The sequence below is a fragment of the Aeromonas sp. s12 genome (assembly GCF_040907925.1).
Classification (GTDB): domain Bacteria; phylum Pseudomonadota; class Gammaproteobacteria; order Enterobacterales; family Aeromonadaceae; genus Aeromonas; species Aeromonas veronii.
Map to the genome: position 1 here is coordinate 112,345 of NZ_JBFOCT010000011.1, position 113,646 is coordinate 225,990.

Consider the following 113,646-nt stretch of genomic DNA (forward strand, 5'->3'; position numbering starts at 1 on the left):
AGCATCGGTCAGGATCGCCGCTTCATGGTCAAGCACATGGCTGATCTGGAAGCCTTCTTCCACTATCGCAACGTCGACGTCAGCACCATCAAGGAGCTGGTACGCCGCTGGCAGCCGGAATTGCTGGATCAGTTCAAGAAGAGCGGCACCCATCAGGCGCTGGACGATATCCGCGAATCCATCGCCGAGCTGCAGTTCTATCGCAGCCACGTCTTCAAGATCTGATTCCCCGGCAAGGGTTTGTCATACTCTGGCTGCTAAAATCGACAGTTCGGCCAGCTTTTGAGCGAACGCGCGCAACCAGACAAAAAAGCCCTTGCAATTGGAATGACTGCTCTTATAATTCGGCTCCCGTACAGTAGCGCAAGCAACCAAATGCTGTACGGCCTGTTTTAAGGTAGTTGCGGGAATAGCTCAGTTGGTAGAGCACGACCTTGCCAAGGTCGGGGTCGCGAGTTCGAGTCTCGTTTCCCGCTCCAAAAATCTGATGATGACACTGGTGCAAACCAGCCCGATGCGGGAATAGCTCAGTTGGTAGAGCACGACCTTGCCAAGGTCGGGGTCGCGAGTTCGAGTCTCGTTTCCCGCTCCAATCATCAGTCAGCCTCAAGACAACCAAATTGTTGCGGGAATAGCTCAGTTGGTAGAGCACGACCTTGCCAAGGTCGGGGTCGCGAGTTCGAGTCTCGTTTCCCGCTCCAAAAAATTTGTAAGTGATATTCCGATGCGGGAATAGCTCAGTTGGTAGAGCACGACCTTGCCAAGGTCGGGGTCGCGAGTTCGAGTCTCGTTTCCCGCTCCAATCACTTGCAGATGACATTCTGTTGCGGGAATAGCTCAGTTGGTAGAGCACGACCTTGCCAAGGTCGGGGTCGCGAGTTCGAGTCTCGTTTCCCGCTCCAAACATTTGTAAGTGACATTCCGTTGCGGGAATAGCTCAGTTGGTAGAGCACGACCTTGCCAAGGTCGGGGTCGCGAGTTCGAGTCTCGTTTCCCGCTCCAATCACTTGTAAATGACATTCTGTTGCGGGAATAGCTCAGTTGGTAGAGCACGACCTTGCCAAGGTCGGGGTCGCGAGTTCGAGTCTCGTTTCCCGCTCCAATCTCTCTTCAAATTCAGTATCTTTCCCCCCAAGCTCACGAATTCAGTTTCTCCATACAATCGCAGCCACATTCAGTTGGTAGAGCATGATCCGCGCTTGCCAAGGCTGGGGTCGCGAGTTCGAGTCTCGTTTCCCGCTCCAATCTCTCTTCGAAGTTTTCATAATCCCTTTGAATTGCCCTTCACATCGCGCTGCGATGCTTTGTCGTATCTGGCGTTTACTCAGCGCGTCTCTACCACCTCCTGCCAACAGGAAAGGGATGTGGGCTCATGGTGCGGATTGTACGAGGCAAGCGGTTGTGACAGGTGGTGGGAGGCGAGAATTGCGGGCAAAAAAGAGGAGGGGCCTTGGCTCCTCCTGCATGATTCACTGGCGCGGGCTTAGACCAGAGTAACGTTTTCAGCCTGAGGGCCTTTCTTGCCCTGGGTCACAGTGAACTGGACTTTTTGACCTTCAGCCAGGGTTTTGAAACCGGTGCTCTGGATGGAGGAGAAGTGAACGAATACGTCCGGACCCTGGGATTGTTCAATAAAGCCAAAACCCTTGGTTTCGTTGAACCATTTTACCTGGCCGGTGCGAATGTCAGACATGTGCTAAATCCTATCAATAACAAAATGAAACTAAGCCCGTGCTGGGCTGCATTTGCCTTGCAATCAGGGGTTGGCTCATGACTGACCACGTCTCTTTGTCCCAGTAGCACGTAGAACAATCCCTGTCTAAAGCACAAACGATTGTACGTTAGCGCCGATCCTTGTCAATTTGACCCCTTTCGTTTTTTGAACAAGCTAAAAATATTGTGAAGTCAGTAGCTTATTTGAAGATATTTGGCTGAAAAAAACGGGAGGCCAGCGCCTCCCGTTTTTGTTATTCCTTGAGGGCGAACCCTTCGCCCTGCCGGTCGTAGCGGTAAACCGCCTGACCGTAGGAGCGGATCTCCACCCGCTGGATGCGTCGGGTGTCGTCCACCAGGATGAAGATAGAGCGGCCCGATTGCAGGCGGGTCAGGGGGCGATCCGGCCCCTCGATGGCGATCAGGCGGCTCAACTCGGCACCGGGTAACTCGAATTTACGCCAGATGGAGTAGAGGGTTTCACCCGCCTGCACATCGTGTTGCAGCCAGGTGCCGTTGACCTTCTCTTCGACCGGCTTGGCTGCCGCGGGGGTACTGCCTGCCGCGTCACTGCCGACAGTTAGAGCTTGAGCAGGCACGGCCAGCGGCACTTCCAGCGAGCCGGAAGGGGCGGCTTTGGGGGCGGATGGTGCCGGCTCCCAGGCCAGCACCAGCAACCAGAGCGGGATCAGGATCAGCAGACCTATGGTGTTTTTACGCGGCAGCGGGCTGGACAGCTTGAATTTGCCTGCTTTGGCATCCTGGCGACGTTGGCCGAGGTTGCTCATCCCTTGGCCAAAACGTTGGCGCAGGGACAGGGTCGCGGCATTGATGCGATGGAGCAGGGATCCTTGTGATTCGTCTTGGCGACGCTGCTGGGCTCGTCTGTTATGGCCTCGTGGGCGACGGTCCGGGGTGGGCACGGCATTTACCTCTCACTACATTGCCTGCCATCAGGCAAATTCGCCGCCTATGGTAAACGGACTCGCCCCCGAGGGGGAGAGTCCTGAGGCGGAAAATTATCAGCTGAGACGAAATTGACCCAATAATTGCTGCAATTTGTCGGCCGCCTGACGCAATGCCTGACTGGCTTTGGCCGTTTCGGTCGCATCCTGAGCAATGTCGTTGGCCAGTGCGTTGGTTTTTGACAGGTTGCCGGAGACGGTTTCTGAGACCGAGCTCTGCTCTTCGGCGGCGGAGGCGATCTGATAGGTCATGTCGTTGATGGTGGAGATGGCCTGGTAGATGCTGCCGAGCGCCTCTTCAGCCAGATCCGCCTCGCCCACCGCCTGATGGGTCAGCTGCTGGCTCTGGGTGATGGCGTTGACTGCATTGGTGGAGCTCTGGCGGATCTTCTCGATCAACTCCTGGGTGTTCTGCACCGCCTGCTGGGTATTGCCCGCCAGTTTGCGCACCTCGTCGGCCACCACCGCAAAGCCGCGGCCTTGTTCGCCAGCCCGCGCCGCCTCGATGGCGGCGTTGAGGGCCAGCAGGTTGGTCTGATCGGCAATCCCCTGAATGACGGTGAGGATGCTGGTGATTTGGGCGCTGTCGTGAGCCAGCCCTTCCACCACTTCGGCCCCTTTACCTGCTTCTGCTGCGACCTTGTGCATCGACTGGATCACCTGCTGGAAGCGCTCCTTGCCCTGATCGGCAGCGCTTTGTGCCTGTTTGGCCGAGTCGGCGGTGTTGTTGGCGTGGGTGGCGACCTCCTGACTGACGTAGGACATCTCCTGTACCGCGGTCAGCATCTGCTCCATCTCCGCCTGATGGTGCTGCAGATTGTTGTCGGTCTGACCGGCGATGCGATCGGTATCACCGGCGTAGCGGTTCACCTCGCTGGCAGTCTTGAGCACATCCCCGAGCAGCCCTTGCAGCTTGTCGATAAAGCGGTTGATCCCCTTGGCGAGATCCCCCAGCTCATCCACCGAGCGGGTTGCGAGACGTTTGGTGAGATCCCCTTCACCATCGGCGATGTCATCCACCAGGCTGACCATCTGACGAATGGGGCCAGTGATGCTGCGGGCAATCACCAGCATGGTGGCCAGCGCCAGCACCAGTACGATAACGGCGCCCACCAATTGCTGGGTCATGGCTGCCTGGTTCATGTCGCTCAGCTGGCTTTCCAGTTGATCGGCGCCCGCCAGTACCACCTTGTAGGGCAGGGTGACGATGATGGCCCAGTTGCGGCTCATTCCCGGCACCATGATGGGGACGGAAATACGGAATGACTCGTCCAGCTCCTGACGCTGAACTTCCGGTTTCAGGTACTGTTGCCACTGGTTGCCCAGCACCTTACTTGCGCTGCTGCCGAGCAGGCTGGCATCACCGCTGGTGCCGGTGATGACACCGGCGGCGCTGACGATCAGGGTTTCGCCCTTGCCGTCATAGATATTGCTATTGAGGCTCTTGGCCTGACGACTGATGGAGTCCACCGCCAGATCGAGGGCTGCGATGCCGCGGAACTGGCCATTCACCATGATGGGGGTGGTGATCGTGCTCACCAGCACCTGCTGACCATTGATATCCACCTTGAAGGGATCGATGAGGCAAGAGCGTCCTTCCCGTTTCGGGCAGGCGTAGTAGTCGTTGGCGGGATTGCCGAATTCGTCCGGGTCGGTTTTTTCGATGGAGAGCAGCAGATCGGTACCGATTTGATCCTTGTCGCGATAGAAGTAGGGCACGAAGCGCCCCTTGTCATCACTGCCCAGCGCACTCTGGCCAGCAAAGCTGGCATCCTGACCGTCGAAACCGTTGGGCTCGAAGCCGGCGAAGGCGCCATAGAGCTGGGGCTCCAACGCCAGTTGTGCCTTGAGCAGGTCGGTGGCCTGCTGGCGATCCAGCGGCAGTTTGCCTTGCTGTTGCAGGGCGAGGGCGCTGGCCATCTGCTGGGTGTAGGAGAGCCCTTTTTGCAGCAGTTGGGTGATGGTGGCCGCCTCGGCGCGGGCATTGGCGCTGACCTTCTGCCATGCCTCCTGCTGCAGCGCTTCACGGCTGGAGCTGATGGTGAGTTGTTGGGTCTGTTGGCCGGAGTATTGGTTGAGCAGGATCAGGATGACCAGGGCTGCGGTCATGGCGATCCCGGCCATCACTAGAATGCGATTCTGGATAGAACGGAACTGCATCGTCTCTTCCTTGTTCGTGAGAAGTGTGGTGAGCGTTATTTGGGTATCGACCGGAGGAGGCAGCTCTCCAGCATTGTGCATAGCAAATCGGAAACGGGGCTTCGGTTTTGCGATCCTCTTCAAATATCGGGCTACAGATGCAAATGGCGACAGATTTAATCCCCTACTTTAGCCCGCAATGGCGTCATGGTTTTCCCATCCGTGATTGTCGGTGCTAAAATGCGACGGTTTTTTCTAACGAATTGGCCCAAGGCCCTCTACACAAGGCTTAAAGATGAAAGTCAAAACCCGTTTTGCTCCCAGCCCGACCGGCTTTTTGCATGTCGGCGGTGCCCGTACCGCACTCTATTCCTGGTTGTTTGCAAAGAACCAGGGCGGTGAGTTCGTGCTGCGTATTGAGGATACCGACCTGGAACGTTCCACTCAGGAGGCGATCGACGCCATCATTGAGGGCATGGAATGGCTGGAGCTGAACTGGGATGAGGGCCCCTACTACCAGACCAAGCGCTTCGATCGCTACAACGCGCTGATCGACGAGATGCTGGCCGATGGCCGCGCCTACAAGTGCTACTGCTCCAAAGAGCGTCTGGAAGCGCTGCGTGAAGGCCAGATGGCCAACGGCGAGAAGCCCCGTTATGACGGCAAGTGCCGCGACCACGCCCACGATCACCCGGCCGATGCGCCGCACGTTATCCGCTTCCGCAACCCGACCGAAGGTTCCGTGGTGTTCGATGACCACGTCCGTGGCCGCATCGAGTTCGCCAACACCGAGCTCGACGATCTGATCATCCGCCGTACCGACGGCGCGCCGACCTACAACTTCTGTGTTGTAGTCGATGACTGGGACATGGAGATCACCCACGTGGTGCGTGGTGAAGATCACATCAACAACACCCCGCGCCAGATCAACATCTACAAGGCGCTGAACGCGCCGGTGCCGGAGTTTGCCCACGTCTCCATGATCCTGGGTGACGACGGCGCCAAGCTCTCCAAACGCCACGGTGCCGTTTCCGTGATGCAGTACCGCGATGACGGCTACCTGCCGGAAGCGCTGCTGAACTATCTGGTACGTCTGGGCTGGTCCCACGGCGATCAGGAGATCTTCACCCTGGAAGAGATGATCAAGCTGTTCAGCCTGGATGCCATCTCCAAGTCCGCCTCAGCTTTTAACACCGACAAGCTGCTGTGGCTGAACAACCACTACATGCGCAGCCTGGATCCGGCTTATGTGGCCAAGCATCTGGCATGGCACATGGAAAACCAGAAGATCGACACCAGCAATGGCCCGGCTCTGGCCGACGTGGTCACTCTGCTGGCCGAGCGTTGCAACACCCTGGTTGAGATGGCCGCCCAGAGCCGCTACCTGTTCGAAGAGTACGAGGCGATCGACGAAGCGGCTGCCAAGAAGCACCTGCGTGGCGTAGCTGCCGAGCCGCTGGCTCTGGCCAAGACCAAGCTGGCCGCACTGGATAGCTGGACCACCGAAGCGCTGCACGAGCTGATTGAAGCGACCGCTGCCGAGCTGGGTCAGGGCATGGGCAAGGTTGGTATGCCGCTGCGTGTGGCCGTCACCGGCCTAGGCCAATCCCCTGCCATCGATGCCGTGATGGCACTGGTCGGCAAGGATCGTGTACTGGCGCGTATCGACCGCGCACTGGCTTACATCGAAGTCCGCATGGCTGCCGAGTAAGTTCTGCCGAGGTGGCAGGCGAGGGGATAACCTCGCTCTGCCATATGCTGAATAGCAAAAATCCGAAGCCACAGGTTTCGGATTTTTTTATGGCCAGCGCACAGGTTGATAGCAACGCCGGAATAAAAAAATGCCAGTCAGCTGACTGGCATTTTTATTGGGACAGAGTGCCGCTTAGTGGCTATCGACCCAGACGAACTTGAGCACGAACAGCAGGGCCACCACCAGCACGCAGGGGTTGATCTCGCGCCAGCGGCCGGTGCCCGCCTTCATCACGCAGTAGGAGATAAAGCCCACTGCGATCCCCTCGGTGATGGAGAAGCTGAACGGCATCATGACGGCGGTCATGAAGGCCGGTACCGCTTCGGTCAGATCTTCCCACTTCACCCGGGTCAGCTCGGAGCACATCAGCACACCCACATAGATAAGGGCGCCAGCGGCGGCATAGGCCGGCACCATGGCGGCGACTGGAGAGAAGAAGATCGCCAGCAGGAACAGCAGGCCGACCACGATGGCGGTCAGACCGGTACGGCCGCCGACGGCGACGCCGGAGCTGCTCTCGATAAAGGCGGTAACCGAGGAGGTGCCCATGAAGGCGCCGCCGACGGAGCTGACGCTATCCACCATCAGGGCCTGTTTCATGCGCGGGAAGTGGCCCTTGTCATCGGCCAGCTTGGCGCGGTTGGTGACACCGATCAGGGTGCCGGAAGAGTCGAACAGGTTGACCAGCATAAAGGAGAAGATGATCCCGGCCAGGCTGATATCGAGCGATCCCATCAGATCCAGCTGGCCGAACACCGGTTCGATGCTGGGGGGCATGGAGACGAAGCCCTTGAAGGTGACATCGCCAAACAGCCAGCCCAGACCCGTGGTGACCACGATGGCGATCAGCACGGCGGAGTGGACGCCGCGGGCGGAGAAGATGCAGATCAGGAAGAAACCGAGCAGACCCAGCAGGCAGGGCAGGGAGGTGAGGTTGCCCACGGTTACCATAGTCGCGGGGCTAGCGACCACGATCCCGGCGTTGTGCAGGCCGAGCAGGGCGATCAGCAGACCGATACCGGCGGTGATGCCGACCCGCAGGGTGAGTGGGATGTTGCCGATCAGCCAGTAGCGCACCCGCAGCAGGGTAAGGATCAACAGACCCATGGCACCCCAGAAGATGGTGCCCATGCCCACTTGCCAGGAGTAACCCATACCTGCAACCACCACGAAGGCGAAGAAGGCGTTAAGGCCCATGGCGGGGGCCAGCGCGATGGGCAGGTTGGCCAACAGGCCCATCAGGATGCTGCCGATACCGGCAATGAGGCAGGTGGTGACGAACACGGCCTGGGTGTCCATGCCCGCCGCAGAGAGGATCTGCGGGTTGACGAACACGATGTAGACCATGGTCAGGAAGGTGGTGATACCGGCAATCACTTCGGTGCGGGCGGTCGTGCCATGGCCTTGCAGGGCAAACAGGCGCTCAAGCAATCCTTGCCCGGCGGCCTGATTGGCAGCTTGGTGTTGTTGATTCATGTTGGATTCCAATAGGTGACGTGAAATAAGCAGCAGGGGAACGGGCTATCCCATCCATGCGGGGTAAATTGCCCTGTTTCTGGCGGTTAAGTAACCAGACTCGTCCTGATACCGTGACAGCGCGCACATTTTTACACAGGCGGCGCCGTTTACAAACCCCGGATCTGCGAAGCAGATCAATGAATAGAGTAAAAATTCAAACGTTTGCTTTTTGAGCGTGAAAAAAGGTTCTCAGCAGAGAACCTTTTATCGAAAATTGGGGGCTTAAAGGGTCTTGAAGTAGCGCTCGACCAGCTGGGCCAGCACAGAGTCGAGCCGGTCTTGTACCTCACCCAGCTCGTGGCCGAAGCGGCGCAGAAAGAGGCTTGCCTGCTCTTCGGTCAGCTTGCGCCCCTCGATAAAGAACTCCTGCTCCGGTAGTTGCTTGTCGTAGCGGGGGATCAGCACCCAGCTCACCAGCTCGGGCTCCACGGCGGCAAAAATCTTGGCGGCAGCAGCACAGAAGGTCTCTATGTGCTCCTTGCCATCCGGCCCGAGGCAACCCGGTTCAACCCGGATCTGGATGGTGAGTTTTTTCTCTATGGGGGTCGTCATCGTGCTACATCCATGCAAAGGCATCCGTCTAGGATTGTAAGTCAAAAGGCAAGAGAAAGGGGAGCCGAAGCTCCCCTCAACACGCAGTTAGCCTTATTTGGCGATGCGCTTATATTTAGCGCGGTGCGGCTGGATCGCCTCGGCGCCGTAGGTCTTCTTCTTCCACTCTTCGTATTCGGTAAAGTTACCTTCGAAGAACTCGATCTTGCCCTCATCCTGATAGTCAAGGATGTGAGTGGCGATACGGTCGAGGAACCAGCGGTCGTGGGAGATGACCATGGCACAACCCGGGAACTCCAGCAGGGCGTTCTCGAGGGCGCGCAGGGTTTCGATATCCAGATCGTTGGTCGGTTCATCCAGCAGCAGCACGTTGCCGCCGGTCTGCAGCAGCTTGGCCAGGTGCAGACGACCGCGCTCACCACCGGAGAGTTCGCCAACCCGCTTCTGCTGGTCGGAACCCTTGAAGTTGAAGCGGCCGATATAGGCGCGGCTCGGGAACTCGTAGTTGCCGATGCGCAGAATATCCTGACCGTCAGCGACCTCTTCGAAGACCGTCTTCTTGTCATCCATGCTGTCGCGGAACTGATCGACAGAGGCCAGCACCACGGTTTCACCCAGGGTAATGGCACCGGAATCCGGCTGCTCCTGACCCGACATCATGCGGAACAGGGTTGACTTACCGGCACCGTTCGGGCCGATGATGCCGACGATGGCACCCTTCGGAATGGCAAACGACAGATCGTCGATCAGCACCCGATCACCGTAGGATTTGCGCAGGTTGGCCACTTCCACCACCTTGTCGCCGAGGCGCGGTCCGGGCGGAATGAACAGCTCGTTGGTCTCGTTGCGCTTCTGGTAGTCGTTGGTGTTGAGCTCTTCGAAGCGAGCCATACGGGCCTTGGACTTGGCCTGACGTCCTTTCGGGTTTTGACGAACCCACTCCAGCTCTTTCTCGATGGACTTGCGGCGAGCCGCTTCGGAACTGGCTTCCTGCGCCAGACGTGCGTCCTTCTGCTCCAGCCAGGAGGAGTAGTTGCCTTCCCACGGGATACCTTCGCCGCGGTCCAGTTCCAGGATCCAGCCTGCCACGTTGTCGAGGAAGTAACGGTCGTGGGTGATGGCCACAACAGTGCCTTCGTAGTCGTGCAGGAAGCGCTCCAGCCAGGCCACGGATTCCGCATCCAGGTGGTTGGTCGGTTCGTCCAGCAGCAGCATGTCCGGCTTTTCCAGCAGCAGACGGCAGAGTGCCACACGGCGGCGCTCACCACCGGAGAGGTGCTTGATCTTGTCATCCCAAGCTGGCAGGCGCAGGGCATCGGCCGCACGCTCCAGCTGGTTTTCCATGTTGTGGCCGCCCTGGGCCTGGATGATGGCCTCCAGCTCGCCCTGTTCGCGGGCCAGCTTGTCAAAGTCGGCATCCGGGTCGGCGTAGGCCGCATAGACCTCGTCCAGACGGGCCATGGCGCGCTTCACCTCGCCAACGGCCTCTTCGACCGCTTCGCGTACGGTCTGCTCTGGCTCCAGCTTCGGCTCCTGCGGCAGGTAGCCGATCTTGATGCCGGGCTGTGGACGGGCTTCCCCTTCGATCTCGGTATCGATGCCCGCCATGATGCGCAGCAGGGTCGATTTACCGGCGCCGTTCAGACCCAGCACGCCGATCTTGGCGCCCGGGAAGAAGCTCAAGGAGATGTTCTTGAGAATATGACGCTTGGGCGGCACTACCTTGCCGACCCGGTTCATGGTGTAAATAAATTGAGCCATTGGCTAATTCTCTTCCTTTTCAGCAGGTTAATGTCTTGGCATTAACAGACTGATGTCGTGGTGGGGCCAGGTCGACACAGGTCAACCGGGTTCCAAAAAACCCGTCGATTGTAAACCAACGGACGAGGGGGGGCAAAGGTGGCACCCGGCTATGTCCCCCCTTTGCCGCAGCGGTCACGCCTTGCTGCATCAGCCGTGCAATTTGGGCATGATGTGGGCTGCCGTTTTGTTCCGGAGCCGTCATGAACCCATCTCCTCAAGCCCCCTCACTGGCCGACTTTCTCTGCACAATGGGATTGGACGCCGCGCTGAGTGAAGCTCTCTGCCAGCGCTTGCCACGGCAGACGCTGCGCGCCGGTCAGGCACTGTTGGCGCAAGGGGCAGAGCAGGAAGCTGCCTTCTATATCGAAGCGGGCATCGCTCGCGCCTGCCACTACACCCGGGACGGACAGGAGCGCTGCAAGGAGTTCTACTTCGAGGGGGAACTCTGCCTGCTCTATGACAGCTGGCTCACGGGATCGATCGCCCGCTATCAGCTGGAGGCGCTGACGGAGTTGCAGGTGGTGCGGGTGCCGCTCACCCTGCTGGATGAGCCCGCTTGGCAGCCGGTTTGCATGGCCCTGCTACGCCTGCAGCTCGGTTACAAGGAGCGCAAGGAGGCGTTTTTGCTGCTTCACTCTCCCGAGGAGCGTTATCGGGAGCTCTGCCACACCTTCCCTCACTGGCCTGCGCGGCTCACTCAGGTGCAGCTCGCCAACTATATCGGTATCAGTCCGGTCACTCTGTCACGGATCCGCAGGCGCATTAACACGGGTTAATGCCGCTCTCCGACCATCCCCTCAAGCTGCGCCATCCAAATGACGGATGAGGTGTGGATGATGTCGCTGTTTCTGTGGTCGCAGCTGGTGGTGAGCCTGGCCTTGTTGCTCGATCTGTTGTCGTTTCAGTTGCGGGATCGCCGCAGGATCCTGGCCTGTCTGGCCCTCTCCTGCGCCCTCAATGCCGGTCACTTTGCCCTGCTCGGGCAGTGGTCGGCCGCCAGCCTGTTGCTGCTAGCCAGTATGCGCTTTGTTGTGAGTATCTGGCTGGTTCGCCGCATCTTGATGTGGTTTTTCATGGGGTTGGCCTGTGCGGCTGCGCTGGCGACCTATCAGGGCCTGCTCTCATGGATCGGGCTGCTGGCGAGCCTGCTGCAAACCCGGGCGGCCTTCTGCCAGGATGATCGCCTGCTGCGGCGCTGGATGCTGCTCGGCACCCTCTGTTGGTTGGCCAACAACTTGCTGGTGGGTTCACCGGTGGCAGCGCTGATGGAGGGGCTGTTTCTGGTCAGCAATCTGGTGGGTTACTACCGCCACTATGGCTTCGATTATTGTGGGCGTGCCCGCCACAGTGGCCGCAGAAAGAGGCGTGTGCCGCCTTCCGATCGGGCGAGCTTCTGATTTTCCGCTCAGGGCTGTTTGTGGCCAGCGAAGTAGAGCACCCGTTTCACATACTCCTGCGTCTCGTCATAGGGCGGGATCCCGCCATAGCGTTCCACCGCTTTTTCCCCGGCATTGTAGGCTGCCGAGATCAGTACCCAGTCGCCATCGAAGCGGCGATCCAGCCACTTGAGATAACTGACGCCACCCTTGATGTTCTGGGCTGGATCGAATGGCCGGGTTACCCCGAACCGTTGCTGGGTTTCGGGGATCAGCTGCATCAGCCCTTGGGCATTCTTGGGGGAAACGGCACGGCTGTTGAGATTGGATTCGGCGATGGCAATCGCTAGTACCAGCCGGGCATCCACCTTATGGTGTTTGGCGGCGTGACGCAGCATGGTGACCAGCTTCTGTTTGCCCGGTGACTGGCGTGCCAGATATGCCTCGACATTGAACGGTGTGCTGGGCAAGGCGGAATAACTCCCTTGTCCGCCGCGCATGCCGACACCGCACTGATCGCCCATGGGGGCATTGCCGACCCGCGGGTTGTAGTAGCGGCTGGCCTGCTGGTTGCCCAGGCGCATCGCCATGGCGAGATAACTGTTGGCCAGCTTGGCGCTGCGCACCGAGGCAGGGCCGGTGGCGAGCAGACGGCCGATCCGGAAGTATCCTTCTGGGTTGCCGGTGCTGGCGGCGACACAGTAGAAGGCGATGGCTTTTTGCAGATTGCCGTGTTGCTGGGCCACTTGACCCTGCTTGAGCGCCGTCAGCGCCTTGGGGGCCTGTCTGAAATCCCTGCCTTGTGCCATCGCCCGCGGCGTACCTGCCAGTAACAACGACAAAAAAAGCAGCAAAAACAGTCCGTTTTCGCTGATGTGCCTCATGGGTTATCTCCTGTTTGAGTACAGAAGATATAGAGGAACATGGCTGCTATCGCCACGAACCCAGTGGATCATGTTGTTATAGCGGGGGGATTTCAGAGAGCAAAACGGTATGGAACTTATAGGCTAGCCAATTGTGCCCTCAATCTAAAAATAGATTGCAAGGGACGTATTATTGGTCAGGCTGAGCTCCATCAGCTCCATCAGCTCCATCAGCTCCATCAGCTCCATCAGCTCCATCAGCTCCATCAGCTCCATCACCGCCGTTGCCGCCGTTGCCGCCGTTGCCGCCGTTACCGCCGTTACCGCCGTTGCCGCCGTTGCCGCCGTTGCCGCCGTTACCGCCGTTACCGCCGTTACCACCGTTACCACCGTTGCTTCCCAGTACGGAGACTGGTTGGTTGTTACTAAGTGTTGAGCAGTCATCCCCTGTTGGGCATGGGGATTGCGCCCACAGCGAAGCACTTTGCAGGCAAGCAAGTAGTATCAGGCTCGAATAAAGTGGGGAAGTTGAGTTCATGATATCGACCTTGTTAGATGAAGAAGCGTTGGCATAAGGATTTCTTAACAAACTCAGACATCCAAGTGGTAGGTAGATTCGTCTGGTTGGGCGGCTGGTAACTGGCGATATATCAGTCCAATTTCGCTGACAACCCAGAGCGAAAGCAGGGCCAGAAGGCTGAGCAGGGGAAGCAGAGAGTGGCTCTGGGTCAGGGCATAGGCCGCAATGGCGGCACCGGTCAAAAGCAGGGTTCGGATCATGAGGTGGCTCCTTGTCGTCATGGGGGTGTTGCGTGGCCACGGACAGAGCGCCTGGGGTCGGGAGTTGTTCCCGGGTGGCACGAAGCGCGCTGAGTATATCGCGTCATGCCGCTGCCGATCCGTGGTGTCATCACACTTTCCATAGTCATGGGTTTCGTATCGAGTTGAGCCCCGCTAGGTGCGGGGCCAGTAATGGTTTGACGGTCAGAAGAAACCGTCGTTGTTATCGTCACTGTCGGCCCAGCCGCTACTCTGGCTATCGTCGTCGAGAAAATTGCTGCCAGCATCGGGAGGTGAATCCCAGCCGTCCCAGCGCACCGGTTCCGCATCGACCGGATTGGCGATGGGCGCTGGCTCTATGATGTCGATGATCTCCTCGGGCCGATTGTTGTGAAACAGTCCGCCGATCATATCGGCCAGCATCACACCACCGGCCACACCTGCGGCGGTTTGCAGGGCGCCACCCAAAAAGGAGCTGGCACGGGACGCAGGTTGGGCAGGAGCGGTTGCCGGTGGCGGAGTGAAGCGCGGGGGCGGGTTGCTTTCGCTACCAAACAGGCCGGAGAGGAAACTGCCGCCGCTCGGGGCGCTCTGGCTGGACTCCAGCTCCTTGATCCGCTCGTTGAGGCGAGTAAGGGCTGCCTGCTGTATCAGTAGCGCCTGGGTCATGTAGTAGGGGGCATCCGGCTGCTGGGCCAGATGCTGGCGGATCAGCTGATCCGCTTGTTGGTCTCGCTCGCTATCCCTGGCTTGCGCTTGCTTGAGGCGGTCGAACAGTCCATCGATCAGACCCTGTTCCTGTGATTGCATCTCAAATCCTCGCTATGGTGCGCAGACAGTGCGTTTAGCCATCCTAAAACCCGCGGGGCATCAGTGGTATCTGATTAACTCATCAATGACCGAGGGGTTACCCGCGCTCGTCAGCGGGCGGGCCGGTAGTAGTCGAGATACCAGCGGACGAACTTGGCAACCCCCTGCTTGAGGGGCGTAGCGGGGCGCAGGCCGGTGAGGGTGTGCAGCGGCTCGCTGTCAGCCCAGGTGGCGTGCATGTCACCTGCCTGCATCGGCAGCATCCGCTTGATGGCGGGCTTGCCGATGGCCTCTTCCAGCGCTTCGATAAAATCGAGCAGCCGCACCGGCTGGCCGTTGCCGATATTGAGGATGCGGTAGGGAGCTGCGCTCTCGGCCGCGTTCTGCTCGCTGGCGTGCCAATCGGGATTGGGACGGGGCGGCTGGTCGGCCACGGCGAGGATCCCCGCGACGATATCGTCTATGTAGGTGAAGTCGCGGCTGAGATCGCCGTTGTTATAGACGTCGATAGGTTCTCCCGCGAGGATGGCGCGGGTGAACTTGATGATGGCCATGTCGGGCCGACCCCAGGGGCCGTAGACGGTAAAGAAGCGCAGCCCTGTGGTGGGCAGGCCATAGAGCGCCGAGTAGGCGTGGGCCATCAGCTCGCCGCTCTTCTTGGTGGCGGCGTAGAGGGAGACCGGGTGATCTACCTGCTGCGCGGTGGAGTAGGGCATCTGCTCCCCCATGCCATAGACCGAGCTGGAGGAGGCGTAGATGAGGTGCTGAATCCCGTGGTGACGACACCCCTCCAGCACCGTCAGCATACCGGTGAGGTTGCTGTCGGCATAGGCGAACGGATTGTCGATGGAGTAGCGCACCCCCGCTTGCGCACCCAGATGGATCACCCGTTCGAAACGGTTGCTGGCAAACAGGGTCGCCATCGCCTCGCGATCCGCCAGATCCAGCCGCTCGAAGTGAAAATGGGGGAAACTGGCCAGTTGGGCCAGCCGCGCCTCTTTCAGACTCACCTCGTAGTAGTCGTTGAGGTTGTCGATCCCCACCACCTGATGACCTGCGGCGCACAGCTGGCTGGCCACGTGAAAGCCGATAAAACCGGCGACGCCGGTGACCAGATAGATCATGGTTGAGTCTCCGGGTTGCAGCTGGTGTTGGCAGGCGGCTTTTTGGCGGGAAGATGTGGTCGCCCGATGGCGTGATAGTCAAACCCGAGTTCGCTGAGCTGGCGCGGGTCATAGAGGTTGCGGCCATCGATGATGACAGGCTGGTTGAGCAGTGCTTTCAACTGTTGGAAATCGGGGGCGCGAAACGCCTGCCATTCGGTACAGATCAGCAGGGCATCAGCCCCTTCCAGCGCAGATTCCTGAGTGGGGCAGAGCAGCAGATCCGGCCGCTGGCCGTAGATCTGGCGGGCGCGCTCCATCGCCTTGGGATCAAAGGCCTGCACCCGGCCACCGGCAGCCCAGATGGCGGCCAGCAGCGGGCGGCTCGGCGCATCGCGCATGTCGTCGGTGCCGGGTTTGAACGCCAGCCCCCACAGGGCGAAGGTGCGGCCGCGCAGATCCGGGCCGAAGCGGGTCAGCAGGGTTTGCGCCATCTTCTGTTGCTGGCGCTGGTTGACCTGCTCGACCGCCGCTAAAAGCGGGGCGTCGCAGCCGACACTCGCCGCGGTATGGCGCAACGATTTGATATCCTTGGGGAAGCAGGAGCCTCCGTAGCCGCAGCCCGGGTAGATAAAGTGGTAACCGATGCGGGGATCGGCTCCCATCCCCTGACGCACCGCCTCGATATCGGCCCCCAGCTGCTCGGCGAGGGCCGCCATCTCGTTCATAAAGGAGATCTTGGTGGCCAGCATGGCGTTGGCGGCGTATTTGGTGAGCTCGGCGCTGCGCAGATCCATCACCACGATCCGGTCGTGATTGCGGTTGAAGGGGGCGTAGAGGGCGCGCAACTGCTCAAGTGCCCGCTCGCTGTCACAGCCGATGATGATGCGATCTGGCCGCATGCAGTCGTTGACCGCCGCCCCCTCCTTGAGAAACTCGGGGTTGGCCGCCACCTCGCAGGTGAGGGTCTGCCCACGTTCGGCCAACTGTAGCTCAATATGTTCCCTTACTTGCTGCGCCGTGCCGACCGGTACTGTGCTCTTGGTCACCACCAGCTTGGGGCGGCTCATCAGTCGGCCTATGGTGTCGGCCACCGCCAGCACATGTTGCAGATCGGCCGAGCCATCCTCGTCAGCCGGGGTGCCGACGGCGATCAGCAGCAGATCGGCGTGTGCCACGGCAATGGCGGGATCGACCGTGAAGCTCAGGCGGCCGCTGGCAAGATGGCTCTCGACCAGCGGGGCCAGCCCCGGCTCATAGAAGGGGATCTGCCCCAGCCTGAGGGCGGCGATCCGCTCGTCATCCACATCCACGCAGCAGACCTGATGGCCCACCTCGGCCAGAACGGCGGCCTGCACCAGCCCGACATAGCCTGTGCCAAAAATGGTGACCTTCATGAAAAGTGCCTCGTGCTGTGAATGGAGTGATGGCGCGCTTAAACCGCGGCATGCTGCATCTTGGTGCAGCGAGTGTCAATGCCAGATGACAGGCACCAGAATGGGGCGTTCAGCCTGACTGTTGTGATCCTTTTCACAAAAAATAGACTGGACCCCATAACGAAGCCCTGTGGACAGGGCTCGCAGCCCGCCCGCAACGGCAGGCGACAGACACTCTCTCTTTACTTCGCTTGGATACAGGTTATGGACAACACCTCGATTCGCACTGCCCATCCCATTTATGAGGATGTGCTGGCCCTGCTGACGGCGGCCGGCTTTGTTTCTCTCGGCATCTTTCTGTTTCATCAGGTTGGCCTGCTCACTGGCGGCACTGCCGGGCTGGCGCTGTTGCTGCAAAAGGTGACCGGCATCAGCTTCGGCCTGCTGTTTTTCGGCATCAACCTGCCCTTCTATGCGCTGGCATGGCTGCGGATGGGGCCACGTTTTACCTTCAACACCTTTGTCTCGGTGGCGGCGGTCTCCTACATGACCGATCACCTCAACGGTGTATTGCAGATCGGCAAGATAGAGCCTCTCTATGCGGCGCTGATCGGCGGTACCCTGATCGGCATGGGGCTGCTCATCATGTTTCGCCACAAGTCGAGTCTGGGGGGCTTCAACATTCTTGCGCTCTTTATTCAGGATCGCTTTGGCATCCGGGCGGGCAAGCTGCAGATGGGGCTCGATTGCGCCATTGTTGTTGCCTCGTTTTTCGTGGTGCAGCCCTGGATCCTGGCGCTCTCCATCGTGGCGGCGGTTATCTGTAATCTGGTGTTGACACTCAACCACAAGCCGGGCCGCTACCAGATTGCCTGATGAGCGGTAGCCGTGACCCGATAAGACAAGAGTGACCCGATAGCACGAGGCGGCCTGATAGCCGCCTCGTCTGTTTCTACCCTGGGGTTTGTTTGCTGCGCCTAGCTCGCCTGTTCCAGCCTGCTGTCGCTGCTCATGGCGTTGCCACTGATGGCGCTGCCGCTGATAGCGTGATCACCGACGGCGAGCGGGGTGTGACAGGCCACCTGATGATGGGACTCATCACACGCCTCAAGCCTTGGCGCCTTGCTTTTGCACAGCTCGGTCGCATGGGGGCAGCGCTGGTGGAAGTGGCAGCCGCTTGGCGGCGAGATGGGGGAGGGCACATCGCCGGTCAGCAGAATGCGCTGGCTGCGCCTGCGTGGATCCGGCACCGGAATGGCGGAGATCAGCGCCTGGGTATACGGGTGGCGCGGCGCCAGATAGAGCGACTGGGCATCCGCCAGCTCGACGATCCGTCCCAGATACATCACCGCAATCCGATCCGAGATGTGTTTGACCACCGACAGATCGTGGGCGATGAAGATGATGGAGAGGTTCATCTCCCGCTGCAGGCTGAGCAGCAGGTTGACGATCTGCGACTGCACCGAGACATCGAGGGCCGAGACTGCCTCGTCACACACCAGCAGCTTGGGCTTGAGGGCGATGGCGCGGGCGATGCCGATCCGCTGGCGCTGACCGCCGGAAAACTCGTGGGGGTAGCGATCCACCGCACTTCCCGGCAGGCCCACTTTTGCCAGCAGCTCTTGCACCCAGCCGCGCCGCTGCTCAGTGTTGCCTTTACCGTGGATGATAAAGGGCTCCTCCAGGATCTGGCCCACGGTGTGGCGGCTGTTGAGGGATTCTGCAGGATCCTGAAACACCATCTGCATCTCCTGACGCAGGGAGCGCATCTCCTTCGGGCTGAGGGCGGTGATGTCGCGCCCCTCGAAGGTGATGGTGCCTGCGGTCGGCTCGAACAGTTTGAGCAGGCTGCGTCCGAGGGTGGACTTGCCGCAGCCCGACTCACCCACCAGCCCCAGCGTCTCCCCCTGTTTCAGGTCGAAGCTGATGCCATCCACCGCGTGAACCGTATATTGCTTGCGCAGGAACCCGCCTCCCAGCCGGAAATGCTGTTTCAGATCCCTGACCGATAACAGAGTGCTCATACGGTCAACTCCTTCCAGTAGTGACAGGCGACATGGTGGCGCGGATTGAGTTGCTCCACCGCCGGAATGGCGCTGATGCAGAGATCGGTCGCATGGGGGCAGCGGTTGGAGAAGCGGCAGCCAGCGGGCATCTCGTGCAGGGCTGGCACCTGTCCCTTGATGGTCTTGAGCAGGCTCTTGGGCTCATCCTCAAGGCGCGGGATCGAGCTCATCAAGCCGTGGGTATAGGGGTGACGGGGGTGGTCAAACAGCTCGAACACATCGGCCTGCTCTACCGCCCGCCCGGCGTACATCACCACCACTTCGTCGCACAGCTCTGCAACCACCCCCAGATCGTGGGTGATAAAGATGATGGCCATCCCGGTCTGGGCTTGCAGCTCTTTCATCAGTTCGAGGATCTGGGCCTGAATGGTGACATCCAGCGCCGTGGTCGGCTCGTCGCAGATAAGCAGGTCTGGCTCGCAGGAGAGCGCCATGGCGATCATCACCCGTTGGCGCATGCCGCCGGAGAGGTTGTGGGGATAGACCGCAAAGCGCTGGGCCGGTTCCGGGATCCCCACCTTCTGCAGCATGGCGATGGCCGCGGCTTTGCGCTGGGCCTTGTCATACTCGGGGCGGTGGAGGCGAAACACCTCCATCAGCTGCTCCCCCACCGTCTGCACCGGGTTGAGGGCCGTCATCGGCTCCTGAAAGATCATCGAGATGCGGTTGCCGCGCACCTTGTACATCTGATCCGGCGCAAGTGACAGCAGCTCCTCCCCCTGAAAGCGGATGGAACCGGCGACTACCTGACCGTGGGGCTTGGGCAGCAGCCCCATGATGGCGAGTGAAGTGACACTTTTGCCACAGCCAGACTCGCCGACGATCCCCAGCGTCTGACCGGGGGTCACCTTGAAGCTGACCCCGTCGAGCACCTTGATCTTGCCGTCATCGACGGCGAACTCCACCTCGAGATCGCGTACTTCGAGGATTGGGGCTGGGTGCTGGCCGTTATCAACGGCGAACTCCCCCCCGTTATCCGGTACGTCAAGAATGGGGGCCTGAGTGTTGGGCATAACGGCTGCTCCCTTCGCAATGGCCTGAATATCAATGACGTGCATAGGTCTTGTCGAGCAGGTTGATGGGCGCCAGCGCCTCCCCTGCCTCCTTGGCGTTGCGGGTCTCTTCCTTCACCTTGGGATCGAGCCAGAGCAAACCGCCGCTACTGTGAGGATAACCATCCATCGGCCAGTAGAGCAGATCCGGTGTGTTCTTGGTGGCAGGCACCTCCGGCAGCATCACATAACGCCAGCTGCTGGCCCGTACATAGTTGAGCTGCACCCCGGGTACGAAGATGGCGAGATCATAGATGCGCTGCTGGATCTGCCGGGAGAGCTTGGCCCGCTTGGCCATGTCGAATTCGACGTTGTAGGCGTCGATCAGCGCGTCCAGCTCCTTGTCCGCTACGTTGAACAGGTTGTTGGTCTGCGGCTTGTTGGCGTTGGCGGAGTGGAAAAACTCCCAATATTGCGGATAGAGACCGCCGCCGCCCCAGCCGAGCCAGGCCGCTTCGTGTTTCTTCTCCAGCATCACCTTGAAACCGGTGGCGCCATCCACCAGATTGAGCTCCAGATCCAGACCCGCCTTCTTGGCCTCCTCTTTCAGCACGGTCAGGCGCTTGGAGTGCTCCTGACTGGTGTAGGTGAGCGCCAGCGTCAGCCGCTCCCCCTTCTCATTTTGCAGGATTCCGTCCGGCCCCGGCTTGTTGTAGCCGCCCTTGGCAAAGTACTCCCGCGCCTTGCCGATGTCATAAGCCCGCTCCGGCAGCGTGATGTCAGTGAACTCGCCAAAGCCCGAGTCAAAGGTGGTGGCTCTGTCGTAGTCGCCGCGCAGCACGGTCTCGATCATCTTGTCGATGTTGAAGGCGTGCTGGATGCCGAGGCGCATGTTTACGTCCGCCAGCTTGGGGTTGGCCACATTGAGGTGAACCCCCTGACCGCCCTGTTTGGTATCGGTCATGGCCATTACCTTCTGCACGTAGCCTTTTTTGTACTCCGGGGTGACCGCTTTTTCATGCCACCAGTTGGGCAGGATCATCTCGAAGGTATCGATCTCCCCTTTCAGGAAGTGGCGGAAGGCGATGTTGTGGTCACGGATCACCTGCACCTTGATGGTGTCGATGTTGAATCTGTGCTGGTTGTAGCGATCGTCTTTTGCCCACCAATCCTTCTGCTTGCTGAAGGTGACCGACTTGCCCTTCTTGACGTCGCTGATCACGTAGGGACCTGTGGTGGGCACCACGGCCCAGTTGTACTGCTTCACCCAGTTGGGGGTCAGCTTGTAGTAGTGCTTGGGCTGGGGCCACAGCTCGGTGGTGTTGAGCAGGTCCATCTTGGCTTTGCGGTTGCCCGCTTTGACCATAATGGTGTGATCATCGATCTTCTCTACCGCGACCACTTCAGTGGTGTAGTAGTTGTTGAACCAGGGCCCCTTGATGTGTTTGGAGCGCATCATCTCGTAGCCGAAGGTGTAGTCGTCAGCATTGACCGGCTTGCCATCCGACCATTTGGCGCGGGGATCCAGCTTGAAGTAGACGGTCTGGCTGTCTGGCGCGATGGCCCAGTGGGTCGCGAGCGAGGGGATGGGGTTGCCGGTATTGGGGTGGAAGCTGATGAGTCGCAACTGGTTATCGAGAATAAAGGAGCGGAACGAACCGTTGGAGTCAGGTCCCACGGTGCGAAACGTCAGCGGAAAGCTCTCCACAAACATATTGAGGCTGCCGCCCGACAGCGCCTTGGGGGAGGCGAACACAGGATCCGTGTCGTTGGTCTCCCATTTGAGATCCGCGGGCAGGCTGGCCGCCCAGACCCAGGATCCGTTTACCAGCACAAAGAGAGCACCTATCCATTTGATTTTATTTTTCATGTTTGACTTCCAGGTCTGGCCCCTGCACTGGGGGTCTTGATTGATAACGGGATTATCCCTTGCTCCCGGGACCGCCGATGGCGGCGGCCCGTCCTTCATTAATCACGGTTCGTTACCCGACGCCTGCCGATGCACTGGCATCGGCTGGCTTATTGGTAACGGGTAAATTTGCGTGGATCGAACGCCTCGCGGATCGCCTCACCGATAAAGGAGACCATGATCAGTACCAGACTCACCGCGGCCACCACCGAGCTGACGATCCAGATGGCATCCAGATTGTTGATGCCCTGGGAGAGCAGCTCCCCCCAGCTCGGGGTCGGCGGCGCAAGGCCAAAGCCCAGATAGTCGAGTGCCGTCAGGGTGGAGATATTGCCCACCACGGCGAATGGCGCCAGGGTAACGATCATCATCAGGGTGTTGGGCAGGATGTGGTTGAAGATGATCCGCCCGGTGGTCGCCCCTTGTGCCCGCGCCGCCATCACATAGTCTCGCGCCCGCTCCTTGTAGGTGAGGGTGCGCATATACCAGGTGATCCCCATCCAGCCGAACAGCACGTTGATGGCGACAAACAGGCCGAAGTTGGGCTTGGCCAGCGACACCAGGATCATGATGACGTAGAGAAACGGCACCTGGGACCAGATCTCGATAAAGCGTTGCAGGATGAGATCAAAGCGGCCGCCGAGAAAGCCCATCAGACAGCCGATGGTGACTCCGATGGCGTAACTGGCCGCCAGCGCGATAAAGGCAAAGCCGATGGCGATGCGAAAGCCGTAAACCAGTCGAGCCAGCACGTCGCGGCCGCTGGTGTCGGTGCCGAGGAAGTGGCGCTCGGCCGCGCTGGGGGCGTAGGGTGGGTAGGCATCCTCCTTGAAATCCTGCTCGTAGGGGTTCCAGGGCACCGGCGGCAGCAGCACCCAGTCGCCCTGGCCCTCTGCGGCAAATTTGGCCTTGAGCTGGCGGTAGTTGGTCTCGTATTCGTAATCGAGCCCGAACTGCTGACCGGGGATCACATCGCCATAGGTGGGGAAGTGCAGCTGGCCCTGATAGCTCACTATCAGCGCCCGGCTGTTGACCAGCAGCTCCGCCAGCAGGGAGAGCAGCACCAGGGTAGTGAAGATGATGAAGGAGTAGTAGCCGCGCTTGATCGACTTGAAGCGCTTGAGTTTTTTCAAGGTAACCGGATTGAGCTTCATGGTCAGTCTCCAAACCGCACGCGGGGATCAACAGAGGGTGCAACGCAGATATCGGAGACGATATGGCGTGATATCAGCATAGGCATGGCAATAGAGGTCTGGTTCATGGTCAATCTCCAAACCGCACGCGCGGATCAACAAGGGCAACGCAGATATCGGAGACGATATTGCCAATCAGCATCAGCATGGAGGTGATGGCCAGAATGCCCATGACGGTGGGGTAATCCCGTTCGACGATCGCCTCGTAACCGAGCAGGCCGATGCCGTCGATGTTGAAGATGGTCTCGATGAGGAAGGATCCGCCAAAGAAAACGGTGAGCACAGACCCCAGGTGGCTGGCGATGGGGATCAGGCTGTTGCGCATGGCGTGGTCGGTGACCGCCTTGCGAAACGGTAACCCCTTGGCCACCGCAGTACGCACATAATCGGCCGACAGGTTCTCCATCAGGCTGTTTTTCATGGTCATGGTGAGGATGGCGAAATCGCCGATGGCGTAGGCGATAAGCGGCAGCAGGGCGTGGGCAAAGACGGTGCGGATCTGATCCCAGCTGCTCTCCATGTACTCAAAGTCGTCTCCCGGAAAACCGCCCATCGGCAGCCACTCCAGATGGAAGGCGAAGACAGTGATGAGGAAGATCCCCACCACGTAGGCGGGCAGGGCATAGGCCATGTAGATAAGCATGGAGCTCAACGAGTCGAAGCGGCTGTTGTGCCTGAGCGCTTTCGCCACCCCCAGCGGAATGGAGACCGCATAGCTCAGCAGAAAGGTCGCCAGCCCGAAGAAGGCGGTGACCGGGAGCCGCTCCTTGATGAGATCCCACACCGGTTCGTAGTAGCGGGTCGATTCGCCCAGATCCAGCACCGCCAACTTCTGCAGCCACTCCCAGTAGGCGACCAGCATGGGCTTGTCGAGGCCATAGAAGGCCTTGAGCTCCTCGATCTGTTCATCGGAGAGAGCCTGCGCCCCCTTGCTGCCACTGGAGCGGCCAGATTCATTCTGGGAAACCTGGGCTTGCAGCAGCATGCGTTCGACCGGACCGCCCGGCACGAAACGGGTGATGGTGAAGACGAGCAGGGTGATACCGAGAAACGTCGGGATGATCAAAAGCATCCGGCGTAGGAAATACGACAGCATGGTGGAACCTCGTCCTTGTTGTTCTTTTTTGCGGCCAGTCAAATCCGGTGACGGGCCTGTCCTTCCTGGCATTACGCGCTGGATTGGTTGCCAAACAGCAGACAATCCGCTTGGCCACTGTAAAAGCTCTGCAACAAAAATCAAGTACAAGGAAATGGAAAACTGGGACAAATGACCCGCTGAGACCAAAAGCACCGAAAAATGACGTTTTTATCTGAAAAGTAAAAATCAAAACAAAACGCTACTGCTCAACATTATTTTAAAAAATATAAACAGCTGTTTGCTTGAGCTTTGTGTGTTTTTAACTTGTTGATTACTAATGCTTTTGTTTGTGGTGTGAAATTGAAGGAAAACGATATCATCTCGACGATCTTATCTGTTATCCCCATGAGAACGGTCAGGTGAAACCCTCATGAAGTTAGTGTTTTATTCTTATTAATGCCAATAAATCAAAATAAGATATAAACGGACAGCACGTTAACTAATAAGTTCATCAAATTTTAATTCAGCGCCATTTATGTCATTTAACAATGTTTTTACATTGCGTGGATTGTTTTTGGCAGAATTATTCACTAATTATGTAGGTCAAAATTAATACACTCCGCTTATTCTACGCCTGGCCTCGCCATACCCCTGCTCCATTGACGTCACTAGTCAAAGATTGATAAGCCTTACACATCGCTCCAAAGAGGGCGGTATCAGGAAGCAAACAATAAACAACCAGGAAGGATATAAGCGATGCTTAGGAAGAGCAGAATCTCTGCTGCGATTGCGTTCGCCTTGGCGAGCCTTGCGGCGGCCCCATCCGTATCTGCCGAAGAAGGGCAGAACGTCGAAAAACTGCAGAAAATCAAAGTCACTGGCTCCCGTATCTCCCGTGTTGATGTTGAGGGGGCGACTCCGGTTGTCTCTGTCAGCAAGGCTCAAATTGAACAGTCTGGTCAGCAGACTGTGGCCGATTATCTGAAACAGGCCTCCTACAACTCCTTTGGTGGTTACTCCCCTTCCTCTGGCGACTCCTATCAATCTCAGGGAACCGTTGGTCTGCGTGGTCTGGGCTCTACCCGTACTCTGGTACTGCTCAATGGCAAGCGGATCGCAGGTTCACCGACTATGGGTGGTACTTCCATCAACCTCAACACCATCCCCATGGCGGCGGTTGAGCGGGTGGAAGTGAACCTGGATGGTGGCTCCGCACTCTATGGTTCTGATGCCATCGGTGGCGTTATCAACGTGATCCTCAAAGAGGGTTTCGAAGGGCTGACTTTCCAGGGGCGTATCGGTTCGCCGACCGAAGAGGGTGGTGACGAGCAGAGTGGTTCCATTGTCAGTGGCATCACAGGGGACAAGGGTTCTCTGATGATGGTTTACGAGCACGATGTGAAAGATGTGATCTATTACAAGGATCGTGACTATCTGGCCAAGCAGGGTGCCGAAGCCCCCAGTATTTATGGTCGCAATATCAAGGGTGTTGATGCCACGACCGGCAAGACAGTTACCCGTACTCTGGACGGCATTGACTGTGCCAATACAGGCGCCGGTTTCGTGCCCGTGGGGACAGCCTGCCGCTTCGACTTTGCCCAGATAGCAGCCAAAACCGCTTCCCGGACGCGTGATACCGTCTATGTGAACGGCCGCTATCACATTAACGATAACGTGGACTTCGTTCCGCAGTTGATTGGCTCCCGCGTCACCAGTTTTGGTCGCTTCGCGCCAGCTGCCGGTGCCTTCACCGTGGATGGTTCCACCCCCGAAAGCGCAGCAGTCCTGTCTGCCAACAACTTCAGCACCGCCAAGGCTGCGACCGTTTACTACCGCTTTAACAACGTCGGCCCCCGTGACAACGATGTGACTGACATGACCGGTAACATGAACCTTGGTTTTGAAGGGACTGTGCCGACCGAAGCAGTAGGCGATCTGGAGTGGAATGCTGGTTACATGTATTCCAAAACAGATAACCGCAGCAATGGTTCAGGCTACGTTCTGGAGCCAGCAGTACAGACTCAGGTTAATAGCGGGAAATTCATTAATGGCAGCTTCTCTGATGCGGCCACCAAGGACCTTTCGTACGATACCAGCCGTACCTCCAAAATGGACTTCTTCCAGTGGTACGGTGGTCTGGGTTGGGAGATGGGTGAACTGCCCGCTGGCCCGGTCAGCTGGTATCTAGGGGCCGAGTATAACGATTGGGTTTACTCCGACACCTACGACAGCCAGTCCGAAGCGGGTAACGTACTGGGTTCATCCGGCAACTCCGGTAGCGGTGTGCGCGATGTGTTTGCCACCTACATCGAGAGCCTGATCCCCATCACCGAGCAGATCGAGTTGAACCTGGCGGGTCGTTACGACAAGTACAGCGACTTTGGCAGCGCCTTCTCGCCCAAAGCGAGTCTGCGTTATCAACCGCTCGACCAGCTGATGTTCCGTACCTCCTGGTCCCAGTCGTTCCGTGCGCCGGGTCTGGATGATCTCTATGCCGCAGACTCGTTCTCTGCCGACTTTGCCAAGGACTATGTAGGCTGCCAGGCCAATGGTATTGCCAACTGTTCCGAAGCGCAGTACGACACAACGCGTAAAGCGAACAAGAACCTGAAGGAAGAGACCGCCAATACCTTCACCATCGGGGCTGCTTACAACCCGCTGGACAATCTGAACCTGTCGCTCGATTACTACTACATCAAGATTGATGACGTGATCCAGCTGGCTACCACTCAGACCCAGTTCTATCAGGAGCTTAATACCGGCAGCAACCCGAACGTTATTCGTGATGCCAACGGCGATGTCGAGATGGTCTACGCCGGCATGGTCAACCTGGGGCAACTCAAGACCAGTGGTATCGACTTCAAGGCGGACTACAAGTACGACTTTAACTTCTTCACCATGCGCTATGACTTCGGTGGCACTTACATCCTGAAGTATGAAGAAGGTCTGTTTGCCGGTGGCCCAATGATCGACAAGAAGGGTTGGAATGCGTTGCCAGACCTTCGCTTCAACTCCGGGATCGGTGCCAACTTCCCGCAGTGGTGGAATCTGGATGCTTATCTGAGCGCCAACTATATCGACTCCCAGAGTCAGGATTACGTGAATGGACAGGAAGAGGGGCATATCGCTTCCAACACCGTCTGGAACCTGAACGTCGCGGTCGATACCAGCTGGAATGCCAAGATCCAGACCGGTGTGAAGAACATGTTCAACCGCGGACCTTCTCTGTCGAGCGATGGCTTCACCTATGAAGAAGACCTCTACGGCATCGACGGTCGCGTCTACTACATCGACTACACCCAGAAGTTCTAATCAACCCTGTTGATATACAACCTCAGCCGGCCCGGTCGGGCCGGCTGTGCCCAACGTCCAAGGAAGTTACGGAGATAGGGTAATCCTATGAAGACAAGGACCATTACAATGAAGAAAGCGCTCCTTGGCAGCCTGGTTTCGGCCGCCTTGTTGACCAGCTTCAATCTGAGTGCCGCCACTGCCGGTCAGGCCGTGGACGCTCAAGCCGCCACCGACAACGCATCCAAAGTTTCCCAGCAGAAAATCGACAGCTATGCCGAATCTGCCGAATCCGCACTGGCCCAGTACAAGGCCGCCCTGCGTCAGGTCGACAGTCTGCGCACCTACAACGAGCAGGTGAGCAAGATGGTCGAGTCCCAGAGCGCCGAGCTGGCGTCGATGCAAAAGCAGATCGCCCAGATTGATCAGACCAGCACCGAAGTGGTGCCCTTGATGCTCAAGATGATCGACGCCCTCGAGCAGTTTGTGTCACTGGATCTGCCGTTCCAGAAGGTCGAGCGCGAGGACCGCGTGGCGGCCCTGACCGACCTGATGAACCGGGCCGATGTCACCATCTCCGAGAAGTACCGCAAGATCTTGGAGGCCTACCAGATCGAGGAGGGCTTCAGCCGCACCATCGAGGCCTACAAGGCGAGCCTGGACAAGGATGGCAGCGAGAAGACCTACGAGTTCCTGCGTGTTGGCCGCATCGCGCTGCTCTATCAGTCCCCGGATGGTCAGGAGACCGGCATGTGGAACAAGCAGACCAGCCAGTGGGAAGAGTTGCCTCAGGAGTATCGCAGTGCGGTTGAACAGGGCCTTCGCATCGCCAAGAAGCAGGCGCCTCCCGCGCTGATCAAGCTGCCGGTTCAAACTGCGGAGAAAGCATCATGAAAGGAATCAAACTTGCTATTGCCTCCCTGATTGCGGGAGCAACCCTGGTCACCCTGCCGGTGACCGCCGCCGAAAAACCGGTGGATCTCAATGCGCTGCTGAATCAGGTCAAGGCCTCCAGCCTGAGCGAATCCCAACTCAACAAGGAGCGGGAAGCCCGCTTCCTGGCTGACAAGAACGAGCAGGGGGCGCTGCTGGCCAAGGCCAAGGCCGAGCTGGCAGCCGAAACCGCCAAGGGCGAGCAGCTCAAGGCGACATTCGATGCCAACGACAAGCAGCTGACCGAGCTGACCGAAACCCTGCGCCAGCGTTCCGGCAACATGGGCGAGATGTTTGGTGTACTGCGTCAGTTCGCCGGTGAGTTCAAGGGGATCTTCAACGCCTCCGCTCGTCGGGTCGAGCATCCGGAGCAATCCGCCCTGTTGACCCGTCTGGCCGAGAGTAAAGAGCTCCCCTCCAGCGACGATCTGGAAGCGTTCTGGACCACCACCCTCAGCCGCATGGTGGACGGTGGCAAGGTGAGCCAGATCCCGGCGACCGTGGTTTACGGCGAAGGCAACCAGGCCGAGAAGACCGTCACCCAGATCGGCGAGTTCAACACTGTTTCCGAAGGCAAGTACCTCACCTTCGTGCCGGAGACCGGCAAGTTCGAGCAACTCTCCCGTCAACCGGAGAAGAGCGTGCTCGCTCCCATCGCCGAGTTTGAACAGGGCGGTGACGGGGTCAAACCCATCTTTATCGACCCGTCTCGCGGCGTGATCCTCTCCCTGTTGGTGCAGTCACCGACCCTCAAGGAGCGTATCGATCAGGGTGGTTCCGTGGGTTATGTGATCCTGGCATTGGGGGTCATCGGTACCCTGCTGGCCATCTTCTGCGGTATCCGCCTGTCGCTGATCGGCTCGTCCATGCGCAAGCAGCTGAAATCTGATCAGATCATCAAGGGCAACCCTATTGGTGACATGCTGGGGGCCTACCAGAACCATCGCGGTGACAACATCGAGGATCTGGAGTCCAAGCTCGACGAGATCATCCTGCGCAACGTGCCCAAGTTCGAGAAGGGCATCAGTCTCATCAAGCTGATCGCCTCCGTCGCGCCGCTGCTGGGCCTGCTCGGTACCGTGGTGGGGATGATTGCCACCTTCCAGGCTATCACCCTGTTCGGTACCGGCGATCCCAAGCTGATGGCGGGCGGTATCTCCGAGGCGCTGGTGACCACCATGCAGGGTCTTGTCGTCGCGGTGCCCATGCTGTTCCTCTACACCATTGTGCAGACCCAGAGCCGTCGTCTGATCCAGGTGCTGGAAGAGCAGAGCGCCGGTTTCGTCGCCCGTTATCAGGAACGTCTGCACGCCTCCAAAGCCGCAGCGTAAGGAGTCACCCATGTGGTTCTGGTTGATTGAAGAAGTCGAGTCGGTCCGCCGGTTTTTGGGATTGGGGGGCGATGTACTGGTCGCCCTGTTCTTCCTGACCCTGATGATGTGGGCCCTGTTGCTGGAGCGCTGGTTCTACTTCATGGCGGTCTACCCCAAGCAGGTGAAGCAGACCAAGGCCACCTGGCTGGCCCGCACCGATCATCTCTCCTGGTCTGCCAAGCAGATCCGGCGCGAGCTGGTCTCACGGGTTGCCATGGCGGTGGACAAGGGGATGCCGGTCATCAAGGTGCTGATCGCTCTTTGCCCGTTGATGGGGCTGCTCGGGACCGTGGTGGGGATGGTGCAGGTGTTTGACACCCTGGCCATCACCGGTACCGGTTCGCCGCGGGCGATGGCATCGGGGATCTCCAAGGCAACGGTACCGACCATGGCGGGCATGATCGCCGCCCTTTCCGGCCTGTTTTTTGTCAACCAGCTCGATCACAAGGCCAAACTGGCGGTGCAAAAGCTGGAAGACAACCTGAAACACGGTTGATGCAGGATGCATACCCCCGGCGAGGCATGGCCTGCCGGGGGCACAGAACAAGCAAGGAGTTTCTGCTATGAGAAAACGTTACAGCGACAGCGGTGCTGACGAGGCGGCTATCGATTTGACCCCCATGCTGGACATAGTGTTCATCATGCTGATCTTCTTCATCGTCACCACCTCCTTCGTCAAGGAGTCCGGTGTCGAGATCAACCGTCCCAGTGCCAGCACGGCCGAGACGGTGAAGAAGGGCAATATCATGGTCGCGGTGCGCGAAAACGGTCAGGTCTGGGTCGACAAGCGGGTGGTCGAGGTCGGTGCGGTGCGCGCCAACATCGAGCGGCTGCGGGCCGAAAACCCGGAGAGCGCCGTGGTGATCCAGGCCGATAACGAATCCCGTTCCGGTCTGGTGGTGCAGGTCATGGATCAGATCCGCATGGCCGGTGTCCAGAACATCTCCATCGCGGCAGACAAGAGCAGCTGATGCCGGAGAGAGACCTATGAGATACCTGATATCGTTGGCGGTCTCCTGTGTGGTGGTGTTCTTTCTGTTTCTGGGAATGAACAAGCTGATCACACCGGATCACCGGGAGCTGGTGGAGAAGGATGACGTCACCATGACCGATTTCATCCGCCTCAAGCCCCAGGAGACCCTGCAAGAGAAACAGCGGGAGCTGCCCAAACCGCCGCCGCCCAAGCGTCCGCCGCCGCCTCCCGAGATGGAAGTGGCCAGCACGGATCGGCCGAAGATGGAGAGCGCGCCGATGGACATGCCCAAGCTCGACATCCCGGTCAACATCGCTGGTGGCAACGCGCTGGGTGCCTACAGCACCGGCGGCGGTGGTGGCGGAGTCGGTGGCAACAATGGTGCCATTCCGCTGGCAACCTTCGAGCCCATGATGCCCCGCAAGGCTGCACTGGCGGGGCTGGCCTCCGGCAAGGTGCTGGTGGAGTTCACCGTCACCGAGCGCGGCACCGTCAGCAACGTGCGGATCGTCAAGGAAGAGCCGCGCAGTTATGACCTCGGCAAAGAGGCGCGCAAAACCATCGCCAAGTGGACGTTCAAACCGGCCATGGTGGATGGCAAGCCGCAGGCGAGCCGTATGCAGCAAGAGATCGAGTTTGCGGTCAACTAAGGAAGGTGGCGATGAACAAGTTACACAAGATGATCCTCGCCCCGGTCGCCATGGCGGTGCTGCTCAGCACCGCCAGTTGGGCCGCCGAGCAGCCGGCCCTGTCGGATCGGGCCTATCGGGCGGTCAACAAGGCGCAGGAGCTGATCACCGAGAAGAAATACGGCGAGGCCAATGCCAAGCTGCAAGATGCGCTCTCCGGCGCGGGCGAGCGGGTCTACGACAAGGGGGTCATATTGCAGACCCTCGGTTTCGTGGCCGCTCAGCAGGAGAAATACGGTCAGGCGACCAAGTACTTTGCCGATGCCATCGCGACAGGCGGCCTGCCGCCACCGGTGGCCCAGCAGGTGCGCTACAACCTGGCCCAGCTCTATATGGCTGAGGGCAATTATCAGGGGTCGATCAAGACCATGAAGGAGTGGTTTGCCAACCAGGGCAAGGATGACAAGCCCAACTCCCATGCCTATATCACGCTGGCCAACGCACACGTGCAGCTCAAGCAGTACCGTGACGCGATCCCGGCAGTGGATCAGGCGATCAAGCTGTCGGCAGGTAAAGCGCCGGAGTCCTGGTATCTGCTGAAGATGGGCGCTCACTACGAGCTGAAACAGTACAAACCGGCGACCGAGGTGCTGACCTCTCTGGTCAACATGTTCCCGGAGAAGAAGAAGTACTGGACCCAGCTATCGGCCATGCATATGCAGGCAGGCAACGATGCCAAGGCGCTGGCTGCGCTGGAGTCGGCCTATAACCTCGGCATGTTGACCGAGGCCGCCGAGCTGCAGCGCCTCGCTAACTACCTCGCCTTCACCGGCATTCCTCATCGCGCCGCACGTGTGATGGAGAAGGGGATGAAGGACGGGGTGATTGAGCAGAGCGCCAGCAACTACAAGACCCTGGCCAACTACTGGCATCAGGCCAAGGAGCTGGATCCGGCCATCGACACCCTGGCCAAATCCTACCAGCTGGCCCCGAGTGCCGATCTGCAGCTGAAGATGGCGCGCATGATGATCCAGAGCAAACGCTATCAGGATCTGGTGGCGCTGGCCGCCAAACCGGCAGCCAATGCCAATGGTGAACAGCGGGCGGATCTCAAGTTCCTGACCGGGGTCGCCTATTTTGAGCAACAAAAGCCGAAGGAGGCCCTCAACGCCTTCACCCAGGCGGCTCAGAATGGCAACGTCAGCGGTCGGGCATCCCCCTGGATCAGCTTCCTCAAAGAGCAGAGTGGCACCGGAGAGGCAGCCGTCCAGTAATTCCAATGACAACTACCTGTAGTCCCTTTTATGGTTGCCTGGTGGCTCCATTAACCGCTCTTCGGAGCGGTTTTTTTATAGCTGAAACCGGCACCGGCTGATGGCCGACGCACGGTTTTATCCCTCTTCATGCCAGTAAAGAGCCTCCCTCGACATTGGTCTATCTCCCCGGATGTGACAAACGTTTTGGCTAGGGCTGCAACCGTGATACCAGGTGGCGCTGCGCTGTGGTTGACGGGGGCTCGGGTGGCTCGCTGCCAGGCGGGCTGTGCCATTCATCTTTCTCTTTGCTGTGACTTGCCAGTGTGGCTTTTGCCCTGTTGATAAGCGTCACACCGAAAACGGCTACTTTTAACAAGAAAAGCAACATATGGAAGTTGAAATTTTGGCCGACTCAGGAAAGAATGCGCGCTCGGTTATTGGCGTCGTGGGGCAGGTTGACCCGCCACCGGCAGACCGAGGATGAGACGGCCCCCGGCCCATTTGGTACAGGAAACCACACAGGAATTTTATGAATCCCCTTCGCACTGCCGCTTCGGCCCTTTTATGCACATTTGCGCTGGTCAGCCAGCAGGCTGCCGCCGTCGAGTACCGTCTGCCTGCGGCCAACAGCCGCCTGATCGGTGAAAACCAGGAATACGTGGTGCCTGCGGACAACCGTCCGCTGGAGCAGATCGCTGCTGACTTCCAGCTGGGTCTGACCAACATCATGGAAGCCAACCCGGGCGTTGATCCCTATCTGCCGAAAGCGGGTAGCACCCTGATCATCCCCCACCAGCTGATCCTGCCCAACGCGCCCCGCGAAGGGATCGTCATCAACGTTGCCGAGATGCGTCTCTACTACTACCCGAAAGGGAAGAACGTGGTGGAAGTACTGCCCATCGGCATCGGTCAGCTGGGGGTAAACACCCCGGAGAACTGGATCACCAAGGTAGAGCGCAAGCGCGCCAACCCGACCTGGACCCCGACCGAGAACATCCGTCGCCGCTATGCCGCCCAGGGCAAGACTCTGCCGGCAGTCTGGCCAGCGGGTCCGGATAACCCCATGGGTCTGCACGCCCTCTATATCGGCAACCTCTATGCCATTCACGGTACCAATGCCACCTTCGGTATCGGTCTGCGGGTGAGCAGCGGTTGCGTGCGGCTGCGCGCTGACGACATCAAGTATCTGTTCGACAACGTGCCGGTCGGCACCCGCGTCCAGTTCGTCAACCAGCCGGTCAAGACCACGGTCGAGCCGGATGGCGGTCGCTACATGGAAGTACACGAGCCGCTGTCGCGCACCGAGGAGGAGTTCAACTCCACCGCCTCCGTGCCGCTCCCGATGACACCGGCCATCACCCGCTTCATCGCTCACGCCGAGTCTGACTCCAACGTGGTCAAGCAGGTGCTGGAACAGCGTACCGGTATGCCGACCCGCCTCAATCCCTGATTGAGCAAGTTGGCGGTGCCGCGCGCACTGGCTGAATAAAGAAAACGGCGACCAGATGGTCGCCGTTTTTTATGGGGGAGTCACGGCTTGCTTACTGCACGCAGACCGGGCAGAAGGCGTAGGTGCCTTGCGGATCGTTGAAGCGGGTAAGCGGGTCGAGACTGCGGTTCACTTCCACCAAGGCCTTGCCAAATCCTGCCGGCAGCCAGCTTTGCAACTGGGGGGCCAGCGCTTGGGCACTGCTGTCAAACAGCTGGCGCAGGAACTTGTCCTTGGTGGACTCCTCCTGCTCGATGGGGGTCACCTGCCACTCCTTGAGGTTGGCCAGCTCGGCGGCGGCCTGGATGGCGTCATCCAGATTGCCGAACTCGTCCACCAGGCCCAGGGCCTTGGCATCCTCACCAGTCCAGACCCGACCTTCGGCCGCTTTTTCGGCCTCTTCCGGGCTCAGGCCGCGGCCCTTGCTGACCAGACCGATGAAGCGCTGGTAGGTATCTTCCACGCTCAGCTGGATAGCCTGACCGACGTGATCCGGCAGGGCGCGGGTCGGGCCTACGCCAACATAATCTGTGGTGCCAACCCCGTCGGTATGTACCCCGAACTGGGCCAACGCCTTGTCGATGGTGGCGAACATGCCGAACACCCCGATGGAGCCGGTGAGAGTAGTCGGGGAGGCAAAAATCTTGTCCGCATCGGCGGAGATCCAGTAGCCACCGGAGGCGGCATAGCTGCCCATGGAGACCACTACCGGTTTGCCAGCCTGTTTCAGGGCCAGCAGCTCGGCGCGGATCTGCTCGGCGGCGAAGGCGCTGCCGCCCGGGCTGTCGACCCGCAGGACCACGGCTTTGACCTTGTCATCGCGGCGGGCATCGGCCAGCAGGTCGGAGAGGCTATCACCGCCGATGGTGCCGGCAGGCTGCACGCCATCCATGATGGCGCCGCTGGCGACCACCAGACCCACCTCATCCTTGCCGCTCTGGGGATATTGTTCCGGAATGGCAGCCAGATACTCTTTCAGGCCGACCCCTTTCCAGCCGTGGTCGTCCGCTTCACCCACCTCTTTAATGACCGCCTGGGTCATCTCGTCGCGGGTAGCCAGCTGATCCACCAGCCCGTTGTCGAGGGCGTAGTTGGCGGCATTGCCACCGGCCTTGCGCAGCAGCTCGAGGAAGCGATCCTTGCCCGGCGCGACCGCATCGGGTTCGATCTCCCGCTGCTCGGCGACATCGGCCACATAGGATTGCCACAGCTGATCCAGCCAGCGCTGGTTCGCTTCTTTGCTCTCAGGAGACATCTCGTCGCGGGTATAGGGCTCGACGAAGGATTTGTAGGTGCCGACCTTGAACACGTGCGGGGTGATATTGAGCTTCTCCAGCGCCGACTTGAAGTAGGTCTGGTAGACCCCAAGCCCCTCGATCACCACGGTGCCGCTCTGGTTGAGCAGCACGTGATCGGCGTGGGCCGCCAGCAAGTATTGGCCCTGAGTGTAGAAGTCGGCCATGGCGATCACCGGTTTGCCGCTCTCCCGGAAGGAGTCGATGGCACTCGCCACCTCCTGCAGTTTGGTGAAGTTGGCTCCCTGCAGCCCTTGCGGCTTGATCACCAGCGCCTTGATGCGCTCGTCATCCTTGGCACTCTTGATGGCCCACAGCAGGTCGGAGAGGACGATCTCGCTCGGCTGCTCGTCGCTGCTGTCCATCTGGCGCAGCAGTTGTACGGTGGGATCTGTCTGGGAGCGTTGCTCCACCAGCACGCCGTTGAGATTGAGGGTTAGCGCCCCTTCGATGGGCGCCTTGGGTGCCTCTTTCTGGCTGACGCTGAAGACGATGACCAGCACTACGATGAGAAACAGCAGATTGACCAGCATCAGCCGGGTGAAATTGAGCAGGCGCCACAGGCTGCGGAACAACCAACCCAGACCTTTGAAAATAGACATAGTCGCGTTATCGCCCTGTTAATGGGTAGAGAAGAGCCATTATTAACCAGTTGCGGGCGAAATTGCCATTTCCGACTGGCGGATCCCGCCTATCTTCGTTCAGGGCACGGCTGTTCGCTGAAAAATTGTCCAAACATTTGTTTGAAAAAGAATTTTCGATTCTTTACTCTAGCCTCAGTTTGATAACAAAAAATTAACTGGAGGCATCGTGAGCCGCTATCCGACCCTGCTGACCCCGCTCGATCTTGGTTTTACCCAGCTGCGCAACCGCGTCTTGATGGGCTCCATGCATACCGGCCTCGAAGAGGAGAAGGGCGGTTTTGACAAGCTGGCTGCCTTTTATGCCGAGCGAGCCCGTGGTGGCGTTGGCCTTATCGTCACCGGCGGCATCGCCCCTAACCTGCGCGGTCGGCTGGTGCCTCACGGCTCTCAGCTGAGCTTTCCCTGGCAGGTGAGCAAGCACAAGAAGGTGACCAGCGCCGTGCATCAGGAGGGGGGCAAGATTGCGCTGCAGATCCTCCATGCCGGTCGTTATGCCTATCATCCCTTCAGTCTGGCGCCGAGCGCCCTCAAGGCCCCCATCTCCCCGTTCAAGCCACGCGCCATGAGCGAGCGGCAGATCCGCGGCACTATTCGCGACTTCGCGGCTACAGCAGCGCTGGCCAAGGCGGCCGGTTATGACGGCGTCGAGGTGATGGGCTCGGAAGGCTATCTCATCAACCAGTTCATCTGCGAGCGAACCAACAAACGCACCGATGGCTGGGGCGGCAGCAGCGAAAACCGGATGCGCTTTCCGGTGGAGATTGTCCGCGCCATCCGCGAGCGGGTCGGCACCGACTTCATCATTATCTTCCGCCTCTCCATGCTGGATCTGGTGGAGCAGGGCTCAACCCTGGAAGAGGTGATTGCCCTTGGCAAAGCGCTGGAAGCGGTGGGGGTGACCCTGATCAACACCGGTATCGGTTGGCACGAAGCGCGCATTCCCACCATCGCCACCAGTGTGCCGCGCGGCGCCTTCAGTTGGGTGACTGCCGAGCTGAAAAAACACCTCAAGGTGCCGCTTATCACTACCAACCGGATTAACACCCCCGAGGTGGCCGAGCGGATTCTGGCGGGGGGTGAGGCGGATATGATCTCCATGGCGCGCCCCTTCCTGGCGGATCCCGAATTTGTCATCAAGGCGGCTGAGAACCGGGCGGACGAGATCAACACCTGCATCGCCTGCAACCAGGCCTGCCTTGACCATGTGTTCAAGCAGAAGCGGGCCTCCTGTCTGGTCAATCCTCGAGCCTGTTTCGAGACCGAATTGACGTTTGGCCGCGTGCCCCAGCCCAAGAAGCTGGCGGTGGTGGGGGCGGGCCCGGCCGGGCTGGCGTTTGCCTGCTACGCTGCCGAGCGCGGTCATCAGGTGAGCCTGTTCGATCAAGCCAGCGAAATCGGCGGCCAGTTCAACTTCGCCAAGCAGATCCCGGGCAAGGAGGAGTTTCACGAAACCCTGCGCTATTTCGCCAAACGGCTGGAGAAGTGCGGCGTAGAGCTCTATCTGGGCCAGCGCCAGAGTGCCGAGAGCCTGCTCGGCGGCGGTTTTGACGAGGTGATCCTCGCTACCGGTATTCGTCCGCGCACCCCCAATATTCCGGGCATCGAACATCCCAAGGTGATGAGTTATCTCGATGTATTGCGGGATCACAAGCCGGTCGGCGAGAAGGTGGCGGTGATCGGTGCCGGCGGCATCGGCTTCGATGTGGCCGAATTCCTTGTGGAGAAAAGGGTAGAGAAGAAGGTGGAGATGGATGCCGATGGGCACCGTGATCACTGGCTCAAGGAGTGGGGCATCGACAAACAGCTTGGCGAACGCGGTGGCCTCACTGCTCCTGAAATCGACGCCCCCGAGCGCCAGATCTGGCTGCTCCAGCGCAAGGAGAGCAAGGTGGGTGACGGACTTGGCAAGACCACCGGCTGGATCCACCGTACCTTGCTCAAGAACCGCAATGTGCAGATGCTCTCCGGGGTGCAATATCTGGGGATCGATGACGAGGGCTTGCACATTCAGGTGGGCGAGAACAAGCAGTGTCTGCCGGTGGATCAGGTGATCGTCTGCGCCGGACAAGAGCCCCTTAAAGAACTGCAGGCCGGGTTGCAGGCGGCAGGCAAGCCGGTGCATATCATCGGCGGAGCCGACGTGGCCGCAGAGCTGGATGCCAAGCGCGCCATCCGGCAAGGGGCCGAGCTGGCTGCGATCATCTAGCAAGCAGCGTCCTCCTGTCCTTTATAGTGCGATAAACCCCTGAGCCTCAGGGGTTTTCTTCATTCGGTGCTGTGCTAAGGTAGCGCCATCATTGCCCCAGAGAAGGAATTGCCCATGGATGCCCTCACCCTGTTGCTCAATCGCCACTCCTGTGGCCGTCTCGCCGATCCCGCCCCGAGCGGTGAGGTGCTCGACAATATCCTCAAGGCGGGTCTGCGCGCGCCGGATCACGGCACCCTGACCCCCTGGCAGTTCATTCTGTTTGAAGGGGAGGGGCGTGAGCGGCTGGGCAAGCTGCTGGCCGAGGCGGCCCGTGCTCATGGCGAAGATGAAGAGAGCATCAAGAAGTGCAGCGAAGCGCCACTGCGGGCGCCCTTGGTCGTCGCCGTGGCAACCCGTTATCAGGATCACCCCAAGGTGCCGAAACTGGAGCAGGAGCTCTCTGCCGGTTGCGCCTTGATGGCGATGCAGATGGCGGCGCAGGCGCAGGGTTTCAACGGAATCTGGCGCTCCGGCTGGTTTATCTTCGATGAGCAGATCAACAAAGGATTGGGACTGGCGGCAGAGGATCAGCTGGTGGGTTTCCTCTATCTCGGTACCCCCATGCTGGAAGCGCGTAAACTGCGCGAGCTGCCACTCGATGAGTTTGTCCGCCGTTTCTGACTTTTCGGCCACGTTGCGGTTGAGAGAAGCAAAGCCTCGAGAAATCGGGGCTTTTCTGTTTAACCGTGAATAGTAACCAGAGAAATTGGGGAAAATAAATGGCTCAAAGAGGCTTCGCGCGCCATAGCAGGTAATTATTTAAATAGTGCGATGTACCTCGCAATCCTGTTGTATTTCACTATGTAAAACGTTTGCGCATTCGCTAATATCTCCCTGCCAGTTTAGAAGGGCACTCCTTCTAATTTTTCTGCGATGAGAGTCGCAATTCCGTAGCACCTTTTAACAGCCCAACGTCTTCGTGACATTGGGCTTTATTTTTATGGGGTGTCGGGGTTGCTGTGAGCTGATGGCAGCATCGTCATGCAGCCCGGTTGGCAGCCTTATGCCCTGTTTTTGGCTGGCAGGATCCGGGCTGGATTGCCGACTACCCGAGCTCCGGCCGGTACATCTTTGGTGACTACGGCACCTGCGCCGACGATCGCCTCCCGCCCTATGGTGACGCCGGGCAGCAAGATGGCGCCGCCCCCAATCCAGACCTTGTCTTCAATGGTGACCGGCAGCGCCGTCTCTGTGCCCTGAATCCGTTCGTCGGCCTCCAGTGAATGGGCTGCGGTATAGATCTGCACGTTTGGCCCAATCATCACGTTGGCTCCGATGCGGATGGGGGCATTGTCCAGCAGGGTCGCCCCCATATTGATGTAGGAGTCCTTGCCCAGGTGGATGTGGCGGCCATAGGTACAGTAGAGGGGCGGGCAGATAAAGGCGTTTTCTGCCAGTTCGCCAATCAGCTCCGCCAGTAGTGCCCGCTGCTCTGCTTCCTCTTCCGCCTGATTGAAACGGCGATAGCGCTGGGCCGCCTCCCGGCGCAACTGGGCCAGCTCGGGTGCCATGCAGTTGTACGGTTGGCTGCTGATCATCTTCTGGTATTCGCTCATGGCAGGGCCTCAATAATGTGGAAGAACGATGTTAATCCCTCATTGGCCAGAGAAGCGTGAACCGTCCCCCAGAGTAGGAAAGGGGGGAGAAACAACAAGAGCACCCGCGGGTGCTCTTGTTTAATAAAGATGCTGACTTGCCGCCTTGAGAGCGGGAGCTATGTTTAGCCGTGCTTGCGGCCGGAGAGGCGGCACCACTCCTCTTTGACTGCAGTCGGATCCATCTCGAACCACTGACCGTAGATAGTTTCCAGCTCCGGGGCTTGGCTTTCCAGCACGCCGGAGAGGGCCATCAGGCTGCCCGCTTTGCCGTGACCGGCGATAAGTGGAGCCAGTTCGCGCAGCGGGCCGGCCAGGATGTTGGCGACCACCACGTCCGCTTCGACATCTTGCGGTTGGTCGGCTGGCAGATAGAGCTCAATCTGGTCGGCGACGCCGTTGCGCGCGGCGTTGTCGCGGCTGGCCTGAATGGCCTGCGGGTCGATGTCGATGCCGATGACGCGGGCGGCACCCAGTTTCAGGGCTGCGATGCCGAGAATGCCGGAGCCACAGCCAAAATCGACCACGGTTTTACCGCTCAGATCCAGCCCGTCCAGCCACTGCAGGCAGAGGGCGGTGGTGGGGTGGGTACCGGTACCGAAGGCCAGACCCGGATCCAGCATGACGTTGACAGCATCGGGGTTCGGCACATCGCGCCAGCTCGGGCAGATCCAGAGGCGCTCGCCAAACTGCATGGGGTGGAAGTGATCCATCCACTCGCGCACCCAGTCCTTGTCCTCCAGCTGCTCGACCTTGTAGCCGACGTTTTCGCCGAAGATCTGCTGGAAGAAGGCGATGGTGGGGGCCGGATCGGTTTCGGCATCGAACAGACCCATCACTTCGGTCTCGCCCCAGAGCGGGGTTTCACCGGGCATGGGTTCATAGACGGGCACATCCTTGGCATCCATAAAGGTCACCGCCTGGGCTCCACGCCCCAGCAGCATGTTGCTCACCTTGTCTGCGGTCTTGGCAGTGGCGTTGATTCGAATTTGTATCCAGGGCATGGCGTCGACTCTTCATAAATGTGAAACCGCGAGATTCTACCATCATGGGGCAGTGCTGTCGTGGTTTGCCCATGACGTGGAGGGATACGGGGGCTTTTGCCGGATTGGCACGGTTCCTGTATTGCTCTATGCAGGCGAAGACGACCGGTTTTCGCTGAACGCTTTGCTCAAGTTCCGTCATCTTTCACTGCCACCCTCGGGTGGCATTTTTTTATCTGTACTCCTTTGCCTGGTAAACAGTCTGCCAGACAAAAAAAGAGCAAGGTCGGCACCTTGCTCAAGGATGGATTGACGCCGTTTTGGCGCATTCATGCTGCAGTTGGCACGCCAGATGCAAAGACTAATATGTCCTGCATAAGGATATGTGTGTGATTGTTACCCCAATGTTCAGGTATTCAGGCCATTTCTCACGAAATGGCCTCTTTTTTGGCTGATTGTCGGATGTTGGCCTGCCGCTGGCTGGCATTAGCGCTGCTGGTTGTGCCCGTTTGGGGCATCTCCTTGGTGAACTTATCCCATCATGGTGCGTTGGAGGGCTTAGTTGGCAAAGCCGCACATGTCGATCACCAGCTTGCCTACCATGCGGCCTGCTTCCACCTCGGCATGGGCCTGAGCCAGCGTGACCGGGGTCAGTGACGGGATGGTTCTGGTCAGGGTGGTCTGCAATACCCCTTCATCGACCAGTGCCGCTACCCGGCCGAGCAGGCGGTGCTGCTCGATCATGTCTGGCATCTGGAACAGGGAGCGGGTGAACATGAACTCCTGGCTGAAGGTGACGCTCTTGCTTTTGAGCAGGGAGAGATCCCACGGCTCGCTCGATTCGGCGATGGTACAGATATGGCCAAACGGGCGGATCAGCCCGGCCATGGTAGCCCAGTGCTCGGCGGTGGCGTTGGTGCAGAAGATGGCATCGACCTGCGTGATGCCAAGGGCGGTCAGCTCCTCCTGCAACTTGTGGTGGTTTACGACCTGATGGGCGCCCATTTCGAGGCACCACTCGCGGCTCTCGGGGCGGGAGGCGGTAGCAATCACCTCCATGTCGGTGAGCTGGCGGGCCAGCTGGATGGCGATGGAGCCCACGCCACCGGCGCCGCCGATGATCAGCAGTTTGCCACGACTTTCGCGGGTAAGAGTGAAGCGCTCGAACAGGGTCTCCCAGGCGGTGATGGCGGTGAGCGGCAGGGCGGCGGCCTCCACATTGCTCAATCTGGTGGGGGCGATCGCGGCGATGCGCTCATCCACCAGTTGCAGGGCGCTGTTGCTGCCCGGGCGGCTGATATCGCCGGCATACCAGACCCGGTCGCCCGCCTTGAATAGGGTCACTTCGCTGCCGGTGGCGATCACTTCCCCCACCGCATCCCAGCCGAGTACCCGGGGCGAGCTTTCAATTTTGGCCTTGGGCGAGCGCACCTTGGTATCCACCGGATTGACGGAGGTGGCGGTGACCCGCACCAGCAGATCCCGCGGGCCCGGAACTGGATCGGGCAGGTTGGCTGCGATAAAGCAGTCGGGGTGATCGCTTGGCAGATAGTGAGTCAGGGCAATGGCTTTCATGAGGTTTCCTTTCAAATCGCTGTGTTCGGGATTGCCACTCACTCTAGTCTGGTTGATTATCAAGATTAAGATGGGTAATCGGTAAAGACTGTTTGAATATATGAACAATGTCGTTCTGGAGTTGATGGGACTGTTTGCCACCGTGGTGGAGCAGGGAAGCTTTACCCGGGCCGCCGAGCTGCTTGGTATGCCCAAGTCATCGGTGAGCCAGAAGATCTCGCGGCTCGAATCCCAGCTCGGGGTGCGGCTGTTGCAGCGCACCACCCGCAGGTTGAGCCTGACCCCGCAGGGGGAGCTCTATGTGGAGCACTGTCAGGGGCTGCTGGCACTGGCCCGCAGTGCCAATCTGGCGATGGCACGGCTGCGCTCGGCCCCGGCGGGGCGGGTGCGGATCACCGCCCCCGAGGCGACCGGCACCCTGCTGCTTGGCCGGATCCTCGCCGAGTTTCGCGCCCTCTATCCCGAGGTGGTGCTGGAGCTGACTCTGAGCGATGAACAGCTCGATCTGGTGGGGGAAGGTTATGATTTGGCGTTGCGGGCGGCGCCGCTGAAAGACTCCAGCCTTATCTGTCGGCGTATCGGTCAGGTGGCGCGTCATCTGGTGGCAGCGCCCGCCTATCTGGCGGCCCACGGCATGCCGCAGCAGTTGAGCGAGCTGGGCCGTTATGCCTGTCTGGTGCACTCGGCCATGCCGGTGTGGCCATTGCAGGAGGGCGGCTGGCGGCCACAGGGGGCCTGTGTCAGCAACAGCTTGCTGGCGCTGCGGGAGATGGCACTCCATGACGGGGGGATTGCCCTGTTGCCCTACCATGTCTGTGAAGGAGATTTGGCGGCGGGGCGGCTGCAGAAGGTGTTGCCGGATCAGCCCATTCCGGCCAACCCGTTCTACCTAATCTATCCGAGTCGGGAGCATCTGGCCCCCGCCCTGCGCACCCTGATGGATTTCGTGGCCGAGCGGTTGCCGTTTGCCTGAGTTACCAACTGCTTTGGCTGGCCGACTCCTGATTGGGTTTGAGGCCGAGCGGGACCGACTGGCGCTCCGCCAGCATGCGGATCTGCCCTTCAATCAGGCTGGCGCTGGGGCCCAGCACCAGCACCAGCTGGTGGTCGTTGAGCTGGATCCAGGAGAGGCAGCCCAGGCCCAGCAGGCGGGATTCATCCACCAGTGAAATATCGCGCACCCGCAGGCTAAGGCGGGTGATGCAGACACTCATCGCCACCAGATTGTCCATCCCGCCCAGCACCTTGAGGTACTGGATCGCCAGCATCTGCGGGTCTGAGGGGGCAACGCTGGCAAGGCGCGGATGCTCCACTGCGATGGGCTTGCTCGGCATGCTGAGGGGGGCGCGCTCCAGCAGTTGATAAAACAGCAGGGTGTAGGCAACGAAGAACAGGATACCGACCGGAATGAGCCAGAAGCTGTGCTCCCCAGCCTGATAGCTCAGCACCAGATCCAGCAGGCCGGCGGAGAAGTAACTGCCCACCTTGATCCCCAGCCCGCTACAGACCGCCAGTGACAGCCCGGTCAGCAGGGCGTGGGCGAGAAACAGCCAAGGGGCGGTAAAGGCGAACAGAAATTCGATAGGTTCGGTGATACCCACCAGTGCCGAGGTGAGCGCCAGGGTGAGCAGCAGCCCGCCCTGCGGCAGCCGCTGCATCCGCTGGCGGTGCAGCCAGATGGCAAAACAGGCGCCCGGCAGGCCGAACATGATGATGGGGTAAAGACCGGCTACATATCCTTCATGAAGGGGCTGGGCGGTGGCCAGCGCCTGCAGGTTGCTCTCGCCAAGGCCGATGACGCTGCCCAATACCTGATGGAGTCCGAGCGGGATTAGCAAGCGGTTGAGGGTGCCGTAGCAGAAGGCGCCAAACGGCGTGGTGAGCAGCTCGGAGGTGAGCAGGGTCAGCCCGCGCTCCAGTGGCGGCCACAGCAGCGAGAGGGGGATGGCGATCAGCAGGCAGGCCAAGGCCGACACCAGCAGGCTGGGAAACTCGCCCCTGGCGATCTGCAGCCAGCGGGGCAGGGTTTGCTGGTGAACCCAGGGATAGATAATGGCGGTGGTGAGTCCCGCCAGCAGGCCGCAGATCATGTCGGCGTGCAGGTTGGGGGCTAGCGTATTGAAAGCTGTGCTGAGCAGCAGGAAGTTGACTGCCCCCGCCAGCGTCTGCCCGCCCAGCTCTTGCCGACTCAGGCCAAAGGCGATCGCCACCGCATAGATAAGCGGCATCTGGCTGAAGATCGCCTGACCGGTGAGGGAGAGCACCGCCAAATCGAGCACGTCGGGTTGCCCAAGCCGGTATATCAGCGCCGCCATCGGCAGGATGGAGACGGGCAGCAGCAGGGCATAGCCAAGCCGCTGCAGGGCTTGAGTAACGACTTGTCGAGTGGCTTTAACGGGCATACAGCGGCTACGTTCTGTGACTTGGCGCACAGTTTAACCGGAAAACACCTATTTGGGGATAGTTTTGGAACCCCTAATTTATATTTTTATTATTTCTGCCCGAAAAGCTCGCGCACTTCCCGCGAGGGCGGTGCCGTCAGCAGGCTGACCGTGATAAAGACCACCAGCGCCAGCGTGAGGCTTGGCACGATGGCGTGCAGGCCAGCCAACTTGATCCCCCACTGACTCAGTACCCCATAGCAGACGATGCCGCTGACCATGCTGGCCAGCGCGCCCGGGCCGTTGGCCCGCGACCAGTAGAGGCCGAGCACCAGCGGCCAGAGGAACACCGCCTGCAGACCGCCAAAGGCGAGCAGGTTGAGCCAGATGATCATCTCGGGCGGTTGCAACGCCGCTAGCAGCACCAGGGTGCCGAGGATCAGGGTGCAGAGCAGGGAGAGGCGGGGGATGCGCACCTCCAGCTTCTCCTGCTTCGGACTCAGGTAGTTGAGGTAGAGATCCTTCACCAGAGTGGCAGAAGCCTGGATCAGCTGGGAGTCGATGGTGGACATGATGGCCGCCATCGGCGCAGCCAGAAAGACCCCGGCCAGCCAGGGGGGCAGCACTTCCATCATCAGGGAGGGCATGATCTTGTCCGGGCTGTCCATGCCCGGCAGGATGGCGCGGCCAAGGGCGCCGGCCAGATGCATGCCGAACATCAGCAGTGCGCTCACCACGGTGCCGATCAGAATGCCGCGATGGAGCGCCTTGCTGTCTCGATAGCCAAAGCAGCGTAGCGCAGAGTGAGGCAGCCCTACCACTCCGACACAGACCAGGATCCAGAAACTCAGCATAAAGGGCTGGGTCAGCATGTCGCCGGCCCCCTGCGGGCTCACCAGCTTGGGATCGATCTCCCTGAGCTGGTGGATGAGGTTTGGCAAGCCGTCACCGGCGACCAGAATGCCCGCCAGCAGGGCACCGGTGCCGATCAGCATGATGATCCCCTGCAGAGCATCGGTCATTACCACGGCGCGGAAGCCGCCGATGATGGTGTAGAGCAGTACGCAGCTGGCAAACAGCATCAATCCCTGCTGGTAGGAGAGGCCGGTGGCGGTCTCCAGCAGGCGGGCGCCGCCGATGAATTGCACCACCATGGTCGCGATAAAGGCGAGGATGATAGTAACGGAGCCGAGGATCACCACCGCCTTGTTCTGGTAGCGGGCCCACAGCATATCGTTGATGGTCACCGCATTGACTCGGCGGGCGATGATGGCGAACTTCTTGCCCAGTACCCCCAGGGTAAGCCAGACGGTGGGCAGCTGGATCATCGCCAGCAACACCCAGCCCAGACCGATCTTGTAGGCCGCGCCTGGCCCACCGATAAAGGAGGAGGCCGAGGTGTAGGTGGCCACTAGCGTCATCGCCAGCACCAGCCCGCCCATGCTGCGGTTGCCGATGAAGTACTCCTGCACGAAGTTGCCTTCTGCGCGATGGCGGCTGGCCCAGAAACCCACCCCCAGCACCAGCACCAGATAGATGACGAGCGGCAGCATCAACTCAAGATTCATGGGATGACTCCTTGCCGGAAGGGGAGTGGGTATCGAGGGGGATCTCCACAAACAGCCGGTTCACCATCAGGGCGCAGAGCAGAATGAACAGCAGCGGCATCACCATGCAGCTGAGCAGGAACCATAGTGGCAGCCCCCACAACTCTAGCTGGGGCGGGATAAAATAGGCGGTGCCATACCAGGCAAAGAAGTAGAACAGGGTCAGCAGCAGGCAGAAAGCTGCTTCCCGGCGGGCGAGAGCAAAACGGTTCACCTTGGCCTCCGACAAATTTGAGGGGCGCAAGGATAACAAAAAAGGGCCATGTCGCCATGGCCCTTTTTCAGCAGAGGCTCCTTGCGGAGCAGACTTCCATCGGAAGTCCGGTCTCTATCAGCGATCCTTACAGACCCAACTTCTTGTGCAGATAGTGGATATTGGTGCCACCGTGCTGGAAGTTTTCGTCTTTCATGATCTCTTTTTGCAGCGGTACGTTGGTCTTGATCCCTTCCACCACCAGCTCGTCCAGCGCATGGCGCATGCGGGCGATGGCAATGTCACGATTCTCGCCGTAGCAGATCAGCTTGCCGATCATTGAATCGTAGTGGGGCGGTACCTTGTAACCGGCATAAATGTGGGAGTCCCAACGCACGCCCAGACCACCCGGCGCGTGGAAGCGCTGAACCAGACCCGGAGAGGGCATGAAGGTGGCCGGATCTTCGGCGTTAATCCGGCACTCGATGGCATGGCCACGGATGCGGATATCCTGCTGGGTGATCGACAGGGGCTGACCGGCGGCGATGCGCAGTTGCTCCTTGATGAGATCGATACCGGTGACCATCTCGGTGACCGGATGCTCAACCTGAATACGGGTGTTCATCTCGATGAAATAGAACTCGCCGTTCTCGTACAGGAACTCGAAAGTACCCGCGCCGCGGTAGCCGATCTCTATACAGGCGCGCACACAGCGCTCGCCGATGAACTTGCGCATTTCGGCGGTGATGCCGGGTGCCGGCGCCTCTTCCACCACTTTCTGGTGGCGACGCTGCATGGAGCAGTCACGCTCGCCCAGATAGAGGGCGTTGCCCTGGCCGTCTGCCAACACCTGAATTTCGATGTGGCGCGGGTTTTCCAGGTACTTCTCCATGTAAACCATGTCGTTCTTGAAGAACTGGCCTGCTTCGGATTTGGTCAGGGCGATGGCGCCCGCCAGTTCCGCTTCATTGCGCACCACGCGCATACCGCGACCACCACCGCCACCGGCGGCCTTGATGATCACCGGATAGCCGATGCGCTTGGCAATGGCGGCGTTGTGCTTGGCGTCGTTGTCGACGGGGCCGTCAGAGCCCGGTACACACGGTACGCCCGCTTTCTTCATCGCTTCGATGGCGGAGACCTTGTCACCCATCAGGCGAATGGTCTCGGCGCGCGGGCCGATGAAGATGAAGCCGGATTTTTCGACCACTTCGGCGAAATCGGCGTTCTCGGAGAGGAAGCCGTAACCCGGGTGGATGGCCACGGCACCGGTTACCTCGGCTGCGGCGATGATGGCCGGGACGTTGAGGTAGGATTCAGTACTGGCCGGTCTGCCGATACAGATGGATTCGTCGGCCAGCAGCACATGTTTGAGCTCCCGGTCGGCGGTGGAGTGAACGGCCACTGTCTTGATCCCGAGCTCTTTACAGGCGCGCAGGATCCGCAGGGCAATTTCACCGCGGTTGGCGATGACTACTTTGTCCAACATGGGTGGCGATTTCCCTTATTCGATGATGAACAGCGGCTCGTCAAATTCGACGGCCTGACCATTTTCAACCAGGATCGCTTTGATCACACCGGCCTTGTCAGACTCGATTTGGTTCATCATTTTCATGGCTTCGACGATGCACAGGGTGTCGCCGACATTGACTTGCTGACCCACTTCCGCGAACGGCTTGGCATCCGGGCTGGAGGAGCGGTAGAAGGAGCCAACCATCGGGGAGCGCATCAGGTGACCGCTCGGGGCGGCATCTGCGGCCGGTGCGGCGGCAACCGGGGCGGCAGCGGCAGGTGCGGCAACCGGAGCGGCTTGCTGCATCATCATCTGCGGCATGGCGGTGGTCACCTGACCGGAGAAGTTGCGGCTGATGCGAACGGACTCTTCACCTTCGGAGATCTCCAGTTCGGCGATGCCGGACTCTTCAACCAGTTCAATCAGCTTCTTGATTTTGCGGATATCCATTAGCATTCTCTTTCTTCTTTATCTGATCAGTGATTATCAAGCCGCGCGCAGATGGTGCACGGCCGCGGTTAAAGCGAATTGGTAGCCATCGGCCCCCAGACCACAAATGACCCCTTTGGCGACATCAGACAGATAGGAGTGATGACGGAACGGCTCCCTGGCATGGACGTTTGACAGGTGAACCTCGATAAAAGGGATGGCGACACCCAGCAGCGCATCGCGAATGGCGACGCTGGTGTGGGTGAAGGCGGCTGGATTGATGATGATAAAATCCACCTGGCCCATGGCCTGATGGATGCGGCCGACCAACTCATGTTCGGCATTGGATTGCAGATGTTCCAGAGTGACACCGAGTTCGCTGGCGTTAAGCTTCAGATCGGCGACGATCTCATCAAGCGTCTTGCTGCCGTAGATACCCGGTTCCCGTTTGCCCAGCAGATTCAGGTTTGGTCCGTTGAGCAGGAGAATTCGGTGATTTTGCGACATATTGAGTACATCCTCGATGATAATGCTGCTATCTATCAGCTATCTTGTGGACTACCAGAAATCTAGCCATTTTCTGCGCAAATCGGTGTGCCCTGGCACACAGATTTCGCAATTATATTGATTTCGTGAAAATTAGCAGCATTTTACTGGTCTAATCTCTACATCTGGCTATTTATTGCACGTTTCGACCTGAGATACTTCGTCGCCGCCACCTTGCTGTTTGCTGGCAGATAAGAAACGACAAAGCCGGCACAGGGCCGGCTTTGTTGAGCAACAAACGAAGCGGGATCAGGCTGCTTCCGACTTCTCGCGGATGAGTTTGTCTACTACCCCCGGATCCGCCAGGGTGGAGATATCCCCCAGGCTGTCGGTCTCGCCGGTGGCGATCTTGCGCAAGATGCGGCGCATGATCTTGCCGGAACGGGTCTTCGGCAGCCCCTCCGCCCAGTGAATGACATCCGGAGTGGCGATGGCGCCAATCTCCTTGCGCACCCACTCCTTCACCTCTTTATGCAGCTCGCGGCTTGGCTCTTCCCCGGCGATCAGGGTGACATAGGCATAGATGCCCTGACCCTTGATCTCGTGAGGAACCCCCACCACCGCGGCTTCAGCGATCTTGGGATGGGCCACCAGCGCCGATTCAATTTCGGCGGTACCCATGCGGTGGCCGGAGACGTTCAGTACATCATCCACCCGACCGGTAATCCAGTAGTAGCCGTCCTCGTCGCGACGGGCACCGTCGCCGGTGAAGTAGCGGCCCGGGAAGGTGGAGAAGTAGGTCTGCTCGAACCGCTCGTGATCGCCGAATACGGTGCGCATCTGACCCGGCCAGGAGTCGGTGATCACCAGATTGCCCTCGGTGGCCCCCTCCAGCGGCTCGCCCATGTTGTCGACCAGCGCCGGTTGCACCCCGAAGAAGGGACGAGTCGCCGAGCCCGGTTTCAGGTCGGTGACGCCGGGCAGCGGCGTAATCAGGATGCCGCCGGTCTCGGTTTGCCACCAGGTATCGACAATGGGGCAGCGCTCATCACCAATGGTGCGGTAGTACCACTCCCAGGCTTCCGGGTTGATGGGTTCACCCACCGAACCCATGATGCGCAGGCTCTGGCGTGACGTGCCGGTGACCGCTTCGTTACCCTTGGCCATCAGGGCGCGGATGGCGGTAGGGGCGGTATAGAGGATGGTGACCTGGTGCTTGTCCACCACCTGACTCATGCGGTTGGTGGCAGGGTAATTGGGCACCCCTTCGAACATGATGGTGGTGGCACCGTTGGCAAGCGGCCCGTATACCAGATAGGAGTGACCAGTGACCCAGCCCACATCGGCGGTACACCAGTAGATATCCTCTTCGTGGTAGTCGAACACATATTTGAAGGTGAGACTGGCATAAACCAGATAGCCGCCGGTAGTGTGCAGCACCCCTTTGGGTTTGCCGGTGGAGCCGGAGGTATAGAGGATAAAGAGCGGATCTTCGGCGTTCATCGCCTCGGGCGGGCAGTCGCTGCTGACGGCGGCGGTCGCTTCATGCCACCAGATGTCGCGGTGGTTGTGCCAGGCGACATTGCCGCCGGTGCGCTTGAGCACGATCACCTTGTTGACCTGGGTATCCGGGTTGGTGAGCGCTTCATCCACATTCTTCTTCAGCGGCACCGGACGGCCACCACGCAGCCCCTCGTCGGCGGTGATCACGATGCGCGAGCCCGAGTCGATGATGCGGCCGGCCAGCGCTTCTGGCGAGAAGCCGCCGAATACGATGCTGTGTACCGCGCCGATGCGGGTACAGGCCAGCATGGCGATGGCGGCTTCGGGCACCATGGGCATATAGAGGCAGACCACGTCGCCGCGGTGAACCCCTTGTGCTTTCAAGACGTTGGCAAACTTGCACACTTCGCTGTGCAACTCGCGGTAGGTGAGTTTGCGATCTTCGGCAGGGTTGTCCCCTTCCCAGATGATGGCGACCTTGTCACCTCGTTCGGCGAGATGGCGATCGAGACAGTTGGCCGAGACGTTGAGCTGGCCATCTTCAAACCATTTGATGGAGACATGGCCCGGATCGTAGGAGGTGTTCTTGACCTTGGTATAGGGTTTCATCCAGTCGAGAATTTTTCCCTGCTCTCCCCAGAAGGTATCGGGATCCTCGACGGAGGCCTGATACATGGCGGCGTAGTCGCCCTTGTCGAGCAGTGCATTGCTGCTGATGTGGGGTTTGACCGGGTAGACCTTGCTCTCGCTCATCACTCACTCCTTTGAATAGATCTTTTAATGGTTTCTTAACAACTTATACCTTTGGTTGCGGGGGGCAATTAGACTTTTGGATAGGCGGCAACAGTTGGTTACAGGACAAAGGGTGACAATTAATTGGTGGTTGAGTAAAAGGGGGCCGTGTCGATTAATTGGAGGTCATGATGTTTTCTCTGTTGCTCTGTGCATCCCTTTGGCAGTTTGATGCGCCAGTGCCCGCTGGCGAACCTCCGAAAGAGTTTGCGATCACCCATCAGGAGGCCTCACCTGCGCTGCGGGATCGGGTGGCTGATCAGCTTGGTCATGCATGGCAGGCCAAAGAGCCCGGAACCAGACTCACCTTCAGCGAGCCAGCTCCCCGTTATGCTGGCGAATCACCGCTGACGCGCATGCTCAATGATCGTGATGATGGTTGGGAATCCCGCTTGCAGATTGAGTGGTAATCCGGTCGGCAGCCAGGAGGCGGATGCCTCCCGGCTGGTGATGATGATTGCCTGCCGCTATGAGACGTAGCGTTGATGCAGGCGATCTCCCATATGTTCTACATGCAGTGGTTTGCTGAACAGATAGCCCTGTCCTTCGCCGCAGTTGAGTGATTGCAAGAAGGCGTGTTGTGCCTTGGTTTCAATCCCTTCGGCGGTGACCTCCATATCCAGGCTGTCGGCCAGATTGATGATGGTGCGGCAGAGCTCCCGACTGTTCTTGTCTTCCGGTAATGCCTGCACAAACGCCCGGTCGATCTTGATGCGATCGATCGGCAGTGTCTTGAGCAGACTCAGTGACGAGAAGCCGGTACCAAAGTCATCGATGGCAATCTGCACGCCGAGATTTTTCAGGCGGGTAAAGAGATCCAGACTCTGTTCGACCCGCTGGATGATGCTCTCTGTCACTTCGATCTCCAGCCGCTCTGGCGGAAATCCGGTCTCGGCCAGGATGGCGGCGACCCGTTCAACATAGCCCGGGGAGCGCATCTCCCGCACCGACACATTGACCGACAAGCGGGGCACCGGCAGTCCGGCGGCCAGCCAGTTTTGTCCCTGCTCGCAGGCGTTGCGCATCACCCATTCCCCAATTTTCTCTATCAGGCCGCACTCCTCTGCCACCGGAATAAAACGGGTCGGCGCTATCATTCCCTCATTGGGATGCTGCCAGCGCAGCAGGGCTTCCAGTCCACTCAGGTGGCCGCTGGCCAGATTGGTCATGGGTTGATAGAAGATGCAGAGCTGTTCGAGCTCCAGGGCCTTGAGCAGGCCCTGCTCAATCTGCATCCGCTCGCGGGCTCGAGCCGCCATGCAGGGGGTGTAGAACTGGAATCCGTTGCGCCCCTGACTTTTCGCCTCGTACATGGCGCTGTCGGCGGCGCTGACCAGGGTTTCCGGACTGTCTGCATGATCCGGATAGATGGCAATACCGATACTTGCCGAGATCGCCACTAGCTCATGGGCCAGCTCAACCGGTTCACGCAACACGGTCAGCAGGGTATTGGCCAGGGTCGCCAGCTCGTCAGGCTCCTCCAGATAGGGGATCAGCACCAGAAACTCGTCTCCCCCGAGGCGGGTCGCCAGATCGTTGTGCTGCAGGCAGCCGCGGATCCGCTCTGCCAGCCGCTTGAGCAGCTCATCGCCGACTCCGTGGCCCAGGCTGTCGTTGATCAGCTTGAAGCCATCCAGATCGATAAAGAGCAGCCCCAACCGTTTGCGATTGAGCTGCGCAGTTTTCAGCTCAAGGGCCAGCCGCTCCTGCAATAGATGACGATTGCCCAGCTCGGTCAGGGGATCGTGATAGGCAAGGTGATTCAGCTCGGCCTCCACCTTGCGAATGGCGCTGATGTCGGAGAGGGCGATCACATAGTGAGTGGTGTTGTTGAAGTTGTCATAGACTGCGCTGATCTGCTGCCAGGAGGAGAAGTAGCTGCCATCCTTGCGCAGACAAACCATCTCGCCATGCCAGGCGTTGTTGCCGGGGCGCAGGTGATACCAGGGATAGTCGAGGTCGGTGTAGCGCCTGGGATGCATGATGATATCCGGGGTACGGCCTATCACCTCTTCGGCATTGTATTGGGTCAGCATGGTGAAGGCCGGGTTGACCGACAGAATATGGTGCTCGCTGTCGAGGATGATGATCCCCTCGGCCGTGGTATCGAATACCACGTTGGCCTGATGGAGCCGCTCCTCCTGACGGCGGCGGGCGGTGGCATTGTGAATGACCCCCATGACCCGGTGGCCGACCGACTCGGTGGCGGGGACATGGTCGGCATGAATATCGACCCAGTGGCGCTCGTTGAGAGCGGTGAGGTAGCTCAGGGTGAGATGGATGGGGTCATGACTTTGCAGGGCGGCCTTGAGCTGGCTGCCGGATTCCGGTTCAAAACAGTCGACGAACGCTTGCAGCCCGCCGTGGAACTGGTTGGCCTCGATGCCCAGCAGCGGCTCAATCTGGCCGTCGAACAGCAATCTGTCATCCGCCACGTGCCACTCCCACACCCCGATTTGGGCCGCTCGCATTGCCAGCTGCAGCCGTTGTTCGGTTTCGTACTGCTCGGTGATGTCCCGCACGATGGCGAGGATGCCGTTCAGCTCTCCCTTCTCATCACGCATCGGGCTGTAGGTGGCCTGAAAGCGGCGTGAGCTGTTGTCGTACGCCGCGGTTTGGCCCGTGATGGCGATATCCACGTAGGGCATGCCGCTGCGCATGATCTGCTGAAACATGGGCTCCAGGGTCGGGGCCAGCTTGGGAACCACCTCTCTGAGGTGCTTGCCCTGATGCTCCTCGATGCTTTTGCCATTGATGTCGGCCAGCACCTGATTGACTTTACGGTAGCGAAATTCGCAGTCAAAGACGCCGATGCCCAGAGGGGCATTATCCATCAGCTGTTCCAGGACGGTGTGATCTGACAGCTGGGTCAACATTGCCTCGGTGTCGGCGTTGAAAAGCTTCCCATCCATGATGACCTCGGCATTGATTGTTTTATCACTTGCATCAGTTGTCAGTATGGCACGAACTGTTTGGCCGGGAGTCAAGCGGAGTTATCTGGTTGTTTTGACGGCAAGAATAGGCAGAAAAACCTGATAAAAAGGATGGAGAAAGGGGGCGAGTGGTTATCCCTTCTGGCGACCAAACGCCTGAATGCCGCGCACCAGTACCAGCCAGCCGAGCAGATGGAACGGGAGGGCAAGCAGATAGAGCAGCAGGAAGTGCGACTCGCAGCCACTGCTGTTGATGAAGTCGATCCAGGCGGCCAGCAGCGCCAGCATGCCGGCGATCTGGAAGCGGCGGCGCAACACCACCTCGACGCCGAGATTGGCAAGGTAGAGGGTGAGCAGGATGCCGGCAAATCCGGTGAGCTGGGCGGTGCCGTAGAGCTCGCGATCCGGGTTGAACAGCAGCGCAATCAGGGGAGCAATGCCCTGATCCAGCGGGATCAGGGCCAGCAGCCAGCATACAATCAGAAGCAGGGCTGTCTTCATCGCGGCCTCAGTCGGCAGACGGTGCCGGTTTGACCAGAGAGAGGTAGTTGGCATCCATCTTGAGGAATACCCCCAGCAGACGGGCACTGGCACCGTAGAAGCCAAACCGGTCGGCGGCGCGACAGGCCGTCTCGAACTTGTCGAACCAGCCCAGCAGGTGGCCGTGCAGCAGCGCTTCCTGCTCGTCGAGCCAGCGTTCCCGCTCGGCTGCGCTCTTGGCTTCCGCCGCACGGATGATGAGATTGCCCATCAGATCCAGCTCGATGGCCAGATGGTCGGCAGGCTCTTTGTATTTATCGCTGACATTGATACCGAGGCGATCGAGGCGGGCCTGCATCTCGGCCATCGGGGCCTGCATCAGCAGCTTGGCCTCGCCACGGTAGAGCGATTCGTAGGGCAGGGCGCCCTGTTTGGGATCCACCAGAAACAGCCCGGCGAAGTCGGCAGCGAGTTCGAGTTGGCGATCCGGGCGCACCAGCAGGCGGGCGATGGCATCGTTGAGCTCGGCCACGGCTTCGCGCATCGGATCCAGGGTGGAGAGGCTTTTCAGGAAGCTTCGCACATCATAGGTGTCATATTCGGCGATCTGCTCATCACTGAGTTCGGCGGCGAACAGGGTGGAGAACCACCAGTAGAGTTCGGCCCGGCGTTCGCTGGTAGCCATAAATTCCTGCATTTTTCCTCCGTGGATGGCAATCGGGAGCCTTGATGGCTCCCGATTCTAACGACTTTAAAAATAAAGGAAACTCAAGGGGGTGCTTTCGTCCCCCCGAGGTCAGAGTGCCGGGAACATGGGGTCGATGCCCTTGGCCGATTCCGGCGCGCCGAAGGCAGTGACGGCGGGTGCCTGTCCGCGGAACTTCTCGATCTCCACCAGCGCGGTATGGGCCGTGGTGGCCTGCGCCAGGCTGGAGGAGCCGATGTCGGCGGTCAGCACGTTGGGATCGCCGTAGGTACAGAGAGTCCCCACCTTGCCACCCTCTTGCGGGCCATACCAGGCTCCTTCCTGAATGCGCACCACCCCAGGGGCGTAGTCATCGCTCACCACCAGCCCGGCCAATACCTGACCGCGGCCGTTGAACACCCGCACCAGATCGCCGTCCTTGAGGCCGCGGGATTTGGCATCCTGCGGATTCATATAGACAGGTTCGCGACCCTGCACCGTGTAGGTGGCGCGGTAGTTGTCGGAGGAGCAGAGCTGGCTGTGCAGCCGCTTGTCCGGGTGGCAGGATTGCAAGTGCAGCGGGTACTGTTTGCTGCCCGGCCCGCCGTGAGAGCGCTCGTAGGGTTCGATCCAGACCGGGTGGCCCGGGCAATCCCCATAGCCGTAGTCGGCGATGGTCTTGGAGTAGATCTCGATAAGGCCGGACGGGGTGCCCAGTGGCTCCAGATCCGGCTCCTGACGGAACGACTCGTGGCGCACCCAGGGTTGGCCCGCCGGGAAGGTGACGAAGCCTTCGCCGTGCCAGAACTGGCTGAAACGGGGCAGGCGAATGCCGATGCCGCGCCCCTGCAGGCGGGCGTCGTCGTAGATGCTCTGGATCCACTCCAGCTTGCTCTTGCCACCGGTGAATTCGGCCTCGCGACCGAAGCGACGGCAGAGATCGGCGAAGATGTCGTAGTCATCCCGCGCCTCGAACAGCGGCTCCACTACCTTGTACATGGCCAGAATGCCCGCGTTGGAGTGGGAGCCCCACTGCTCGATGTCATCCCGCTCATAGGTGGTGGTGGCGGGCAGCACGATATCGGCGAAGCGGCAGCTGGCGGTCCACTGGTGATCGATGCTGACCACGGTTTCCAGCTTGCGCCAGGCGGCGACCATCTTGTTGCGATCCTGCTGGTGGTGGAACGGGTTGTTGCCGCAGAACACCGCCATCTTCATGTGGGGGTAGGTGATGGTCTGGCCGTTGAAGGCGATCTGCTTCCCCGGATTGAGGATGCAGTCGACGAAACGGGCCACCGGAATGTACTTGGAGTAGCCCTTCCAGTCGCCGTCACGGAGCGGCTTGACCCCGGGAATGACCGAGCTGAAACCTGACATGATGGGGCCACTGGAGGTGATGGTGCCCGCTCCGTTGTAGTGCCAGCCAAAGCCGTAACCGCCCCCCGGCAGGCCGATCTGGCCAATCATCGAGGCCAGTACCACCAGCATCCAGGCGTACTGTTCGCCGTGGTGCATGCGCTGCACACACCAGCCGCCGATAAGCTGGGTGCGGCCGCTGCTCATGGCGCGGGCCAGCTCGCGGATAGTCTCGGCAGGGACGCCACAGATGGCGGCGGCCCACTCGGCATCCTTCACCTGACCATCGCTGGTGCCCAGCAGGTAGGGCAGGAACTTGTCAAAGCCGGTGGTGTAGTTCTTCAGGAACGCCTCGTCGTGGCGCTTCTCGCTGTAGAGGGTGTGGGCGATGCCCAGCATCAGCGGTACGTCGGTTTGCGGATTCAGGGTCACCTGATCGCAATTGAGGTACTTCTGGGTCTTGGATTTGACCGGGTCGACACTGATCACCCGGATCTCGCCTTTGGCCACCTTCTCTTTCAGCTGTGCCCAGTAGTCGTAGACGCTGTGATCCGGCACCAGCCAGCCCACCTGCAGGTTCTTGATGGGATCTGAGCCCCAGATAACGATGGTTTTGCTGTGCTCCAGCACCAGCGGCCAGGAAGTCTGCTGTTCATACACCTCCATGGCGCCCGCCACGTGGGGCAGGATCACCTGGGCGGCACCGGTGGAGTAGTCACCGGCCTTGGCCAGATAGGTGCCGTGCAGGTTCATGGCGCGTCCCAGCATGGCGCCAGCGGAGTGCAACTTGCCCACCGACTGCCAGCCGGAGTGGCCGGCATAGAGGGCGCTCGGGCCATAGGTCTCCTGCACCCGCTCCAGCTCGTGATAGAAGAAGTCCAGCGCTTGTGACCAGGTGACCCGCACGAAGCGGTTCTGGCCGCGTTCGCTGGTGTCGGACTGGTGCCCCTTGCGCAGCCAGTCCAGTCGCACCATGGGGTAGCGGATGCGGGAGGGGTTGTAGACCACCTCACTCAAGGCCTTGAGCATGTCGGTGGGGTGCTTGTCATGCTCGAACGGCAGGGTCTCGACCCAGCGTCCATCGACCACCCGGGCCCGGAAGGCGCCCCAGTGGGAGCCGGACTGCACCAGTTTTTCGCCGGACTCGGCGGCCATCACGGCGCGACCGAGCAGGGAGGGGCCGATCAGGGCAGAGGCACCGCTGGCCAGCAAGCCACCCAGAAAACCACGACGGGAAATATTGATCATCTTGTTATTCCTCTTTCGAATCCGGACTTAGTGGCTGCCCTGACCACCGGTATCGGCGGCATGGTTTTGCAGGTATTTGAGCAGGGTGCGCTCCTCTTCCTTGCTCAGACGGTAATAGGCAGACATCGCCTTGAGCCCCGAGATCCAGCCGTTGGCAGTGAAGTGAGCGGGATCCGGCGCGCCGTGGCAGGAGTTGCAGGTGGATTTGTACATCTCGCCGGCGTAATCCCAGATTGGCTTGAGCGAGGACTCAAAGCCCTTGCCATCGACCCAGGCCTGCACCTGAACCTGCTCCCATTTGATATGGGTGGCGCTGTCGGTCTCCTGTTTGAGCACTTTCTCGCTCGCTTTCAGTTCGTCACGGATGGTGGCGACGAAGACCCGCTTGCCCATGTATTCGCTCAGCACCCGGCCCTTGCCGTCGCTCTCGCGCCACCCTTCGATGGTCACCTTGAGGCGATCGCCGCTGCGGTCTACGACGTCGATGCGGGAGGCGGGCAGCAGTTTGCCGACCGGCTCGCTGCTCTGTTCGCTGGCATAGAGATCTTTTTCACCCAGGTTGTAGAGGGTCTCGGCGGCTGGCGCCTCTTGTGCGTCGTTGACCAGGGTGGCGTAAGTGGCCCGGAAGCCGCCCGCCATGTTGGGGAGTTCGTGGGCGATGCCCTTGTGGCACTCGATGCAGTTCATGTTCTTCGCCGCCGCATCTTTCATCGCCAGCGCTGCCGCCGGGGACTGCTTGGCGTGATCCATGTTGTCGTAGCTGTGGCAGGACTTGCAGGTCTTGGAGTTCTGGCTGCTCATCCGCGCCCACACCTTCTCGGCCAGATGCAGGCGCCGGTCCTCGAACTTCTCCTGAGTGTCGATGCTGTGGCCTATGTACTCCTGATAGAGGTCGTTGGCCGCCTCCATCTTGCGGGCCACCTTGCCGACGAAATCCTTCGGCTGGTGACAGTCGGTACAGACCGCCTGTACTCCTGAGGCATTCTTGAAGTGGATGGACTCCTTGTACTCCGGATAGACGGTGTCTTTCATGGAGTGGCAGGAGATACAGAATTCGAGGCTGCTGGTTTTCTCAAAGCCATAGTGCAGGCCGACGGTGCCCGCGAGGGTGACGCCGACGCCCACCAGAAGCAGCGCCAGTACCGACCAGCGACGGCTGGGGGTGCGCAGGAAGTGCCACAGTTTTTTCATCATGCTCTCTCACATCACTTTTTTGATGGGAGCCATGATAGGGAGGCGTTGTGAACAGGGCTGCCGCCACAAATTAATGAAATAGGGGTATTTATGACAAAATGTGAATAGAATAATCCTCCCTTGTCGACCATCGTGAACCCTGCCCATGAGCTACCACATTCTGGTTGTTGAAGATGATGCGGTTACCCGCGAGAAGCTGACCGGCTATTTCGAGCGGGAGGGCTATCGGGTGACTGCGGTCGAAAACGGCCAGGAGATGCGCGCCGTGCTGGCGGAGCAGACGGTCGATCTGGTGATGCTGGATATCAACCTGCCGGGGGAAGATGGTCTGCTGCTGACCCGTGAACTGCGGGCGCGCAGCACGGTGGGGATCATTCTGGTCACCGGCCGCAGCGATGCGGTGGACAAGATTGTCGGCCTCGAGATGGGGGCCGACGACTATGTCACCAAGCCGTTCGAGCTACGGGAGTTGCTGGTGCGGGTCAAGAATCTGCTGTGGCGGATCTCGCTGGCGGTCGCCGCGCCGAGCGAGCCTGCGGTCGCTGACGATGCGGTGCGCTTTGGCCCCTGGCGTTTTGATATTCCCCGCCGCCAGCTCAGCAAGGACGGAGTGCCGGTGCGTCTGACCAAGGCCGAATATGAAGTGCTGGTGGCCTTTGTCGCCCATGCCGGGCGGGTGCTCAGTCGGGAGCGGATCCTGACCCTTATCAGCCATCGTGGCGATGGCCCGAGCGATCGCACCATAGACGTGTTGATCCGGCGGCTACGGGGCAAGATGGAAGCGGATCCGCGGGATCCCCAGCTGTTTGTCACCGTCCATGGTGAAGGCTATCTGTTTGCCGGCGAGATAGCCTCCTGACCCCGTTGCGGTGGCCTTGACCTGTTTGACCGGGTATCAGACTGGCGGGCGGGTATCAAATTGCGGGCAGTCATCGCCAATCTGGTGCCAAGGGGCTTTGGAGCCGACAAAGATGTGAAACGCGGGCCGCTGGCTCGGCACATCGTCCAGTACCCCCAACCGCAGGTTGATCTTGCCGCTGCTGCTCTTCTGGCTGAACAGGCTGGAGCCGCAGTGACGACAGAAGGCCAGGGTAGTCTCTGCCGATTTCCGGTAGCGGCCGATGGCCTCTTCCCCCTTCACTATGGTGACCTTGTTGCCATCCAGTCCGCCGACCGAGGCGTAATCTCCCCCTGAAAACTTGCGGCATTCGCTGCAGTGGCAGTTCCCCATATAGTCGAACTGATCCGGCAGGGTCAGGGCGACGGCGCCGCACAGGCAGTTGGCATGTAACTCTTTCATCTCTTCTCCTTGAGTATGTTAATCGGATTTGGAACGGCTATTCGACCCGATAGACGGGACGAAAAGCGCCATCCGAGAGGGAATCGGCGGGGTCGGCCAGCGGTGCAGACAGCGTCAGAATGGGTGGCCCCATCACCCGCGGGCACTGCTCGGCACTGGCATCAGGGTGTTGCAGCAGGCAGACCGCCTGAGCCACCGCAAGGCGCCCCTGCAGCCGCATCTGATCGCTGTTGGCGGCCAGGATCTTGCCCCGGCGCAGGCCCCGCTGTACCCCGTGGCTGAAGTAGGTGCTCAGCACCTGGGGCCTGTCGAGATGGCGCTGCGCCAGCTCGTTGACTGCCACTTCGGCGGCGATGGCGCCCCCCACCAGATAGTCGAGGTCGGGATAGCGGGCCAGCGTCTGCTGCACCAGCGTGCGCTGGATTTCCCGGCTGTTGTCGCCGCGTTCGGTGGTGACCAGCTTGATGGCGCTCCCCTTGATGGCGTCGGCAAAGCCAGGTTCGACAAAGTTGTTGCCGCCGCTTGCCTGCGGGCCGGGGAAGAGGGCGAGCGAGGCCGGCTTGCTGCCGGCGGGGTGGCGCTGCGCCAGCCAGTGGCCAATCTGCCAGCCCATCTGGTACCAGGAGACCCCCACCTTGGCCTGCACCAGACCGCTGGGCAGATCGTTGACCAGACCAAAGACCGGCAGCGGCGTGGCCTCGATTGCCTCGCGCAAGCCCTGATAGCTCACCGCGCCGAGCAAGATGGCGTCGCTCCCTTCCTGCACGCAGCGCAGCAACTGCTGGCGCTGCTCGGCGAGGGCACCGTAACCCCCTGCTTCGTGGATCTGCAACTTGACTCCCAGCCGCTTCGCTTCGTCTACCATGCCCTGATTGACCGAAAGCCAGTAGGCGTCGCGCAGATGGGGGTAGAGGGCACAGAAGGTCAGCGATTTGGTTGCGGCGGCGGGTTCCGGCCACTGCTGGCGCACCGGCTGGCCACTGAATTCGCCGCCGGGCCAGATATCGACCGCAAAGGCGAGGGCGGCGCGGGGAAGCATTAGCAACCAGATCAGCAACAACGGGGAGAGATAGACGCTTCGCATGGTCAGGGGTTTTGTTAAAGTGTTGGGCCATATTATCCGGTCAAAGCCGACCACAACCAAGGGACTTCCCGTGAGAATCTTTTCCGGCCTGGGTGGCAAGTTGCTGCTGGCCTTCTCCCTGATGGCGTTGTTGACCCTGAGTGCCTCCCTGCTGGGCTGGGTGGGGCTTAGCCATCTGCGCCAGCTGGAGCAAGGGGTGCAGCAGACGCTGGCCGATCAGGAGCTGGCCCGCACGCTCTCTCGCCTCAGCGGCGAGATCCAGAGCGCGTCACGGCTGCTGGCCACCGCGACCAGCGAGCAGGAGCGGGAGCATCAGGGACGCTTGCTCACTCTGCAGGGGCAACAGCTGCAGCAGGTGCTGGCGCAACTCGACCGTGGGCAGAGTTCAACAAGCCTCGATCAGCTCAGCCAGAGCATTATCGGTAATCTGGGTCAACAGGGGTGGCTGGTGGGGGAGCGGTTGACCCTGATGGCGCAGGGGGAGGCGCAGCGGGCCCGTCTGGTGGCGGCGGCCGGACAGATTGCCGAGCTGGCGCGCAGTCAGATGGAGAACGCCGAAACTGTGATGGTGGCGGGATTGGGTGCCCTCTACCAACAGCAAGGTACGCAGGCGACCTGGACGCTGGACCGCCTGCTGGAGCAGGATCTCGACTGGCTGGAGCAGATGACCGAGCTGCGTCATCGCACCCTGATGCAGCAGCAGCGCATCGAGGAGATGTGGCGCAGCGAACGGCAGGAACAGTTGCAAACGCTATTGCAAGAGGGGCAGCGGGAGCTGGCTATCTTGCAACTGCGGGCCGGGGCGGTGACCGATCCGGCCCGCCGGCAGGCGGTGGAGCAGGCGCTGACCGTGCTGGCGCAGAGCGACAAGCTGGTACAACTGCGCAGCGACTGGCTCGGCAAGGGGGAGGCGCTGCGGGTGCTGGCCAATGCCAATGAGGCCCTGATGAGCAGTCTCAACCAGCAGGTCGGAGAGCTGGTCAGCCGTGCCCGCGATTCGCTGGGGCAGAGCCAGCAGGCGCTAAGCCAGCGTCTCAGGCTGCTGGAGCAGGCGTTGATGGGCATTGGCCTGCTCACGCTGGTACTGCTGATGCTGTTGATGTGGCGCATGGTCTACGGCCGGATCGTCTGGCCGCTGCAACGGGCGGTGGCGGGGATGAGCCGGTTGGCGCGCGGGGATCTGGCCCCCCTTGAGCCGATCGCCAGTACCGGGCGCGATGAGCTGGCGGAGTTGGGGCGGGCCCTGCAGGTGTTTCGTGACAATGCGGTTGAGCTGGGCCGTTATCAGCGCGAGCTTGAGTCGCGGGTCGAGGAGCGCACCGGCCAGCTCAGCCACGCCAACGAGCGGCTCAATGAGGAGGTGGCGAAGCAGCGGCAGGCCCGTGCCGAGGCCGAACAGGCCAACCGCGCCAAGTCGGTGTTTCTCGCCACCATGAGCCACGAGATCCGCACCCCCATGAACGGCATTCTGGGGGGGCTGACACTGCTGGAAGATACCCATCTCAGCGATACCCAGCAGCGCTATCTGGCCGCCATCGAGCACAGCGGCGAATCCCTGCTGGAGATCCTCAACGACATTCTCGACTACTCCAAGATCGAGGCGGGCCATGTGGAGGCGCGCCGCGAGCCCTTCCCCCTGTTCCAGCTGGTGGATGAGCTCAGCGCGTTGTTTCGGCCAAAGGCGGCTGCCAAGGGGGTCACCCTGGCGCTGAAATATGCGCCCGGGCTGGCGCCTGTGGTCGAGGGGGATCTGGGCAAGCTGCGGCAGGTGCTCGGCAATTTGCTCGGCAATGCGGTCAAGTTTACCGCCCGTGGCCAGATTACCCTGACGGTGGCGCCCCTTGTCTGTCACGGCCCTTGCGCCGAGCCCTGCATCCGCTTCGTGGTGCGCGATACCGGCCCCGGCATTCCGGCCGATGAGCAGGAGGCGGTGTTCGAGGCGTTTCGCCAGCGCAAGCGTGATATAGGCCATCAGGGCGGCACTGGGCTGGGACTGGCGATCAGCCGCAAGCTGGTGACTGCCATGGGGGGCGAGCTTATCCTTGCCAGCGAACCGGGCAAGGGGTGTGAATTCAGCTTCAGTTTGCCGTTGCAGCGTTCGAGCGCCCAGTTGCCTGCCGAGGCGCAACCGCTGCACCTTGGCCAGTCCCGTGACATCCTGCTGGTGGAGGATAACGAGATCAACCGGTTGGTGGCGCACGGCATGCTGACCCGCCTCGGCCATCGCGTCACCCTGGCGGAGGATGGTCGCAGTGCGCTGGCGCTGGTGACCGAGCGCCCCTTCGAGCTGGCGCTACTCGATATCAATCTGCCCGATATGGACGGCATGAGCCTTCGTGAGGATGTGGCCGCCATCAGCGAGGAGATGCATGAGCGGTCGCTGCCCGCCATCGCCATCTCGGCCCAGATGTATCCGGAGGATATCCGCCACTGCCTTGCCGCCGGCTTTGTCGATTTTGTCGGCAAGCCGGTGCGGCTGGCGGTGCTGGCGAACGCTATCGATCAGCTGTTTCGGCAAGAAGGAGCCGCTATTGAGCCGCAGGTGCAATTATCTGCAGCCGCGTCCTCAACTAACCAGCCCGAGTTGGCCAATCCGGTGCTGGATGCCGATCTGCCCCTGCTCGGCATGGCGCGGATCCGCCAGCTGGTCGCGCTGTTTGAGTCGCAAGGGCGGGTGTTGGTGGATAAGTTGGCTCAGGGTGAGGGGAGTGAGCAACGTCAGCTGGCGCACAAGCTCAAGGGGAGTGCGCTGGCGCTGGGGTTGACCGAATTTGCCAGCCACTGTGCGGCTCTTGAGGCGGGATGCGGTGAGCCTGCGGCAATCGGGGCGCAATTTGACGCGGCGGTGAGCGGGTTGCAGCAGTGGCTGGTGGCCAACAGGGATTCGCCGTTCTGATCCCTGCTGGCGATGTACGGCGTTTAGGGAGGGTGGCCAGCCCCTGCGCCGTTATTCTATTTCGCGAAACAGCACCTGCTTGCACTTGGCACAGACCCATTCCCGGCGAAAATCGGTCAGGTGCACCATGCCCACCTCCAGCAACTCGTGGTGGCCGCAGTGATAACAGAAGATGATGTCGCCATCGACTGATTCAGGGTGGGCCGCCAGATAGTCGGCTTTGGTGGGGAGTTGATCCCACGAGGTGGTGGGGACATGTTTGCGTTGGCTGGTGTAGTAGACCCAGTAGAACAGAAAAAAGACAGCCAGGATCACGAATGTCAGCAGATGGTCCATCTTGAACTCCTCCGGTTAGGTGCAGCCCCTCGGATGCATGGCTGCAATCAGCTCCATCATCATTAAATTTGTTTCGAATGAATATGTTACAGGATGGATAAAGAGGGCGTTGTGATCCCCTTCGGGTTTTGCCCGCCCGCCGCGGGAGGAAAAATGTGCCGTTTGGCTGAGCGGCCAGGGTATTGAACGGGGAGGAAATCTTGCTTTTTATAACATAAATTCAACATTTTTTTAGGTGGTTGGACTGTCTCTTTGATCCAGCTCACGTTACAATGCCCGCGCCCACTTCACCTAACGCGCAAACGATTTTCAGGAGAGAAACGGATGTTGAAACGTGACATGACCATCGCCAATTATGATCCGCAATTGTGGCAGGCCATCACAGACGAAACCCGTCGTCAGGAAGAGCATATCGAGCTGATTGCGTCTGAGAACTACACCAGCCCCCGTGTCATGGAAGCCCAGGGCTCCCAGCTGACCAACAAGTACGCTGAAGGTTACCCCTCCAAGCGTTACTACGGTGGTTGCGAGTATGTGGATGTGGTCGAAACCCTGGCCATCGAGCGCGCCAAAGAGCTGTTCGGTGCCACCTACGCCAACGTGCAGCCGCACTCCGGCTCTCAGGCCAACAGCGCCGTTTACATGGCTCTGCTGCAGCCGGGTGACACCGTACTGGGCATGAACCTGGCCCACGGCGGTCACCTGACCCACGGCTCTCCGGTCAACTTCTCCGGCAAGCTCTACAACATCGTGCCTTACGGTATCGATGAGTCCGGCAAGATCGACTACGACGACATGGAACGTCAGGCTGTCGAGCACAAGCCGAAGATGATGATCGGTGGCTTCTCCGCCTACTCCGGCATCGTTGACTGGGCCCGCATGCGCGAAATCGCCGACAAGGTCGGTGCCTACCTGTTCGTCGACATGGCCCACGTGGCGGGTCTGATTGCCGCTGGCGTCTACCCGAACCCGGTTCCCCACGCTCACGTGGTTACCTCCACCACTCACAAGACCCTGGCCGGTCCGCGCGGTGGTCTTATTCTCTCCGCTGCTGACGACGAGGAGCTCTACAAGAAGCTCAACTCCGCCGTCTTCCCGGGTGGTCAGGGTGGCCCGCTGATGCATGTCATTGCCGGTAAAGCCGTTGCCTTCAAAGAGGCGCTGGAGCCGGAGTTCAAGACCTATCAGGCTCAGGTCGTGAAAAACGCCAAGGCGATGGCCGCTACCTTCATCGAGCGCGGTTACAAGATCGTCTCCGGCGGTACCGACAACCATCTGATGCTGGTTGACCTGATCGGCCGCGAGCTGACCGGTAAGGATGCTGACGCTGCGCTGGGCAAAGCCAACATCACCGTCAACAAGAACTCCGTGCCCAACGACCCGCGCTCCCCGTTCGTCACCTCCGGTGTGCGGATCGGTACCCCGGCCATCACCCGCCGCGGTTTCAAGGAAGCCGAGTCCATCGAGCTGACCCACTGGATCTGCGACGTACTGGACAACCACGACAACGATGCCGTACTGGCCACCGTGCGCGAGAAGGTGCTGGATATCTGCCGCCGCTTCCCGGTTTATGGCTGATAAGTCAGACCATCCGGTTTGAGACCAATGCCACCTGCGGGTGGCATTGTTTTTTCTGGCTTTTACCGGTTTTGGATGGCCGTGCTACACTGGCCGACCTAGATCCTGGCCCGCCGGGCCGGTCCCTGTTCCATTAACGCCGGAGGTCCGATGCATTGCCCATTCTGTAGTGCGGTTGATACCAAGGTGATCGATTCCCGTCTGGTGGCAGAAGGCCATCAGGTGCGCCGCCGTCGTGAGTGTCTGCTCTGTCACGAGCGTTTTACCACCTTCGAGATGGCCGAGCTGGTGATGCCCCGCGTCATCAAGTCCAACGGTTCCCGCGAGCCGTTCAATGAAGACAAGCTGCGTGCCGGCATCCTGCGGGCGCTGGAGAAGCGCCCGGTGAGCATGGAGGCCATCGAAAAGGCGGTCAACCATATCAAATCCCGCCTGCGTGCCACCGGCGAGCGCGAAGTCGCCTCCGAGCTGGTGGGCAATCTGGTGATGGATGAGCTCAAGAGTCTGGACAAGGTGGCCTATATCCGCTTTGCCTCCGTCTATCGCAGCTTCGAAGATATTCGCGAGTTCGGCGAAGAGATTGCCAAGCTGGAGAAGTAAACCGCCATTCTCACCCATGTTGCCGCGTCCGATTACGCTGCGCTAATCGAACCTACGATACTGCGTAAAGTCGAGATGTGTTGTCAAAGGAGCCCGAATGTTTAGTCAAGATGATTACCAATGGATGAGTCGGGCCCTCGAACTGGCCCGCCGCGGCCGCTACACCACGGCCCCCAACCCCTGCGTCGGCGCCGTGCTGGTCAAAGATGGCGTGGTGGTTGGCGAAGGGTGGCATCAGAAGGCGGGCGAGCCCCATGCCGAGGTTTACGCCCTGCGCGCCGCCGGTGACAACGCCCGTGGCGCTACCGCCTATGTAACCCTCGAACCCTGCTCCCATCACGGTCGTACTCCCCCCTGCGCCGAAGCGCTGATCAACGCTGGCGTGGCCCGGGTGGTGGCGGCCATGGTTGACCCCAATCCCCAGGTGGGTGGGCGTGGCCTGCGGATGCTCTCCGAAGCGGGCATCAAAACCGATTTCGGCCTGCTGGCGAGTGAAGCCGAGGCGCTCAACCCGGGCTTTTTCAAGCGGATGCGTACCGCCTTCCCGCGAGTGACCGTCAAGCTGGGGGGCAGCCTCGATGGCCGCACCGCCATGGCGAGCGGCGAGAGCCAGTGGATCACCTCCCCGGATGCGCGCCGCGATGTGCAACGACTGCGGGCCAGTCACGATGCGGTGCTCTCCAGCGCTGAAACCGTGCTGGCCGACGGTGCCTCCCTGACTGTGCGCTGGGACGAGCTGCCCCCCTCGGTCAAGGCGAGTTATCCCAAGGAGACCCTGCGCCAGCCGCTGCGGGTCATCGTCGATTCGCAAAACCGGCTCACCCCGGATCTGCCGCTGTTCCAGAGCGAGAGCCCGGTGCTGCTGGCTCGGCACAAGGCGTCCGGCGAGTGGCCCGAGTGGGTGCAGCAGTTGGAGCTGCCGCTGCTGGATGGCAAGCTGGATCTGGTCAGCCTCTTCATGCTGCTGGCCAAGCAGAACGTCAACTCGGTACTCATCGAGGCGGGGCCACGGCTGTGCGGCGCCCTGCTGGAGAAGGGGCTGGTGGATGAGCTGGTGCTCTATCAGGCGCCCAAATTGATGGGTGACGAGGGGCGCGGCCTGTTCCATCTGCCGGGCCTGACCCGGCTGTTCCAGGCCCCCAAGCTCGCCATCAAGGATGTGCGCATGGTGGGGCCGGATATTCGCATTACCGCCAAAATAGCCTGATTTATCAATGTTCAAGGGGGCATAATCAGCCCCCATCATCAGCAAGGTGATCTGCATGTTTACCGGAATTATCGAAGCGGTGGGAACCCTAGCCGAGCTGCGCCGTCAGGGCGATGACATGGCCCTCACCGTGCACGCACCAGGTCTGGATTTTAGCGACGTCAAACTGGGCGACTCCATCGCCACCAACGGCGTCTGCCTCACCGTGGTGGCGCTGGGCGACAAGAGTTATACCGCCGACGTGTCGCTGGAAACCCTCTCCCGTACCGGTTTTGCCGCCGCCAGGGTGGGCGATCGGGTCAACCTCGAGAAGGCGCTGATGCCCACCTCCCGCCTCGGCGGCCATCTGGTCTCCGGCCATGTGGACGGGGTAGGGGAAGTGAAAAGCGTCTCCAGCAGCGGCCGCGCCATCGAGTACTGGATCAAGGTGCCGGGGGAACTCTCCCGCTATATCGCCGAGAAGGGCTCCATTGCGGTAGATGGCATCAGCCTCACCGTGAACGCGGTGCAGGGGGACCTTTTCCGTCTGACCATTGTGCCCCACACAGCCCAGGAGACCACCATCGCCAGCTGGAAGCCGGGCCACAAGGTCAACCTCGAGGTGGATCAGATCGCCCGCTATCTGGAGCGGCTGATGATGGGGAAAAGTCAGGAGAGCAGCGCCTCGACCCTGACCATGGAGACGCTGGCCAAGGCCGGTTTTCTCTGACGGTGTGCGCTGAGTCTGGCCACCAAAACGATTTTCTGTGATCCCGCTCTGATTGAAATGGAGCCGCTAGCCCCAATCTAGAGCAACATACACTCGCATTTGCGTTGAGCCTGCGGGCTCAACCCCCAAGCACACTGATGGAGTAGCCCATGGCGCTGAGCACAACCCAGGAAATCATTGCCGACATCAAGGCTGGCAAGATGGTGATCCTGATGGATGACGAAGACAGGGAGAACGAAGGGGACCTCATCATGGCCGCCTCCTGCGTCCGTCCGGAGGATATCAACTTCATGGCCCGCTACGGCCGTGGCCTTATCTGCCTGACCCTGACCCGGGATCGCTGCAAGCAATTGGCGCTGCCGCTGATGGTGGATCGCAACAATGCCCAGTTCTCCACTGCCTTTACCGTCTCCATCGAGGCGGCAGAAGGGGTGACCACAGGTATCTCCGCCGCCGATCGTGCGGTGACCGTGCAGGCGGCTGTCGCGCCCAATGCCAAGGCGGCCGATCTGGTGCAGCCGGGTCACATCTTCCCGCTGATGGCGCAGGATGGCGGTGTACTGACTCGCGCCGGTCACACCGAAGCCGGTTGCGATCTGGCTCGTCTGGCCGGTTTCGAGCCTGCCGCTGTCATCGTCGAGATCCTTAACGAAGATGGCACCATGGCGCGCCGCCCTGACCTGGAGATTTTCGCCGAGCAGCACGGCATCAAGCTCGGCACCATTGCCGACCTTATCGAGTACCGCAACCAGCACGAGACCACGGTCGAGAAGGTGGCCGAGTGCAAGTTGCCCACCGAGTTTGGCGAGTTCGACCTCATCACCTTCCGCGACACCATCGACAATCAGGTTCACTTCGCCCTGAAAAAGGGTGAGGTACAGGCCGATCAGCCGACCCTGGTGCGCGTCCATCTGCACGATGTGCTAAGCGATCTGCTGTTGACCGACCGCCATGCTGCCCGCAGCTGGCCGCTGCCCAAATCCATGGCCCGCATCGCTGACGAGGGCGGCGTGCTGGTGATTTTGGGGGCGGAATCCCATGGCGCCGAGCTGCTGGCCCGGGTCAAGGGTTTTGAAGCCGCCGACAAGGGGCTAGCACCGGAAGGGGCCAAGTGGCAGGGCACCTCACGCCGGGTTGGCGTGGGCTCCCAGATCCTCAAGGCGCTCGGCGTGAGCAAGATGCGCCTCCTGAGCTCGCCGAAGAAGTACCATGCCCTCGGTGGTTTCGGTCTGGAAGTGGTTGAGTACATCGGCGAGTAAGCGCGCCGGACTGGTTAAATCGCGATCATGGCCGTCTATTGCGGCCATGGTTTTTGTCGTGGGTCTGTTGTGCTAGAATGTGCGCACTTTTGACTCCGGCCCTTTTGATTGCACAGATACAGGATTTCCAATGAAGGTTATCGAAGGAAATATCGCCGCTCCTGAGGCGCGCGTTGCTATTGTTGTTGCCCGTTTCAACAGCTTCATCAACGACAGTCTGGTGAACGGCGCGGTGGACGTACTGAAGCGTCAAGGTCAAGTGCAGGACAGCAACCTGACACTGGTAAAAGTGCCGGGCGCGGTTGAAATGCCATTGGTCATCAAGAAGCTGGCCAAGAGTGGTCAATACGACGCCATCGTGGCGGTCGGTACTGTCATCCGTGGCGGCACCTACCACTTCGACCTGGTGGCAAACGAGAACAGCAAGGGCATGGCCCAGGTAATGATGGAATATGAAATTCCCGTTGCCTTCGGTGTGCTGACCACTGAAAACATTGAACAAGCCATCGAGCGTGCAGGTACCAAGGCGGGTAACAAGGGTGCAGAGGCTGCACTGGCAGCGCTCGAAATGATCAACGTCCTGAAAGAACTGGACGTGTAACGAGGAGAAGTACATTGAAACCGTCTGAGCGCCGTAAAGCCCGCCATTGCGCCACCCAGGCCATCTACCAGTGGCAGATGACCAAGGCTAACGTGGGTGACATCGAAGAGCAGTTCAAGATCGATCAGGACACCAAGGGTGTAGACCTGAACTATTTCCGCGATCTGCTGTTCGGGGTAGCCCTCCACTGCAGCGAGCTGGACAAGGTGTTTGCACCTTTCCTCTCCCGTCCGCTGGAAGAAGTGGACATGGTGGACAAGGCGATCCTGCGTCTGGCGACCTACGAGCTGACCCGTCGTGATGATGTACCGCCGCGCGTGGTCATCAACGAAGCGATCGAGCTGGCCAAAGCTTTTGCTGCCGATGACAGCCACAAGTTTGTCAACGGTGTACTGGACAAGGTGATCAAGTCGCTGAACAAGCGTTGATCCTGCTGTCCGTCAGCATCTAAGAGAGGAGCCAGCTTATTGCTGGCTTTTTACTGTATGGGTGAATTTGAGCTGATTGATAAGTACTTCAAGGTCCCCCACGCCCGCAAGGACGTGGTGATGGGCCCTGGAGATGACTGTGCCCTGCTGACCCTGCCCCCCGATACCCAGCTGGCGGTGAGCACCGACACTCTGGTGAGCGGCGTACACTTCTTTCCCGACATGGATCCGGTGGATCTCGGCTACAAGGCGCTGGCCGTCAATCTCTCCGATCTCGCCGCCATGGGGGCCGAGCCGCGCTGGGTGTCGCTGGCACTGACTCTGCCTGCCATCAACGAAGGTTGGGTTGCCGGGTTTGCCGAAGGGTTTCTGGAGCTGGCCGAGTACTACAATGTGGCGCTGGTGGGCGGAGACATGACCCGCGGGCCGCTCTCCATCACCATCTCGGTGAAGGGATCGGTGCCTGCCGGGCGCGCCTTGATGCGCAGCGGCGCCAAAGCCGGTGACGGCATCTATGTGACCGGCACTCTGGGTGATGCCGCGTTGGCACTCTCCCATCTGATGGGCAAACGCACCCTCAACGAGAACCAGCTGGCAGCCGTGCTGCCACGGCTCGACCACCCCCATCCCCGCATTCTGGCCGGTCAGGCGCTGCGCGGGTTGGCGGGTAGTGCGCTGGATCTCTCCGACGGTCTGGCATCGGATCTCGGCCATATCCTCAAGGCCTCCGGCGTGCGGGCCCAGATCGATCTCGATCTGCTGCCGCTCTCGCCGGTGCTGCAGGATGCGGTGAGCGAGCAGGAGGCGTGGCAACTGGCGCTGGCCGGTGGCGATGACTACGAGCTCTGCTTCACCGTACCAGAGGAGCACCGCGGCGCGCTCGATACGGCGCTGGCCCACAGCGGGGTCAAGTTCAGCCGTATCGGCCGCATCGTGGCGGGCGAGCCGGGCATCGACTACCTGCGTGGCGACCAAGCGGTCGAGTTGCAACTGAAAGGGTGGGATCACTTCGCATGAGTTTGTTCAGGATAAAGCCCGAGCTGACACGACTGGATCTGAAAAATCCGCTTCATTTTTTGGCGGTGGGGTTTGGTTCCGGTCTCAGCCCCAAAGCGCCGGGCACCATGGGCACCCTGGCGGCCATTCCGCTCTACCTGCTGGTGAGCGGGCTGCCGACCTATTGGTTTATCGCCTTGCTGGCGGTGGGTTTTGTCGTGGGGATCCGTATCTGCCAGAGCGCCACCGATGCCATCGGCATGCCGGATCACGGCGCCATCGTCTGGGACGAGGTGATCGGTTTTGGCGTCACCATGATCGCCGCGCCTGCCGGCTGGGAGTGGGTGGTGGCGGGCTTCGCGCTGTTCCGGTTGTTTGACGTGCTCAAGCCCTGGCCCATCTCCTGGTTTGATCGCCGGATCCACGGTGGCCTGGGTATCATGCTGGACGATCTGATCGCTGGCCTGTTCGCCCTGTTTTGTATGCAATTACTGGCATTCTGGCTCGGCTGAGAGCCATCTTCCGGGGGATGACCGTTCTGGCATCCCCCGATTTATATCTGCTTAATTTTCATTCATCGGCATATGCTGCCGTTTATCATCCATTTCACATAAATATTCACTACTCATTCGGGGCTCGTGATTGTTTTGGAAATAGTGATAAATGCTGCTTGTTGCGTTGTTGTTGAAATTAAAGTAATGATACCAATAGATGTACGGACGCACCGGCCATTTTTGTGATGAAAATCATCATTTATCTCTGCCGAATTGGTGGTTATCTGCACAAAACATTGCGGAATTGTATAACTCAATCATTTACACCCGTGGTCAAACCGTCTAAGTTACTCGCGGGTTATTCCAAAAAAATGCAAAAAACCCGCCCGGATCGCTGGTTTCGCTGCCTCATGGATTGAGCAAATATTGCCCAAGGTAACAACCGGCATCTGCGGCTGATTTACGGACGAATTATTTGGGACGGATGTCCCCCGCAGAGGTAAACATGTCCTTGCTCGAAGTAAAGAACTTGCGGATCGAGTACCCCTCCCGCTACGGGGTGCTGGCCGCGGTGAAGGATCTCTCTTTCTCTATCGAAAAGGGTGAGATTGTCGGGGTGGTCGGTGAATCCGGCGCCGGCAAGTCCACCATCGGCAACGCCGTTATCGATCTGCTGAGCCCGCCGGGTCGCATCGCCCGTGGCGATATCTATCTCAATGGCGAGCTCATCTCCGGCAAGAGCCAGAACGAGATGCGGGCCATCCGTGGCTCCCGTATCGGGTTCATCTTCCAGGACCCCATGACCTCCCTCAACCCGCTGTTCACCGTTGAGCATCAGCTGGTGGAGACCATTCTGGCCAATACCGACCTCTCTCGCGAGGCTGCTTTTGCCAAGGCATTGGAGCTGATGGGGGCGGTGGGTATTCCGCAGCCGGAGCTGCGCATCAAACAGTATCCGCACCAGTTCTCCGGTGGCATGCGTCAGCGGGTGGTTATCGCCATCGCGCTCTCCTGCGATCCGGAGCTGATCATCGCAGATGAACCGACTACGGCGCTGGACGTCTCCATTCAGGATCAGATCCTCCAGCTTATCCGCGCCCTCTGCAAAGAGCGTCAGGTGGGCTGCATGCTGGTGACCCATGACATGGGCGTGGTCTCCAACGTTACCGACAAGGTGGCGGTGATGTATCGCGGCGATCTGGTGGAGTTCGGCCTGACCGAACAGGTGCTGGGCAGCCCCAATCACCCCTATACCCGCAGCCTCATCTCGGCGGTACCCCGCTCCGATGTGAAGCTGGTGCGTTTCCCGCTGGTCTCCTATATCGAGGATGCCAGTGCGCCGGATACCAATATCGACCTCAAGACCCACTGGCTCGGCCAGAGTCAGGACGAGCGTGCCTATGAAGGGGCGCTGCTGCGGGTGGAGAACGTCGATCTGAAATTCGTCACCAAGGACTCCATCTTCCCGAGCCGCCGCCAGTATGTGCGCGCCTGCAACAACATCAGCTTCGAGATCTTCGAAGGGGAGACCTTCGGTCTGGTGGGGGAATCGGGCTCCGGCAAATCGACTATTGCCCGCGCCATCACCGGTCTCTATCCGCCTGATACCGGCAAAATCTTCTTTGAGGGGATCGATCTGACCGCCCTCAAGAGCGAACGCGAGCGTCGCCCTCTGCGTCGCCAGATGCAGATGGTGTTCCAGAACCCCTATTCGTCGATGAACCCGCGGATGAAGGTGCGCGACATCATTGCCGAGCCGATCCGCTTCCATCAGTTGGCGAGCAGCGAGAGCCAGATTGAGGGGATTGTCGGCGATCTGCTGGATCATGTGGGTCTCGGTCGTGGTGCCGGGGTCAAGTATCCCCACGAGTTCTCCGGCGGTCAGCGCCAGCGTATCTCCATTGCCCGCGCCCTGGCCACTCGCCCGCGCTTCCTTATCTGCGACGAGCCGACCTCGGCACTGGATGTGTCGGTGCAGGCCCAGATCCTCAACCTGCTCAAGGATCTGCAGCAGGAGCTCAAGCTCACCATGCTGTTTATCAGCCACGATCTGCCGGTGATCCGCCAGATGTGCGACCGCATCGGGGTGATGCAGCACGGTCATCTGGTGGAAGTGGCAGAGACCGAGAAACTCTTTACCAATGCCGAGCATGAGTACAGTCGCAAGCTGATCTCCCTCATGCCGGAGTTCAAGGGAATGTCCCGCGAGGGGCTGGAAATCGCAAGCTAGGAGAGCGCCGGTGCGCCGGTCTGCTTGTCAAAAAAAGTGTCATAAGAAAGCCAAAAGCATGGAGAACAAGATGAAGAAAGGATTGTCCAAGATTGCCCTGGCGCTGTTTGCCGCCGGTTTCGCCTTCAGTGTCTCAGCCGCTGATATCAAGGTGGGTGTCGCTTCTGACGCCACTTCGCTGGATCCGCAGGAGCAGCTCTCCGGTCAGACCCTGGAGATGTCGCACCTGGTATTCGATCCCCTGATGCGTTACACCCAGGACCTGCAGTTCGAGCCCCGTCTGGCCGAGAAGTTCGAGCGTGTCGATGACAAGACTGTCCGCTTCCACCTGCGCAAAGGGGTCAAGTTCCACTCCGGTAACGACTTCACCGCAGACGACGTGGTGTGGACCGTCAACCGCCTGAAATCCTCCGTCGACTTTAAGGCGATCTTCGATCCCATCAGCGAAGTGAAGAAGGTCGATGACTACACCGTGGATCTCGTCACCGCCAAGCCGTTCCCGCTGGTGCTGCAGACCGTCACCTACATCTTCCCGATGGACTCCAAGTTCTACACCGGCAAGACCGAAGCGGGCAAAGACAAGGCCGAGATCGTCAAAAACGGCGACTCCTATGCCTCTACCCACGTCTCCGGTACTGGCCCGTTTACCGTCAAGTTCCGCGAGCAGGGTGTGAAGCTGGATTATGCCCGCAACGCCAACTACTGGGACAAGGCCTCCAAGGGTAATGTCGAGAACCTGACCGTGGTGCCCATCAAGGAAGATGCGACCCGTGTTGCAGCTCTGCTGGGTGGCGACGTGGACATGATCTATCCGGTTGCGCCGAACGATCTGGAGCGCGTGAAGAATGGCAAGGACTCCCAGCTGGTCACCCTGTCCGGTACCCGCGCCATCATCATCGAGCTGAACCAGAACACCAACCCGGCACTGAAAGACAAGCGCGTGCGTCAGGCGATCAACTACGCCATCAACCAGGTGGGCATTGTCGAGAAGATCAACAAGGGCTTCGGTACCCCTGCTGGCCAGCTGAGCCCGAAAGGCTATGCCGGTCACAATGAGGCGCTGGTGCCCCAGTATGATCTGGCCAAGGCCAAGGAGCTGATGAAAGAGGCCGGTTACGAGAAAGGCTTCAAGATGACCTTCATCTCCCCGGCCGCCCGCTACGTCAACGACGTCAAGATTGCCCAGGCGGTCTCCGCCATGCTGGCCAAGATCAACATCAAGGTGGATCTGAAGACCATGCCGGTGGCCCAGTACTGGCCCGAGTTTGACAAGTGCGCCGCAGACATGCAGTTGATCGGCTGGCACTCCGACACCGAAGATACCGCGAACTTCTTCGAGTTCCTGACCTTCACCAAGGACGCCAAGACCGGTATGGGCCAGTACAACTGCGCCGGTTACGCCAACGCCGAAGCTGACAAGCTAGTGATGGATGCCAACGCCGAGACCGATCCGGCCAAGCGTGCCGAGATGCTGAAGAAGGTCGAAGCCATGCTGATCGAAGATGCTGCCTACGTGCCGTTGCACTGGGAAGATCTGGCCTATGGCGCCAAGAAGAACGTCGACATCAAGCCGGTGGTCAACGTGATGAACTTCCCTTACCTGGGTGACCTGGTGGTCAGCAAGTAAGAGAACGTCACAAGGAAGGACGGGGCGGGGTGGTCAGCTGGCCACTCCGCCCACTAACAGAAGCCTGTGCCACGACACAGGCCACGTAGAAGGACAAGCATGTTTACATTCCTGCTGAAACGGTTCTATCAGGCCGTGATAGTGATGTTCGTCATCAGCCTGGTCGCCTTCTCCATCCAGGATAACCTGGGTGACCCGTTGCGCGAGCTGGTGGGACAATCCGTCTCCGAAGCCCAGCGTCACGAGTTGCGCGAGAAGATGGGCCTTAACGATCCCTTCCTCATCAAATACAGCCGCTTTCTGAAAAATGCGGTGCATGGGGATTTGGGCACCTCCTATTTCTTCAAGCGACCCGCTCTCGAGGTGATCCTCGACAAGCTGGTGGCTACCCTTGAGCTGGTGTTTGCTGCCGCGCTCATTATCGTGGTGGTCTCCATTCCACTCGGTGTCTATTCGGCGATCCGCCCGCGCAGCATTCCCACCAAGATCATCATGGCAGGGAGCAGTATCGGTATCTCGATCCCGGTATTTTTGACCGCCATCATGCTGATGTACCTCTTCTCCATCCAGCTGGGCTGGCTGCCAGCCTATGGCCGCGGCGAGACCCGTAACCTGCTGGGCTGGGAGTCGGGCTTCTTCACCTGGGATGGTATCAAGCACCTGATCCTGCCGGCGGTGTCTCTCTCCTCCATCATGTTGCCGCTGTTTATCCGGCTGGTGCGCTCCGAGATGCTGGAGCAGCTCTCCTCCGAGTACGTCAAGTTCGCCCGCGCCAAAGGGCTGGATAACAACAAGGTCTACTATCAGCACGCTCTGAAGAACACCATGCTGCCGGTCATTACCGTTGGCGGGGTACAGATCGGCACCATGGTGGCCTACACCATCCTGACCGAGAGCGTGTTCCAGTGGCCGGGTACCGGCTTCCTGTTCCTTGAGGCGATCCACCGGGTCGATACGCCCCTCATCACCGCTTACGTCATCTTCGTGGGACTGATCTTCGTGGTGACCAATACCCTGGTCGACCTGCTCTACGGGTTGATTAACCCGACCGTTAACCTGACTGCCAAGGGGTAAGCATGAGTAACGCTGTAACTGCAAGCCCAAGCCGTTGGGCACGTTTCAAGAATTCCGACATCGTCTACTACTTCCTGCGGGACAAGGTAGCCATGTTCAGTTTTGCGGTGTTCGTGGTATTTGTGCTGGCGGCGCTGCTGGCGCCCTGGCTCGCCCCGCACAACGTCTATGACCAGACCAGTTTTGATCTGATGGATGCCGAGTTGCCCCCCTCCTGGCTCGAAGGCGGCGAGGAGCGCTTCTGGCTCGGCACCGACAACCAGGGGCGGGATATCTGGAGCACCATCCTCTATGGCGCCCGTATCTCCCTCACCATCGGCCTGTTTGCGGTGGCGCTGCAGCTGGTGCTCGGTATTGTCATCGGTCTGATTGCCGGTTATTTCGGTGGTCGTATCGACAACCTGCTGATGCGCTTTGCCGATGTGCAGCTGTCGTTCTCCACCATGATGGTGGCGATCATCATCTCCGCCATCTTTCAGGCAACCTTTGGCTCCGAGTTCTACTCGAAGTTCGCCATCATGATGCTGGTGGTGATCATCGGTATTGCAGAGTGGCCGCAGTACGCCCGTACTGTGCGCGCCTCTGTGCTGGCGGAGAAGAAGAAGGAGTATGTTGAAGCAGCCAAGGTGATGGGATTCCGTGCCCCGCGCATCATGTTCCGCCACATTCTGCCCAACTGTTTGTCGCCCATTCTGGTGATCTCCACCGTACAGGTGGCCAACGCCATCATGAGCGAGGCTGCGCTCTCCTTCCTTGGTCTGGGGATGCCGGTTGATCAGCCCTCGCTTGGTTCGCTTATCAGCGTCGGCTTCAACTACATCTTCTCCGGCTCCTGGTGGATCACCGCCTTCCCGGGTATCTGTCTGGTGGTGCTGGTGCTGGTCATCAACCTGCTGGGTGACTGGTTGCGGGATGTGTTTAACCCCAAGATCTACAAAGGTTAACGCGGGCCGACTCTGAGGCGCCGAGTCGCAGCTGTCAGGTCATTTGGATGAAAAAAATCCGAAATCGGTTTAGCCGGTTTCGGATTTTTATTGGTTTTGAGCAGACAGCTTGTTGATTGCACACCCGTCAGTAGTGCGGCGGCGGGGTCTCTTCGGCCATGCTGGCAATCTGGCTGGGCTGTACGCTTTGTAGTTTGTCGATCAGCAGCTGGATCTGGTATTTGAGCCGATCGAGTTCACGGCCCTGGGTGGTTACCTCGTCGTTGAGCTGCTCTATGGTGTACTCCGCATAGGCGAGACGGGTTTCCAGGGTTTCGATTCGATCGTTAAGTTGCTGACTCATGGGCCTTCGGGTCCTTACTTGATTGTCCAGATTTCGGCCAGACCACTGGAGCTGGCACTGACAAGGTGGCTATTGTCGCGCAAAGCGACGCCGTAGACCACTGCGCTGGGTGGTTTCACCTTGGGTTGCGGCGAGACGCGCCAGCTCTGCAGTAGGGCACCATCGCTCACTTGCCACAGGGAGAGCTGACGGGAAGGGGCGCCGGTGATGAGCCACTTGCCATCGTTGGCAAAGCGGGCGCTGGTGTAGACCTCGAAGCGGTGATCATATTGCAGCTGACTCACCTCTTTGCCGGTTTTCAGATCCCAGATGCTGGCCCGGCTGCTGTCGGCGGTGAAGGCGTAGCGGCCGCTCGGCTCCAGTCTGGCCATGATCACCCGGCCACCATGGTTGAAGCGCCAAATTACCTGCCCGCTACGGGTATCCCACAGATAGGCGCTGTAGTCGTTGCCGCCGGTCAGGGCGTAGCGACCGTTGGCGGAGAGATCCACGGTATTGACCTGTTCGGTGTGCCCCAGAAACTGCAGGCGACGACCGCTTCGGGTATCGAGCCACTCGGCCTTGCCATCTTCCCGCCCGATCAGCACATAACGACCGTCGGCAGAGAGCGCGATGTCCCTCAGCCTGGATTCAGGAAGTGAGTAGTAGCCTTGTGATTGCCCGTCGCTCAGCCGCCAGGTTGCAAAGGTGTCGGGGGTGGCGGTGACGGCATGGCTGTTGCCTTCGGAAAAGCGGGTAATGAATACCAGATCATCCGCCGAGTCGGATTGCTTCCAGCGCCAGCGTTGACGGTTCTGTTCCAGATCCCAGACGATGATGCCCTGGCTGATGCTGGAGACGATGGCTTGCTTGCCATCACTGGAGAGATCTGCGGTCAGCAGACCCGTGCTGGCGAGGGTCATTTGCTGGTTGGGTTGGGAGCTCTGCTCGCAACCGGTGAGCATTAAACAGAGGCTCACCAGATAAATGGCACTTTTTATCATTTTTGCGGTCTCACGCTTTTGTTACCTGCGATCACGGCGTTAGTATAAGGCGCTTATCACGATAAACCTCTCATTTCACGATGGAACCGAGAGCGGTATTTGGAGTTTGGAGAAACTGATGAACAAATTTCTGAAGGTGTCCCTGTTGGCGGCGGCCGTTGCCGTCGGTCTGACTGCTTGCCAAAAAGACGAGAAGCCTGCTGCGGCCAATACCGCCGAAGTGAAGGCAGAAGCCAGCAAGCCGGCAGAGGCGACCAAGGCCGAAGCCAAGAGCTTTGAAGAGCAATCTGGCTACGCAATTGGCCTCTCCATGGGTCGTTACATCGCCAATACCCTGGAGCGTCAGCAGGAACTGGGCATCAAACTGGACAACGCCGTGATCCTGAAAGGGGTGACTGACGGTCTGGGCAAAGAAGCCAAGATGACTGATGAAGAGATCCAGAAGGTACTGCAGGATTACGACGCCAAGATCAACGAGCTGACCAAGGCCAAGGCCGAGAAAGACGCCGTTGAGAATCTGAAGAAGGGCGAAGAGTTCCTGGCTGCCAACGCCAAGAAAGAGGGTGTGAAGAGCACTGAATCCGGCCTGCAATACGTGGTCGAGAAGATGGGCACTGGCGCCAAGCCGAAATCTACCGATATCGTCAAGGTTCACTACACCGGTACCCTGACTGATGGCACCAAGTTCGACAGCTCCGTCGATCGCGGCGAGCCGGCTACCTTCCCGCTCAACCAGGTTATCCCGGGTTGGACCGAAGGCGTGCAGCTGATGCCGGTTGGCTCCAAGTTCAAGTTCTTCCTGCCGTCCAAGCTGGCCTATGGCGAGCACGGTGCAGGCTCCATCCCGGCGAATGCCGTACTGGTGTTTGACGTTGAGCTGCTGGCTATCGAGAAGCCGACTGCAGACGATGCCAAGAAGTAATCTTTTCTTGTAGTGAAAAACGGCTCCTTAAGGAGCCGTTTTTACTTGTGTATTCCCTGCAATCGCGGGATAACAGAGCTGTCTTGGCGTTGGGTTTACGCGCGAAAATAAGGCAAAATAGATCGCAGAATCAAATACAAGGATGAGTCCAGTGGCTGAAAATAAATCGCGTGTCCTGCTGGTGGAAGATACCCGTAGTCTGGCGGTGGTCTATGAACAGTACCTGCGCCAGGAGGGGTACGAGGTAGTGCTGGCCGACTGTGGTCAGCAGGCGTTGGCACAGTTGCTGGCAAGTCCTCCCCCCGTGGTGCTGCTGGATCTGGAGCTGCCTGATATGTCCGGTATGGATATTCTGCAGATGATCACCGAACAGCAACTGCCCTGCTCTGTGGTGGTGATCACCGCCCACGGCTCGGTGGATGTGGCGGTGGAGGCGATGCGCCTCGGTGCTTTTGATTTTCTGACCAAGCCGTTTGACAGCAAGCGGCTCTGCGCCACCGTTCGCAATGCCTTGAAACATCAGCAGTTGAGCTCGCTGGTTGCCCACTATCGGGAGAACTTCGAGCGCAGCTCCTTCTTCGGCTTTATCGGTGCCTCCATGTCGATGCAGGCGGTCTATCGCATCATCGAAAGTGCGGCGCCCAGCAAGGCGACCGTCTTTATCACTGGCGAGAGCGGCACCGGCAAAGAGGTGTGTGCCGAGGCGATTCACCAGTGCAGTCCCCGCAGCGAACAGCCCTTTATCGCCCTCAACTGCGCCGCCATTCCCCATGATTTGATGGAGAGCGAGATCTTCGGTCATGTGAAGGGCTCTTTTACCGGTGCGCAGGGGGATCGCAAGGGGGCGGCCAGTCTGGCCGATGGTGGCACCCTGTTTCTCGACGAGATCTGCGAGATGGACCTGGATCTGCAGAGCAAGTTGCTGCGCTTCATCCAGACCGGCACAGTGCAGCGAGTCGGCAGTGGCAAGCTCGAGACGGTGGATGTGCGCTTTATCTGCGCCACCAACCGGGATCCGCTGGTCGAGGTAAAAGCGGGCCGTTTTCGCGAGGATCTCTACTATCGGCTCCACGTCATTCCCCTCACTCTGCCGCCGCTGCGGGAGCGGGGCGAGGATATCCTGCTGCTGGCGCGTACCCTGCTGCAGAGCTACGCCAAGGAGGAGAACAAACGCTTCAAGGATTTCGACGTCGAGGCGGCACGAGTGCTGCTCGACTACCCCTGGCCTGGCAACGTACGCGAGCTGCAAAACGTGGTGCGCAATATCGTGGTGCTCAACGACAAGGAGCTGGTGAGCCCGGATATTCTGCCGCCACCGCTCAATGGGGTTCGTCCCCAGCTGCCGGCTGCGATTGCGGCAGCGGTGGTATCGGCTCCGGCCGCCACCGGCGTGGCCAACGGGCCAATTCGTCCGCTCTGGCTGGTGGAGAAAGAGGTGATCGAACAGGCCATCGCCAGCTGTGACGGCAACATTCCCAAGGCGGCGGCCCTGCTCGAGATCAGCCCCTCCACCATTTACCGTAAAAAGCAGGGGTGGGAGGAGTCCAATCGGGCCTGAACCATCTTGCCAGCAGAAAGGGCGGCTAGCGTGCCGCCCTTGCTATTTTGGGGGATCAGAGTTTGGCGAGGCGCTTGAGGCGGGCCAGTCGCTCCCCCTCGTTGGTGCTGAACCAGCGGTCCTGTGACAGCAGAAACCAGGCGCGGGAGAAGTATTCCGCGGCCAGCGGATCGTCCAGCACCAAGGCATTCTCCCCCAGCTCCTCGAACAGATAACCATCCTCTGGTTCGCCAGCCTCGGCCATATCGGTCTTGAGCTGGTGCAGCTCTGCCAGCGCCTGCTGGTGCTGACCCTGGGCCCGGGTCAGGCGAGCCAGACTCCAGCGAGCGATAAACGCCTTGGCCGGCTGGTTATGTTGCAGATGCCAGACCAGACACTTCTGCTGCTGGATTTTCGCCTCATCAAAGCGGCCCAATTCGAACAGGGTCCAGCCCTGATTGTTGTAAAGGGGGGCCAGCCAGCCGCGCACCTTCTCGTCACTGCTGCGTTCCGCCAGCTCCATCGCCAGTTGATGCCAGCGGCTCTGCTCTTCCAATGGTGCGGCGATGGCGATCATGTGAGCGGCGTCGATGGCGAGATAGGTCTCCTTCTCCTTGAGCCCCCACTGCCAGGCTTGTTCAAACAGCGGTTTGGCACTGGCTTTGTCGCCCGCCGAGTTAAAGGTGCGGCCTCGTTCCAGCAGAGCCCGGATCCGCGCTCTGGGGGTTGTGTCGGTGAGGCGAGGCGCTATCTCGTCGAGCAGCTGGTGGGCTTCGGCAAACTGGCGCTGCAGCGAATGGGTGCGGGCAATTTGGGTCAGCAACTCCAGTTCGAGTTGCAGGTCGGCGGCGGTGCGCGCTTCGGGAAGAAGGGTGTGAAAACGCAGTGCGCTGGCGGCGGGATCCTGATAATCCCACAGCGCCATGAAATCGGGCGGATTGTCCATTTGGCCTCCTTGCTGGTTATCCTGTCACCAAGATGCCTGCAGGCCATTGTTTGTACAAGGGGCGCCCGTCACAGAGCGCCCCTTGAGTCATGTTAACGGCTGTTGTCAGCCGGTCAGTAGACCATGGCCAGGCTCATCAGCATCAGACCGAGGGCGGCAAAGGCCCCCTCCTTGATAGCGAGCCGTGGCACCAGCGCCTTGGGCAGGGCCGGAAACAGGCTCAGGGCAAAGCCAAGGCCCGGCATCAACCAGTGGAATGCCGGGTCGCGCAGGGCGGGAGCGGCGGCTCCATTGATGATGATCAGCAAAATAAACAGGGTGAAGGCGGGGAGGATAAACCAGCGTACCCCACCGGCGGCGACCGCCCGCAGCGGCGAAATGCGATAGAGAAGCATGGTCACAAGGAACAGAACAAAAGGGGCCAGCAGATAGAGCGGAGCGGGGTTCATAACATCTTTCCTGAAAACTGATCGTCAAAAAACCGGTTGTCCGGTGCAAGAGGCGCGGGATTTAATCACTCTTCGCAGGTAATCACCAGCAGCCCGGGTCCGAGCTGTGAAGAGGATCCCGGATAAAGGTTTGCTCGCGCGTCTTAGTGCAACCAGAACCAGGCTGCTGCAAATCCCAGCCAGCTCAGCACCAGCAAGATCCAGGGCAGGGGATGCTGATGGCTTACTTCAACCACTTCAAGCTGATCGTCTTGCTCTTCGGTTTGTGGCGCACCCTGTGGTTGCCTGGCTTTGGCCTGCATTTTTTTCTGGCGGCTCGCTTCGCGGGCTCGCGCCTTCATCTGTTTCTTGTATTCGTCGATGCCTTTCTGGATCCCTTGCGCGATAAGCTGGGTCTGCTCTTTGGTCTGCCCCGGCTTCTGGTTGGCACGGGCAATTTTCATCGCCTCCTGCTGGGTCTCGGGGGAAATCTTGTCGTACTTGGTCATCAACACACTCCTCGGGCATGGCTGGCTGGGGAGTATGCCATAAAGGCGCGTCCGGGTGGCGTCTCCTTGGTGCGGGAGGGGATCAAGTGAGTGACAGCTCAACAAAAAACCTGACAAATCAGCAGGAAGCCGGATGTTGGGCCGAAGATCACAATTAGCAGAATTTGTGAGTCATCGATGAAAAACGGTCATCTGTTGTTTGTTATATTGGCGCCCGACCCGCTGGATAGGGTTGATAAATAACAAAACAATCAAGGTGATATGGAAATGAATAATAACTTTATCAAAGGCGGCGTGGCACTGGCCGTGCTTGCTGCACTGACTGGCTGTAATACCTCGAGCAATGACACCGTTGCACCCTGCACCGAAAATGTCTGCAAACTGACTATCCTGCACACCAACGATACCCACGGCCGTTTCTGGCACAACGCTGAAAATGAGTATGGTATGGCTGCCCAGAAGACTCTGGTCGAACAGCTGCGTGCCGATGCCAAGGCTGCTGGCAGTGACGTACTGGTTCTTTCCGGTGGTGATGTGAATACCGGCGTGCCGGAGTCCGATCTGCAGGACGCCGAGCCTGACTTCATGGCGATGAACAACATTCGCTACGATGCCATGGCAGTGGGCAACCATGAATTCGACAACCCCCTCAGCGTGCTGGAGAAGCAGCGCAAGTGGGCCCAGTTCCCCATGCTCTCGGCCAACATCTATGACAAGGCCAGTGGCAAACACTACTTTGACCCCTACAAGGTGTTCAAGCTGGAGAGCGGTCTCAAGGTCGCCGTACTGGGCCTGACCACCGAAGATACCGCCCAGCTGGTTGACCCCAACAACGTGCAGACCCTGGAGTTCCGCGATCCGACCAGCGAGGCGGCCAAACTGGGCCAGCAGATCCGCAGCAATAAGGAGGCCAATCTGGTCTTCGCCATCACTCACATGGGCCATTACGAGAATGGTCAGCACGGCAGCAATGCGCCGGGCGATGTAGAGATGGCTCGCGCACTGCCGGCAGGGACTCTGGATGCCATCATTGGTGGCCACTCCCAGAATCCGGTCTGTATGGAACCGGGTACCACCAACAAGTACGCCAATTTCAAACCGGGTGATAACTGCCAGCCGGATCAGCAAAACGGCACCTGGATCATGCAGGCTCACGAGTGGGGCAAGTATGTGGGCCGTGCCCAGTTTGAGTACCAGAATGGCAAATTGACCCTGACCAGCTATGACCTGATCCCGGTCAACCTGATCAAGCGCAACGCCAAGGGCGAGGCGATCGATGCCAACGGCGCCGTGACCAAGGACCCGGCCAAGATGCAGTTCGTACAGGACGAGATCACCAAGGATCCCGAGCTGTATAACACCCTGCTGGGTTATCAGGAGAAAGGTCAGCAAGAGCTGAATGTCGTCATTGGCTCGGCAGATGGCTTGCTGGTTGGTGATCGCAACTCGGTTCGCAACAAGCAGACCAACCTGGGTCGCCTCATCACCACGGCGACCAGCAGCAAGCTGGGTGTCGACTTTGGTATCGTCAACTCAGGCGGTGTGCGCGACAGCATCCCGGCCGGTGATATCACCTACCGCAGCGTGCTGCTGGTGCACCCGTTTGGCAACACGGTCAACAAGGCTGTCATGAAGGGAAGCGAGCTGGCGACCTATCTGGGTCAGGTGGCAAGCAAGACCCGCAATACCGGTGGTTATGCCCAGTTTGGCGGTATCAACATGGCGGTGGATTGTCAGGCCAAGAGCGTCAATATCACCAGTATCGGTGGCAGGGCGTTTGATCCGGCAGCAACCTACAGCTTCGCGATCCCGAGCTTCAGCGCCTCCGGTGGTGACGGCTATCCGAAGATCGATACTATCAATGCCGGGTTGGTGGATGCAGCCGTGCTGAAAGAGTTCATCGAGATCAAGAAGGTGATCAACGTGGCCGATTATCAGCCAGGCAATGAGGTGAGCTACCTGAACTCAGCCTCTACCGAAGGGTGTAACTAAGCGCTGTCGATTCGGTATCGTCACAACAGTAGTCACACTCTGCTGTCTTCTTAAAAAAATCCCCAGGCATTACCTGGGGATTTTTTCGAACCGTTACTGAATTTTCCTGTCTATTGCATCACATCGTGTCTCGTCAGGCTTGCAGCCAGCTTTCGATGCTGCGCTGGATGCCTGCATTGTCCAGACCGAGCAGGGCATAGATCTCCTGCTGGGTACCCTGTTCCACGAAGCTGTCCGGTAAGCCAAGGTTGAGCACCGGCTTGCACTGTTTGCTGCGCATCAGCAGTTCGTTCACCGCTGAACCGGCGCCGCCCATGATCGCGTTGTCTTCGATGGTGACGAACTGATCGTGGCTGGCCGCCAGCGACAGCACCAGCGCCTCATCCATCGGTTTGACAAAGCGCATGTCCACCAGAGTGGCATCCAGTGCCTCTGCGGCCGCTTTCGCGTGGTGCAGCAGGGTACCAAAGGCCAGAATGGCGGTGCCTTTGCCCTCTCGAATAATGCGTCCCTTGCCAAGCGCCAGCGCCTGCATCTCTGACGAGATGGGGGCGTCGCTCAGGCTGCTGCCGCGCGGATAGCGCACTGCGGCAGGGCCCTGATGGAGGTAGCCGGTATAGAGCATCTGGCGGCACTCGTTCTCGTCAGATGGCGTCATCACCACCATGTTGGGCACGGTACGCAGGAAGCTGATGTCGAACGCCCCCTGATGGGTCGGGCCATCGGCGCCCACCAGACCGGCCCGGTCGATGGCGAACAGCACCGGCAGATCTTGCAGCGCTACGTCGTGGATCACCTGATCGTAGGCGCGCTGCAGGAAGCTCGAATAGATGGCCACCACCGGCTTCTTGTCGGCGATGGCGAGACCAGCGGCGAAAGTGACCGCATGCTGCTCGGCAATGGCCACGTCGAAGTAGCGATCCGGATACTGCTGGCTGAATTTCACCAGACCGGAGCCTTCGCGCATGGCGGGGGTGATACCGACCAGCTTCTCGTCTTTGGCCGCCATGTCGCACAGCCATTGGCCAAAGATGGCGGAGAAGGTTGGTTTGGCGCTGCTCGCCTTGGGCAGGGAGCACTCGTCCGGATTGAACTTGGGCACGGCATGATAACCGATGGGGTCTTTCTCCGCCGGCTCGTAACCCTTGCCCTTCTTGGTCTTGACGTGCAGCAGCTGCGGGCCCTTGAGGTTGCGCATGTTGCGCAGGGTCTCGACCAGCGCCTCGATATCGTGACCGTCAATGGGGCCGATATAGTTGAAGCCGAACTCCTCGAACAGGGTGCCGGGCACCACCATTCCCTTGAGGTGCTCTTCAGCCCGCTTGGCCAGCTCCTTGACCGGCGGCAGACCCGCCAGCACCTTCTTGCCGCCTTCGCGGATGGTGGTGTAGAGCTTGCCTGACATGACCCGGGCCAGATGGTTGTTGAGCGCGCCGACATTCTCTGAGATGGACATCTCGTTGTCGTTGAGGATCACCAGCATGTCCTTGTGGACATCGCCGGCGTGGTTGAGCGCTTCAAAGGCCATCCCTGCGGTAATGGCACCATCACCGATCACTGCAACGACCTTGCGACCCAGCCCTTCACTCTCGGCGGCGACCGCCATACCGAGCGCCGCACCGATGGAAGTGCTGGAGTGGCCGACGGAGAGCACGTCGTACTCGCTCTCGCCGCGCCAGGGGAAGGGGTGCAGACCATCCTTCTGTCGGATGGTGTGGATCTGGTCACGGCGCCCGGTCAGGATCTTGTGGGGATAGGCCTGATGGCCCACATCCCAGATCAGCCGATCGAACGGGGTGTTGTAGACGTAGTGCAGGGCGACGGTCAGTTCGACCGTGCCGAGACCAGAGGCAAAGTGTCCGCTGGAGCGGCTGACTGAGCGCAGCAGATATTCGCGCAGCTCGTTGCACAGCACCGGCAGCCGATCTTTGGGCAAGGAACGCAGCTCGACCGGAGTGTCCGCGAGGGCCAGGTTGGGGAAATTGCTAATATCAACGCTCATATTGTTACTGTTATCCAGCGTTTAGTGGGTTCGCTCGATGATGTAATCGGCAAACGCTTCCAGAATGTCGGTATTGTAGGGCAAGGATTGCAGGGCTGTTAAGGCTTTCCCATGCAGTTCGCGAGCCAGCTCACGGGCATTTTCGAGTCCGAGCAGGGCCGGATAGGTACTTTTCTCCAGCGCCAGGTCAGAACCTTGCGGCTTGCCCAGGGTGGCGGTATCACCTGTGATGTCGAGGATGTCATCCTGCACCTGAAAGGCGAGGCCAATCGCGGCGGCGTAGGTTTGCAGGGCAGCCAGCGTGTCGTCATCGACATCGGCTTTGCACAGGGCGCCGAGCGCCACGGCGCATTCAATCAGCGCACCGGTCTTGTGGCGGTGTACCTGCTCCAGTTCGGCAAGCGTGATCTGGCGCCCTTCGGCCTGCAGATCCAGCGCCTGACCGCCACACATACCCAGATAGCCGGAGGCACGGGCGAGGGTACTCAGCATCCGCACCCGGTTGGCCATCAAGGTATCGGGCATGGGGTGATCGGCCAGAATGGAGAACGCCAGGGTCTGCAGCGCATCACCGGCCAGAATGGCGGTTCCTTCGTCAAACGCCTTGTGAACGGTTGGCTGACCACGACGCAGGTCGTCGTTATCCATGGCGGGCAGGTCATCGTGCAGCAGGGAGTAGGCGTGGATGCACTCCACGGCAGCCGCGGGGCCATCCAGCAGTTCGCTCTTGACGCCCAGCATCTCGCCGACCGCGTAGACCAGAAACGGGCGAACCCGCTTGCCGCCCAGCAGCAGGCCATAACTCATGGCATCGCGCAGGCGCGGCGCCATGGCGGGCAAGGATTCAAGTTGTGCTGACAGACAGTCGTCAATACGCTGACGATGCAGACGGGAAAAATGGTCCAGCGCCACTCACTCCTCTCCTTGTTCTGGCTGGAAGGTGGCGAGCTGGTCACTGCCATCGGCTTGACTGAGCAGGATCTGGATCTTCTGTTCGGCCAGTTCCAGCTTCTGCTGACCGGCCCGAACCAGATGAACGCCCTGCTCAAACTGCTTGAGTGCCTCTTCCAGGGGTAGGGAACCTTGTTCCAGCTGATGAACGATGGTTTCCAGCTCTTCCAGAGTGGCATCAAAACTCAGACGGTCGATTTTTTTACTGGCCATGTCCATCCTCGGGGATTGAAAAAAACGGCTTATATTAACATCGACCGTCCACAGGGGGGAGGCAGAAAAGCATTGCCCCCTCAAACTCTCGCTAAACTGGCCGATAATGAGCCATCATTCTCAGTGGATGCATGCTTGCCGCTAGGGTCGCAATAGCAGAAAATTCAACAAACTATAATTAGGCATAAGAACCGGTGACAGGAGTAGGGACGTGGATCTAGGCAGTCTGATAGGGATAGTGCTGGGTTTCGGGGTGGTGGTGTACGGCATGCTGCTGGGTGGCCCCATGAGCATGTATGTTGATATGCCATCGGTCTACATCACTGTATTGGGCTCAATCTTCATCGCTATGATGAAGTTCAACCTTGGCCAGTTCCTGATGGCATTCAAGGTGGCGGGCAAAGCCTTTATGTACAAGGGCGACAAGCTTGAAGACCTGATTACCAAAGCCGTTGAACTGGCTGACGCGGCTCGCAAAGGCGGCTTTCTGGCGCTGGAGGCTGCAGAGATCCCCAATGCATTTATGAAAAAAGGGATCGACATGCTGGTGGATGGTCACGATGCCGAAGTGGTGCGTGCCGTGATGGAAAAGGATATCGACCTGACAGCCGAGCGCCATGTCATTGCCATCAAGGTCTTCCGTACCCTTGGGGATCTGGGCCCTGCCATGGGGATGATAGGTACGTTGGTGGGTCTGGTGGCCATGTTGGCCAACATGAGTGACCCCAAGTCGATCGGGCCGGCGATGGCGGTGGCCTTGCTTACCACCCTGTACGGTGCGATAGAGGCCAATATGTTGGCTATCCCGATTGCCGACAAGCTGGAGCTGCGCAGCGGAGAGGAGAAGCTCAGTCGTACCCTGATCCTTGATGCCATTATGGGGATTCAGGATGGCCAGAACCCGCGGGTGATCCAGTCCATGCTGCAAAACTATCTGAACCAGTCCAAACGTAATACTGGCACCGAATAGGGGGCGCTATGTCTGATTGCAAGTGCCCACCACCAGGTCTTCCTGGTTACATGGGAACCTTTGCCGACCTGATGTCGCTGCTGATGTGCTTCTTCGTGCTATTGCTCTCCTTTGCCGAGATGGATGTGCAGAAGTTCAAGCAGATAGCCGGTTCCATGGACAAGGCATTCGGGGTACAGAACATCCTTGAGGTGAAAGATATTCCCAAGGGAACCTCGGTGATTGCCCAGGAGTTCAGGCCCGGTCGCCCGGAACCCACGCCGATTGATACCGTGATGCAGCAGACCATCGATCTGACCCAGACCGAACTGGAGTTTCTGCCCGGTGAGGCGGATCAGGCTGGTGGTCAGGACAAGAGTGATGGGAAACAGACGGGGGGCGATACCGCGCAGGATGCGAAGAAGGCACAAGAACAGTCCAATACCCTGGCCAAAGCCCTCGCCGAGCAGATGAAAGATCAGATCCAGGATGGCGCTATTGAAATTGAGGCGCTGGGCCAGCAGATCATCATCCGGATCAGGGAAAAAGCGTCGTTCCCGGCCGGTTCGGCATTTCTGCAGCCCCAGTTCTGGCCGGTCATTCGCAAGGTCGCGACCCTGCTCAAAGATGTGCCGGGTGAAATCACCATCTCCGGTCACACCGACAACGTGGCGACCGAAGATGAGCTGTTCCAGTCCAACTGGGAGTTGTCGTCGCAACGGGCGGTGGCGGTGGCGCACCAGATGCTGAAGGTCCCCGGTTTTGATCAGGGTCGACTGGTGGTGCAGGGGATGGCGGATTCCCAGCCATTGGTGCCCAATACCACCCCGGAAAATCGTCGGATGAACCGGCGGGTGGAGATCGCCATCATGCAGGGCAAACCGACCGTTTCGGCCCCCATTTCCGTACCGGAAGGGAAGTAAGCGAGGGGAATGTCGATGACGCAAGTGGGATCTGCATCAGGGGGCTGACGTGGATTTTGTGTTGGCTTCATATTAAGATGCCTCATCCGAACCGATTGCTGCGGCCTCCTTGCAGATGGCCGCAGTTTCTATTTTCAAGCAACCCAGGTTTCGACTATGAATCATACTCCGATGACTGTTCGCGGCGCTGAGAAGCTGCGCGAAGAGCTCGATTATCTCAAGACCGAGCTTCGTCCCCAGATTATCGAAGCGATTGCCGATGCCCGCGAGCACGGTGATCTGAAGGAAAACGCCGAATACCATGCCGCTCGCGAGCAGCAGGGGTTCTGTGAAGGCCGCATTCAGGAGATTGAAGCCAAGCTCTCCAATGCGCAGGTGATCGATGTCACCAAGATGACCAACAACGGCCGCGTGATTTTTGGCGCGACTGTGACTCTGCTCAAGAGCGAGACAGAGGAAGAGGTGGTTTACCGCATCGTGGGTGACGATGAGGCTGATATCAAACAGAACCTCATCTCTGTCAACTCCCCCATTGCCCGCGCCCTGATTGGCAAGGAAGTGGACGATGTCGCTATCGTCAAGACACCGGGCGGTGATGTGGAATACGAAGTACTGGAAGTCGCTTATATCTAAGCGAATGCTACAGACGATGAAACAGGGGGGCTGGCGCTCCCCTGTTTGTCTTTATCTATATGATTATTGATAAAAATCAGGACAGATACGCCTCGGTAAAGGCGTCCTGATGACGCTGAAACAGCCAGTGGCGCAGCCGTTCTATGTTGCTCTCGCTCATTTGAAAGCTCAGCGCCCAGGTGGCATGGTCGGCATTGGCTTTGATGCGCCTTACCAGTCGTCCCTGCAGTGGAAGAGGGGCCTCTTGCTCGATGCAGAGTTCGCCGTTGATGGGGGTATCGGCCACCATGTCGGTTGGCAAATTTTCCACGATGAGTCCATTGAGGGAGAGGCTGAGTACCTGAAACAGGCCCAGTTCGCTGCAAAGCTTGGCTTTTTGGGTGAGACGCCAGGCACGCGGTTGCGCAAATCCCAACTCCCTGATGACCGGTGCAGATAACCGGGGCTCGACGAAGCCATCTTCCCCTTGGGTAAAGCTCAGGGGAAAACGCAGCTGATGGCCTGCGAAGCGGGCTTCGAGTACAAGGTGTTCGGCTTTTTGCAGCAAGCCAAGCATGGGGGCATCGAGGTGACCACTCAGAACATGGGTGTCCTGATTGCTCCCCAAGTCCCGCAGCATGGCCAGCTCATCGTCGGTCAGAATAGGATGGTGAGCCATAATGCGTGTCCGGAAGTATTCATCGCAGGTTAAGGGCTTTGCGACTACTTTGGCAAGCGACTCGGGAAGAAGTGGAATAAGGAAAGAGCGATGCTCTTTCCTTTTACTTGCGGGGCAGCTGGATTTTGGGTTCGTTGGCTTGACGATAAATGGTCAGCACATGACCCATGCTTTGCACCTTGATTGAACCGGTTTCACGGACGATAGCATCCATAACCAGTTGTTTCATTTCGCGATCTTCAGAGGCAACCTTAACCTTGATCAGCTCGTGATGGTTCAGTGCCAGATCGATCTCGGCCAGTACACCTTCGGTCAGACCATGCTGACCCAGCAGGACGACAGGCTTGAGGCTATGGGCAAGGCCCTTGAGGTACTGTTTCTGTTTATTGTTGAGAATCATCGCAATTTCTTCATAAGTCAGGGTTGAAAGGGGCGTATTCTACCCCCACTTAGCCCTTAATACTAATAACCCTTGTGGTTTTTTAAAGTCGATTATCATGACCCAGAAAAAACGTTCCCCCAGTTCAACTCGCTGGTTAAAAGAACATTTCGACGATCAATACGTCAAAAAAGCCCAGAAAATGGGCCTGCGTTCTCGTGCTGTTTTCAAGATTGACGAGATCCAGGGCAAGGATCGCTTGCTGAAACATGGCATGACCGTAGTGGATTTGGGGGCAGCCCCCGGTGGTTGGTCCCAGTTTGCGGTTGAACAGGTTGGTGATTCGGGTCGCGTCATCGCATGTGACATTTTGCCGATGGATCCCATTGCCGGTGTCGATTTCCTGCAAGGGGACTTTCGGGAGGAAACTGTACTCGGCGCTTTGCTGGAGCGAGTGGGTCCCGACAAGGTCGATGTCGTGATGTCTGATATGGCGCCCAACATGAGCGGTACCCAGCAGGTGGATCAGGCTCGCGCCATGTATCTGGTCGAGCTGGCGCTGGACATGTGCAATCAGGTATTGCGTAGTGACGGCAGTTTCGTAGTGAAGGTGTTTCAGGGAGAGGGCTTTGATGCCTATCTCAATGAAATTCGTAAACTTTTCTCCGCTGTCAAAATTCGTAAACCAGACTCATCCCGCGCCAGATCACGGGAAGTCTACATTGTGGCTACCGGTTTTAAACTGTAGTACCCTAACCTTCATCGTTAACTGTCAGTCTGCGAGGTTACTGATTTGAGTGACATGGCGAAAAACTTAATCCTGTGGCTGGTCATCGCCGTCGTTTTGATGTCGGTGTTCAATAGCTTCAGCCCCAGCGATACCACCAGTCGCCAGCTGGACTATTCCAGCTTCGTTAAAGAGGTGACCCAAGAGCAGATCCGTGAAGTGCGGATGGACGGTAAGGTCATTAATGGCGTCAAGCGTACTGGTGAACGATTCACCACCATCATCCCTGCGCCGGATCCACAGCTGCTCAACGACATGCTCAATCACAATGTCAAAGTGATGGGCGAGAAGCCGGAAGAGCCGTCTCTGTTGACCTCTATCTTCATCTCCTGGTTCCCGATGCTGCTGCTGATCGGTGTCTGGGTCTTCTTCATGCGTCAGATGCAGGGCGGCGGTGGCAAAGGTGCCATGTCGTTCGGTAAGAGCAAGGCTCGCCTGATGAGCGAAGATCAGATCAAGACCACCTTTGCTGACGTTGCAGGTTGCGATGAAGCCAAGGAAGAGGTGAAGGAGCTGGTCGACTATCTGCGCGACCCGAGCAAATTCCAGAAACTGGGTGGCAAGATCCCGACCGGTGTGCTGCTGGTTGGTCCTCCCGGTACCGGTAAAACTCTGCTGGCCAAGGCCATTGCGGGCGAGGCCAAGGTGCCGTTCTTCACCATCTCCGGTTCCGATTTCGTGGAGATGTTCGTCGGTGTTGGTGCCTCCCGGGTGCGTGACATGTTCGAACAGGCCAAGAAATCTTCCCCCTGCATCATCTTCATCGATGAAATTGATGCGGTCGGTCGCCAGCGTGGCGCCGGTTTGGGTGGTGGTCACGATGAACGTGAGCAGACTCTTAACCAGATGCTGGTCGAGATGGATGGTTTTGAAGGCAATGAAGGCATCATCGTCATTGCTGCCACCAACCGTCCTGACGTACTGGATCCGGCACTGCTGCGTCCGGGCCGTTTCGACCGTCAGGTTGTGGTCGGTCTGCCTGATGTCCGTGGTCGCGAGCAGATCCTGAAAGTGCACATGCGCAAAGTTCCGCTGGCGGATGACGTCAATCCGGCACTGATTGCCCGTGGTACCCCCGGTTTCTCCGGTGCGGATTTGGCCAACCTGGTCAACGAAGCTGCCCTCTTCTCTGCCCGTGAGAGCCGCCGAGTGGTCTCCATGGCCGAGTTCGAGAAGGCGAAGGACAAGATCATGATGGGTGCGGAACGTCGCTCCATGGTGATGAAAGAGTCCGAAAAAGAGATGACTGCATATCATGAAGCCGGTCACGCCATCATTGGTCGTCTGGTTCCGGATCATGACCCGGTTTACAAGGTCTCCATCATTCCGCGCGGTCGTGCGCTGGGTGTGACCATGTATCTGCCGGAGCAGGATCGCTGGAGCCACTCCAAGCAGCATCTGGAGTCGATGATCTCCAGTCTGTATGGCGGTCGCTTGGCAGAAGAGCTGATCTACGGTGCCGAGAAGGTATCGACTGGTGCATCCAACGATATCGAGCGTGCCACCGATATCGCCCGCAAGATGGTGACCCAGTGGGGTATGTCCGAGCGTCTCGGCCCGATGCTCTACGCGGAAGAAGATGGCGAGGTGTTCCTCGGTCGCAGCATGGCCAAGGCCAAGCATATGTCCGACGATACAGCTCGCGTCATCGATGCCGAGGTCAAGCAGGTCATCGACCGCAACTACGCCCGTTCCAAGCAGATCCTGCTGGATAACATGGACGTGTTGCACAGCATGAAAGATGCGCTGATGAAGTACGAGACCATTGACGCCAAACAGATCGATGATCTGATGGCGCGTCGCGAGGTACGTGCTCCGAGCAACTGGCATGACGAGCACGGTGATACCCCGCAAGGCGGTTCCACTGTGGCTGCCGATGCCAAGCCTGCCGATGAGGCTGCACCGGTGGCGGATGTCACTATCGACAAAGCCAACGATGCTCCGGCCAAATAATTGTGACTCTCCAAACCCCGGGCTTGCCCGGGGTTTTTCTTTATCAGATGGACGTGAAAATGCAGTTAACCAGCAAGGGGCACAGCCTCTCCCTCGATCGTCCCCATGTGATGGGGATCCTCAATGTGACGCCCGACTCCTTCTCCGATGGCGGTAATTTCAACCAGTTTGAACGGGCAATGGCCCATGCGCGCCAGATGGTCTCTGACGGTGCGACCCTCATCGACATCGGTGGTGAGTCAACCCGCCCTGGTGCGCCCGATGTGAACGAGCAGGAGGAGCTGGACAGGGTCATTCCTGTTGTGGAGCAGATGGTTCGTGAGCTGGATGTGATGATCTCCCTCGATACCTCCAAAGCGGCTGTGATGCGGGAGGGTTGCAAGGCGGGTGCCCATCTGATCAACGATGTGCGGGCACTGCAAGAACCTGGAGCACTGCAAGCCGCGGCCGAAGCTCGGGTTCCGGTCTGTCTGATGCATATGCAGGGGCAGCCGAGAACCATGCAGGTCGAGCCGCACTATGAGGACCTGATCGGGGAGGTTCGCGCCTTCTTTGATGAGCGTATTGCGGCTTGTCTGGCGGTCGGGATCCGTCGTGAAGAGCTGTTGCTGGATCCGGGATATGGCTTTGGCAAAACCCTTGCACACAACTATCAGCTGTTGGCGGCTCAAAAGGAACTGCTTGATTATGGCTTGCCGCTATTGGTGGGGATGTCGCGAAAGTCTATGATAGGCAACCTGCTGGGCCGTCCGGTGGATGAGCGTCTGGCGGGCAGTCTGGCATGCGCCCTTATCGGCATGCAGCATGGGGCCCGCATCATCAGGGTACACGATGTTAGGGAGACCATGGACGCATTGCGCGTCGGTTGGCTGGCAATGACGGGACAAGATTTTATTTCCAGATAATAAAGAGAACAGACAATGGCAAGAAAGTATTTCGGTACCGATGGTGTGCGCGGCAAGGTTGGCGAATACCCGATCACCCCTGATTTTGTAATGAAATTGGGTTGGGCTGCCGGCAAGGTGCTCTCCAAGAAGGGCACCAAAAAGGTGCTGATTGGCAAAGATACCCGCATCTCCGGTTACATGCTGGAATCCGCGCTGGAAGCGGGGCTCTCTGCGGCAGGCCTCAAGGCCATTCTGATGGGACCGATGCCCACGCCGGCGGTTGCCTACCTGACTCGCACTTTCCGTGCCGAAGCTGGCATCGTCATCAGCGCTTCCCACAATCCCTTCTACGACAACGGCATCAAGTTCTTCTCCGCCGACGGCACCAAGCTGCCCGATGATGTCGAGCTGGCTATCGAAGCCGAGCTGGATCACGAGCTCAAGTGTGTCGAGTCGGCCGAACTTGGCAAAGCGGTGCGCATTGATGATGCCGCCGGTCGCTATATCGAATTCTGCAAGAGCACCTTCCCCTCCCACATGAATCTGGATGGGGTGAAAATGGTGGTCGACTGTGGCCACGGCGCCACTTACCACATTGCGCCGTCGGTTTTCCGCGAGCTGGGCGCTGAAGTTATCACCATGGGTTGTGCCCCGGATGGTCTCAACATCAACGATGGTGTCGGTTCGACTGCGCCTGACGCACTGGTTGCCAAGGTGCTGGAGTGCAAGGCTGATCTGGGGGTTGCTTTTGATGGTGATGGTGATCGTCTGATCATGGTCGACCATACCGGTTATCTCATCGACGGTGATGAAGTGCTCTATATCATCGCACGCGATGCTCTGCGCAATGGTCGCCTCAAAGGCGGTGTCGTCGGTACCCTGATGGCCAACATGGGTCTGGAGCTGGCGCTGCAAACCCTGGGTATTCCGTTTGCCCGTGCCAAGGTGGGTGACCGCTATGTGCTGGAGATGATGGAAGAGAAGGGCTGGCGTATCGGTGGCGAGAACTCCGGCCACATTATCTGTCTGGATCAAACCACTACGGGTGATGGCATCGTGGCCGCTTTGCAGGTACTTACCGCCATGCGCAGTGCCGAGATGCCGCTGGCCAAGCTGCGCTCCGGCATGAGCAAGTTCCCGCAGGTGCTGGTGAATGTTCGTTTTGCCGAAGGCAAGGATCCGCTGGCCGCTGATGCTGTCATGGCTGAGGTTGCCAAGGTGGAACAGGAGCTGGCTGGTCGTGGTCGCGTACTATTGCGTAAATCAGGTACCGAACCGCTAATCCGGGTCATGGTCGAAGGTGAGCATGAACAGCAGGTGCGTGACATGGCTCAGCGCATCGCCAAGCAGGTTGAATCGGCGTTTTAATGAACAATCAGGGCGGCTTTTTAGCCGCCCTGGTTGTATCTTGTTCAAACGATTCAAAAATTTAAAAATAGCACTTGTCAGCTGAGCATCCTCTGGATATTATCAGCCCCGCTTTCGCAAGGGAGTTGCCGATGGGACATCGCAAGCCGTTTGTAGCAGCCAACTGGAAGTTGCACGGTAGTAGGTCGCAGTTAGAGCAGTTTACGAGTCAGTGTCTGAACGGCGTTGACGGAAAAGTAGATGTGGTTCTCTGTCCTTCCCATGTGCATCTCGACTTTAGCGCTTCACTACTCAATGAGCAGAAGGTAATAAAGTTGGGGGCTCAGAATGTGAGTCAGCACGCTACTGGCGCTTACACCGGAGAAATCTCGTGTCAGATGCTGGTTGAGGCAGGGTGTCGTTACGTATTGGTAGGGCACTCCGAGCGCAGGCGTCTCTTTGGTGAGACCAGTTTTATCGTCGCAGAGAAGTTTGCGGCAGCCAGAGCGGCAGGCTTGATTCCCATCCTCTGTTTAGGTGAATCAGGTGCGGCGAGGCAGGCGAGAAGAGCCTTCGAGGTGATCGCTGAAGAGCTGGATATCGTCATAGAGAAAAATGGCGCGATGGCTTTCGATAATGCTATCATCGCCTACGAGCCGATTTGGGCTGTAGGTACAGGTAAATGCGCCACACCCGAGCAGGCACAAGAGGTTCATTCCTTTATACGTGGTCGCTTGGCGGAGGATACTCCGGTAATAGGTGAGAAAGTTAGAATCATCTATGGTGGGAGCGTAACGCCGAGCAACGCGAGAGATTTGTTTGCACAGCCCGACATTGATGGCGGACTGATTGGCGGAGCAAGCCTCGATAGCGATGCGTTTTTAGGAATTGTTGAAGCGGCAAAGGGTGCAAGTTAAATGTACGAGATTCTTTTAGTCGTTTATCTGCTGGTTTCACTAGCTCTGATTGGTCTGGTGATGATTCAGCAAGGTAAAGGGGCTGATATGGGCGCCTCCTTCGGCGCAGGGGCATCGAACACAGTATTCGGCTCCGGTGGTTCAGGCAGTTTCCTGACCAGAACAACAGCAATTTTGGCTACTCTGTTTTTCGTTATCAGCCTGGTGCTCGGCTCTATGTCCAGCAACAAGGTCAAGCAGGGTAGTGAGTGGGAAAATCTGCAACAAACCCAACAGGTTGAGCAGACCAAAGCGCCAGTGAAGAAAGATACTGACGTTCCCGAGTAAGAGTTTTGCCGTGGTGGTGGAATTGGTAGACACGCTATCTTGAGGGGGTAGTGCTCTAGGGTGTGCGGGTTCGAGTCCCGCCCACGGCACCAATTAAGCAGTGAGCTCGGGAAACCGAGTGTATTATAGCCAGTCAGTCTTGTATCGAGAGAGTGAAGTGGCTATAATCTCGCACGATTTCGGACGCGGGGTGGAGCAGCATGGTAGCTCGTCGGGCTCATAACCCGAAGGTCGTCGGTTCAAATCCGGCCCCCGCAACCAAATTTCACGCATTTCCTACGCTCAGGAAGGCGGTCGCTGCGAGGCGACAATCAGGGTAAAGCGCCAAGCCCCGATTTGACATCGGGGCTTTTTGTTATGTGCAATTTACTCTGAATCGATATCTATCTGGGCTTTATGCCCTTTTTTTGTTTTTCGGAGGGTGACTTTGGCTACGTTGGAACAACGTTTGACCGATCTGCTCGAGGCTCCGGTCGTTGCCTTGGGTTTTGAACTTTGGGGTATTGAGTTTATCCGTGCGGGTAAACACTCCACCTTGCGTGTCTATATCGACGGCGAGCAGGGTGTGACTGTCGAGAACTGTGCTGAGGTCAGCCATCAGGTTGGCGCCATCATGGACGTCGAAGATCCCATCACCGAGGAGTACTACCTCGAGGTGTCCTCCCCCGGCCTGGATCGTCCCCTGTTCAAGGTTGCCCATTTCGAAAAATACGTTGGCCAAGAGGCGGCGGTAACGCTTCGGATGGCAACAAACAACCGCCGCAAGTTCAAAGGCGTAATCAAAGCTGTGCAAGGCGACATGATCACCCTGACAGTAGATGGTAAGGACGACGTGTTGGCTTTCACCAATATCCAAAAAGCGAACATAGTGCCGAACTTTGGTTAACGAGGCTATCGGATATGAATAAAGAGATTTTGCTGGTCGTTGACGCAGTATCCAACGAGAAAGCGGTACCCCGCGAGAAGATCTTCCAGGCTCTGGAAACCGCGCTGGCGACTGCGACCAAGAAGAAATATGAAGGCGAGATTGAAGTTCGGGTTGAAATCGATCGCAAGACCGGTGACTACGACACTTATCGCCGCTGGGTAGTCATTGCGGATCAAGCCGCGATGGAGAACCCCTATGCTGAAATCACCCTGGAAGCGGCGCAGATCGATCAGCCGGAAATCCAGATCGGTGAGTATGTTGAAGACCAGATCGACTCTGTAACCTTCGACCGTATCACTACCCAGACCGCCAAGCAGGTCATCGTGCAGAAAGTGCGCGAAGCCGAGCGTTCACAAGTAGTTGATCAGTTTAAAGATAAAGAAGGCACCATCATCAGTGGTGTGGTCAAGAAGAGTAACCGCGACAACGTCATCTTGGATCTGGGCAGCAATGCTGAAGCCGTGATCTTCCGTGATGACATGCTGCCGCGTGAAACCTTCCGCCCGGGCGACCGTGTCCGTGGCCTGCTGTATGCAGTGCGTCCGGAAGCCCGTGGTTCCCAGCTGTTTGTCAGCCGTTCCAGCCCGGACTTCCTGAAAGAGCTGTTCCGTATCGAAGTACCGGAGATCGGTGAAGAGATGATCGAAATCATGGGCGCTGCCCGTGATCCGGGTTCCCGCGCCAAGATCGCGGTGAAGACCAACGATCGTCGCATCGACCCGATCGGTGCCTGTATCGGTATGCGTGGTGCCCGTGTGCAAGCTGTCTCCGCCGAGCTGAGCGGTGAGCGTGCAGACATCGTGCTGTACGATGACAACCCGGCCCAGTACGTGATCAATGCCATGGCACCTGCCGATGTGGCTTCCATCATCGTTGATGAAGACAACCACACCATGGATATCGCCGTGGAAGCTGCCAACCTGGCTCAGGCCATCGGTCGCAATGGTCAGAACGTGCGTCTGGCCTCCCAGCTGACCGGTTGGGAGCTGAACGTGATGACCGTTGAGGACATGCGTGCCAAGCACCAGGCCGAAAACGACCGCATCATGAACCTGTTCACCAGCACCCTGGACATCGACGACGATTTCGCCGGTCTGCTGATGGAAGAGGGCTTCTCTACCCTGGAAGAGATCGCCTTTGTACCGGTCAACGAGCTGCTGGCTATCGACGGTCTGGATGAAGACATGGTCGAAGAGCTGCGCAAGCGCGCCAAAGATGCCCTGACTACCAAGGCACTGGCCAAAGAAGAGTCTTTCGATGGCGTAGAGCCGTCCGAAGAGCTGCTCAATCTGAACGGTCTGAGCCGCGAACTGGCTTACGCTCTGGCGGGCCGTGGCGTGGGCACCCTGGAAGATTTGGCTGAGCAAGGTATCGATGACCTTGCTGATATTGAAGGGCTGACTGCCGAGAAGGCAGGTGAGCTCATTATGGCTGCTCGCAATATCTGTTGGTTCGGAGAAGAGCAGTCCGAGTAAGATCAAACGGAGGAAAATGAATGGCAGAAGTATCAGTCAAACAACTTGCCACTGACATCGACACACCGGTTGATCGTCTTCTCCAGCAGTTTGTCGATGCCGGTATCAGCAAGAGCAAGGCCGACGACATGGTCAGCGAGTCTGAGAAACAGGCTCTGCTGGCACACCTGAAGAAACAGCATGGAGGTGACGAGATCGCCGCTCCTGCCCGCATGACCTTGCAGCGCAAGACCAAGAGCACCATTAGTGTTCAGGGGACTGGCGGCAAGAACAAGGAAGTGCAGGTAGAAGTGCGCAAGTCTCGCACCTATGTAAGACGCTCGGCGCTGGAAGATGAACAGCGTCAGGCGGAAGCCGAGGAAACAGCGCGTTTGGAAGCAGAAGAAAAAGCTCGTCGCGAGGCCGAAGAGAAGGCTCGCCTCGAAGCTGAAGAGAAGGCTCGCCGTGAGGCTGAGCAAGCTCGTCGTGAAGCTGAGGAAAAGGCGCGGATCGAGGCACAATCAAAGGCTCGACAGGCTTCACAGCCCGCCAAAGCAGCCAGTAGCACAGCTCAGCAAGAGGCAGAAAAGATGGCCAAGCGCGAAGCAGAAGAACTGAAGCGCCAACAGGAACAAACAGCTTTGAAAAAAGCTGAAGAACTCGCCGCGAAGAAAGCCGAAGAGGCTCGTCTCATGGCGGAACAGAACGCAGCCCGCTGGGCCGAAGAAGAGGCCGCTCGCGCCAAAGAGAGCAGCGACTACCATCTGACCACCAACAAGCATGCGCAAGCCGCAGAAGACGAGTTGGATCGGAAAGAAGAGACCAGCCGCCGCACTGCCGCAGCTGCCAAGGCACCGAAGAAAGCCGGTCGTCGTGAAGATGATCGCGACTCTCGCAACCCGCGTGCCCGCAAAGGCAAGCGCGGCAAGGTCGCCATGCCGAACGCCATGAAGCACGGCTTCAACAAGCCGGCTGCCGTGGTGAACCGCGACGTCGTCATCGGCGAGACCATCACTGTGGCCGAGCTGGCCAACAAGATGGCCGTCAAGGGCGTTGAAGTCATCAAGGTGATGATGAAGATGGGGGCCATGGCCACCATCAACCAGGTGATCGACCAGGAGACCGCTCAGCTGGTCGCCGAGGAGATGGGTCACAAGGTTGTGCTGCGTCGTGAGAACGAGCTGGAAGAGGCGGTACTGTCCGATCGTGACGAGACCTCCGAAGCCAAGCCGCGCGCACCGGTCGTAACCATCATGGGTCACGTTGACCACGGTAAGACCTCGCTGCTCGACTACATTCGTAAAGCCAAGGTTGCTGCTGGCGAAGCCGGTGGTATTACCCAGCATATCGGTGCTTACCACGTCCAGACTGACAGTGGCATGATCACCTTCCTAGATACCCCGGGTCACGCGGCGTTTACCTCCATGCGTGCTCGTGGTGCCAAGGCGACCGATATCGTTGTTCTGGTTGTTGCAGCTGACGACGGCGTGATGCCGCAAACCATCGAAGCTATCCAGCACGCCAAGGCTGCCGGTGTGCCGCTGGTTGTTGCGGTCAACAAGATCGACAAGCCGGAAGCGGATCCGGATCGCGTCAAGACCGAACTGGCCCGTTACAACGTCATGTCCGAAGATTGGGGTGGAGACTGCCAGTTCGTGCACGTGTCCGCCAAGTCTGGCGAAGGCATCGACGACCTGCTGGAAGCCATCCTGATCCAGGCTGAAGTTCTGGAGCTGAAAGCGGTGGTTGATGGCATGGCCAACGGCGTCGTGATCGAATCCTTCCTGGATAAAGGTCGTGGTCCGGTTGCGACCGTACTGGTACAAGAAGGTACTCTGCGTCAGGGCGACATCGTTCTGTGTGGTCTCGAGTACGGCCGTGTTCGCGCCATGCGTGACGAACTGGGTCGCGAGATCAAGGAAGCGGGTCCGTCCCTGCCGGTGGAAATTCTGGGTCTGTCCGGCGTTCCCTCTGCCGGTGACGAAGCCACCGTTGTCCGTGACGAGAAGAAAGCCCGTGAAGTGGCGCTCTATCGTCAGGGCAAGTTCCGCGAAGTCAAGCTGGCTCGCCAGCAGAAGGCCAAGCTGGAAAACATGTTCGCCAACATGACCGAAGGCGAAGTGTCCGAAGTGAACGTGGTGATCAAGGCCGACGTACAAGGTTCTGTGGAAGCGATCTGTGATGCGCTGGTCAAACTCTCCACCGACGAAGTGAAGGTGAAGATTGTGGGTTCCGGCGTAGGTGGTATCACCGAAACCGATGCGACCTTGGCTGCTGCTTCCAGCGCCATCCTGGTTGGTTTCAACGTCCGTGCCGACGCATCTGCGCGCAAGGTCATCGAATCCGAGAGCCTGGATCTGCGTTACTACTCCGTCATCTATGACCTGATCGACGAAGTGAAGCAGGCCATGAGCGGCAAGCTGGCCCCTGAGTATCGTCAGGAGATCATCGGTCTGGCCGAAGTGCGCAGCGTCTTCAAGTCTCCGAAGTTCGGCGCCGTTGCCGGCTGTATGGTTACCGAAGGTGTGGTCAAGCGTTCCAACCGTATCCGCGTTCTGCGTGACAACGTGGTTATCTATGAAGGCGAGCTGGAATCCCTGCGCCGCTTCAAGGATGACGTCAACGAAGTTCGCAACGGCTACGAGTGTGGTATCGCGGTCAAGAACTACAACGACGTGCGCGAAGGCGACCAGATCGAAGTTTACGAGACTGTTGAAATCCAACGGACTCTGTAAGCCGAGAGTTAGACAAAATAGGGGGCCGCGGCCCCCTTTTATCGCAGGATAGAATATGGCCAGAGAATTCAGCCGGACCCGTCGGGTCGGACAGCAGATCCAGCGTGAAATCGCGCTGATCCTGCAGCGCGAGGTGAAAGACCCGCGCATCGGCATGGTGACTGTTTCCGATGTGGAAGTGTCCCGTGACCTCAACTATGCCAAGATTTACGTCACCTTCTTGCAGCTGGAAAATGATGCCGAGCGCATCAAGGAAGGCTTGCAGGGTCTGACCGAAGCAGCCGGATATATCCGTAGTCTGCTGGGCAGTGCCATGCGTCTGCGCGTGGTGCCCGAGCTGCGTTTCTACTACGACCAGACCCTGGTCGAGGGGATGCGTCTCTCCAACCTGGTGACCAACACTGTGCGTGAAGACAAGCGTCGCATGGCCGAATCCGGCCGTGATGAAGAAGCTGAATCCGCACCGGATGACACGACTGAGGATAAAGCCTGAGATGACCCGAAGACGTCGTTTCAAGGGCCGTGATGTGCACGGCATTCTGCTGCTGGACAAGCCGACCGGCCTGACCTCCAACGATGTGTTGCAGAAGGTCAAGCGCATCTACAATGCCGCCAAGGCCGGTCACACCGGCGCACTGGATCCGCTGGCGACCGGTATGCTGCCGATCTGCCTCGGCGAGGCCACCAAGTTCTCCCAGTATTTGCTGGAAGCGGACAAGCGCTATGAGGTGACCGCCAAACTGGGCGAGCGCACCAACACCAGCGACTCTGATGGTGAGGTGGTCTCCACCCGTCCGGTGAACGTGGCTGTCGGTACCCTGATCGAGGCGCTGGACCAGTTCCGTGGCCCCATCATGCAGGTGCCCTCCATGTACTCCGCGCTCAAGCACAACGGCCGTCCGCTCTACGAGTATGCCCGCGAAGGCATCGAGATCGAGCGAGAAGCCCGTCCCATAACCGTATTCGAGCTCAAACTGCTGAGCTTTGAAGGTGATGAAGTGCGCCTTGAAGTGCACTGCAGCAAGGGCACCTACATCCGCTCTCTGGTGGATGATCTGGGTGAAGTGCTGGGCTGTGGTGCCCACGTGACCCAGTTGCGCCGTACCCAGGTGGCCAGCTATCCGTACGAGCGGATGCTGACTCTGGAGCAACTCGAGTGCATCTTCGAGCAGGCCAAGGCCGAGAGCATCCCGCCGCGCGAGCAGCTGGATCCGCTGTTGCTGCCGATGGACACCGCCGTAGCAAGTTTGCCCGAGGTGAACATGCTGGCGGTTGTGGCTGCCTATGTGAATCAGGGCCAGGCCGTGCAGGTAGCGGGTGCGCCGCAAAGCGGTCAGGTTCGCATGACGGTCGGCCCGGAGCGCGAGTTCATCGGGGTTGGCGAGATTGATGATGATGGCCGCGTCGCTCCCAAGCGACTGGTGCGTTATCACGACGAGGAGTGATCCTCAGGCGGTATCAGGGCGTCTTTCCCGTTTCGCCTCTTTATCGTTGCGAAAAGGGGCGGGGACGATTATGATACCGCCCTCATTTCACGGCTGAATTAGAGATTGGCTGTGAACCTTTAAACACTCTACTGGAGTATTACCATGTCTCTAAATGCTGAGATCAAAGCTCAAATCGTTGCTGACAACGCTCGTTGCGCCAACGACACCGGTTCCCCCGAAGTGCAAGTTGCCCTGCTGACTGCCCAGATCAACCATCTGCAAGGTCACTTCAAAGAGCACTCCAAGGACCACCACGGTCGTCGCGGTCTGCTGCGCATGGTTTCCCAGCGTCGTAAGCTGCTGGACTACCTGAAGCGTAAAGATTCCGAGCGTTATGCTGCTCTGATCGCCAAGCTGGGTCTGCGTCGTTAATCGACCATCAGATTTCGCGAAAAAGGGGAACCGTCAGGTTCCCCTTTTTTATTGCTCTTCAAGCCGTTGCCTGCTTCACAGAATTCGCGTCGCCGCTTACCTTTTGCATCGAATCAAGTATACTTGTGCGCGAATTTAAAGAGCCAAATTGTAAAAAGGAAATTCACGTGAATCCTATTGTAAAGTCATTCCAGTACGGTCAACACACCGTCACTCTGGAAACCGGTGTGATGGCCCGTCAAGCCACTGCGGCCGTTATGGTCAGCATGGACGATACCTGCGTATTTGTGACCGTAGTCGGCAAGAAAGAGGCCGATCACGGCCGTGATTTCTTCCCGCTGACCGTCAACTACCAGGAGCGTACCTATGCTGCTGGTCGTATCCCGGGTGGTTTCTTCCGTCGTGAAGGCCGTCCGAGCGAAGGCGAGACCCTCATCTCCCGTCTGATCGACCGTCCTATTCGTCCGCTGTTCCCGGAAGGCTTCCTCAATGAGGTTCAGGTCGTTGCGACCGTCATGTCCGTGAATCCGGCCGTATCCCCCGACATCGTTGCCATGATCGGTGCCTCTGCTGCACTGGCCATCTCCGGTATCCCGTTTGGCGGCCCGATCGGTGCTGCTCGCGTGGGTTACATGAACGGTCAGTATGTGCTGAACCCGACCACCACCGAACTGCCGCAGAGCGATCTGGATCTGGTGGTTGCCGGTACTGCCAACGCGGTACTGATGGTTGAGTCCGAAGCGGCCATCCTTTCCGAAGAGGTAATGCTGGGTGCCGTTGTGTACGGTCACGAGCAGATGCAGACCGTGATCAATGCGATCAACGAGTTTGCCGCTGCCGTCGGCACCAAGCCGTGGGACTGGACTCCGCCTGCCGTCAACGAAGCTCTGAAAGCCAAGGTTGCCGAGCTGGCGAGCGCCGAACTGGGTGAAGCCTACCGCATCACCGAGAAGGCTGTTCGTTACGAAACCATCGCGGCCATCAAGGGTCGTGTGGTTGAGCAAGTTATCGCTTCCGGTGTGGAAGAAGATGCCAAGAAGATCGGCGAAGAGTTCCACAGCCTGGAAAGCCGCATCGTTCGTGGTCGCGTAGTACGTGGTGAGCCGCGTATCGATGGTCGCGATCCGGAAATGATTCGCGCCCTGAGCGTAGGTACCGGTATTCTGCCCCGTGCTCACGGCTCTGCCCTGTTCACCCGTGGTGAAACTCAGGCCATCGTGGTCGCCACTCTGGGGACCGAGCGTGATGCCCAGAACATCGACGAGCTGACCGGCAACCGTGCCGATCGTTTCATGCTGCACTACAACTTCCCGCCATACTGTGTCGGTGAGACCGGCATGATGGGTAGCCCGAAGCGTCGTGAAATCGGTCACGGCCGTCTGGCCAAGCGCGGCGTTGCTGCCGTGATGCCGAGCGCCGCCGAGTTCCCGTACGTGGTGCGCGTGGTCTCTGAAATCACCGAATCCAACGGCTCCTCCTCCATGGCGTCTGTTTGTGGTTCCTCTCTGGCGCTGATGGATGCCGGTGTGCCGATCAAGGCCTCCGTTGCCGGTATCGCCATGGGTCTGGTGAAGGAAGAAGAAGGTTTCGTCGTGCTGTCCGACATCCTGGGTGACGAAGATCACCTGGGCGACATGGACTTCAAAGTAGCCGGTACCACCGAAGGTGTGACCGCGCTGCAGATGGACATCAAGATCGAAGGCATCACCAAAGAGATCATGGAGATTGCGCTGAAGCAAGCTCGTGGCGCTCGTCTGCACATCCTGAAAGTGATGGATGAAGCTATCCAGGCTCCGCGTGCCCAGATCTCCGATTTTGCACCGCGTATCCACACCATCAAGATCAATCCTGAGAAGATCAAGGACGTGATCGGTAAGGGTGGTTCCGTGATCCGTGCGCTGACCGAAGAGACCGGCACCAACATCGAGCTGGATGATGACGGTACTGTACGTATCTCCGCCGTGGCCAACGAAGCCGCCATGGAAGCGATCCGTCGCATCGAGGCTATCACCGCCGAGATCGAAGTGAACCGCATCTATGAAGGTAAAGTTGTTCGTCTGGCCGATTTCGGTGCATTCGTCAACATTCTGCCGGGCAAAGATGGTCTGGTACACATCTCCCAGATCACCGATGCTCGCGTGCAGAACGTGGCTGACCACCTGACAATCGGTGACGTGGTCAAGGTGAAGGTACTGGAAGTGGACCGTCAGGGCCGTGTACGTCTCTCCATCAAGGAAGCGAACGCCCCGACCGAAGCAGCTGCACCTGCTGCTGACGCCGCTCCGGCCGCTGAAGAAGCGCCTGCTGCAGAGTAATCTACTCGCCTGATACCGGATTGGTTCCGGTTGATGTAAAAAGTCCGGCTCCCCAATGGGAGCCGGACTTTTTTATGGGCAAAACGCGCGATAAGGGATTACTTGCCGAGGATGGCGTACTGCATCTCTTGTAAGGGGAGCACATGGCGGGCGGCTCCCAGCTTGATCGCCTCCTTGGGCATGCCAAAGACCACGCAGGATGCCTCATCCTGGGCATACGTGTTGGCACCCGCATCCAGCATCTCGCGCAATCCCCGGGCTCCGTCATCCCCCATGCCGGTCATGATGATGCCGGTGGCATTCTTGCCGGCATATTTTGCAACGGAGCGAAACAGCACATCCACCGAGGGGCGATGGCGGTTGATAAGCGGCCCGTCGACTACCTCGACGTGATAGTAGGCACCGCTGCGTTTGAGCAGCATATGCTTGCCGCCGGGGGCAATCAGCGCCAACCCCGGTATCACCCGGTCATTGTTTCTCGCCTCCCGTACTTCTATCTGGCAGACCCCGTTCAGGCGTTCGGCAAACATGGCGGTAAATTTTTCCGGCATGTGCTGCACGATGACAATGCCGGGGCTGACCCGGGGCAAGGCAGTCAGCACGGCTTCCAGCGCCTGGGTGCCGCCGGTCGAGGTGCCGATGGCGATGAGCCGCTCTGTGGTTTGTGCCATGGCGTGCTGGTTGGGCGCCAGCATGGCATCCGCGTTGAGTTTGGTGCTGACCGGCACAGATGAGGGCTTGCCCACGCGCTTGAGGTTGGCCTGGGCCGCAGCACGTACCGCCATCGCCAGGTCGTGGGCAGATTCTTGCAGAAAGCTTTTTATCCCCATGGTCGGTTTGGTGATGATGTCCACCGCGCCGGCAGCCATTGCCTGCAGGGTGGTCTCGGCCCCCTTTTCGGTGAGGGAGGAGCAGATCACCACCGGGGTGGGATGCTCTGCCATGATCTTGGTGAGAAAAGTGATGCCATCCATACGGGGCATCTCCACATCGAGCACGATAACGTCAGGCCACTCTTTCTTCAGTTTTTCCTGTGCAAACAGGGGATCCGATGCCGTGGCGATCACCCGGATATCAGGCTCCTGCTCCAGCACTGCTTGCAATACCTGTCTGACCACGGCGGAATCATCCACCAGCATGACCCGGATCTGCTTCATTCTCGCGACTCCCGTTGATGTGGCAGACGATGATGGCGGAGCCAGACACTGCCGTTGCTGAGCTCAAAGAGCAAGCTTCGGTGGCCGCTATGGCCAAGATGATGAGCCTTGATATCAAGGCCAAGGTGTCGGGTCAGCTGCCAGGCTGCCTGAATATTTTTGGCGGCGACATTGTTGTCGCTCTGTGCGTATTGAGGCTCGGTAAACATGTTGCCACCCCCGAACAACTTGGCCTCATATTCATGGATAGGGGCGGGATAGTGACTGGCCGCTTGCAGCAGCAAGGCGAGGGCCTCATCGGCATAGCGCCCATCCAGCTTGGTTGAGGGATTGCGCCGACTTGGCAGCATGTAGTGACACATTCCTCCCTGTTTCTGCTCCGGATGCCACAATGTGATGGCAATACAGGAGCCCAGTACGGTTCTGACCACCACATCCTCCTTGCCAAAGAAGAGCTCTCCTGGTTGCAGGATCACCTCCCGTGCCATGACTTATCTCTTCTGATAGATGGAAGGAGAGACAAGCTGCAGGCCGTGGTGCAGGCCATGTAGGCTCTCGGCGTGGCTCACCAGCAGGTAGCCACCGGGTTTGAGTCTGGGTACCAGCCGCTGCAAAACTTGCCCTTTGGTCTCCTTGTTGAAGTAGATCATCACGTTTCTGATGAAGATGACGTCAAACATGCCGATGTCTGGCAGATCCTGATTGAGGTTGATCTGCATGAACTGCACCTTGTCCCGCAACTTGCGATCGATGATGAAGATGCCCTCCTGCAGGCCCACACCCTTGAGGCAATATTTCATCAAAAAGGGCAGTGGAATATTTTGCGCCCGCTCGATGGGGTAGCGACCGCTCATCGCCTGTTCCAGTACCCGGGACGAGATATCGGAGGCCAGGATCTCCCAGTTGAAGGTGCTGCGTTTTTCCGCGAGGGTCATGGCCAGACTGTAGGGCTCCTCGCCAGATGAACTGGCGGCACTCCAGACTCGCAGCGATTGCTCTGGCGGGAGGGTTGAGACTATCTCCCGCGTCAGAAACTCGAAGTGTTTGGGCTCCCTGAAAAAGTAGGTTTCGTTGGTGGTAAGGAGATCGAGCGCCAGCTGCAGTTCGCTGCTGCGATCGTTCATGATGAGCTGGAAGTAGTCGTCATAACTATCCAGCTCATAGTGGCAGAGTCGCTTCGCCAGGCGGCTGGCTACCAGCGCCTTCTTGGCCGGAGACAGCTCTATCCCCGCCGTTTGATGAAGCCAGCGTTGGAAACGGGAGAACTCATCATCATGCAGCTGGGTTTGATACAAAAACTATCCCTCTACCTGTGTTGTCGGAGATGGGAGAGGCAACGCCTCTCCCGTGACTAGAACCGGACAAAATCGCCATCGCCCGTGGGGCGTTGGACTGTGGTGGCTCGTTCCCGACTGTTGGCCGTGCTCTCGTTCATAAAGCGACCTCGGGTATTGGGGTGAAGATGCGAGGTGGCTGCTTTACCTTCTTTGGTGTGGGCCTCCAGGGTAAAGAACTCCATGGCCAGCTGCAGCTGTTCAGCCTGGCTGCTCATCTCTTCTGCTGTGGCAGCCAGCTCTTCGCTGCAAGAGGCATTCTGCTGGGTAACCTGACTCAGCTGGTTCATGGCCTGATTGATCTGGCTGACACCGGTGGATTGCTCAACCGAAGCGGCACTGATCTCCTGAACCAGATCCGAGGTCTTGTTGATTGAGGGCACCATTTGATCGAGCAGGCGACCTGCTTTTTCCGCCATCTCGACACTGCTGGAGGCCAGCTCGCCAATCTCCTGTGCTGCCACCTGGCTGCGTTCGGCCAGTTTGCGCACTTCTGCCGCCACTACGGCAAAGCCTTTGCCGTGATCGCCTGCCCGCGCCGCTTCGATAGCTGCGTTGAGTGCCAACAGATTGGTCTGGTAGGCGATGTCATCGATGATGCCAATCCGTCTGGCGATCTGCTTCATGGCATCCACAGTCAGTTTGACCGCTTCTCCTCCCTCTACGGCCTCTTTGGCTGCCTTGCTGGCCATGCCATCGGTGACCTGGGCATTGTCGGTATTCTGGTTGATGCTGGCGCTCATCTGCTCGATGGAAGCGCTGGTCTCCTCCATGCTGGAAGCTTGTTCACTGCTGGATTGGCTGATCGACTGGGCGGTCGCGCTTACCTGCTCGGCGGCACTGGAGAGGTTGTCAGAGGCGCCGCGCACTTCGGTGACGATGTTGGTGAGCGAAGCGATGGTCTTGTTGAGCGCATCCTTGGTGGTGCCAAACACGCCAGGGTAGTCCGCCTCAATCTGTTGGGTCAGATCACCTTTTGCCAAACATTGCACGACCCGGATGACGTCGTTGAGGGTGCTGTCGATCACTTCGGCAATCTGGTTGATCCCTTCTCCCATCGCCTGAAAGAAGCCGCTCTTGCCAGCAAGTTCCATCCTGCGGTGCAGCTCGCCATTGATCACGGCCTGCACAATGTCGGACATCTCTTTCTCTATCATCACCTCCTTGGTTCTGTCGGCCCATTCGACCACGGATCCCAACCGTTCTCCGGTATCGTTGAAGACCGGATTGGCGATCAGGGAGAAGGTGCGCCCCCCCAGCTGTATCTGGGTGCGGTAGGTGCTGTTGAGTTTGGCCAGCATGGCGCGCTGATGGCCGGGATTTTTATGAAAGCTGTCGATGTTGGCGCCCATCAGCTGATTGGCGTTGAAGCTGTATAGCTCTTTCTTGATGTCGGTCTCGGCCTGATTGAGCATGCCGGTCACTGCCTCGTTCATATAGATAATGTCGAGGTTGGTATCGGCAATCATCACGTTGGTGCTGGCGCAGTCGAGTGCTTTGCGAACCAGCTGGTTCTCATGGAGCAGCACCTGGTTCTTTTTAATGTCGTTGCGGCTCTGTTCCAGCTTGTCGCTGAGCAAGGTGACCACCTCGTTGATGGCATGTCCTACTTCACGCAAGGGGCTATCCATACCGGAAAGATCGAGTGGTGCTGGAACCTGCTCTGCCAGGACTGCGTGTTGCAGCTGGCCGATTGCGTCGAGTAACTGGGTCCGCTGCCTCACTTCGGTGGCATTGTCTCCGAAGAGTTTTCCTAAGAGTGATTGGGTCATGAGCGTTTCCTTATGCTGCATGTCGTGGAGTATGGAGGCCTGTTCAGGAGGGTTGCAGGTTGCCTTGTGGCAACCTTGCCTGTGGCTGGGCCAGTTCGTTGAGTTGAGCCATCTCATCGAGTGACAACACTTTCCCGGTATCGATGAGGATGACGAATTTTCCGTTGACCTTGCCCATGCCGCTGATGAAATCGGCCCGGATGCGGGCACCAAAACTGGGTGGGGGTTCGATATCTGCTTGTGGGATACCCAGTACTTCCGATACGGAATCCACCACAACGCCAATATCCTGACCTACAGGTTCATCGCCCTGCGGGGCCATCCCCTCAATAATGACGATGCAACTGCGGCGAGTGATGACCGAAGGTGCATTGCCAAAGCGGGCATTCAAGTCTACGACCGACACTACCGCTCCTCTGAGGTTGATTACGCCGCGAATAAAACCCGGCATCATTGGAACCGGAGTGATATTGCCGTATTCGATGATCTCTTTGACCCCCAGAATATTGATGGCGAACATCTCGTTGTTGATCAGAAATGTCAGGTACTGGGCATCGCCACTGCTCTCGTCAGCGGCCGCTGATGGCACCGTGATGTCGGTGGATGTATGCATGGTCGCCTCCGGTTAAAAGCGGACAAAATCCGCGTCATCAATGGAATGGGATGATGGTTGATTGGGCTGGCTGGCCCGTTGTGGAGGGGCGATGAAACTGCCTCTGGGAGGCATGCCCTTGTGGCCGGTTTCATGGGGCCTGGTGTTGAGCTGCGCACTTTTCTCCAGAGCAAAAAAGGCCATGGTTTGCTGCAGTTCGCTGGCTTGTGAACTCATCTCTTCGGCCGTGGCTGCCAGCTCCTCGCTGCTGGCTGCATTCTGCTGTGTCACCTGATTAAGCTGGTTCATGGCCAGACTGATCTGGTTGGCTGCACTGGCCTGTTCGCCTGAGGCGGCATTGATCTCTTGTACCAGGTCAGAGGTCTTGCGAATGGAGGGGACGATCCTCTCCAGCAGGTTGCCAGCCCGCTCTGCCTTGCTGACGCTGTCGGAGGAGAGCTCACCAATCTCTTGTGCT

General features: G+C 59.0%; 103 protein-coding genes and 9 tRNA genes (2 of these 112 cut by a window edge). 61 read left to right on the forward strand and 51 right to left on the reverse strand.

The features are described 5' to 3' along the window. The 8 genes from orn to AB5Y67_RS04505 form a co-directional block, all read left to right on the forward strand. A protein-coding gene (gene orn, locus AB5Y67_RS04470) for an oligoribonuclease (protein WP_167573881.1) crosses the window boundary here: on the forward strand, positions 1-225 show its 3' portion. 321 nt of this gene lie to the left of the window's left edge; 225 of the gene's 546 nt are visible here — the last part of the coding sequence; its start codon lies beyond the left edge, outside the window; its stop codon occupies positions 223-225. A gap of 178 nt (positions 226-403) precedes the next feature. Further along, positions 404-479: transfer RNA gene (locus AB5Y67_RS04475), tRNA-Gly, on the forward strand. 37 nt (positions 480-516) lie between these two features. Further along, positions 517-592 (forward strand) — tRNA-Gly (locus tag AB5Y67_RS04480). 33 nt (positions 593-625) lie between these two features. Next, a tRNA-Gly gene (locus AB5Y67_RS04485) sits at positions 626-701 on the forward strand. Positions 702-726: 25 nt separating this feature from the next. Continuing rightward, a tRNA-Gly gene (locus tag AB5Y67_RS04490) sits at positions 727-802 on the forward strand. Positions 803-826: 24 nt separating this feature from the next. Further along, positions 827-902: transfer RNA gene (locus AB5Y67_RS04495), tRNA-Gly, on the forward strand. Positions 903-926: 24 nt separating this feature from the next. Further along, positions 927-1,002, forward strand: a tRNA-Gly gene (locus AB5Y67_RS04500). 24 nt (positions 1,003-1,026) lie between these two features. Then, positions 1,027-1,102 (forward strand) — tRNA-Gly (locus AB5Y67_RS04505). Between the two features lie 381 nt (positions 1,103-1,483). Here AB5Y67_RS04505 and AB5Y67_RS04510 read toward each other — a convergent pair. The 3 genes from AB5Y67_RS04510 to AB5Y67_RS04520 form a co-directional block, all read right to left on the reverse strand. Next, complete coding sequence (locus AB5Y67_RS04510; protein WP_005338972.1) at positions 1,484-1,693, reverse strand: cold-shock protein; 210 nt, start codon at positions 1,691-1,693, stop codon at positions 1,484-1,486. A 274-nt stretch (positions 1,694-1,967) separates the two neighbouring features. Continuing rightward, positions 1,968-2,636 carry a LysM-like peptidoglycan-binding domain-containing protein gene (locus AB5Y67_RS04515; protein WP_064338700.1) on the reverse strand — a complete coding sequence of 223 codons (669 nt, stop codon included), beginning with the start codon at positions 2,634-2,636 and terminating at the stop codon, positions 1,968-1,970. A gap of 99 nt (positions 2,637-2,735) precedes the next feature. Continuing rightward, complete coding sequence (locus AB5Y67_RS04520; protein WP_325793955.1) at positions 2,736-4,838, reverse strand: methyl-accepting chemotaxis protein; 2,103 nt, start codon at positions 4,836-4,838, stop codon at positions 2,736-2,738. Between the two features lie 274 nt (positions 4,839-5,112). Here AB5Y67_RS04520 and gltX point away from each other — a divergent pair, with 274 nt between their 5' ends. Then, positions 5,113-6,528: a glutamate--tRNA ligase gene (gltX, locus tag AB5Y67_RS04525; RefSeq protein ID WP_199427894.1), complete on the forward strand. Its 1,416-nt coding sequence runs from the start codon at positions 5,113-5,115 to the stop codon at positions 6,526-6,528. Between the two features lie 174 nt (positions 6,529-6,702). Here gltX and AB5Y67_RS04530 read toward each other — a convergent pair whose 3' ends face one another. The 3 genes from AB5Y67_RS04530 to ettA form a co-directional block, all read right to left on the reverse strand. Further along, positions 6,703-8,046, reverse strand: a complete 1,344-nt coding sequence (locus tag AB5Y67_RS04530; RefSeq protein WP_005343409.1) for an NCS2 family permease — start codon at positions 8,044-8,046, stop codon at positions 6,703-6,705. A gap of 264 nt (positions 8,047-8,310) precedes the next feature. Then, positions 8,311-8,640: a hypothetical protein gene (locus AB5Y67_RS04535; RefSeq protein ID WP_150390315.1), complete on the reverse strand. Its 330-nt coding sequence runs from the start codon at positions 8,638-8,640 to the stop codon at positions 8,311-8,313. A gap of 93 nt (positions 8,641-8,733) precedes the next feature. Further along, positions 8,734-10,401 carry an energy-dependent translational throttle protein EttA gene (gene ettA, locus AB5Y67_RS04540; RefSeq protein ID WP_199427893.1) on the reverse strand — a complete coding sequence of 556 codons (1,668 nt, stop codon included), beginning with the start codon at positions 10,399-10,401 and terminating at the stop codon, positions 8,734-8,736. 242 nt (positions 10,402-10,643) lie between these two features. Here ettA and AB5Y67_RS04545 point away from each other — a divergent pair, with 242 nt between their 5' ends. Beyond that, the gene (locus AB5Y67_RS04545) at positions 10,644-11,219 is read left to right on the forward strand and encodes a Crp/Fnr family transcriptional regulator (protein WP_199427565.1); all 576 of its coding nucleotides are present in this window, start codon (positions 10,644-10,646) and stop codon (positions 11,217-11,219) included. A 57-nt stretch (positions 11,220-11,276) separates the two neighbouring features. Then, positions 11,277-11,840, forward strand: a complete 564-nt coding sequence (locus AB5Y67_RS04550; protein ID WP_040068684.1) for a YgjV family protein — start codon at positions 11,277-11,279, stop codon at positions 11,838-11,840. A gap of 8 nt (positions 11,841-11,848) precedes the next feature. Here AB5Y67_RS04550 and AB5Y67_RS04555 read toward each other — a convergent pair whose 3' ends face one another. After that, the gene (locus tag AB5Y67_RS04555) at positions 11,849-12,703 is read right to left on the reverse strand and encodes a lytic transglycosylase domain-containing protein (RefSeq protein ID WP_199427566.1); all 855 of its coding nucleotides are present in this window, start codon (positions 12,701-12,703) and stop codon (positions 11,849-11,851) included. A 172-nt stretch (positions 12,704-12,875) separates the two neighbouring features. On the opposite strand from AB5Y67_RS04555, the gene AB5Y67_RS04560 reads away from it, so the two are divergent. Continuing rightward, positions 12,876-13,118: a hypothetical protein gene (locus AB5Y67_RS04560; RefSeq protein ID WP_199427567.1), complete on the forward strand. Its 243-nt coding sequence runs from the start codon at positions 12,876-12,878 to the stop codon at positions 13,116-13,118. A gap of 155 nt (positions 13,119-13,273) precedes the next feature. On the opposite strand, the gene AB5Y67_RS04565 is transcribed toward AB5Y67_RS04560, so the two are convergent. The 4 genes from AB5Y67_RS04565 to AB5Y67_RS04580 form a co-directional block, all read right to left on the reverse strand. Beyond that, positions 13,274-13,462: a hypothetical protein gene (locus AB5Y67_RS04565; RefSeq protein ID WP_040068682.1), complete on the reverse strand. Its 189-nt coding sequence runs from the start codon at positions 13,460-13,462 to the stop codon at positions 13,274-13,276. Between the two features lie 204 nt (positions 13,463-13,666). Beyond that, positions 13,667-14,272 (reverse strand): DUF2076 domain-containing protein, encoded by a 606-nt coding sequence (locus AB5Y67_RS04570; protein WP_199427568.1) that lies wholly within the window; start codon positions 14,270-14,272, stop codon positions 13,667-13,669. Between the two features lie 110 nt (positions 14,273-14,382). After that, on the reverse strand, positions 14,383-15,396 hold the full coding sequence (locus AB5Y67_RS04575) for an NAD-dependent epimerase (RefSeq protein ID WP_199427569.1): 1,014 nt from the start codon (positions 15,394-15,396) through the stop codon (positions 14,383-14,385). Then, positions 15,393-16,772 (reverse strand): UDP-glucose/GDP-mannose dehydrogenase family protein, encoded by a 1,380-nt coding sequence (locus tag AB5Y67_RS04580; RefSeq protein ID WP_088870053.1) that lies wholly within the window; start codon positions 16,770-16,772, stop codon positions 15,393-15,395. The genes AB5Y67_RS04575 and AB5Y67_RS04580 overlap by 4 nt, the downstream gene beginning before the upstream one ends. Before the next feature lie 243 nt (positions 16,773-17,015). Here AB5Y67_RS04580 and AB5Y67_RS04585 point away from each other — a divergent pair, with 243 nt between their 5' ends. After that, positions 17,016-17,627, forward strand: a complete 612-nt coding sequence (locus tag AB5Y67_RS04585; protein WP_005349421.1) for a YitT family protein — start codon at positions 17,016-17,018, stop codon at positions 17,625-17,627. Between the two features lie 101 nt (positions 17,628-17,728). On the opposite strand, the gene AB5Y67_RS04590 is transcribed toward AB5Y67_RS04585, so the two are convergent. The 5 genes from AB5Y67_RS04590 to AB5Y67_RS04610 all read right to left on the reverse strand — a co-directional run bounded on the left by AB5Y67_RS04590 (position 17,729) and on the right by AB5Y67_RS04610 (position 24,007). Further along, complete coding sequence (locus tag AB5Y67_RS04590; protein ID WP_199427570.1) at positions 17,729-18,775, reverse strand: ABC transporter ATP-binding protein; 1,047 nt, start codon at positions 18,773-18,775, stop codon at positions 17,729-17,731. Then, complete coding sequence (locus AB5Y67_RS04595) at positions 18,772-19,830, reverse strand: ABC transporter ATP-binding protein (RefSeq protein WP_199427571.1); 1,059 nt, start codon at positions 19,828-19,830, stop codon at positions 18,772-18,774. The genes AB5Y67_RS04590 and AB5Y67_RS04595 overlap by 4 nt, the downstream gene beginning before the upstream one ends. 31 nt (positions 19,831-19,861) lie before the next feature. Further along, complete coding sequence (locus AB5Y67_RS04600) at positions 19,862-21,679, reverse strand: extracellular solute-binding protein (protein ID WP_199427572.1); 1,818 nt, start codon at positions 21,677-21,679, stop codon at positions 19,862-19,864. 149 nt (positions 21,680-21,828) lie between these two features. Further along, entirely contained in the window at positions 21,829-22,872 is a 1,044-nt protein-coding gene (locus AB5Y67_RS04605) for an ABC transporter permease (protein WP_005343430.1), read from the reverse strand. A gap of 109 nt (positions 22,873-22,981) precedes the next feature. Then, the gene (locus tag AB5Y67_RS04610; RefSeq protein ID WP_031227629.1) at positions 22,982-24,007 is read right to left on the reverse strand and encodes an ABC transporter permease subunit; all 1,026 of its coding nucleotides are present in this window, start codon (positions 24,005-24,007) and stop codon (positions 22,982-22,984) included. 738 nt (positions 24,008-24,745) lie between these two features. On the opposite strand from AB5Y67_RS04610, the gene AB5Y67_RS04615 reads away from it, so the two are divergent. From AB5Y67_RS04615 to AB5Y67_RS04650, 8 genes are all read left to right on the forward strand, one after another. After that, the gene (locus AB5Y67_RS04615) at positions 24,746-27,301 is read left to right on the forward strand and encodes a TonB-dependent receptor (RefSeq protein WP_088870049.1); all 2,556 of its coding nucleotides are present in this window, start codon (positions 24,746-24,748) and stop codon (positions 27,299-27,301) included. A 108-nt stretch (positions 27,302-27,409) separates the two neighbouring features. Continuing rightward, on the forward strand, positions 27,410-28,174 hold the full coding sequence (locus AB5Y67_RS04620; RefSeq protein ID WP_199427573.1) for a DUF3450 domain-containing protein: 765 nt from the start codon (positions 27,410-27,412) through the stop codon (positions 28,172-28,174). Beyond that, positions 28,171-29,544, forward strand: a complete 1,374-nt coding sequence (locus AB5Y67_RS04625; protein WP_005338937.1) for a MotA/TolQ/ExbB proton channel family protein — start codon at positions 28,171-28,173, stop codon at positions 29,542-29,544. The genes AB5Y67_RS04620 and AB5Y67_RS04625 overlap by 4 nt, the downstream gene beginning before the upstream one ends. A 10-nt stretch (positions 29,545-29,554) precedes the next feature. Continuing rightward, positions 29,555-30,082, forward strand: coding sequence for a MotA/TolQ/ExbB proton channel family protein (locus tag AB5Y67_RS04630; protein WP_005338936.1), 528 nt, complete (start codon positions 29,555-29,557; stop codon positions 30,080-30,082). A 67-nt stretch (positions 30,083-30,149) separates the two neighbouring features. Beyond that, positions 30,150-30,557 (forward strand): biopolymer transporter ExbD, encoded by a 408-nt coding sequence (locus AB5Y67_RS04635; RefSeq protein ID WP_005338933.1) that lies wholly within the window; start codon positions 30,150-30,152, stop codon positions 30,555-30,557. A gap of 16 nt (positions 30,558-30,573) precedes the next feature. Next, entirely contained in the window at positions 30,574-31,209 is a 636-nt protein-coding gene (locus AB5Y67_RS04640) for an energy transducer TonB (protein ID WP_199427574.1), read from the forward strand. A gap of 11 nt (positions 31,210-31,220) precedes the next feature. Continuing rightward, positions 31,221-32,462 (forward strand): lipopolysaccharide assembly protein LapB, encoded by a 1,242-nt coding sequence (locus AB5Y67_RS04645; protein ID WP_139432479.1) that lies wholly within the window; start codon positions 31,221-31,223, stop codon positions 32,460-32,462. Positions 32,463-32,973: 511 nt separating this feature from the next. Continuing rightward, entirely contained in the window at positions 32,974-33,894 is a 921-nt protein-coding gene (locus tag AB5Y67_RS04650) for a L,D-transpeptidase family protein (protein ID WP_005338927.1), read from the forward strand. Between the two features lie 91 nt (positions 33,895-33,985). On the opposite strand, the gene sppA is transcribed toward AB5Y67_RS04650, so the two are convergent. Beyond that, entirely contained in the window at positions 33,986-35,830 is a 1,845-nt protein-coding gene (gene sppA, locus AB5Y67_RS04655) for a signal peptide peptidase SppA (RefSeq protein WP_199427575.1), read from the reverse strand. A 208-nt stretch (positions 35,831-36,038) separates the two neighbouring features. Here sppA and AB5Y67_RS04660 point away from each other — a divergent pair, with 208 nt between their 5' ends. Both AB5Y67_RS04660 and AB5Y67_RS04665 read left to right on the forward strand, forming a co-directional pair. Then, the gene (locus tag AB5Y67_RS04660) at positions 36,039-38,078 is read left to right on the forward strand and encodes an NADPH-dependent 2,4-dienoyl-CoA reductase (protein ID WP_325793952.1); all 2,040 of its coding nucleotides are present in this window, start codon (positions 36,039-36,041) and stop codon (positions 38,076-38,078) included. A 114-nt stretch (positions 38,079-38,192) separates the two neighbouring features. Beyond that, positions 38,193-38,741 (forward strand): NAD(P)H nitroreductase, encoded by a 549-nt coding sequence (locus AB5Y67_RS04665; protein WP_199427577.1) that lies wholly within the window; start codon positions 38,193-38,195, stop codon positions 38,739-38,741. A 380-nt stretch (positions 38,742-39,121) separates the two neighbouring features. Here AB5Y67_RS04665 and AB5Y67_RS04670 read toward each other — a convergent pair whose 3' ends face one another. The 3 genes from AB5Y67_RS04670 to AB5Y67_RS04680 form a co-directional block, all read right to left on the reverse strand. Next, positions 39,122-39,676 (reverse strand): sugar O-acetyltransferase, encoded by a 555-nt coding sequence (locus tag AB5Y67_RS04670; protein ID WP_064338680.1) that lies wholly within the window; start codon positions 39,674-39,676, stop codon positions 39,122-39,124. A 164-nt stretch (positions 39,677-39,840) separates the two neighbouring features. Next, positions 39,841-40,719 (reverse strand): 50S ribosomal protein L11 methyltransferase, encoded by an 879-nt coding sequence (prmA, locus tag AB5Y67_RS04675; RefSeq protein ID WP_199427578.1) that lies wholly within the window; start codon positions 40,717-40,719, stop codon positions 39,841-39,843. Between the two features lie 537 nt (positions 40,720-41,256). Beyond that, entirely contained in the window at positions 41,257-42,273 is a 1,017-nt protein-coding gene (locus AB5Y67_RS04680) for a zinc-binding alcohol dehydrogenase family protein (protein WP_199427579.1), read from the reverse strand. Between the two features lie 100 nt (positions 42,274-42,373). On the opposite strand from AB5Y67_RS04680, the gene AB5Y67_RS04685 reads away from it, so the two are divergent. After that, positions 42,374-43,246 (forward strand): LysR family transcriptional regulator, encoded by an 873-nt coding sequence (locus AB5Y67_RS04685; protein ID WP_368207577.1) that lies wholly within the window; start codon positions 42,374-42,376, stop codon positions 43,244-43,246. A 1-nt stretch (position 43,247) separates the two neighbouring features. Here the strand turns inward: AB5Y67_RS04685 and AB5Y67_RS04690 are convergent, their stop codons facing one another. From AB5Y67_RS04690 to acs, 7 genes are all read right to left on the reverse strand, one after another. Further along, entirely contained in the window at positions 43,248-44,675 is a 1,428-nt protein-coding gene (locus AB5Y67_RS04690; protein ID WP_042080616.1) for a PTS transporter subunit EIIC, read from the reverse strand. 89 nt (positions 44,676-44,764) lie between these two features. After that, on the reverse strand, positions 44,765-46,222 hold the full coding sequence (panF, locus tag AB5Y67_RS04695) for a sodium/pantothenate symporter (protein ID WP_199427582.1): 1,458 nt from the start codon (positions 46,220-46,222) through the stop codon (positions 44,765-44,767). Beyond that, positions 46,212-46,475: a YhdT family protein gene (locus AB5Y67_RS04700; RefSeq protein ID WP_047438157.1), complete on the reverse strand. Its 264-nt coding sequence runs from the start codon at positions 46,473-46,475 to the stop codon at positions 46,212-46,214. The genes panF and AB5Y67_RS04700 overlap by 11 nt, the downstream gene beginning before the upstream one ends. Positions 46,476-46,602: 127 nt before the next feature. Then, positions 46,603-47,943: an acetyl-CoA carboxylase biotin carboxylase subunit gene (gene accC, locus AB5Y67_RS04705; RefSeq protein ID WP_005338910.1), complete on the reverse strand. Its 1,341-nt coding sequence runs from the start codon at positions 47,941-47,943 to the stop codon at positions 46,603-46,605. 15 nt (positions 47,944-47,958) lie between these two features. Further along, positions 47,959-48,417, reverse strand: a complete 459-nt coding sequence (gene accB, locus AB5Y67_RS04710; protein ID WP_005338908.1) for an acetyl-CoA carboxylase biotin carboxyl carrier protein — start codon at positions 48,415-48,417, stop codon at positions 47,959-47,961. A 36-nt stretch (positions 48,418-48,453) separates the two neighbouring features. Beyond that, entirely contained in the window at positions 48,454-48,903 is a 450-nt protein-coding gene (aroQ, locus tag AB5Y67_RS04715) for a type II 3-dehydroquinate dehydratase (protein ID WP_005338907.1), read from the reverse strand. A 288-nt stretch (positions 48,904-49,191) separates the two neighbouring features. Continuing rightward, positions 49,192-51,138 (reverse strand): acetate--CoA ligase, encoded by a 1,947-nt coding sequence (gene acs, locus AB5Y67_RS04720; protein WP_139439974.1) that lies wholly within the window; start codon positions 51,136-51,138, stop codon positions 49,192-49,194. Positions 51,139-51,305: 167 nt separating this feature from the next. On the opposite strand from acs, the gene AB5Y67_RS04725 reads away from it, so the two are divergent. Then, positions 51,306-51,587: a hypothetical protein gene (locus AB5Y67_RS04725; RefSeq protein ID WP_225315392.1), complete on the forward strand. Its 282-nt coding sequence runs from the start codon at positions 51,306-51,308 to the stop codon at positions 51,585-51,587. 57 nt (positions 51,588-51,644) lie between these two features. Here AB5Y67_RS04725 and AB5Y67_RS04730 read toward each other — a convergent pair whose 3' ends face one another. The 5 genes from AB5Y67_RS04730 to torC form a co-directional block, all read right to left on the reverse strand. Next, positions 51,645-54,053, reverse strand: coding sequence for an EAL domain-containing protein (locus AB5Y67_RS04730; RefSeq protein WP_234915153.1), 2,409 nt, complete (start codon positions 54,051-54,053; stop codon positions 51,645-51,647). Positions 54,054-54,242: 189 nt separating this feature from the next. Then, positions 54,243-54,611 carry a hypothetical protein gene (locus AB5Y67_RS04735; RefSeq protein ID WP_199427583.1) on the reverse strand — a complete coding sequence of 123 codons (369 nt, stop codon included), beginning with the start codon at positions 54,609-54,611 and terminating at the stop codon, positions 54,243-54,245. A gap of 7 nt (positions 54,612-54,618) precedes the next feature. Beyond that, positions 54,619-55,287 carry a molecular chaperone TorD gene (gene torD, locus AB5Y67_RS04740; RefSeq protein ID WP_139472009.1) on the reverse strand — a complete coding sequence of 223 codons (669 nt, stop codon included), beginning with the start codon at positions 55,285-55,287 and terminating at the stop codon, positions 54,619-54,621. A gap of 99 nt (positions 55,288-55,386) precedes the next feature. Further along, positions 55,387-57,879: a trimethylamine-N-oxide reductase TorA gene (gene torA / locus AB5Y67_RS04745; protein WP_139732874.1), complete on the reverse strand. Its 2,493-nt coding sequence runs from the start codon at positions 57,877-57,879 to the stop codon at positions 55,387-55,389. A 27-nt stretch (positions 57,880-57,906) separates the two neighbouring features. After that, positions 57,907-59,073, reverse strand: coding sequence for a pentaheme c-type cytochrome TorC (gene torC, locus AB5Y67_RS04750; protein ID WP_199427584.1), 1,167 nt, complete (start codon positions 59,071-59,073; stop codon positions 57,907-57,909). A 145-nt stretch (positions 59,074-59,218) separates the two neighbouring features. On the opposite strand from torC, the gene torR reads away from it, so the two are divergent. Then, positions 59,219-59,932, forward strand: coding sequence for a two-component system response regulator TorR (gene torR / locus AB5Y67_RS04755; protein WP_325793949.1), 714 nt, complete (start codon positions 59,219-59,221; stop codon positions 59,930-59,932). 36 nt (positions 59,933-59,968) lie between these two features. Here torR and AB5Y67_RS04760 read toward each other — a convergent pair whose 3' ends face one another. Both AB5Y67_RS04760 and torT read right to left on the reverse strand, forming a co-directional pair. Then, on the reverse strand, positions 59,969-60,373 hold the full coding sequence (locus AB5Y67_RS04760) for a GFA family protein (protein ID WP_199415961.1): 405 nt from the start codon (positions 60,371-60,373) through the stop codon (positions 59,969-59,971). 37 nt (positions 60,374-60,410) lie between these two features. Then, positions 60,411-61,457 carry a TMAO reductase system periplasmic protein TorT gene (gene torT, locus AB5Y67_RS04765; RefSeq protein WP_199415962.1) on the reverse strand — a complete coding sequence of 349 codons (1,047 nt, stop codon included), beginning with the start codon at positions 61,455-61,457 and terminating at the stop codon, positions 60,411-60,413. A gap of 70 nt (positions 61,458-61,527) precedes the next feature. Here torT and torS point away from each other — a divergent pair, with 70 nt between their 5' ends. Continuing rightward, the gene (torS, locus tag AB5Y67_RS04770; RefSeq protein WP_325793948.1) at positions 61,528-64,353 is read left to right on the forward strand and encodes a TMAO reductase system sensor histidine kinase/response regulator TorS; all 2,826 of its coding nucleotides are present in this window, start codon (positions 61,528-61,530) and stop codon (positions 64,351-64,353) included. Positions 64,354-64,404: 51 nt separating this feature from the next. On the opposite strand, the gene AB5Y67_RS04775 is transcribed toward torS, so the two are convergent. Continuing rightward, complete coding sequence (locus AB5Y67_RS04775; RefSeq protein WP_005358446.1) at positions 64,405-64,689, reverse strand: hypothetical protein; 285 nt, start codon at positions 64,687-64,689, stop codon at positions 64,405-64,407. Positions 64,690-65,013: 324 nt separating this feature from the next. Here AB5Y67_RS04775 and glyA point away from each other — a divergent pair, with 324 nt between their 5' ends. The 13 genes from glyA (at position 65,014) to AB5Y67_RS04840 (ending at position 78,436) form a co-directional block, all read left to right on the forward strand. Continuing rightward, the gene (gene glyA / locus AB5Y67_RS04780; protein WP_005338884.1) at positions 65,014-66,267 is read left to right on the forward strand and encodes a serine hydroxymethyltransferase; all 1,254 of its coding nucleotides are present in this window, start codon (positions 65,014-65,016) and stop codon (positions 66,265-66,267) included. A gap of 150 nt (positions 66,268-66,417) precedes the next feature. Beyond that, positions 66,418-66,867: a transcriptional regulator NrdR gene (gene nrdR, locus AB5Y67_RS04785; protein ID WP_005338880.1), complete on the forward strand. Its 450-nt coding sequence runs from the start codon at positions 66,418-66,420 to the stop codon at positions 66,865-66,867. Positions 66,868-66,964: 97 nt separating this feature from the next. Then, positions 66,965-68,074 carry a bifunctional diaminohydroxyphosphoribosylaminopyrimidine deaminase/5-amino-6-(5-phosphoribosylamino)uracil reductase RibD gene (gene ribD / locus AB5Y67_RS04790; RefSeq protein WP_144714259.1) on the forward strand — a complete coding sequence of 370 codons (1,110 nt, stop codon included), beginning with the start codon at positions 66,965-66,967 and terminating at the stop codon, positions 68,072-68,074. Positions 68,075-68,129: 55 nt separating this feature from the next. Continuing rightward, a complete protein-coding gene (locus AB5Y67_RS04795) occupies positions 68,130-68,783 on the forward strand; it encodes a riboflavin synthase (protein ID WP_144714261.1) in 654 nt (217 codons plus the stop codon). A 149-nt stretch (positions 68,784-68,932) separates the two neighbouring features. Continuing rightward, positions 68,933-70,042, forward strand: coding sequence for a bifunctional 3,4-dihydroxy-2-butanone-4-phosphate synthase/GTP cyclohydrolase II (gene ribBA / locus AB5Y67_RS04800; protein ID WP_144714263.1), 1,110 nt, complete (start codon positions 68,933-68,935; stop codon positions 70,040-70,042). 130 nt (positions 70,043-70,172) lie between these two features. After that, on the forward strand, positions 70,173-70,643 hold the full coding sequence (gene ribE / locus AB5Y67_RS04805; protein ID WP_005338866.1) for a 6,7-dimethyl-8-ribityllumazine synthase: 471 nt from the start codon (positions 70,173-70,175) through the stop codon (positions 70,641-70,643). Positions 70,644-70,657: 14 nt separating this feature from the next. Further along, positions 70,658-71,071 (forward strand): transcription antitermination factor NusB, encoded by a 414-nt coding sequence (gene nusB / locus AB5Y67_RS04810; protein ID WP_005343514.1) that lies wholly within the window; start codon positions 70,658-70,660, stop codon positions 71,069-71,071. Positions 71,072-71,128: 57 nt separating this feature from the next. Further along, positions 71,129-72,088: a thiamine-phosphate kinase gene (gene thiL / locus AB5Y67_RS04815; protein ID WP_144714265.1), complete on the forward strand. Its 960-nt coding sequence runs from the start codon at positions 71,129-71,131 to the stop codon at positions 72,086-72,088. Further along, on the forward strand, positions 72,085-72,579 hold the full coding sequence (locus tag AB5Y67_RS04820; protein WP_021230380.1) for a phosphatidylglycerophosphatase A: 495 nt from the start codon (positions 72,085-72,087) through the stop codon (positions 72,577-72,579). The genes thiL and AB5Y67_RS04820 overlap by 4 nt, the downstream gene beginning before the upstream one ends. Before the next feature lie 487 nt (positions 72,580-73,066). Further along, positions 73,067-74,791 carry an ABC transporter ATP-binding protein gene (locus AB5Y67_RS04825; protein ID WP_005358467.1) on the forward strand — a complete coding sequence of 575 codons (1,725 nt, stop codon included), beginning with the start codon at positions 73,067-73,069 and terminating at the stop codon, positions 74,789-74,791. Positions 74,792-74,861: 70 nt separating this feature from the next. After that, a complete protein-coding gene (locus tag AB5Y67_RS04830) occupies positions 74,862-76,418 on the forward strand; it encodes an ABC transporter substrate-binding protein (RefSeq protein WP_021230378.1) in 1,557 nt (518 codons plus the stop codon). A 99-nt stretch (positions 76,419-76,517) separates the two neighbouring features. Further along, positions 76,518-77,492 (forward strand): ABC transporter permease, encoded by a 975-nt coding sequence (locus AB5Y67_RS04835; protein ID WP_005343520.1) that lies wholly within the window; start codon positions 76,518-76,520, stop codon positions 77,490-77,492. A gap of 2 nt (positions 77,493-77,494) precedes the next feature. Continuing rightward, a complete protein-coding gene (locus tag AB5Y67_RS04840) occupies positions 77,495-78,436 on the forward strand; it encodes an ABC transporter permease (protein ID WP_040068611.1) in 942 nt (313 codons plus the stop codon). Between the two features lie 127 nt (positions 78,437-78,563). Here the strand turns inward: AB5Y67_RS04840 and AB5Y67_RS04845 are convergent, their stop codons facing one another. Together AB5Y67_RS04845 and AB5Y67_RS04850 are read right to left on the reverse strand one after the other, a co-directional pair. Continuing rightward, positions 78,564-78,779, reverse strand: a complete 216-nt coding sequence (locus tag AB5Y67_RS04845; protein ID WP_005335285.1) for a SlyX family protein — start codon at positions 78,777-78,779, stop codon at positions 78,564-78,566. Positions 78,780-78,793: 14 nt separating this feature from the next. Beyond that, a complete protein-coding gene (locus tag AB5Y67_RS04850) occupies positions 78,794-79,762 on the reverse strand; it encodes a vegetatible incompatibility protein HET-E-1 (RefSeq protein WP_043820853.1) in 969 nt (322 codons plus the stop codon). Positions 79,763-79,880: 118 nt separating this feature from the next. Here AB5Y67_RS04850 and fkpA point away from each other — a divergent pair, with 118 nt between their 5' ends. Both fkpA and AB5Y67_RS04860 read left to right on the forward strand, forming a co-directional pair. Further along, on the forward strand, positions 79,881-80,684 hold the full coding sequence (fkpA, locus tag AB5Y67_RS04855) for an FKBP-type peptidyl-prolyl cis-trans isomerase (RefSeq protein WP_005335283.1): 804 nt from the start codon (positions 79,881-79,883) through the stop codon (positions 80,682-80,684). A 151-nt stretch (positions 80,685-80,835) separates the two neighbouring features. After that, entirely contained in the window at positions 80,836-82,242 is a 1,407-nt protein-coding gene (locus AB5Y67_RS04860; RefSeq protein ID WP_111899894.1) for a sigma-54 dependent transcriptional regulator, read from the forward strand. A gap of 55 nt (positions 82,243-82,297) precedes the next feature. Here the strand turns inward: AB5Y67_RS04860 and AB5Y67_RS04865 are convergent, their stop codons facing one another. The 3 genes from AB5Y67_RS04865 to AB5Y67_RS04875 all read right to left on the reverse strand — a co-directional run bounded on the left by AB5Y67_RS04865 (position 82,298) and on the right by AB5Y67_RS04875 (position 84,104). After that, complete coding sequence (locus tag AB5Y67_RS04865; RefSeq protein WP_160882203.1) at positions 82,298-83,167, reverse strand: hypothetical protein; 870 nt, start codon at positions 83,165-83,167, stop codon at positions 82,298-82,300. A 113-nt stretch (positions 83,168-83,280) separates the two neighbouring features. Next, positions 83,281-83,616 carry a hypothetical protein gene (locus AB5Y67_RS04870; protein WP_160882204.1) on the reverse strand — a complete coding sequence of 112 codons (336 nt, stop codon included), beginning with the start codon at positions 83,614-83,616 and terminating at the stop codon, positions 83,281-83,283. 143 nt (positions 83,617-83,759) lie between these two features. Beyond that, on the reverse strand, positions 83,760-84,104 hold the full coding sequence (locus AB5Y67_RS04875; protein WP_160882205.1) for a DUF2956 domain-containing protein: 345 nt from the start codon (positions 84,102-84,104) through the stop codon (positions 83,760-83,762). Positions 84,105-84,371: 267 nt separating this feature from the next. Here AB5Y67_RS04875 and ushA point away from each other — a divergent pair, with 267 nt between their 5' ends. After that, positions 84,372-86,096, forward strand: coding sequence for a bifunctional UDP-sugar hydrolase/5'-nucleotidase UshA (ushA, locus tag AB5Y67_RS04880; protein ID WP_160882206.1), 1,725 nt, complete (start codon positions 84,372-84,374; stop codon positions 86,094-86,096). Positions 86,097-86,229: 133 nt separating this feature from the next. Here the strand turns inward: ushA and dxs are convergent, their stop codons facing one another. Genes dxs through xseB form a run of 3 tightly spaced genes read right to left on the reverse strand, consistent with a single transcriptional unit; the run spans position 86,230 to position 89,262 of the window. Continuing rightward, positions 86,230-88,098, reverse strand: coding sequence for a 1-deoxy-D-xylulose-5-phosphate synthase (gene dxs / locus AB5Y67_RS04885; protein ID WP_160882207.1), 1,869 nt, complete (start codon positions 88,096-88,098; stop codon positions 86,230-86,232). Positions 88,099-88,119: 21 nt separating this feature from the next. Then, positions 88,120-89,010: a (2E,6E)-farnesyl diphosphate synthase gene (gene ispA / locus AB5Y67_RS04890; protein WP_199427589.1), complete on the reverse strand. Its 891-nt coding sequence runs from the start codon at positions 89,008-89,010 to the stop codon at positions 88,120-88,122. Next, positions 89,011-89,262, reverse strand: coding sequence for an exodeoxyribonuclease VII small subunit (gene xseB, locus AB5Y67_RS04895; protein WP_040068599.1), 252 nt, complete (start codon positions 89,260-89,262; stop codon positions 89,011-89,013). Positions 89,263-89,473: 211 nt separating this feature from the next. Between xseB and pomA the strand changes: the two genes are divergently transcribed. From pomA to greA, 3 genes are all read left to right on the forward strand, one after another. Next, a complete protein-coding gene (pomA, locus tag AB5Y67_RS04900; protein ID WP_005349525.1) occupies positions 89,474-90,232 on the forward strand; it encodes a flagellar motor protein PomA in 759 nt (252 codons plus the stop codon). Between the two features lie 8 nt (positions 90,233-90,240). Further along, positions 90,241-91,134 (forward strand): flagellar motor protein MotB, encoded by an 894-nt coding sequence (locus tag AB5Y67_RS04905; protein WP_139405724.1) that lies wholly within the window; start codon positions 90,241-90,243, stop codon positions 91,132-91,134. A gap of 156 nt (positions 91,135-91,290) precedes the next feature. After that, positions 91,291-91,767, forward strand: a complete 477-nt coding sequence (gene greA, locus AB5Y67_RS04910) for a transcription elongation factor GreA (RefSeq protein ID WP_005338833.1) — start codon at positions 91,291-91,293, stop codon at positions 91,765-91,767. Between the two features lie 76 nt (positions 91,768-91,843). Here the strand turns inward: greA and AB5Y67_RS04915 are convergent, their stop codons facing one another. Together AB5Y67_RS04915 and yhbY are read right to left on the reverse strand one after the other, a co-directional pair. Continuing rightward, a complete protein-coding gene (locus tag AB5Y67_RS04915; RefSeq protein WP_043822834.1) occupies positions 91,844-92,425 on the reverse strand; it encodes a hypothetical protein in 582 nt (193 codons plus the stop codon). A gap of 103 nt (positions 92,426-92,528) precedes the next feature. Then, entirely contained in the window at positions 92,529-92,825 is a 297-nt protein-coding gene (gene yhbY / locus AB5Y67_RS04920) for a ribosome assembly RNA-binding protein YhbY (RefSeq protein ID WP_005338829.1), read from the reverse strand. A gap of 97 nt (positions 92,826-92,922) precedes the next feature. On the opposite strand from yhbY, the gene rlmE reads away from it, so the two are divergent. The 15 genes from rlmE (at position 92,923) to pnp (ending at position 108,313) form a co-directional block, all read left to right on the forward strand. Then, the gene (gene rlmE / locus AB5Y67_RS04925; RefSeq protein ID WP_005338828.1) at positions 92,923-93,552 is read left to right on the forward strand and encodes a 23S rRNA (uridine(2552)-2'-O)-methyltransferase RlmE; all 630 of its coding nucleotides are present in this window, start codon (positions 92,923-92,925) and stop codon (positions 93,550-93,552) included. Between the two features lie 45 nt (positions 93,553-93,597). Then, positions 93,598-95,544, forward strand: a complete 1,947-nt coding sequence (ftsH, locus tag AB5Y67_RS04930) for an ATP-dependent zinc metalloprotease FtsH (protein ID WP_149153495.1) — start codon at positions 93,598-93,600, stop codon at positions 95,542-95,544. A gap of 59 nt (positions 95,545-95,603) precedes the next feature. Then, positions 95,604-96,449, forward strand: coding sequence for a dihydropteroate synthase (folP, locus tag AB5Y67_RS04935; RefSeq protein WP_199427590.1), 846 nt, complete (start codon positions 95,604-95,606; stop codon positions 96,447-96,449). A gap of 15 nt (positions 96,450-96,464) precedes the next feature. Continuing rightward, positions 96,465-97,799, forward strand: coding sequence for a phosphoglucosamine mutase (gene glmM, locus AB5Y67_RS04940; RefSeq protein ID WP_005338823.1), 1,335 nt, complete (start codon positions 96,465-96,467; stop codon positions 97,797-97,799). Positions 97,800-97,930: 131 nt separating this feature from the next. After that, entirely contained in the window at positions 97,931-98,695 is a 765-nt protein-coding gene (gene tpiA, locus AB5Y67_RS04945) for a triose-phosphate isomerase (protein WP_043822828.1), read from the forward strand. Beyond that, complete coding sequence (gene secG / locus AB5Y67_RS04950) at positions 98,696-99,022, forward strand: preprotein translocase subunit SecG (protein WP_005338811.1); 327 nt, start codon at positions 98,696-98,698, stop codon at positions 99,020-99,022. Between the two features lie 7 nt (positions 99,023-99,029). After that, positions 99,030-99,114 (forward strand) — tRNA-Leu (locus AB5Y67_RS04955). Positions 99,115-99,206: 92 nt separating this feature from the next. Next, positions 99,207-99,283 (forward strand) — tRNA-Met (locus tag AB5Y67_RS04960). Between the two features lie 166 nt (positions 99,284-99,449). Then, positions 99,450-99,908, forward strand: a complete 459-nt coding sequence (gene rimP / locus AB5Y67_RS04965; protein ID WP_005338809.1) for a ribosome maturation factor RimP — start codon at positions 99,450-99,452, stop codon at positions 99,906-99,908. Positions 99,909-99,922: 14 nt separating this feature from the next. Next, complete coding sequence (gene nusA / locus AB5Y67_RS04970; protein ID WP_005338808.1) at positions 99,923-101,425, forward strand: transcription termination factor NusA; 1,503 nt, start codon at positions 99,923-99,925, stop codon at positions 101,423-101,425. Between the two features lie 20 nt (positions 101,426-101,445). Beyond that, positions 101,446-104,139 (forward strand): translation initiation factor IF-2, encoded by a 2,694-nt coding sequence (gene infB / locus AB5Y67_RS04975; protein WP_199427591.1) that lies wholly within the window; start codon positions 101,446-101,448, stop codon positions 104,137-104,139. A 55-nt stretch (positions 104,140-104,194) separates the two neighbouring features. Continuing rightward, entirely contained in the window at positions 104,195-104,632 is a 438-nt protein-coding gene (gene rbfA / locus AB5Y67_RS04980) for a 30S ribosome-binding factor RbfA (protein ID WP_005338799.1), read from the forward strand. 1 nt (position 104,633) lies between these two features. Further along, the gene (truB, locus tag AB5Y67_RS04985) at positions 104,634-105,584 is read left to right on the forward strand and encodes a tRNA pseudouridine(55) synthase TruB (protein ID WP_005338798.1); all 951 of its coding nucleotides are present in this window, start codon (positions 104,634-104,636) and stop codon (positions 105,582-105,584) included. Between the two features lie 144 nt (positions 105,585-105,728). Then, the gene (gene rpsO / locus AB5Y67_RS04990; protein WP_005338797.1) at positions 105,729-105,998 is read left to right on the forward strand and encodes a 30S ribosomal protein S15; all 270 of its coding nucleotides are present in this window, start codon (positions 105,729-105,731) and stop codon (positions 105,996-105,998) included. A 167-nt stretch (positions 105,999-106,165) separates the two neighbouring features. Further along, positions 106,166-108,313: a polyribonucleotide nucleotidyltransferase gene (gene pnp / locus AB5Y67_RS04995; RefSeq protein ID WP_005338796.1), complete on the forward strand. Its 2,148-nt coding sequence runs from the start codon at positions 106,166-106,168 to the stop codon at positions 108,311-108,313. A gap of 98 nt (positions 108,314-108,411) precedes the next feature. Here pnp and AB5Y67_RS05000 read toward each other — a convergent pair whose 3' ends face one another. The 6 genes in view from AB5Y67_RS05000 to AB5Y67_RS05025 are tightly spaced (at most 56 nt apart) and all read right to left on the reverse strand, a layout consistent with a single transcriptional unit that may run on beyond the window. Further along, positions 108,412-109,470, reverse strand: a complete 1,059-nt coding sequence (locus AB5Y67_RS05000) for a chemotaxis response regulator protein-glutamate methylesterase (RefSeq protein ID WP_005338795.1) — start codon at positions 109,468-109,470, stop codon at positions 108,412-108,414. Beyond that, positions 109,467-109,958: a chemoreceptor glutamine deamidase CheD gene (gene cheD, locus AB5Y67_RS05005; RefSeq protein ID WP_064338650.1), complete on the reverse strand. Its 492-nt coding sequence runs from the start codon at positions 109,956-109,958 to the stop codon at positions 109,467-109,469. Before cheD ends, AB5Y67_RS05000 begins: the two co-directional genes overlap by 4 nt. A gap of 3 nt (positions 109,959-109,961) precedes the next feature. Continuing rightward, positions 109,962-110,765, reverse strand: coding sequence for a protein-glutamate O-methyltransferase CheR (locus AB5Y67_RS05010; protein WP_064338649.1), 804 nt, complete (start codon positions 110,763-110,765; stop codon positions 109,962-109,964). Positions 110,766-110,821: 56 nt separating this feature from the next. Next, a complete protein-coding gene (locus AB5Y67_RS05015; protein WP_064338648.1) occupies positions 110,822-112,576 on the reverse strand; it encodes a methyl-accepting chemotaxis protein in 1,755 nt (584 codons plus the stop codon). 43 nt (positions 112,577-112,619) lie between these two features. Then, the gene (locus AB5Y67_RS05020) at positions 112,620-113,189 is read right to left on the reverse strand and encodes a chemotaxis protein CheW (RefSeq protein WP_043822812.1); all 570 of its coding nucleotides are present in this window, start codon (positions 113,187-113,189) and stop codon (positions 112,620-112,622) included. A 12-nt stretch (positions 113,190-113,201) separates the two neighbouring features. Then, positions 113,202-113,646, reverse strand: partial view of a methyl-accepting chemotaxis protein gene (locus tag AB5Y67_RS05025; protein WP_368207578.1) — the end only. The gene runs 1,481 nt beyond the window's last position; 445 of the gene's 1,926 nt are visible here — the last part of the coding sequence; the start codon falls outside the window, past its right edge — the gene reads right to left on this strand; its stop codon occupies positions 113,202-113,204.

What these genes read in the sequence shown, in the direction of transcription:
- AB5Y67_RS05000 (WP_005338795.1), bottom strand. Translation starts at nt 109,470, where the DNA reads ATGAAGCAGATCCGGGTCATGCTGGTGGATGATTCCGCCGTGGTCAGA.
- AB5Y67_RS04650 (WP_005338927.1), top strand. Translation starts at nt 32,974, where the DNA reads ATGAATCCCCTTCGCACTGCCGCTTCGGCCCTTTTATGCACATTTGCG.
- dxs (WP_160882207.1), bottom strand. Translation starts at nt 88,098, where the DNA reads ATGAGCGTTGATATTAGCAATTTCCCCAACCTGGCCCTCGCGGACACT.
- AB5Y67_RS04640 (WP_199427574.1), top strand. Translation starts at nt 30,574, where the DNA reads ATGAGATACCTGATATCGTTGGCGGTCTCCTGTGTGGTGGTGTTCTTT.
- AB5Y67_RS04620 (WP_199427573.1), top strand. Translation starts at nt 27,410, where the DNA reads ATGAAGAAAGCGCTCCTTGGCAGCCTGGTTTCGGCCGCCTTGTTGACC.
- ettA (WP_199427893.1), bottom strand. Translation starts at nt 10,401, where the DNA reads ATGGCTCAATTTATTTACACCATGAACCGGGTCGGCAAGGTAGTGCCG.
- AB5Y67_RS04550 (WP_040068684.1), top strand. Translation starts at nt 11,277, where the DNA reads ATGATGTCGCTGTTTCTGTGGTCGCAGCTGGTGGTGAGCCTGGCCTTG.
- AB5Y67_RS05020 (WP_043822812.1), bottom strand. Translation starts at nt 113,189, where the DNA reads ATGCATACATCCACCGACATCACGGTGCCATCAGCGGCCGCTGACGAG.
- AB5Y67_RS04845 (WP_005335285.1), bottom strand. Translation starts at nt 78,779, where the DNA reads ATGAGTCAGCAACTTAACGATCGAATCGAAACCCTGGAAACCCGTCTC.
- rbfA (WP_005338799.1), top strand. Translation starts at nt 104,195, where the DNA reads ATGGCCAGAGAATTCAGCCGGACCCGTCGGGTCGGACAGCAGATCCAG.
- greA (WP_005338833.1), top strand. Translation starts at nt 91,291, where the DNA reads ATGAATCATACTCCGATGACTGTTCGCGGCGCTGAGAAGCTGCGCGAA.
- AB5Y67_RS04915 (WP_043822834.1), bottom strand. Translation starts at nt 92,425, where the DNA reads ATGGCTCACCATCCTATTCTGACCGACGATGAGCTGGCCATGCTGCGG.
- AB5Y67_RS04630 (WP_005338936.1), top strand. Translation starts at nt 29,555, where the DNA reads ATGTGGTTCTGGTTGATTGAAGAAGTCGAGTCGGTCCGCCGGTTTTTG.
- AB5Y67_RS04735 (WP_199427583.1), bottom strand. Translation starts at nt 54,611, where the DNA reads ATGAAGACAGCCCTGCTTCTGATTGTATGCTGGCTGCTGGCCCTGATC.
- AB5Y67_RS04625 (WP_005338937.1), top strand. Translation starts at nt 28,171, where the DNA reads ATGAAAGGAATCAAACTTGCTATTGCCTCCCTGATTGCGGGAGCAACC.
- AB5Y67_RS05015 (WP_064338648.1), bottom strand. Translation starts at nt 112,576, where the DNA reads ATGACCCAATCACTCTTAGGAAAACTCTTCGGAGACAATGCCACCGAA.
- AB5Y67_RS04610 (WP_031227629.1), bottom strand. Translation starts at nt 24,007, where the DNA reads ATGCTGTCGTATTTCCTACGCCGGATGCTTTTGATCATCCCGACGTTT.
- AB5Y67_RS04905 (WP_139405724.1), top strand. Translation starts at nt 90,241, where the DNA reads ATGTCTGATTGCAAGTGCCCACCACCAGGTCTTCCTGGTTACATGGGA.
- panF (WP_199427582.1), bottom strand. Translation starts at nt 46,222, where the DNA reads ATGAATCTTGAGTTGATGCTGCCGCTCGTCATCTATCTGGTGCTGGTG.
- AB5Y67_RS04840 (WP_040068611.1), top strand. Translation starts at nt 77,495, where the DNA reads ATGAGTAACGCTGTAACTGCAAGCCCAAGCCGTTGGGCACGTTTCAAG.
- acs (WP_139439974.1), bottom strand. Translation starts at nt 51,138, where the DNA reads ATGAGCGAGAGCAAGGTCTACCCGGTCAAACCCCACATCAGCAGCAAT.
- torD (WP_139472009.1), bottom strand. Translation starts at nt 55,287, where the DNA reads ATGCAGGAATTTATGGCTACCAGCGAACGCCGGGCCGAACTCTACTGG.
- AB5Y67_RS04520 (WP_325793955.1), bottom strand. Translation starts at nt 4,838, where the DNA reads ATGCAGTTCCGTTCTATCCAGAATCGCATTCTAGTGATGGCCGGGATC.
- AB5Y67_RS04615 (WP_088870049.1), top strand. Translation starts at nt 24,746, where the DNA reads ATGCTTAGGAAGAGCAGAATCTCTGCTGCGATTGCGTTCGCCTTGGCG.
- torC (WP_199427584.1), bottom strand. Translation starts at nt 59,073, where the DNA reads ATGATGAAAAAACTGTGGCACTTCCTGCGCACCCCCAGCCGTCGCTGG.
- AB5Y67_RS04775 (WP_005358446.1), bottom strand. Translation starts at nt 64,689, where the DNA reads ATGGACCATCTGCTGACATTCGTGATCCTGGCTGTCTTTTTTCTGTTC.
- AB5Y67_RS04870 (WP_160882204.1), bottom strand. Translation starts at nt 83,616, where the DNA reads ATGAACCCCGCTCCGCTCTATCTGCTGGCCCCTTTTGTTCTGTTCCTT.
- AB5Y67_RS04795 (WP_144714261.1), top strand. Translation starts at nt 68,130, where the DNA reads ATGTTTACCGGAATTATCGAAGCGGTGGGAACCCTAGCCGAGCTGCGC.
- AB5Y67_RS04680 (WP_199427579.1), bottom strand. Translation starts at nt 42,273, where the DNA reads ATGAAAGCCATTGCCCTGACTCACTATCTGCCAAGCGATCACCCCGAC.
- gltX (WP_199427894.1), top strand. Translation starts at nt 5,113, where the DNA reads ATGAAAGTCAAAACCCGTTTTGCTCCCAGCCCGACCGGCTTTTTGCAT.
- cheD (WP_064338650.1), bottom strand. Translation starts at nt 109,958, where the DNA reads ATGGCACGGGAGGTGATCCTGCAACCAGGAGAGCTCTTCTTTGGCAAG.
- AB5Y67_RS04865 (WP_160882203.1), bottom strand. Translation starts at nt 83,167, where the DNA reads ATGGACAATCCGCCCGATTTCATGGCGCTGTGGGATTATCAGGATCCC.
- AB5Y67_RS04690 (WP_042080616.1), bottom strand. Translation starts at nt 44,675, where the DNA reads ATGCCCGTTAAAGCCACTCGACAAGTCGTTACTCAAGCCCTGCAGCGG.
- AB5Y67_RS04760 (WP_199415961.1), bottom strand. Translation starts at nt 60,373, where the DNA reads ATGAAAGAGTTACATGCCAACTGCCTGTGCGGCGCCGTCGCCCTGACC.
- nrdR (WP_005338880.1), top strand. Translation starts at nt 66,418, where the DNA reads ATGCATTGCCCATTCTGTAGTGCGGTTGATACCAAGGTGATCGATTCC.
- tpiA (WP_043822828.1), top strand. Translation starts at nt 97,931, where the DNA reads ATGGGACATCGCAAGCCGTTTGTAGCAGCCAACTGGAAGTTGCACGGT.
- yhbY (WP_005338829.1), bottom strand. Translation starts at nt 92,825, where the DNA reads ATGATTCTCAACAATAAACAGAAACAGTACCTCAAGGGCCTTGCCCAT.
- glyA (WP_005338884.1), top strand. Translation starts at nt 65,014, where the DNA reads ATGTTGAAACGTGACATGACCATCGCCAATTATGATCCGCAATTGTGG.
- aroQ (WP_005338907.1), bottom strand. Translation starts at nt 48,903, where the DNA reads ATGTCGCAAAATCACCGAATTCTCCTGCTCAACGGACCAAACCTGAAT.
- sppA (WP_199427575.1), bottom strand. Translation starts at nt 35,830, where the DNA reads ATGTCTATTTTCAAAGGTCTGGGTTGGTTGTTCCGCAGCCTGTGGCGC.
- folP (WP_199427590.1), top strand. Translation starts at nt 95,604, where the DNA reads ATGCAGTTAACCAGCAAGGGGCACAGCCTCTCCCTCGATCGTCCCCAT.
- AB5Y67_RS04585 (WP_005349421.1), top strand. Translation starts at nt 17,016, where the DNA reads ATGGACAACACCTCGATTCGCACTGCCCATCCCATTTATGAGGATGTG.
- torR (WP_325793949.1), top strand. Translation starts at nt 59,219, where the DNA reads ATGAGCTACCACATTCTGGTTGTTGAAGATGATGCGGTTACCCGCGAG.
- AB5Y67_RS04850 (WP_043820853.1), bottom strand. Translation starts at nt 79,762, where the DNA reads ATGATAAAAAGTGCCATTTATCTGGTGAGCCTCTGTTTAATGCTCACC.
- torT (WP_199415962.1), bottom strand. Translation starts at nt 61,457, where the DNA reads ATGCGAAGCGTCTATCTCTCCCCGTTGTTGCTGATCTGGTTGCTAATG.
- AB5Y67_RS04510 (WP_005338972.1), bottom strand. Translation starts at nt 1,693, where the DNA reads ATGTCTGACATTCGCACCGGCCAGGTAAAATGGTTCAACGAAACCAAG.
- AB5Y67_RS04555 (WP_199427566.1), bottom strand. Translation starts at nt 12,703, where the DNA reads ATGAGGCACATCAGCGAAAACGGACTGTTTTTGCTGCTTTTTTTGTCG.
- AB5Y67_RS04685 (WP_368207577.1), top strand. Translation starts at nt 42,374, where the DNA reads ATGAACAATGTCGTTCTGGAGTTGATGGGACTGTTTGCCACCGTGGTG.
- nusA (WP_005338808.1), top strand. Translation starts at nt 99,923, where the DNA reads ATGAATAAAGAGATTTTGCTGGTCGTTGACGCAGTATCCAACGAGAAA.
- ribE (WP_005338866.1), top strand. Translation starts at nt 70,173, where the DNA reads ATGAAGGTTATCGAAGGAAATATCGCCGCTCCTGAGGCGCGCGTTGCT.
- AB5Y67_RS04605 (WP_005343430.1), bottom strand. Translation starts at nt 22,872, where the DNA reads ATGAAGCTCAATCCGGTTACCTTGAAAAAACTCAAGCGCTTCAAGTCG.
- truB (WP_005338798.1), top strand. Translation starts at nt 104,634, where the DNA reads ATGACCCGAAGACGTCGTTTCAAGGGCCGTGATGTGCACGGCATTCTG.
- AB5Y67_RS04875 (WP_160882205.1), bottom strand. Translation starts at nt 84,104, where the DNA reads ATGACCAAGTACGACAAGATTTCCCCCGAGACCCAGCAGGAGGCGATG.
- glmM (WP_005338823.1), top strand. Translation starts at nt 96,465, where the DNA reads ATGGCAAGAAAGTATTTCGGTACCGATGGTGTGCGCGGCAAGGTTGGC.
- AB5Y67_RS04665 (WP_199427577.1), top strand. Translation starts at nt 38,193, where the DNA reads ATGGATGCCCTCACCCTGTTGCTCAATCGCCACTCCTGTGGCCGTCTC.
- AB5Y67_RS04545 (WP_199427565.1), top strand. Translation starts at nt 10,644, where the DNA reads ATGAACCCATCTCCTCAAGCCCCCTCACTGGCCGACTTTCTCTGCACA.
- AB5Y67_RS04835 (WP_005343520.1), top strand. Translation starts at nt 76,518, where the DNA reads ATGTTTACATTCCTGCTGAAACGGTTCTATCAGGCCGTGATAGTGATG.
- AB5Y67_RS04565 (WP_040068682.1), bottom strand. Translation starts at nt 13,462, where the DNA reads ATGATCCGAACCCTGCTTTTGACCGGTGCCGCCATTGCGGCCTATGCC.
- AB5Y67_RS04725 (WP_225315392.1), top strand. Translation starts at nt 51,306, where the DNA reads ATGATGTTTTCTCTGTTGCTCTGTGCATCCCTTTGGCAGTTTGATGCG.
- AB5Y67_RS04590 (WP_199427570.1), bottom strand. Translation starts at nt 18,775, where the DNA reads ATGAGCACTCTGTTATCGGTCAGGGATCTGAAACAGCATTTCCGGCTG.
- AB5Y67_RS04825 (WP_005358467.1), top strand. Translation starts at nt 73,067, where the DNA reads ATGTCCTTGCTCGAAGTAAAGAACTTGCGGATCGAGTACCCCTCCCGC.
- ribBA (WP_144714263.1), top strand. Translation starts at nt 68,933, where the DNA reads ATGGCGCTGAGCACAACCCAGGAAATCATTGCCGACATCAAGGCTGGC.
- accB (WP_005338908.1), bottom strand. Translation starts at nt 48,417, where the DNA reads ATGGATATCCGCAAAATCAAGAAGCTGATTGAACTGGTTGAAGAGTCC.
- secG (WP_005338811.1), top strand. Translation starts at nt 98,696, where the DNA reads ATGTACGAGATTCTTTTAGTCGTTTATCTGCTGGTTTCACTAGCTCTG.
- AB5Y67_RS04645 (WP_139432479.1), top strand. Translation starts at nt 31,221, where the DNA reads ATGAACAAGTTACACAAGATGATCCTCGCCCCGGTCGCCATGGCGGTG.
- AB5Y67_RS04730 (WP_234915153.1), bottom strand. Translation starts at nt 54,053, where the DNA reads ATGTTGACCCAGCTGTCAGATCACACCGTCCTGGAACAGCTGATGGAT.
- ribD (WP_144714259.1), top strand. Translation starts at nt 66,965, where the DNA reads ATGTTTAGTCAAGATGATTACCAATGGATGAGTCGGGCCCTCGAACTG.
- AB5Y67_RS04600 (WP_199427572.1), bottom strand. Translation starts at nt 21,679, where the DNA reads ATGAAAAATAAAATCAAATGGATAGGTGCTCTCTTTGTGCTGGTAAAC.
- AB5Y67_RS04595 (WP_199427571.1), bottom strand. Translation starts at nt 19,830, where the DNA reads ATGCCCAACACTCAGGCCCCCATTCTTGACGTACCGGATAACGGGGGG.
- AB5Y67_RS04635 (WP_005338933.1), top strand. Translation starts at nt 30,150, where the DNA reads ATGAGAAAACGTTACAGCGACAGCGGTGCTGACGAGGCGGCTATCGAT.
- infB (WP_199427591.1), top strand. Translation starts at nt 101,446, where the DNA reads ATGGCAGAAGTATCAGTCAAACAACTTGCCACTGACATCGACACACCG.
- AB5Y67_RS04575 (WP_199427569.1), bottom strand. Translation starts at nt 15,396, where the DNA reads ATGATCTATCTGGTCACCGGCGTCGCCGGTTTTATCGGCTTTCACGTG.
- AB5Y67_RS04535 (WP_150390315.1), bottom strand. Translation starts at nt 8,640, where the DNA reads ATGACGACCCCCATAGAGAAAAAACTCACCATCCAGATCCGGGTTGAA.
- AB5Y67_RS04570 (WP_199427568.1), bottom strand. Translation starts at nt 14,272, where the DNA reads ATGCAATCACAGGAACAGGGTCTGATCGATGGACTGTTCGACCGCCTC.
- AB5Y67_RS04530 (WP_005343409.1), bottom strand. Translation starts at nt 8,046, where the DNA reads ATGAATCAACAACACCAAGCTGCCAATCAGGCCGCCGGGCAAGGATTG.
- thiL (WP_144714265.1), top strand. Translation starts at nt 71,129, where the DNA reads ATGGGTGAATTTGAGCTGATTGATAAGTACTTCAAGGTCCCCCACGCC.
- ushA (WP_160882206.1), top strand. Translation starts at nt 84,372, where the DNA reads ATGAATAATAACTTTATCAAAGGCGGCGTGGCACTGGCCGTGCTTGCT.
- AB5Y67_RS04580 (WP_088870053.1), bottom strand. Translation starts at nt 16,772, where the DNA reads ATGAAGGTCACCATTTTTGGCACAGGCTATGTCGGGCTGGTGCAGGCC.
- AB5Y67_RS04820 (WP_021230380.1), top strand. Translation starts at nt 72,085, where the DNA reads ATGAGTTTGTTCAGGATAAAGCCCGAGCTGACACGACTGGATCTGAAA.
- AB5Y67_RS04830 (WP_021230378.1), top strand. Translation starts at nt 74,862, where the DNA reads ATGAAGAAAGGATTGTCCAAGATTGCCCTGGCGCTGTTTGCCGCCGGT.
- xseB (WP_040068599.1), bottom strand. Translation starts at nt 89,262, where the DNA reads ATGGCCAGTAAAAAAATCGACCGTCTGAGTTTTGATGCCACTCTGGAA.
- torA (WP_139732874.1), bottom strand. Translation starts at nt 57,879, where the DNA reads ATGATCAATATTTCCCGTCGTGGTTTTCTGGGTGGCTTGCTGGCCAGC.
- AB5Y67_RS04670 (WP_064338680.1), bottom strand. Translation starts at nt 39,676, where the DNA reads ATGAGCGAATACCAGAAGATGATCAGCAGCCAACCGTACAACTGCATG.
- accC (WP_005338910.1), bottom strand. Translation starts at nt 47,943, where the DNA reads ATGTTGGACAAAGTAGTCATCGCCAACCGCGGTGAAATTGCCCTGCGG.
- fkpA (WP_005335283.1), top strand. Translation starts at nt 79,881, where the DNA reads ATGAACAAATTTCTGAAGGTGTCCCTGTTGGCGGCGGCCGTTGCCGTC.
- rlmE (WP_005338828.1), top strand. Translation starts at nt 92,923, where the DNA reads ATGACCCAGAAAAAACGTTCCCCCAGTTCAACTCGCTGGTTAAAAGAA.
- prmA (WP_199427578.1), bottom strand. Translation starts at nt 40,719, where the DNA reads ATGCCCTGGATACAAATTCGAATCAACGCCACTGCCAAGACCGCAGAC.
- rpsO (WP_005338797.1), top strand. Translation starts at nt 105,729, where the DNA reads ATGTCTCTAAATGCTGAGATCAAAGCTCAAATCGTTGCTGACAACGCT.